The organism is Adhaeribacter terreus (genome assembly GCF_042657365.1).
In the GTDB taxonomy this organism is placed as follows: Bacteria; Bacteroidota; Bacteroidia; order Cytophagales; family Hymenobacteraceae; genus Adhaeribacter_A; species Adhaeribacter_A terreus.
This window is the reverse complement of the sequence record NZ_JBHSKT010000011.1, coordinates 1-110243: the sequence shown is the minus strand read 5'-3', so window position 1 is coordinate 110243 and position 110243 is coordinate 1. Positions and strand designations below refer to the sequence as shown.

Below are 110243 nucleotides of genomic sequence, written 5' to 3'. Positions count from 1 at the left end.
GATATCTCTTCCGTTTTTCTTTCTTTTGATGGGTACTCACCGAGGTTTTGAATAGTTGGTCGAATAACTTTCTTAACCAAAGTGGGTACTTTTTTTATCCCGATAATTCACTTTTAAAACAGTTTCTGAGCACAATTGAGCGAGGGAGCGCGAAGATTGCGAGCGGAGCTCTGAAGAACCTCGTCGGCGGTCAGCAGTTTTTGGGCTACGAAGGATACCGTTTTTATAGCCAACTTCAATTCTTAATTATTAATTTTTAATTATTAATTAAACTTCTTCCCTCAAGCTGGGCGGGCTTCGTTTCTGCGTTCGCGTCTTCTATTCAAACTGGCCTTACGGCCTGCCTAAAGGCACCGTATGAATAGGAGGCCGCGCACGCAGAAACTGGTGTCAGTTGCCTTCGTAGCTGGCTTTCTTTTAATTTAGCTTTCTGATAACGTGATTTTCAGAGGCGCTGCGCTGGCGATATGCGTGAATTCGTAGGGAAGAAAAGCTCCCCTCCTTTTCAAGGAGGGGTTGGGGGTGGTTTTTTCTTTTATCTGCAAAAATCCTGTTCAATTTCATTGCCGTTTGCTGGCGACTTAAAAATGCCGGTCGTAAATTTCTTCCATTTTGGTGAATATGAATTCGGTGGCCTGCTTTCGCACACTTTCAGAAGTTCCCTCAAAAACTTCCCGAAACTCTTCGATCTTATCTTTGTAAAACATGGAAAAGAATACGGTTCCTACGGGTTTATTATCGGTTTCGGAAGCGCCCGTTTCGGCCAATCCGGTTACGGCTATGCAGATGTCGGCTTTTAAAAGTTTGTGCAAACCCATAACCATCTCGTTTGTAACCTGCTGACTTTCGGCGGTATAAAGTTCCAGGGTTTTCTTTTTTACGCCCAGCAAAGTTTGTTTTACGCTTTCGTTGTAGGTTACAATGCTGCCTAAAAACGTGGTGCCGGTGCCTTTGGCTTTCACAATTTCGGAAGCGAGCATCCCGGCGGTGGCACTTTCGGCAAAGGCAATGGTCAGTTTGCTGGTCTGGATCTTGCGTACGATGCGGGTTATATCGGAGGTGTTCATGAAGCAGGAGTTTTTTACCGGTTTTGCATACCGTTTTTCAGCCTTAATTGTTTTGGGTTTCCGGGTTTTTGCTGCCTAAAGCATAGCGTTCTAAAATGGTGTAGCGCGGGTGCGGCTGCCGCAATTCCGATTCCCAGAGCGAGATTTCATTTACCGGAAATGGCTTGTTTTCTTTAGCGGGCGTTTGTGGCATTTTGGGTGGCCGGATATCTTTGGCAAACCGCGCGAGCGTAATGTGCGCAATCGGGTGTTGATGATCCATTTTAGCGCCCAAAGCGAAAGTAACGCTGCGTACCATTTTTTCAAAAGCCTTGTTTTCGGCAAATTCCGCCCAGATCAAACGCGGCATTTTGGCGTTGGGGCCGGGAGCAACGCGCAGCAGTTTCAGTTCAAAAGTTTCCAGTTCCGGCGCCAGAATTTTTAGTTTTTCTGCAATTTCAGCAACCTGCGTTTTAGGTATGTTGCCGATAAAATGTATGGTTAAATGCCAGTTCTCTTCCGGAATAATGCGGACTCCGGGTTTTTCGTATACTGGCAGATATGTAGCAAGTTCTTCGGTTAAGGAATGTGGCAACGGAACCGCGACGAACAAACGGGCGTAATGTTTCATAATTTTCTGAAAAACTAATTTTACGGAAGTTTGGGCTGGCATAGCCGGGCTTTAGCGGAAATTTCTTTACTTTAATGCACAGGTTTTACTTTTTAAGCTTCAAACACTACCGTTTTTAAACTATGCGGAAAATTATTGAACGGGCCTGGGTGCGCCTGGTGGCCATGTTTGCGCTCTTTACCTTAGAATTATTTTTGGTCCTGGCTCTTTTTATTGCCAGCGTCATCATGTTCCTGTTCCTGGCTTCCAAGATAAGGGGGGGCGGCGACGTCATGTTCGATCAGGCAGCTTTCGATTTTATGGATCGAATCAATTCGCCGGCGCTTACCGATTTCATGATCTTTATGTCGTTTCTGGGCGATGCGCCGTTTATAACCGGAGCGGCTATTTCACTTATTATTTATTTCCTTTTCATTAAAAAGCACCGCTGGTATTCGGTGAAAGTGCCGGTAATTGCGGTGGGCAGTATTTCGCTTAACCTCATCACCAAATTTTTCTTTCACCGCGAAAGGCCTATCATTCCGCATTTGGTAGAAGCTTCGGGTTTAAGTTTTCCGAGCGGGCATTCTATGGTGAGCGCTTCGTTTTACGGCTTGCTGATCTACCTTTCGTGGCATAATATCCAGAAACGCGCCTTACATTATTTGCTTACCGGATTTTTTATTTTAACTATTTTACTGATCGGTTGCAGCCGGGTTTATCTGCACGTGCATTACGCTACCGATGTAATAGCGGGCTTTTCGGCTGGTTTTCTGTGGGTTATATTAGGTGTTTACGGCTTACGAAGACTGGAACGTTATTCTAAACGCAACCTGAACCCGATCGTGGAAGATGCGGCCGTAAAAGTTGAATAATTTTTTTTGAAGCCGGTGTGGTTTTTCTGAAATTTCCTTCTACCTTTGCATCACTAAATCGAAAAGGGTTTCCCAGACCGGTTAGTAGTCTACTTCTGCATACGTGGCGGAACTGGTAGACGTGCAGGTCTCAGAAGCCTGTGGGAGTTGTCCCGTGGGAGTTCGAGTCTCCCCGTGTGCACGATGCGCGAAGCATCTTTCTGAAAAGCCCCGGCTAACCCCGGGGCTTTTTTCGTTTAAAACCCTACCGTTTTTTAATCTCGTTGCATAACTTTTTCGCCGGAAAGCCGGTTAAATGAGGCCGGGGCAAGCCGCAATTTTAGATCCGCTTATGCAGCAAGAAAAGAAAAAACAACTCACTTTCTGGACTTTTTTTACCCTGGAAGCGCTGGTATTGCTTGGCATTTTTATTTCCTGCTTCGGTATATTTTTCTTCCTCACCAAAGAGATTTTTCTTGATAAGGACGATGGTTTTGATAAAGCCGCTTTTGCCTGGCTCGCTACGCATAGTTCTCCTTCCAGAACCGAACTGATGCAGTTCATTACTTATTTCGCCTCCAAACTTTTTCTGATCTCGGTACCGCCCACGCTTGTGGTTTTTTTTCTGTTCTTTAAGAAATGGCGGTGGTTTTCTGCGCAGATCTTAAGTGCTACGATTGGCAGTTTCCTGCTGAACCAATATTTAAAAAATAACTTTGGCCGGCTGCGCCCCGAAACTGCTTTTTACCACCAGAGCGGCTTTAGTTTCCCGAGCGGACACGCTATGATCGGTGGTGCTTTTTACGGTATTCTCATTTATCTGTGCTGGGTAAATATCAGAAATAAATGGCTTCGGGTTTTGATTTGTATCTCCTTGTTGATCTGGCAATTGTTAATTACAATCAGTCGTGTCTACCTGAATGTGCATTATGCCACGGATGTAATTGCCGGTCTTACTGCGGGTTTGTTCTGGGTAGCGCTGTCGGTAATTTTAGTGCGCCAGCTGGAGCGTTATTTTTACCTGCGCGAACGCCGCCGCCGGCTCAACGAAATTCGTAAAATTCGCCGGGCAAGGACCTTTTAGAAATTCAGGTCAGAATTTTTACAGGCAGTTTTTCAGCCTGAAACCATAGCGTTTTAGTTAAAAATAAAAGCTACAATTTTACTTTTACCCGCAAAGCCTGCAAGCCTTTTACGCCCTGTAATTCTTCAATTTCAACGTTTTCGATCTCTTCTTCCAGAATGCCTTTATTCTGCAGATAATCGATGTATTCCAGGTATTCGGTTGCTTCTTTCGCCTGCGAATAAACGATCGCGATTTTCCCGGGCTGCGTAAGGCGTTCGTCGGAATTAATGATGTTGGCTTTATCAATCCGTTTTTTAATGATCTCGTAGCGGATATTGTACGCCCCGTCTACGTCGAATTGCCGCTCATCGAGCCGGAAGCGGATGGAAAGCGGTTGCGCGTGAATGAGGATCAGGTGCGTGGTATCGAGCGAAACCTGCAGATCTTCTTTCAGTAAAGCCGTTTTTTTCGACACTTTGCACATCATCATCAGCTGCCAGAGGCGCATGTTTTTCAGAATGATCGGGTCGAACGGAATGCCGTCTACCAGAGATTCGCCAATGTAAATGTTGTGTTCCACGCCATCGGTTTTGTACTTCTGGAAATAATGAGGAAACATGCCCTGTGCCTTTTCTTCTTCCTCATCAAGCAGGTCGGAAATGGCATCGTTCAGGGTGGTAAGGCTTTCTTCGAAACTTTTTCGGCGCTTGTATAAAATGCCAAGTTTTGGGTCCATGGCTTCCCAATACGCATTTATTACCGGTTTTAGCTCCGGATTCAGGGTTTCGAGGTATTCAAAAAGCGGCTCTACTTCGGTTTTTATGGAATCGAAAATACTTACTTCATCTTCTGAAAGTAAACCGTGTTGAAGCTTTTCCAGGTTTTTGGAAATGAAGAATTTCAGTTCATCCAGAATAGGCAAATCATGAAACTCCTGGGCTTTTTTTAGTACGTTTTCGGCTAGTTGCAAATGTTCGAGCAGGTCTTCCTGAATGGCATTGTTGCGTTCGGTTGAAGAGCCACGAATATCGGAAACGCCGTAAAGCGGGTACACTTCCGGAAAAATGATCGGTTCCATTTCGGCTTGTTTGCCGCTTTCGTTTTGCTCCAAAAGGTTGAGCGCCGCTTCTTTAAAACGCCATTCCAGAACCGGATGAATTGCCGTAAACCGTTCCTTGATGATAGCTTGTACGCGGTTCTCAATTTCTTCGGCGTTGCGTTTTACGGCCACCGAAAAAAGCGGCATAAATTGCTCTACTTTGCTCAGCGAAAAATTATCGAGGTCGTTGGAATTTGGCGAGCCCAGTTCCAGAATGCCGATAGATTCGTTGTGGAAGCAGAGCAGCACCAGAATAATGTTGTTGATGCCCAGCCGCAGAATTTCTTTTTTTATTTTTTCCGGCAGGTTAGAAGAAGCTACATCTTTTACCACCAAAGGTTTATTTTCCTGGATCAGCTGGCGGTACATGGCCCGGAATTCGCGCGAAAAATTACTGTCTTTTATATTCTGAACCAGGAAACTGTGGTTTATTTTATTTCCGAAGTTAACAAACGTATTGCGGTTCTTATGAAAAGCGGTTACGCCTAATTGCAGATTCGGGCGTTTAAAAAGCACCCGGATCTTCTCCTGCAATTGTTCAAAACGGTCGGCGGCCAGCATTACGTCGGTTTGCAGCAGATCATATTTCAGGGAAGATAGCACTTCCTGATCGGTTACATCCACGAGTTTCATTACGTAAAAACCTTCCAGCGTAAATTGCTCCGGCGGCAGCACTTCCATCCACATGTCCATGTTGTTGATGTTGTCGTAGAGGTGCTGAATGGTTTCCTGGGTAATTTCCAGGTTATCGCCTAAATGCTGAATTTTCAGGAAACTGGAATTCAGTTCGATGTTGTAATGGCGGTAAAGCCCGGTTTTGTAATCGGGAATGGTGTAAATAAGCGGCTCGCGGGGCGGCTGCGGTATGTGGTAGAATTTTTCGAGAATAAGCATGTAGGTGAGCCGCGTGAGGTAATAATGCATGGTTTTGGTATCCATGTTCAGCGGCTGCTTCAGCTCGTGGTCGTTGGTAAGAATTATTTCCGAAAATTTCGGCGAAAAGTAAAAACTGAAATCCTGCAAAGGCGTAATGGCGCCCATGGTTTCGGTTTCGAAGGTAGCGGCCGGAAAAACGGCCGACATAAGTTGTGCTACCAGTTCATAATGGTGTTCAAGCACCGCAAAATCTTCGATGGGTTCCAGTAATTCGGGTGCGTCTTTCAGTTCTTTGGCAATCTGGCGGGCTACCAGCGATAGGGCTTTGCTGGGTTCGTTGGTTTTGGCGCGCCAGTATTCAATAATGGGTAAAAAACTCAGCACCGTCTTAAACGGAAAAGTTTCAATGCCGGGCTCTAAAGTCTGGGTGTTCGGATCGGTCATAAAATTCAGGGGCAGAAAACGGCGCAAACAGCCGTCTGTCTGAATTAACGAAGCCGGAAAGAAACAGTTGCCCTGACTTTTGGGTTAAAAAACGATACTATTTCCGGAGTACAAGCGTATCGGCGATCAGATCGTGTAAAGCCTGCTTGCGCTTGGTAAAAGCCGCCATAATATACCCGATTAGCAGCGTAACGCCGGAAATAATTTTGCTGAAATACCGCAATGTAGCCCGCAAAAAGGTGAGGCGGGTTCCGTCTATTCGGCACACGTAAATGCCCATGGCCTGTTTACCCAAAGTTGCTTGCTTGGCAGAACTTTCGAACAGTGAAAAGTAAAGCCAGTTGATCAGGAAACTGGTGGCGTTGTAAATGTTGAAATACTGGTATTCGATGGCTTCGGTGGAAGTGGGATTTATTTCTTGGGTTGGGTTATCGCTGAACCAGGTTGCCAGAAAATATACCGGAACCGAAAGGATCAGCATATCGATAAGAAGTGCGGCAAAGCGGCGCCAGAAACCGGCATAATTGGTTAAATTCTGGGTCTGGGTTTCGGGAATTACAAAGTTTTCCATCTTGAAAAGCAGTTTTAGTGGCTGGTTTCATACCGTTTTTGCTTTTACGGGAACTGGTTGAAAAAGACGTTTCTGCGCGGATCTGGATTTAGGCAAAAAGAAAGCCCGATTCGTGCTGAACCGGGCTTCATACTTTTTAAGTGGAAATTGATAGCGTTTTTTACTTCACAACTTCTTCCAGTTCCATATAATCTAAAGCCGGATTATCCTGGAATTCGCCTTCCCAGCGGGCAATTACGGCGGTGGCCAGGCAGTTTCCTAATACGTTTACGGAGGTGCGGGCCATATCCATCAGTTCATCAATTCCCAAGATAATGAAGATCGGTTCTACCGGTAAATTGAAAGATGCCGCAGTGCCTAAAAGAATTACCAAAGATGCTCTTGGTACGCCGGCAACGCCTTTGGAAGTTAGCATCAGTGTGAAAACCATCAGTAATTGTTCGCCCCAGCTCATATCTATGCCGGCAGCCTGCGCCACGAAAACGGAAGCTAAGGAAAGATAAAGCGTAGTTCCGTCCAGGTTAAAACTATAGCCCATAGGCATTACAAAGGCAACCGTTTTTCGCGGCACGCCAATCGCTTCCATGGCTTCCATGGCGCGGGGCAAAGCAGCTTCCGAAGAAGTGGTGGCAAAGGCAATGGAGATCGGTTCGGCAACGGCTTTCAGGAAACGCTTAATTGGAATGCGGAACAATAACGCGGCCGGGAAAAGTACCAGCAAAATAAAGGCAATTAAAGCCACGTAAAGCGTGAGCAGCAGTTTGAACAGGTTCACCAGGATGCCGAAACCCATGTGTCCAACGGTATAAGCAATGGCAGCACCAACTGCAACCGGCGCCAGATACATAATAATGTTCGTGAATTTGAACATGGTTTCGGCTAGGCTTTCGGCAAAATTCAGCATGGGTTTGCGTTTTTCGGCGCTCAACATGGCCAGGGCAAAACCGAAGATCACGCTGAAAATTACGATCTGCAATACCTGTCCTTCGGCAATGGATTTGGCAATATTTTCGGGGAAAACGTGCAGAATAATATCAGCAATAGTTTGTTTGGGCGGCGCTACAATTTCGCCGTGATCGGCGGCGCCTTTCAGTACAATGCCTTTGCCGGCTTGGGAAAGATTAATGGCTGCCAGACCAATAAACAGCGCAATGGTGGTAACTACTTCGAAGTAGATTAGCGCTTTAATGCCCATTTTACCCACCTGTTTCATGTCTGAATGACCGGCAATACCAACTACCAGCGTAGCAAAAATGAGCGGCGCGATAATAGTTTTGATCATTTTCAGGAAGACCTTGCTGAAAATATTGAGGTGCATGGCAATTTCCGGGAAATCGTTCCCGATCTCGGCACCAATAACCATGCTTACTAAGATCCAGGTAGTCAGGTTTTTGCGAACGAAAGCATAGGCCACCAATACAGCAATGGCAACCCAGCGTAAACCAGTTGCAACTACTTCAGGAACGGCAATGATGTTGTAAAGATTTAAAACGGTAAAAATGGCTGCCACAGTTAAGGCAATAAAAGCGGCTAAGCCTATTAATTTGCTTTTAGATGCTTGCATTCAGGAAAAACGGTATGGTTTGGGCACAAAAAGTCCGGGGAAGCGGAAAAAAAGGCCGTAAAAAAATCAATTCAGCCTTAAAAGTAACGATTATTTTTCTTCTATGCGAGGGCGGGAGACAGAAGCCTTGCCAGATTGGCCGGTTTTCAGGTTTTAAAATTTTGAAACGGAAGGAAATTACCGGAACTTGGGCGCTTGCCGTAAAGGCTCAAAAATTCAAGAAAAACAATGCTGAACTGGCACATTGAAGCGCTGGCGCTGGAACTGAACTACGTCTGGAAAATTGCCCGCAACACCTCCGAAACCAAAATTAACCTTTTCGTGCGCGTTTCCGACGGGCAACATACGGGCATTGGCGAAGCAGCGCCCAACATTCGCTACCACGAAACGCCTGAAAAACTGATCCTGGAATTTGGAGAACTTATTGCCGGTGGATTAGCAAATGTAAAATCGCTGGAAGATCTTTTGGCTTTGCTGGAAACGTATAAACCGGCCAATGCTTTGCGTTTCGCAGTAGAATCGGCGTACATTCATTTTATTTGTCAGCGGCAAAACTTAACCGTTCCTGATTTTCTGGGCGTGGCCGAACCCCAACCTTTGGCTACTACGTTCTCACTGCCTATTATGGAGCCTGAAAAAATTGCGGACTTCATTTCGAGGAATAATTTAACCCGTTTCCAGGCTTTAAAAGTGAAAGTTAACCACGAAAGTGGTCTGGATCTGGTGCAGCAGGTTTCCCAAAATTTCCCCGGGCCATTATTAATTGATGCCAACGAAGCCTGGAACGAACCGGAAACGCTATTGATTTTCCTCGAAAAACTACGGCCTTACAATATTATGTTCATTGAACAGCCTATGCCGGCAACCGAAGAAAAAGGCTATGCTTACCTGAAGAAAAAGTCGCCCTATGATATTTATGCCGATGAAAGTGTGCTGCATGATCCTGATTTTGAAAGTCTGAAACAGCAATTTCACGGCGTAAACATGAAACTGATGAAAGCCGGCGGTTATTTGAATGGCAAACGCATTCTGGAAGATGCGGCCAATTTCGGTTTGAAAACGATGATCGGGTGCATGGTTGAAACGAGTCTGGGCATTTGGAGCGCCATGCAACTAAGCCGCCTGGCCCAAACCGCCGACCTCGATGGCTTCTTAATTGTGAAAGACGAACCGTTCAAAATTATGCGAGAAGAAAAGGGAATACTTTATTTGCGCTAATTTTCTCAGCACTTTCAGAAAGAAAAACGATAGGGTTTTGAGCCTGAAAAGTGCCTTATTCGGTTACATAAGCAATTTTTTAATCCAGTTCAGTGTTTAGGATTTATCCATTCTAAAAATATTTTTCAAAATTTCCGGAACTAATGTTTGTACATTTAATGTATGTACATATATTTGCAAGGTAAATGCTGAAGAAAGAAATGCAGCTTATGAAAATAGAAGACGAAATTCAGCAGAAGAGTTTTAAAAGCGAAGGCCATAAAGCGCAGATCAATATTCTGTACACGGCAAATTTTCTGAGCGTAAAACAGACCGCTGTCTTTAAACCGTTCGGAATTACATTGCCGCAGTTTAACGTGCTGCGCATTTTGCGCGGTCAGCACCCGAAACCGGCCACCGTGAACCTGCTCATGGAACGCATGCTCGATAAGACCAGCAACGTTTCCCGGATCATGGATAAACTGGAAGCCAAAGGTCTGGCCACCCGCAAGCAATGCCCCAACGACCGCCGTTCGGTAGATATTTTAATTACCGATGCAGGCCTGGAACTGCTTAAAAAAATGGATGTGGCCATGGAAAAACAGCAGATCGGTTTGCAAAATTTAACCGAACAGGAAGCGCAAGAACTGAACCGCTTGCTCGATAAAATCCGGGACTGATTTTTGCGAAGCGCTTTTGAAAAATTCTGAATTGATAAAAATAAAATTTAAAATAAACCCAAACCCAAATAAAATGAAAAAGTTAATCTTATCAGCAGCTTTAGCTTCGGCCGTAGTTTTCGCTCCAGCTTTTGCCGGTTCTACTATAGACAAAACCAAAGCAAAATCTGAGAAAACCGTTAAAGCCGACAAGACTTTAAAAGTGAATACCAGCGCCAGCAAAATTGTTTGGAATGGTAAAAAAGTTGCCGGTGAACACACTGGTAACATCAACATTGCGAACGGTAACCTGCTGGTAGCTAAAAACAAACTGGTTGGCGGTACTTTCGATATTGACATGAACTCGATCACCGTTACCGATATCACCGATCCGGAATACAACGGCAAACTGGTTGGTCACCTGAAAAACGACGATTTCTTTGGCGTAGATAAATTCCCTAAAGCTACTTTCAAAATTACCAACGTAGCTGCTATTAAAGGTGCAAAACCAGGCCAGAACAACTACAACGTAACCGGCGACCTGACTATTAAAGGCATCACCAAACCAGTTACGTTCCCGGCTGAAATTAAAGTAGAAGGCAACAAAGCTACTGCCAAAGGCATGGCCACTGTAGACCGTTCTAAATACGACGTGAAATACGCTTCTAAATCATTCTTCGATTCAATCGGCGACAAAGCGATCGACGATGATTTCACACTGAACTTCAACGTAGTTGCTAACTAATTAAAGAAAAAAACTTCCGGAAATGGGAAAGTCATAGCTATGAGAAAGATGATGATTTAGCTTTTACCATTTCCAACCCTGAGTACTAATCTGCTCTCACACAGAAAAGCCCCGGAAATTTTCCGGGGCTTTTTGTTTTTTAACCACTGATTTAACCTTATTTTAGTTGATTGATCTGATAAAGAGTTAAATGGAATTTGGTTTTAAACGAATATATATTTCTGCAAATCAGGTATTAAATAATATTCCGACAACCTGGGGTAGGCGTAGAGACAAGGCAATGCCTTGTCTCTACATTGTCTGATATACATTTTCTGATTTTACGTTATCTGATTCTTTAAATTGGAATTGGGTTTTTCACTCCAAAACCCTATCGTTTTTATTTCACTTCTTCAAATGTCTGCGGAAGAACAAAGGCCAGCGGTTTTTTGCGGTTGTGGAGCACTTCCAAATATTCGTTCAGTTCATCTTCGTATTCAATAAAATAATCCTCATCGAGTTTTTTCTTGATAAGCTGTATCGTTTTTAAAACCAGACGCGCCGTAGCAGTATAGAAACTCTTGTAAAAACTATCGAACTGGCCCGTGAAATTCTGGAAAATGAGGCGCAGCAAAAATATGTGCAGGTCCACTTCGCCTTTTACATCTTTGGTAATGCGCTTGAAACGGGCAATTTCCTTGATGCTTTTCCGAAGGTTTCGGGTTAAACTTTTGCTCAGGCTGCGGCCGGTTACGCCATACATCAGATCATGAATTTTCTCCGATGTTTCTTCCACCAGCTGTTCCACCGGAATTTCCAGCAGCTCAAATGCTACAATGTCATACAGCTCCGCATCGCGCCGCACGGCTTTTAAAAGCAGGGCTTCTTTTTCCTTGTCGGTCAGTTGCTTAATAGCTTTTTTGAATTCGGCGCTGGGAACGGGCATGTGTTAATGTGCTGATTTTATAATGTGGTAATGTGCAAATGAATTTGCAAAGGTAGCTTTGAAAATTGGGTTTATTTGAATTCGGGAAGTTGCTGAATTGGAGAGAAGTTCACTTTCCAGAAATCAAGTTCGTACAGATCTCCGAAATTATCTAATCGCAGCGAAACTGTGATAGGAACTTTATCTACATCGTGACCAACTTGTGCAGCAATTTCCTTTCCGAGTTTCCGTTCCGGCGCATCGCTTCCGGCAAACCGTAAACTGCCCATCCCACCATCCGGAAGTTCTTCTATCATCACAGTTCGCAGTTGCGGTATCAGCTTTTCTGCTTCCGGTTTATCTTTCAATAATCTTTCGATCAGGTTTATTTCCGCTTCGGTTAACAGGCGCTTTTCCATAAATACAGCATTTAAATGGTGCTAACTCTTACGGAGTTCAGAAAAGTAGGATTTTATATTTACTGATAGGCGAGATTTTACAGCATCTTGCGTCATTTTGAGCAACGATAAACAAAACTTTTTGCGTCATTCCGAGTGTGGAAAATTTTGATAGAAATTTCTAAAAGTTGGGATGACAGCTGATGCTTACCGTTGTCTGTGGCAGAGTAAAACCTGTTAGGTCTCGAAGACCTAACAGGTTTGGCACGTTCTACCGGAGGCATTTTCTTGCCAATCTTTAACATGTCATTCCGAGCGAAGTCGAGGAAACTTATAGGGTCAATTCCAGCAATGTGGCTTGATAAGTTCCCTCGGCTTAGGCTCGGAATGACCTGATAAACGCTATACAAAATGCAAAAAAAAGTAGCATCCGTAGCAAAGGGTTTAAAACCTACGCTACGGATGCTACAAATACTATTTTCAAAATTCATTGCCGTCTGCTTTAGCTGACGGAATTGCTACAGATTAATTCACCGCCGGTGCAGCATTCAGCAGAAAATCATCGAAATACTGCGTAACCTTGTTCATTAAATGCACGCGGTCTTTGCCAAGCACGTTATGCGGGTGGCCCGGGTACATGAAATAATCGATCTGCTTGCCGGCATCTACGGCTTTCTTCACATAGCTAATGCTGTGCTGCCAAACTACCACATCATCCACCGTTCCGTGGATCATCAGCAAGCGGCCTTTCAGGTTTGGAATGTATTGGTAAAGGGCGTTGGTTTTGTAGCCTTCCGGGTTTTCCTGCGGGGTATCCATATATCGTTCGGTGTACATTACTTCGTACAGGTTCCAGTCGATAACCGGACCGCCGGCCACGCCCACTTTAAACACATCCGGAGTGCGCGTCATTAAAGAAGTAGTCATAAAACCACCGAAGCTCCAGCCGTGAATACCTACGCGGTTCGCATCTACGAACGGCTGATTTTTCAGGTAATTGGTACCCGTAATTACGTCCTGCATTTCCAGGGTACCTAACTGACGGTGAACAGCCGATTCAAACGCAAAACCTCTGCCTGCCGAGCCGCGCGTATCTATCGTGAAAACTACGTAGCCTTTTTGCGCCATCAGCTGCATCCACAAATTAGAACCACCCAGCCAGCTTTCAGTGATTAACTGCGCGTGCGGACCGCCGTAAATGTAAACCACTGCCGGGTATTTTTTATTCTTATCGAAGTTCGGCGGCGTGATCATGCGGCAATACAGATCGGTTCCGTCTTCGGCTTTGATCGGGAATATTTTGGTTTCGCCCAACGCATATTCCTTCAGCGGATTTTCAGCAACCAGCAGCGTATTTTTTACTTTGGCATCGGTGCCAATAATGCGAACGGTACGTGGCACGATAGAGCTGCTGTAGTTATCGATAACAAAATTGCCATTGTCGCTAAGTGTAGCGTTGTGCGTACCGGAACCCTGCGAAATGCGTTCAACAGCGCCGGAATTTACATTAGCCGCATAAACGTGGCGTTCCAGCGGACTTTCGGCGGTGCTGCGGTAAATTACACGGCCGCTTTTATCGAAGCCTAGTACGTCGGTTACCATCCAGTTGCCTTTGGTTACCTGGCGAATTAACTGGCCGTTCGTGTCGTACAGGTACAGGTGATTCCAGCCATCGCGCTCGCTCAGCCACAGGAATTTACTTGCATCTTTTGGTAGGAAATACAGGCCGTTTTCCGGCTCCACGTATTTCTCGTTTTTCTCTTCGAACAGCGTCTTTACAAAATTGCCCGAAGCCACATCGTACTGGTTCAGTTTCATGTGGTTCTGTTCGCGGTTCACTACGGCAATGTAGATCGATTTTTCGTCGGGGCTCCAGGTTACGTTGGTCAGGTATTGCTCCAGCGGTTCGCCGGTTTTCAGGAAAACCGTTTGCTTGCTGGCCAGGTTGTAAACGCCGATGGTTGCGTGATGACTTTTGCCTCCCGCCATCGGGTATTTGATATTGCGTACCGTAGCCGGCACGTTGTTGATCTCCAGGATCGGGTAATCGGTTACCATGCTTTCATCCACGCGCGAGAACGCCAGCAAATTACCTTTTGGCGACCAAAACGTACCTTTATGAATGCCGAATTCGGAACGGTGATAGGTTTGTCCGCTCACAATATTCAGCATCGTTTCGTTGGTTACGGCCACATCCTGCGCACCTTTCTGCGAAATGTACAGGTTATTGGCTTTGGTATAGGCAATTTTCTGCTTGGTAGGGTCCAGTTCACCGTTTTCCGCCGCATCGTCGATGCTGGTAACCAGGCTGGCCTGCTTTTTCTTTACGTCGAAATTATACAGTTTGCCCTTTACCGTTACCACGAAATTGTTCTTGTCGCGCCACTGGATCATCGGGAAACCGTTCTGTTTTTCGGCGCCTGCTTTCACCATCGCATCGCTGAAATTGTCGAGTTTCAGGATGTCGTTTTCTTTCTTTTTACCGGCTGTGCCACGAACAAGTTTATCCTTTTTGTCGTCGGCTTTCAGGTAAGCGTAATCGTCGGAATTCGGGATCCAGCTTAGTTGTTTCAGGTTGGTAGGAATTAATGCCCGGTTGATATGAGCATCTTCCATGGTGAGCATTTTGTTCTGTGCGGCCAGCGGCTGTACGTACAACCAGGCGCTTAGCAACAGCAGCAACGCCGAAATGCGGCGTTTTTTTAAAGAGTGAAGCATTTTCAAGGAGTTAAATATTTAAAAACGGTAGGGTTTGGGTCAAAAAAGTCAGCCGCAGCCCGATTGGGCGAAGATACGAAGTTTTCAATTACCGATTTGCTGTACGGGATGTGCGGTTTCGGGCGAAATGTTTTATATATTGTGTTGAATTATTGGCTATCATATAAGAACCTATTTGCTCTCATGGATATTATTGAAATAAATTCCTTTCTTGAATTAGTTGAAAGAGTTACTAAATCCTATAATTGTGGCCATTGGGTATTTAGGGGTGTTCCTGATGGACAAAATCATAAACTTATACCATCAGTTGGGAGGCTAAAGAAGTTTAAAGAAGATTATATTGATTTTAGGCTCAATGAAGAAGAACTTTTAAATAAATTCAAACTTCGTTCATTTGGGCAATTAAAGCATCATCCAAATGATAATTGGGAATGGTTAACCCTTGCTCAACACCACGGTCTACCTACTAGACTTTTAGATTGGACAACAAGTCCTTTAGTTGCGGCGTTTTTTTCAACAAAACCTGAATTTGAAGGCGACGGTGAACTTAAAGAATGTTGTTTGAATGGTGGAGCAATTTATGCAATTCATTTTTGTGAATATATTGATACAGATGATTTTCCTAATCCATTTGAATATAAACAACATGGATTTTTTTATCCTCCTCACATAAGTGAAAGAGTTTCCGGTCAATCTGGGCTTTTCTCCGTGCAACCCGATCCTACCGAGGAGTTTCAAATTGGTTATGAGAAACAATTTGAATTAGAAATAATTGAAAAAATAATTTTTTCTCAAGAGGTTGCTAAAGAAATAAGACAAGCCCTTTATTTTTTAGGAATCCGTCAGGGTAATTTATTTCCAGATTTGGATGGATTTGCATCGGATTTAAAATCGCAAATAGTTCTAGCAGATTGTCATGGTAGACATAATAAATGGATGCCGAGCTTTCAAAATGAAGCTGAATTTCCTTAAAATAAACCTCACCCAAAAGGAATTCTCACCCCTTTCCGTTTGTTCTTAAAAGCCGGCCAGGGTGGCGCGGCGGCGGAAGATTTGCCTTGGAAAAGTCCGTAGTTTTTTCGTAATTTTGTAAGATGAACACAGCTACCGAAACCTTATACGAAGAGGACGTTCTTCTTCTCGAAGAAATAACTGAAGTGCGTAACCTTGTGGTTTACAACGACGACGTAAACACCTTCGACCACGTGATCGAAACCCTGATAGACGTGTGCAACCACACGCCGGAGCAGGCCGAACAGTGCACGCTGCTCATTCATTACAAAGGCAAATGCGTGGTGAAAATGGGCGAATTCGAAGCCTTAGCAGGCATGTGCACCGCCATTCACGACCGCGGCATTTCCGCCGATGTAGTTTAAATTTTAATCTGCTGGATGAATTTTCCTTCCAAGTTAATAGAAAATGCTGTTGAAGAGCTGGCCAAACTCCCGGGAATCGGGCGGAAAACGGCTTTGCGACTGGCTTTACATTTGTTAAAAACCGAAACGGAACAAACCGTAGGCATGGCCGACGCGCTGCTGAAAATGCGGACGCTGATCACCTATTGCAAAACCTGTCACAACATCTCCGATTCGGAAACCTGCAGTATCTGCGGCAATCCCGGCCGCGACCACAGCCTTGTGTGCGTGGTTTCGGATATTCGTGATGTGATGGCGATCGAGAATACATCGCAGTTCAAAGGGGTGTACCACGTGCTGGGTGGCGTTATTTCCCCCATCGAAGGCATTGGGCCAAGCGATCTGACCATTAATTCCCTGCTGGAGCGCATCCCGAATTCGGAAATAAAAGAAGTTATCCTAGCCCTCAGCCCGACCATTGAAGGTGATACCACTTCTTTCTACATTACCCGCAAGCTCAAAGATTTCAACCTGAAGATCACAAGTATTGCCCGTGGTGTACCGGTTGGCGGCGAGCTGGAATATATTGATGAAATTACGCTGGGTCGGAGTATTGTGGAGCGGAGTAATTATGGCCGCTCTTAGACTTTTTTCGCTTAAAACTCTACCGGTTTTATATCTTTGAAAGCTGCCCCCAAAAGGCAGCTTTTAGTTTTTTAGGGGAAAAGGATAGCGTTTTACATTAAATACTGATATTTACTCAAATTAAGTAGCCTTGTTGATAATGAGTTTTCTGTCTGCACTTGAAGAAGCTTTCAATAAATATTTTCAAAAGATTTTTGATGATTATTGATTTCAGATCTATGATACATATTCTGAAGGTATGGGGGCATTATTGAGTTTTAAAAATGATTCATTAAAACTTCAATTAGTTAATGATAAAAGTCTTTTGAATTTAAATATTAGTGCATCAAATGAAGAGAATTTCTTCGATGCTGATTTAGTTAACTCCCTTCTATTATTAGAAAAGGATGAAAATTTGAAAATAGGTCAGTTCGCTAAAAGGCAAATCATTATGAAGCGACTGGATTTAGAAGAACAGGCAGCTTTAATTCGGGATAATTGGGAAAGGTTGATTTTGCTATTTAATCATCAGAATATTAATTCAACGAAAATCAGGCTTGATAAGCTAGGAATAGAACGCGCAGAAATAACTTTTGGTAAAAGCGTATTCAAATCTTAATTACCAAACCCTCAGAAAAAATCTCCATATTTGCTTCTTTGATTTCCCCGAGTTCCCCGTTTGAAAAAGCTTGCCGTAATAATTGTTAACTACAACGTTTGCTACTTCCTGGAGCAGGCGCTGCTTTCCGTGCGCAAAGCGGTGCAGCACCTGGATGCGGAAGTGTGGGTAGTCGATAATAATTCGGTAGATGGTTCGGTGGAAATGGTGCGGGAGAAATTCCCGGAGGTGAAGCTGATCGCCAATAAGGTGAACACCGGTTTCAGTAAAGCCAATAACCAGGCTATCCGGGAAAGCAATGCGGAATATGTATTGCTCCTGAACCCCGATACGGTGGTGGAGGAAGATACTTTCGTGAAGGTTTGTCGGTTTATGGACGAACACCCGGAGGCTGGTGGTTTGGGCGTGAAAATGCTGGACGGTAAAGGCGAATTCCTGCCGGAAAGCAAGCGCGGATTGCCTACGCCGTGGGTAGCTTTTTACAAGATCTTCGGGCTTTCGAAATTATTTCCGAAGTCGAAACGGTTCGGGCGCTACCATTTAGGGTTCCTCGATAACGATCAGATTCACGAAGTTGATGTGTTGAGCGGAGCGTTCATGCTGATGCGGAAAACCACGCTGGATAAAGTCGGGTTGCTGGACGAAGATTATTTCATGTACGGCGAAGACATCGATCTTTCCTATAGAATTACGCAGGGCGGCTACAAGAATTACTATTTCCCGGAAACGCGCATCATACATTACAAAGGCGAAAGCACAAAGCGCACCAGCGTAAACTATGTATTCGTGTTTTACCGCGCCATGATCATTTTTGCTAAGAAGCATTTCAGCAGCGGTAATGCGGGTGTTTTTTCGTTCCTGATCAATCTGGCCATTTATTTGCGCGCCGGCGCCGCCATTGCCATGCGCTTTTTCAAGGCGGCGCTGCCGGTTTTATTGGATGCGGTGATCATTTTCGTGGGCATGTTTTTCCTGAAAAATTACTGGGAAGAGAACCACAAATGGGTGCCCACCGATTATCCGCCGGAATTTATGCTGGTAGCCGTGCCGGTTTACATTTTTATCTGGCTTTTTTCGGCGTATTTCAGCGGCGCTTACGATAAACCTTTCCGGGCTTCCAAAGTGGTTTGGGGTATTTTTATTGGTACCATTCTCATTTCGGCTATATCCAATTTCTTCGATGCGTACCGGTTTTCTAAAGCGTTGATCGTTTTGGGTGGGGTTTGGGCTGTTGCGGCCATTGTCGGAAGACGGTTGCTGGTGCATTTCCTGAAATATAAAAACCTGCAAATGGGGAAAGCTCAGCAGAAACGCATTGCCATTGTGGGTTCTGAAGCGGAAAGCCGCCGGGTAATTAAGCTCCTGAAAGAAGCGCGCATCGATGCAACCATTCTTGGGTTTATTTCCGACGACAATGCGGAACGCAGCGCCGGTGATTTCCTGGGCGAACTGCGGCAACTGAACGAAATAATCCAGATCTACGGCGTAAACGAACTAATTTTCTGCGGCAAAGATTTGGGAACCAGTGAAATAATAAGCCTGATGGCGCAAGTTTCTGATAAGGAGATCGAGTTTAAAATTCTGCCGGAAGCCAGCGAATACATTATTGGTAGTTCTTCCAAAACCAGTCAGGGCGATTATTATACCATGCAGATCGACCTGAACCTGGACAAGAAAACGAACCGTCGCGCCAAGCGTTTACTGGAGTTTTTCCTTAGCGTGGGGTTTCTGGTTTTAAGCCCCGTTTTGCTACCGTTTGTGAAAAAGAAAGGCGGTTTTCTGAAGAATTGTTTCGGGGTGCTTTTCGGAAATAAGCAGTGGGTTGGTTTGAAACATACGGGCAAAGGTGCATTGCAGAAACGGGAAGTTGTGCTGTCGCCGGCGGACCGGTTTGCAGATAATAACCTGGATGAAGCGACGGTGGAACGCCTGGAGATTTTGTATGCGAAGGAATATTCGCCGCTCATGGATCTGGAGATTTTACTCAAGGCTTTCAGGAAGTTAGGCCGGAATAAGGACTATTAGTTTTTAGTGCCAAAACCCTACCGTTTTCTTACGCGTTTATTGGCCTTGTTTTAAACCAAGAGAACATTGTTGATTCTCGGGAAATATCCTTATTTTTGGCTCCCTTAAATTTACTTGAATTATGCAGTTAACAGAAACTGTAAGCGGCGTTTTGTCCGACCGCATTGTTTCCCTTTCCGAATCGCAGACCATTGCCATGGCTAAAAAAGCGCGCGAATTGGTAGCCAAAGGTATAGATGTTATAAACCTGAGTTTCGGCGAACCCGATTTTCAGACTCCGCAATATATTAAAGATGCCGCCAAACAGGCTATTGACGATGGTTTTACGTTTTATACGCCCGTAGCCGGTTACCCGGAACTGCGCCAGGCCATTGCCGATAAGCTGAAACGCGACAACAACCTCGATTACAAACCTGAAAACATTGTAGTTTCTACCGGCGCCAAGCAAGCCATTGCTAATGCGGTAATGTGCCTGGTAAACCCTGGTGACGAAGTGCTGATCTTTTCGCCTTATTGGGTTAGTTATGAGGAAATTGTGAAACTGGCTGAAGGCATTCCGGTGCAGGTAGTTGGGAAGATCGAGAACAATTATAAAGTTACGGCCCAGCAACTCGAAGACGCGATTACATCCAATACCAAGCTGGTAATGTATTCTTCGCCTTGCAACCCGACCGGTTCCGTTTTCACGAAAGAAGAACTGGAAGCTTTTGCGCGCATTCTGGAAAAACATCCGCAGGTGCACATTATTGCCGACGAAATTTACGAATACATCAATTTCAGTGGCAAGCACCACAGCATGGCTGGTTTCGATTTTATTAAAGACCGCGTAATTACGGTAAACGGTTTCTCGAAAGGCTATGCCATGACCGGCTGGCGCGTAGGTTACCTGGCTGCAAGCAAAGAAATTGCTGATGCCTGCGATAAAATGCAAAGCCAGATCACTTCCGGAACTTGTTCTATTGCTCAGAAAGCGGCCGTGGGTGCGCTGAAGGGTGGCAAAGAATCTGCGGAAATGATGACAGAAGCTTACAAACGCCGCCGTGACCTGGTACTGGACCTGCTGAAAGAAATTCCGGAAATTAAGACGTATGTACCGGAAGGTGCTTTCTATATTTTCCCTGACGTAAGCGCCTTTTTCGGTAAATCGTGGGAAGATTATCAGATCAACGATTCGATGGATCTGAGTATGTTTTTGCTGAACGATGCTAACGTAGCACTAGTTAGCGGTGATGCGTTTGGAGCATCGCAGTGCATCCGTTTCTCGTTTGCCGCTTCCGATGAAAAACTGACCGAGGCCATGAAACGCATTAAAACCAGCCTCGCTAAATTAGCTTAAATTATTGTTTTGAACAGTCTGAAAGAACTTTTCGATTCCTTCGATGACCTTACGGTACTGATCGTGGGCGATGTGATGATCGATTCGTATTTGTGGGGGAAATCATCGCGGCTTTCGCCGGAAGCACCGGTGCCAATCGTGAATGTTGTTAAAACCGAAAAGCGTTTGGGTGGCGCTGCCAATGTGGCGCTGAATGTGCAGGGCATGGGTGCTAAACCATTACTTTGTTCTGTAATCGGCGACGATTTGGAAGGGGCTGATTTTGAACGCTTGCTCGAAGAAAAACAGCTTTCTACCGAAGGCATTGTAAAAAGCGTGGAACGGGTAACCACTACCAAACAACGCATTATTGCCGGCAATCAGCAATTACTCCGCATCGATTCGGAACATGAAACGGAACTGACTAAATTTGAAGAACGGCATTTGCTGGAACGGTATGAAAAACTGCTCAAAAAGTGCGATGTCGTTATTTTTGAAGATTATGACAAAGGCGTTCTAACCGCTTCGGTTATTCAGAAATTAATTGCCGCGGCGCAGAAAATGAATATTCCGACGGTAGTAGATCCGAAGAAGAAGAATTTTCTGAGTTACGTGGGTGTGAGTTTGTTCAAACCAAATTTAAAAGAGCTGAAGGAAGGTTTAAAAGTAGAATTTGCCGAAGCAAACCTTGAAGCTTTTGAACAGGCTGCCGAAACGTTGCAGCATAAACTTCAGGCGGGCAATATTTTAATAACCTTGTCAGAGCGTGGCGTATTTTGTACCGATGGCGAAACCAAAACCTACATCGACGCGCATGTTCGTTCTATTTCCGATGTTTCGGGGGCCGGCGATACGGTAGTGAGCATTGCGGCTTTGTGTCTGGCGCGACAAATACCTTTGCCTTTGCTGGCTGGTCTGGCAAATTTAGGTGGAGGCTTGGTTTGTGAGCAGGTAGGCGTAGTGCCAATAGATAAAGGAAGGCTTTACGAAGAAGCCCGCGAATTTAACTTGTTCGAAGAGCTTTCAGAAACCAGAAATTAGGAACTGTTTTACTTTTTCATCTAGAAACCATAGCGTTTTAAAGCACCTGTAACCTGCTTTGAAACGCTATTATATTTATACCGCCAGAATCCAGCGTTCAGCATTTTCGAGGTTGTCGAAAACAATGGCGATCGTATCGGTAATGGAGCGGCTTAGCACCGAATCTGCGGAAAAGCGGCTTATGGAATCTTCAGAATAGATCCAGGCAATATTATGTACGCCACTTGCATTCAGGCGCGGAGCAAAATTGGTAATGATCCATTCTACAGACTCCGTAAAAAGGCCTTCAACCTTCGAAACGTCGTTAATTAATTTCGAAATTTTGTACTGCTCTACATACTTCAGTAATTGTTCGCTGCCTTCCATAACCTTTTCTTTGGAAGGGAGGCCGCTCCACACAAGTTTTAAGAAATTTCCTTCTGTAGACATAAAGATTTCCAGGTAATCTTTGTGACAAAGCAGTTCATAAGAAACATTGTTTGGATGATGCATAGGTTTATTAGAAGCGGAAGTAGTGAAGGAGTGCATGGCTTAACAATTTTAATCGAATTTATAAACAAAAAAATGCGCAAGCCTTGGAATTAAGTTTAAGTTGAAATTTTTATGGTAAAAAGCCGGTTTTAGCAAGTTAATCTCCCATAGCATAGGTTACCCGAAATAAGTCCTGTAACAGATGCTTGTTTTGTTGTTTGGGTGGCCGGTTATGAATGATGGAAATGTGTTATTTTTTTTTGTGAAATCTTATAGTAACTAAAGACGTGTAAAAGTGTTGCTGCGTTTTCGTCTGTTTCGCCACATTCTTAGCATTCTAGGAAAAACGGTTTTTAAGAAATTCCGGGAGTTTGCATTAAAACAACGCGCCAGCCATCAGGGTCTTCGAAAGTCAGGCCTTTGGCTAACCAATATGGATTTTCGGGAGTGACGGTAAAATAACCCATACTTTTTAAGCGGTTTTCGATAGCGTTTATTGCATTACTGTCTGGCATGTAAAGCACCAGTAAGTTATCTTTTGTAGGCGCGGGGCAAGGGCTACCATGCTCATGCGAAGTGAATTCGAGGTGATACGGAAAACCTGGTAAACCTAACATTACGCCGTTGTAACCTTCGTGTGCTTCAAAAGAACCAAGTATTTTTAAGCCCAGGCCTTGTGCGTAAAATGCGGTTACTTTTTCTAACTGATCAGTGGGCCGTGCAATACGCACCTGCACGACAGGCCAGTTTTCGCCATTCATTTCAGGTACCATAAAACGCTATGGAAATGGGGTGGAAAAGTAAAGGCCGGCATTAATAAACCGGCCCTTTTTCAAGTTTGAAGCGCTGACTTAACGCATTTGCGCACTGAATTCTTTTACGGCATCTATGTAGCAGCGTACGTGGTCAGGATTGGTATCCGGGTAAACGCCGTGGCCTAAATTGGCAATATGGCGGTCGGGTCCGAAGGCTTCCAGCATCTTTTTTGTTTCCTTGCGAATGGTAGCAAAATCGCTGTATAAAGCGCACGGATCGAGGTTTCCTTGCAAGGTTTTATCCGGCCCAACTTGTTTACGGCTTTCGGCAATATTCATGTTCCAGTCTAAACCTACAACCTGGCAGGAAAGCCGGCCGAAATCTTCCAGAACAAAGAAAGCGCCTTTGGCAAAAACTGTAACGGGCACGTTTGTTAGTGCGTCGCAGATCTGCTTGATGTATTTATAGGAAAATTCTTTGTAATGCGCCGGCGGTAAAATACCTGCCCAGGAATCGAAGATCTGGATAAGATTAGCTCCGACTGCAACTTGTGCCTGCAAGTATGCAATGGTGGTATCGGTAATTTTCTGCAACAGTTTGTGCGCCATTGCCGGTTCAGTATAAAGCATTTTACGCGCCTGCGAAAACGTTTTAGAACCGCTGCCTTCGATCATGTAAGCAAAAATGGTCCAGGGAGCACCGGCAAAACCGATAAGCGGCACGCGGCCGTTCAGAGCTTTTTTCGTAATTTTTATGGCATCCAGCACGTATCCCAAATGTTCTTCCGGATCGGCGATCAGCAGTTGGTCGATGTCTTTTTCGGTTTTAACCGTTTTAGGGAAAATCGGACCGCGGCTTTCCACCATTTCGTAGGTTAAGCCCATGGCTTCTGGAACTACTAAAATGTCGGAGAAAATAATGGCAGCATCTACACCCAACAGATCTACCGGCTGAATGGTAACTTCAGCAGCAAATTCCGGCGTTTCTACCAGTTCTTTAAATCCGCTCAAAGAGGCGCGAACAGCCCGGTATTCGGGTAAGATCCGGCCAGCCTGTCGCATGAGCCAAACGGGAGTTCTTTCAGTTTTTTCGCCGCGGGCAGCCCGCAGAAACAAGTCATTCTTCAATTGCATGGCGCAAAGATACTTTTTATTGTGTAATGCGGGAAAGATTGATTTCAGGTTTTATTATTTAGTGGTGATGATTTTGGTCAGTTTTTAAGGTGAAAAGTATAACGTTTTCTTCTCGTCATCCTGAGCGTTAGTCGAGGGAACTTATAAAGGTGCATTTCTGAGTTTTTCTGCTTGAAAGGATACCGTTTTTCGTTGATCGTACTCCACTGCGTGTTCGAGTGAAACTATTTTGAATCAGTTAGTAGAAAAAGCTCCTTTCCCTGAATCAGGGGAGGGGTTACATCTTCATTAAGGCGATTACCGAAGAAACAATGAAGTTTACGCCTATAGCCAGTACAATAAAACCCATGATCTTCGAAAGCGCTTCAAGGCCGGCGCGACCCATAAAACGCATCAGACTGCTGGAAAAATACAGAATGGCGTAACTTAAAATGGCAACCAACGCAATGCCGGCTATTATCAGGGCAAAATCAAGAGTGTGCAGATTAGGTTTGAACATGCTGATACTTACGGCAATAGCGCCGGGCCCGGAAAGCATGGGCATGGCTAGCGGTGCGAAGGAAATATCGTTGCGGTGAATACTGTCGGCGACGGCAGTTTTAGAGATTTTACGGCCGCCGGTTTTGGTGTTCAGCAGATCGAAACCGGCTTTCATGATCATCAGGCCGCCGGCAATCCGCAGATCGTGAATACGCACCCCGAAAAAGTTGAGCACGTACTGGCCAATGAAAAAGAACGTAACCAGAATGCCTACCATGTAAAAACACGCTTTTCGGGCTTGCTCGTTGCGGCGTTCGGGTGTGTCGTCATGCGTTAATGTGAGAAAAACCGGCATGGCCCCAAACGGGTTCACAACCGAAAATAAAGCCGAAAATGTGGCCAGAAATAATTCCATATGCAGATTAAATGTTAGTACAAATCTAGAACTGCTACATTACGCCAGCATTTCTTAAACGTTAACTTGCCACTAAGCTTTTTTCAAATTGAAACGTTATTCTTAAACCTTCCTGATATTGAAAATTGAAAGCTATTCATTCCGTAAGATTTTAAAATTGTAGAACCTGAATATAGTAAAATATCTTTTGATTTTGGATAAATTCCGGAAATGGCGTCTGCATTTCGGTCAGCTATTTTAAATTCTGTACTTTTGAAGCCGGAAACCCTACCATTTTTACCATGATCGGAAACGTAAAACTCGGCATTTTGGGCGGCGGCCAGCTCGGGCGCATGCTTATTCAGGCCGGAATAGACCTCAATCTTTACACTTTAATTCTGGATCCGGACGCTGATGCGCCTTGCAAGCAACTTTGCAACGAATTTTACCACGGCAGCTTTGCCGATTACGAAACGGTATATAATTTCGGCAAAAAGTGCGACCTGGTTACCATCGAAATTGAACACGTGAACTGCGATGCGCTTGCCCAGCTGAAGAAAGAAGGCGTGAAAGTTTTTCCGGATCCGGAAGTGATCCGCACCATTCAGGACAAAGGTTTGCAAAAGGAATTCTACAAAAAGAACAATATTCCAACCGCCGATTTCAGGCTTTTAAAAGATGCTTCCGAGCTAAATGCGAACCAGGATTTTCTGCCTGCTTTCCAGAAACTCAGAACGCTGGGTTACGATGGGCGCGGCGTTCAGAAAGTAACTGCTGAAACTGCTTCCGAAAAAATATTTACCGAACCTTCGGTTTTAGAAAAACTGGTAGATTACGAAAAAGAAATTGCCGTGATTTGCGCCCGCAACGAAAGCGGCGAAATTGCGGTTTTCCCGGCTACGGAACTGGTTTTTCACCCGGAATTTAACCTGGTAGATTATTTAATTGCGCCGGCCAATATTTCGGAAGAAGTTTCTAAAAAAGCTGCCGAACTCGCTAAAAATGTGCTGGAAGCGTTTGATATGGTTGGTTTACTGGCCGTAGAAATGTTCCTGACCAAAACCGGCGAAGTACTGGTGAACGAAGTGGCCCCGCGGCCGCACAATTCCGGCCACCACACCATGAAAGCCAATTTTACCTCGCAGTTTGAGCAACATTTGCGCGCCATTCTGAATTTACCTTTAGGCGATACAAGTCAGCATAGTGCGGCGGCCATGGCGAATTTATTGGGCGAACCGGGCTATACCGGCGAAGCGAAATATGAAGGTATAAACGAAACGCTGGAAATTCCGGGGGTTTACTTACATTTATACGGTAAGAAAATTACCAAACCGGCGCGCAAAATGGGCCATCTTACCGCTTTAGCCCAAACAACGGCAGAAGCACAGGCCAAAGCAGAAAATGCCCGCCAAAATTTAAAGATAATCGCATGAGTGAAAACCAATCAAACCCGAGAACTGCGCCCGTAGTTGGCATTATTATGGGCAGCCAGAGCGATCTGAAAGTAATGGAAGCCGCTTCCGAGATCCTGGAAATGCTGCAGGTTCCGTACGAACTGACCATTGTTTCTGCGCATCGCACGCCGCATCGCATGTTCGAATACGCCGAAGGTGCCCGCAAACGCGGTATCAAGATCATTATTGCCGGAGCCGGTGGCGCTGCGCATTTGCCGGGCATGGTGGCATCGCTTACTACGTTGCCGGTAATTGGTGTGCCGGTAAAATCGAGTAACTCGATAGATGGCTGGGATTCTGTGCTTTCTATTTTGCAGATGCCAGGCGGAATTCCAGTGGCTACGGTTGCCTTAAACGGTGCCCAAAATGCCGGTATTTTAGCGGCTCAGATCCTGGGAACGACCGATGCCGTGGTTGCCGACCGACTGGAAAAATACCGCAGTACCTTAAAAGAAAAAGTGATGCGCTCCGCCGAAGAGCTTCGCCGCGGCGACCGCGATATTGATTAATTTTTATCGGTTTAATTCTGCAAGTTTAGTGTAGCATAACTTGTGGGTTAAATTGTGGTTAGTTTTTAACTGACCTTTTCTGCAAGACAATTTGACAAGGCTGGCAATGAAAACGCTATGGTTTTACCATGAAAAGTCGCTATAAAAATATACCTTGCTTTTGCTTCAGATCTTTACTGAAACGGTAGGATTTTGACGTAAAAAAGTCGCAATGCTTCCGCCAGTTACAAGCTGGCTAACTATTGAAAGTCATAAGTTGCGCTGTGCTAAACTTGCGACATATTGAGACAGTTATTATTTGAAAATATCAAAGCCTGATCGTGAAAACGGTCAGGCTTTTTTTTATGAAGTTTTTTCAATGAAAGCAATACCGTTTCGGAAACTATTTTCATGAATTAGAGTTATGTGTTTAATAAGTTTAGGTTAATCTAAAAATTAAATTATCTTTGTTTTTAATTTAAGATTAGGTGATTTCTTAAAATATAATTCGACCTTTTTAATATTTGCAATATGCCTAAAAAGATACTGTATGCTATATTAACCTACCTGTTTGGGTTTCAGGTTGTTTTCGCGCAAAACCTGAAACAGGAGATCAGCGGGAAAGTAGTTTCGGAAGGTGAAGGAGTTGGCTTTGCCTTGATCGGTCTGAAGGGAACTGCTCATGGAATTACCGCAGATGCAGCTGGAAATTTTACGCTAAAGGATGTTCCGGCTGGTAATTACGAGTTGGTTGTTTCAGCAATTGGGTTTCAGAACCATAAGAAAACGCTAAGGATAGGGGCCGAAAAAGTATGGCTTCAGGTAGAATTGAAAAAATCGCTGCAGCAACTTCAGGAAGTGGTGGTGAGCGGGACCATGAAGGAAACGTACACCATGCAGTCACCGATCCACGTGGAAGTTTATACGCCGAAACTGTTTCAGAAAAACCCGACGCCCAGCATTTTTGAAGCCATGCAAATGGTGAACGGCGTGCAGCCGCAACTGAACTGCAACGTCTGCAATACCGGCGATATTCACATTAACGGGATGGAAGGGCCTTATACCATGGTAACGATAGATGGTATGCCGATCGTGAGTTCGCTGGGCAGTGTGTATGGTTTGAGCGGTATTCCGAACAGCATGATCCAGCGGGTGGAAGTGGTAAAAGGCCCGGCTTCTACGCTTTACGGCTCGGAAGCGGTAGGTGGTCTGATCAATATTATAACCAAAAATCCGGTGGATGCGCCGTTGGTTGCTACCGATATTATGGCTTCTTCGCACGGCGAACTGAATGCAGATGTTGCCGTGAAAAAAGACTTTGGGAAAGCGCAAAGTTTGCTCGGTATTAACGCTTTTAATTTTCAGAACCGCCGCGATGTGAACGAGGATAATTTTACGGATATCACTTTACAGAAACGGATTTCAGTGTTCAATAAATGGAATTTCAACCGGAAAGAAAACCGGCTGGCAACGCTTGCGGCGCGTTATTTATACGAAGATCGTTGGGGCGGTGAACTGAACTGGCAACCACAATTCCGGGCCGGCGACAGCATTTACGGCGAATCGATCTATACGAAACGGGTGGAAGTAATTGGAGCTTATGCGTTGCCGGTGAAAGAAAAAATGACTTTGCAGTTTTCCTATAATAACCATCGCCAGAATTCGGCTTACGGCGCCATGCGTTACCTGGCCAACCAGCATATTGCGTTTGCGCAACTGCTGTGGAATAAGACTTTTGATCGGCACGATATTATGGTTGGCTTGCCTTTCCGATTCGATTTTTACGACGATAATACGGTGGGAACGCAACAAAAAGACGGCTCGAATAAACCGCAGCAGCTTTATTTACCGGGCATATTTGTGCAGGATGAGGTAACCATCAATGAGAAACTAACTTCTTTGCCCGGCATTCGCTTCGATTACAATTTGGCGCACGGCGGTATTTTTTCGCCGCGGCTGGGTTTTAAATTCGCGCCAAACAACCATAATACCTTTCGCCTGAATGCCGGAAACGGATACCGGGTGGTGAATTTATTTACCGAAGACCACGCCGCATTAACCGGCTCCCGCGAAGTAATTATTAAAGATAAACTGAAACCTGAAAGAAGCTGGAACGCAAGCCTGAACTACCAGAAATTTGTAGACCTGAATAATGGTTATCTGAACCTAGATGGCAGCTTGTTTTACACCTATTTCACCAACCGTATTTTGGGTGATTTTCTGACCAATCCTGACCAGATCATTTATCAGAATTTACAGGGACACAGCATTTCGCGCGGCATTACCTTAAATGCCGACTGGATGTTTTCGTTCCCGTTAAAACTGAATGCCGGCGCTACTTTCATGGAAGTTTATACGGTACAAAAAGCCGAAAACGGCACCGAAGAAAAACAACCACAACTGCACGCTCCCAAGGTTTCTGCCACCTACGCGATCACCTATACCTTCAACAAAATAGGTCTTTCTTTAGATTATACCGGCCGGCTTTACGGCCCCATGCATTTACCAGTGCTGGAAAACGATTTCCGGCCGGCAAAATCGCCGTGGTTCAGCCAGGATAATTTGCAGCTTACCAAAAAAATGAACTATGGTTTTGAAGTTTACGGCGGCGTGAAAAACCTCTACAATTTCCTACCCAAAGATCCGCTCATGCGTCCTTTCGATCCGTTCGATAAACACATAAACGAAAATAATCCGGAAGGCTATACCTTCGATACCACGTACAATTATGCGCCGATTCAGGGCAGAAGAATGTTTTTAGGCGTAAGATGGGTTTTGAGCAGAAAGTAGTTTTGAGTTTTCAGGCAGAAAAGTATAGCGTTTTCAGGAATTCGGAATTTGCTCAGATCCGGGTTTCCGGGTTCTGAAAAGCTGAAACAAAAACGGTAGGAGTAAGCCGGTAAAAAGTCCCGTTACAACGAAGGTAACGGCAAGTTGCACATTGGTCTTTCCAAAGGCGGCACCGGCAAACATTGGTATAAAAGCCAGCAAAACCAATTTATCGTCGAATGGTTTTTGCCGGACAATTTGTTGTGGTTTAAGAGAAGTTACATCGTCGGAGATCAGGAATTTTAGCTTGTGGAAATCTGCGGCCAGTAACCAGATATTCATCAACAGAAAAACACTGACCACGTACGGCGTTCCTCTCCAGTTTTGTGAGATCGTGATAAGCAGAATATTCAGGAGCATGGGCAGCAGCATAATAGCTCCCAACGTTGCAAACCGGCGCGAAAGTAAAAGCCACCCGATCAGGATCTGCGAATAGGCAATAAACCTTGCAAACAGCGCCAGATCGTATTTTGCCAGCGATGCTTCAAGCCAGACCGGCCCCATAAGTCCCGGAAAACCCGGAACCAGTTTACTCATGCCAGCCGTGAAAAACAGAAAGCCAAGGAAAACACGTAAGCAAACTAAAACCCAGGGAGTGAAGAAATGCTTTTTCATAAGGGATTGAATTATTAATGACCTGAAGTCTAATATTTTAGTCAGAAGTTTTCAACCAAATTTACCTACAGCCTTCTTTCATTAACTTAAAAAGCCTGAAGCTGGTGCGAAACAATTTTAGTCACTTCGCCAGAAATACTTATCAGAAACTTACACCAACCAGAATTGCAGTATTATGGCTTCTGGTACCTATGCCAACAGCATTGGTAAACCCGGTGTTGAACTCATAATTTGCTTGCAAAAATACCGGCATCTTGTTAGGTAAAATATGTTTCAGGCCAGCACTTCCTACAAAACCAAGCTGGTGTTTGCGTAGTATTGGGCTTAAAACGTCAGTATCCTGATTTTCAACCGGTGGATTATTAAGGTAATATTTAGTAGATGAGATCTCTTCGTTATTGGTTAGCATAAAGCTATTGCTTAAACCTACTTGGGCGTAAGGAATAAATCTCGCAGCAGGCATCGTATAGCGTAATGCCGTTTCGAGGCGAATGTAGTTAAAATCGTAAGCCACCCGGTAATTTGAATAAGCTAAATCAGAAGAGGCATGGGTGTAATTAGCGGTATAACTTCTTTTGGAATAGAATACGGCGTTATTGATGCTTAACTTATCGTTAATAAATGGTAAAGTAAAATCTACAAAAGCTGCGGCAGTTGGCGAGGCTTTAGAGTTATATTTTCCTGCACCCAGGAAATGATAGTCCATATTTACGTTTAGGTGTGAAAAGCTTAAACCAGCCATTAAACCCCAGGTAAAAACTGATTTTGACCTGTGGTGACTAATAACTTGTTTGGAAGGCGCAATGCACTTGTTATATTTTATAAACAAATCTATTAATTGAGACGGCTTAAGTTCGGTTTTATCTATTATGGGGCCAATGGAGGTACAATCTTTAAATGCGACTTTAAGCGCTCCTACATAAAGTTTTGATTTATAAGGATACTTCAAACCGGTTGTGGGATTGGTCATGTTGGCTTGTAAATAAACCAGTTCCTGTATTGGTTCTTCCAGTTTCTGGAAAAAATAATGCGACTGGTCATTGGCATCTTTCATGAAATACAAGCTGGCAGTTCCTTTTACCAATACCTGCATAAAACTAACCGGTCCGTTTCCTGCTACCGGAATTTCCTCAAATTGATTTAGTAAGTTTAATTTGCGATTAACGATCGGAGCACTTTTGGATTCATAGATTTTACCGCCGATAAATCCATAGCTAATGATCTGATTTGGGTTGAATGGCTGGTTTTCAGCATTTTCAGAAACTTTATAAGCACATTCCAGCGCACTTTTAGTATCACCTTTATAATTTACGAATCCGCGAAGCGTATCATTTTGCAGCGTAACGATATAACCTGGGCGGAAATCTTTTTGAGCAAAACAGGTAGAAGCAAGACAAAGGAAAAGTACGATAGGTAAAATTTTGTTCATGTAATGGGTGTTTAATGCGCCCAAAGATACTTTGTTAATTGAAATAAAGTAACAATAGGGTTATCTTAAAGAAATGATTTATTAAATGCCTGCAACCAAAATAGTAGTGAAGGTTTAGCTTAGTTCAGTATTTCAATGCTGAACTTATTTGCGTTTTTGCTTAATTCGCGGCTCGCGCGACAGAATGGTTTTTAACTGCAACCGCACAATTTCACCCATGTTTTCGCATTTCAGAAATTCCGGGGCGTTGTGATGCTGGGCTAGTTCCTGCTGCAGTTGCCTGATCTTTTCCGGGGTAGAAATAGTATCGGTGCGCATAATATCTACCAGATCTTTTAACCGATAACGCGCCGATCTTAAGCGATGAAACAACGATGTGCGTTCCTCGCTTTGGTATTGCTGCATGGTTTGCGGGTTCAGCAGCTTTATTACCAGGTCAACCATTTTGTTGTTTTCTTTAAAGAACTGGGGCAGGTACATCTTTTTCTGGCCTTCGTAGCTCTGCTGGTCAAAATCTATGGAACGGATCCGGTATTGTTCGTCTTCGAAATCGGGGGTAACGTCTATCACATAATTATAAGACCGCATATCGCCGAGTAACCGGATAAAGCAGCGTTCATTGAACTTCACAAATTCCTTGGCAATGCGAACTTTATTGGTATTCGGAAGCTCGAGGTAATCTTTAATAAAAACATCGCCCGGAATTCCGGCAATGTGTTCTTCTATCAGCGTTTCGCCGTTTACGAGGTAGTTTATGCGGCTGGGAGACAAGATATGTTCCAGTTCAAGTCCGTAGATCCGCGAAGCATCGGCCCGTTTTACGTAAAAATAATCGTAATTATCGTTCAGCTGGTTGGTGATCTGCACGCGGAAGGGATTGGTATTGCCGAAAGTACAATAATCGATTCGGGAAACCACCAAGTGCTCCATTACTGAAACATCGCCATCCGTTTTCAGCAAGGCATAGATCATGGTCAGGCCATCATTTAATTCCTGCCGCTGCCCTTCGTGGTACATTACCGTTTGCCAGAGCGTATCGATGCCTTTTTTATCGAAATAAGGAAATGATTCGGTGTAGTGAAGCAGATCTCTGTACTGTACCGGCAAGGTTACCTGGCGGTCGTAAGCATGCAGGTATTTTTGCAGACTTTCAGAAACCGGGTAGATCAGTTTTTTCTTAGATATCTGGAGCACGGCAAATTTTAAATTTCAGGTGATTGAAAGTTAACGAAATTCCGCTTGGTTGTATAATTTTTTGGCCCAAAAACGCTATGCTTTTACATGAAAAAAGTCTTTCCGCAGGGCGAAAAGACTTTTTGTGAGTTATCAAAACTTAATCACTTAAACAATTACTGCCTGTTCGGCTTTCAATTCACTTATAAATTGGTCCAGAATGCCCTGGCGTACGTGGGGCATTACTACAATTTTATACCAGCTCGCTTCCCGTTCATATGTGTCGGCTACTAGGTGGTACTTTTCGGCTAACTGGGTTGAAATATGGCTGCTCCGGATGGCGATGATGTTGATGTGCGGGTTGCGGAAGTATTTGATACCGAGTTCGTTCAGTTTATTGCAAAGGCGGGTGGTGCGGTCGTTGAGCATCTGCATTTTTACGCGCCAGCCATCGGAACCATGCGTGCGCAATATCATCCAGACAGAAATGGCGTTGGCGCCGGACCGGCTGCCGCAAAGCGTAAAATCCTTACCTGGAATATACTGCGCTTCGTCGGTGCAAACGAATTCCATCCAGTTTTTCCGGATCAGGAAAATGCCGGTGCCATAAGGCGTTTGCAGCATTTTGTGCGCATCTATAGTAATGGAAGTAATATCCGGGTTGCGGAACGAAAATTTATTTTCAGGATTCGTGAACGGGTAAATAAAACCACCAAAAGCGGCATCGATGTGAAGTTTAAAATCTACGTTGCGGGTTTTCAGCAGGGTCGTTATGGCATCAATGTCATCTAACGAGCCGAACATGGTGGTAGAAAGATTCAGAATGAAGATAAAATGCTTTACGCCCTTCGCCTGCAATTCATTTATGGCGAGTTCCAGGTCTTCCATTTCTATCTGGCGGGAGGCATCTGTCACTTTTAGGATGCGTGATGTAAGGCCTAATAAGTTTACGCCCTTCGGCATGGAATAATGACTGTCCTGGGAAAAAATTACGGCGATCTCGTTTGGTTTTGCCTGTTTTTCGCGCATGAAATAATTGCGGTAGATCCACATGGCCTGAATATTGGCTTCGGTGCCACCAGGTGTTACGTAGCCGTCCTGCTGGTTGGTTTCGCCGCCAAATATTTGTTCGGCGCAGATCTTTATCAGGTCAATTTCCAGCTTTTGAGTACCGCGGAAATAGCTTAAATGTTCGTTACTGAGCGTGTGGCAGCCAATATGGTTTGGGTTGGCAATAAGCGTACGCAAAAACGGAGCATCCTGCAGAAAAGGGGCGTCTTCGTAAAATTCTTCCTGGTCGAGGTATGTTCCCGGAATACCGAGCACTGGTTCTTTGTGCAGATCTATATTTTGGCGCAATGCTTCTTCTATCCGCAAGTTTATGGCGTCGTGCGAAAATTTTTCCCAGTGCATGCTCAGTTCTTTCATGGGGTGTAAATCAGGTTATTAGCGATTCAAAATTAGGAACCTGCATTTCGACTTGCTATGGAACCAGTCACTCCGGAACATGATCTTGGTCAGTTTTAAAATGGTTGTGTATAAACCTTTGAAATTATAATACAATTCTTGGCAGACGAAAATTGAGAATGCCGGGTTTTTAACCCGAAAAATACCTAGAACTAGGTATTTGTTATTAAATCTTAGTGCAATACTTTTGTGAGATTGCCTGTTATAGGTGTTTGTTTTTCAGGTGGGTACAGGTAGCGTTTTTGAGTTATTGGGTGAGAGCATTAATTCTTTTTTTGCCCCTGAAGCCCGGCTGAAATAATTTATTTTACTAAAATACTTTCCGGGAAACCGGGATCAGAAGCCGGTTTTTTGTTCCGGCTTTTGTTTTTTTTAGCTCAAACCATAGCGTTTTTTTACAGAAACCTGATATATTTACTAACCTGTTATTTTTTGTGGCAAGATGGTTGCAAAGCCGGTTTCAGGCAGTGTTTATTTCAGAAATTCATTTTATAGATATATGAAGAAGATCGTTTTTTTTACATTCTTGCTATTAAGTTTTGGCTTTGCGGAAGGAGCTTTAGCTCAATCTGCGGCAAATGCTGCTACGCCAAAACCAGTTACAAAAACCATTTCGGAAGAAGAGAAAATTAATCGGTTGATAAAGTATGTAGCTGGTTTGCAAGGTGCTACCTTTATCCGGAACGGCGATGAGTACCCGGCTAAAGCTGCGGCAGAGCATTTGCAGATGAAGCGCAGAAAAGCCGGTAACCGCGTTAAAACGGCCCGTGAATTTATAGATGGTCTGGCTTCGGAATCTTACCTTTCAGGAGAAGCGTACCAAATCCGGTTAAAAGACGGCAAAACGTATAAAAGCCGCGATGTGTTAATGAAAGAATTGCAGCGCATTGAAAAGATGTAAGAGTTTTTTACCCAAAAAGTATAGCGTTTTTAAAAGTCCGGCCGAGTTTTTGGCCGGACTTTTTTGTTTTAAAACCCTACCATTTTACTTCCACAATGAGCAGAAACATGCGGGAGAAGAAATTGACGTCGTAATTTAGTAAAGTAGCATAAAAACTTAGGTAGTTCAACAACAAACTGAAAATCAAGGAAGTAAATAATATTGGGTAGCCATTTTTTTATTGAAGTGCCTGCCAGATCATTTATTTGCAAGCCAATGAAAAAGCTACTTATTTTTATTATACTGGTTTCGGGAACTTATCAGGCTGCTTTAGCCCAGCATGCTTCGGATCAGGAAAAAACGGAGGTCTCGCAATCTGTAAACATGACCGAAGAAGAAAAAGTAAACCACCTGATCAACTACCTCCGGCATCTTTCTGGTTCAGTATTTATCCGGAACGGCAACGAATATTCCCCGGATAAAGCTGCGGATCATTTATTGAGCAAATGGAACAAGCATAAAAAGAAAGTGAAAACCGCGCATGGCTTTGTAGATCGGCTAGCCACTTTTTCCAAAACCGATGAACCGTACCAGATCCGCCTGAAAGATGGGAGTACGATTAAGTGCGGCGATTTTCTTAATCAGGAACTGAAACGGATCGAGCTTCAGAGTAGTTTTTTAGAGTAATTACCTACCGTTTTATTTGAGAAACTTCAAAAAAAAAAGTCCCGGAGAAACCTCTCCGGGACTTTTTTAGCTTAAAACCATACGGTTTTTATTTTTTATCGCCGTCTACTTCTTCGTAGTCAACGTCGGTTACATTGTCGTGGCCCTGGCCGTTGCCGCCTGGCTGACCGCCGGTAGCACCGCCCATGTTCGGATCAGGTCCGGCGCTGCCGCCTTGCGTTGCCGCATACATTTCCTGCGAAGCTGCCTGCCATGCCGCGTTGATCTTCTCCATCGCGCTGTCAATAGCTGCTGCATCTTTAGAACTATGTGCCGTACGCAGTTCAGTTAAAGCACCTTCAATAGCCGTTTTGTTTGGCTCAGAAAGTTTGTCGCCGTATTCTTTCAGCTGTTTTTCCGTCTGGAAGATCATGCTGTCAGCTGCGTTCATTTTCTCAATTTCTTCTTTGGCTTTCTTATCAGCTTCAGCATTTGCCTGGGCTTCCTGACGCATGCGCTCAATTTCCTGCTCGGTTAAGCCGGAAGAAGCCTCGATGCGGATCTTCTGCTCTTTGCCGGTAGCTTTATCTTTTGCCGTTACGTGCAGAATACCGTTCGCATCAATATCGAAAGTTACTTCAATTTGCGGAACGCCGCGTGGTGCCGGTGGAAGACCATCTAAGTGGAAACGACCGATGGTGCGGTTATCGCGGGCCATTGGGCGCTCACCCTGCAACACGTGAATTTCTACCGAAGGCTGGTTATCAGAAGCCGTAGAGAACGTTTCCGATTTCTTGGTAGGAATAGTGGTGTTCGATTCGATCAGTTTGGTCATTACGCCGCCCATGGTTTCGATACCCAATGAAAGCGGGGTAACGTCTAACAGAAGAACGTCTTTTACTTCACCGGTCAATACACCACCCTGGATCGCAGCACCAACGGCCACAACTTCATCCGGGTTTACGCCTTTAGAAGGTTTTTTGCCGAAGAATTTCTCTACTTCTTCCTGAACTTTAGGAATACGGGTCGAACCACCAACCAGAATCACTTCATCAATATCGCTCACTGATAAACCGGCATCTTTCAGGGCTTTTTTGCAAGGCTCCATGGCACGGTCGATCAGGTCGTGGGCTAATTGCTCAAATTTAGAGCGGCTCAGTTTGCGTACTAAGTGCTTCGGAATACCATTAACCGGCATGATGTATGGCAGGTTAATTTCGGTTTCGTTAGAAGAAGAAAGTTCGATCTTCGCTTTTTCAGCCGCTTCTTTTAAACGCTGTAAAGCCATCGGGTCCTGACGCAGGTCAATGCCTTCGTCGTTCTTAAATTCATCGGCTAACCAGTTAATGATCTTCTGGTCGAAGTCGTCGCCACCTAAGTGCGTATCGCCGTTGGTAGAAAGCACTTCGAAAACGCCATCGCCAAGTTCCAGTACAGAAATATCGAAAGTACCGCCACCTAAGTCGAATACTGCAATTTTCTGATCTTTATGTTTTTTATCTAAACCGTAAGCCAGGGCAGCAGCCGTAGGTTCGTTAATGATCCGTTTTACATCCAGACCGGCAATGGCGCCAGCTTCTTTGGTAGCTTGGCGTTGCGCATCGTTGAAGTAAGCAGGAACGGTAATTACTGCTTCGGTAACTGTTGTGCCCAGGTAATCTTCGGCGGTAGCTTTCATTTTCTGAAGCACCATGGCAGAGATTTCCTGCGGTGAATACTCGCGGTCATCGATCTTTACCCGAACCGTGTTATTTGGTCCTTTTACTACTTCGTAAGAAACGTGCTCTGAGCTAACTTCATCAAAGGTATGGCCCATGAAACGTTTAATAGAAGCAAGTGTCTTTTTCGGGTTGGTAATTGCCTGGCGTTTAGCCGGATCACCAACTTTGCGTTCGCCATTATCGAGGAACGCCACAATGGAAGGCGTTGTACGGCGCCCTTCACTGTTTGGAATTACCACTGGTTCGTTACCTTCCATTACGGACACGCAGGAGTTGGTAGTTCCTAAGTCAATACCTATAATTTTTCCCATTATGTTTTATTTAGTTTTTAAATATCTAAGGTTTCTATATCAGGAATTCTGAATACGAAAATGGTTTATCAACAGCTATGCCAACCAAAAAAAAAACGCACTACCGTGACAGATTGTCACAATAGCGCGTTTTCTCAGCCAAAAGCTGAAATTTTTTACTTGAATTTCAGTTTCTGATATTGGCTGTTGTTGATCAGTTCCGCCAAAGCGGCCTGGCTTAAACGCGTTTTAACTACGCGCTGTACCCGCGCCCCGATCAGGCCGGTGCCATTTTTAATATTATCCCATTCGGGCTTTACCTGCGAAAAAATAGAGAAGGAATTGTTAATACGGAAATTGGTAGCAAGGCTTTCTGAACCTGCGGTTACAGTTACCAGAATATCGCCGGCGGTACGCACGGTTCCGGGTTTATCCTGGCTGGTATCTATCATATTCAGCAGGTTGGTATAGAACAGGCGGTCTTCTACATCGAATCTGATCTCTTTGGCTTCTTGCAGGAAATTGTTGCGGATATACCACGAAAGTTGCTTTTTCTGAGAAGTAACGCCGTCGGATTCTACATAGTTGAATGTTAGTTTTACGGAGTAGATAGAAGCATTTACCGGGCCACGGAATTCAACGCGGTTCAGTTTTTCAGGTTCGTATTTGCTGGTATCTATCTGGTCGAGCGGAGGATAACCTGAGCTGATGTAACTTACTTTGAAAATGCTGAAACGCTGGCTCCGGCTGCTTTCGTTACGTTGTACCAACTGCGTCGCGCCGCTGGTAGTTAATCCAGATTTAGGGTTTGTGGCTACAACACGGTAGATCGCATTTTCATCGGTTAACGGGCCCGGCTGATTTGGTTTGGTACGGTAAAGCACCTGGCTTGGGCCGAAAAATGTACCAGCTTCCTTGTTCGTGCTGACAAAACGCTCCATCGGGTAGGAATTTAGAACCGAGCTGTCTTTGGTGCTCAGGCGTTCCAGTTTTACAACTAGCCCTTCTTCCGGATAAGTTGTAGAATCCGGGTTGGTGGCGGCAATAGTTAAAGCGTTGGAGTTGGTGTTAAGGAATGCTTTGTTTACTTTGGCGTAATGTATAGTATCTTCCTGGTTCAGAATGCTATACATAACCATAACCTCTTTGTATTCGGCATTAGGGTCGAGGTCGGTAGAGCAGCTGGAAAAAACGAAAGCACCAAAACTCAGAGCAACCAGGTACCGGAAAGCAAATTGACGAAAGCGCATAAAATCAGGTTTCAAAACAAATAAGGCAACCCGACAAATATACGAAATTATGGGTTTATTTGAAATGGTTTGTTTTTAACATTACAACGATAGTGTTTTCTATTATCATCTCGTTGTGGGGAGAAATCTCTTCGGCTTGGTAGTTTTGTTTGCTATTGAGTTTTTCTGTTTGAAAGGATACCGTTTTTGTCATCCTGAGCACAATTGAGCGCGGGAGCGCGAAGATTGCGAGCGTAGCTTTGAAGGACCTTTTCGGCGGGCAGCAGTTTTTCAACTAAAAGTGCCAGCGTTTTTGAATGACCTTTACTACTAAACAGCTGACTTTAAATTTTCATCGGCAATTTATTCCCTCAAGCCGGGCGGGCTTCGTTTCTGCGTTCGCGGCTCCAACCTTACCTGCCCTTCCGGGCTGGCTAAAGCCACCGGTAAGCTTGGAGGCCGCTCTCACAGAAACTGGTATCATTCACCTTCGTAGTCAGCTTCTTTTTAGTTTAGTTTTCTAGCTAACGTGATTTTCAACAGACGCTGCGCTGGCGATAGGCGTGAAATCATAGTTTAAAATCACAACAATCACAAGAATCAAATAAATCACAGTTCAGACCAAATTCATTGTCGTCTGCTTTAGCTGACGGATTACACCTTCGAAGAAAAGTCCTCCCCTGAATTAGGGGAGGATTTAGGTGGGGTCTTTAAAAATCGTGTTCAATAACCTTTAATCCCTGAATCTGATAAATTCTAAATCAAACTATTGTCCTGTAAATCCTTTAATCTTGCAAATCCTGATTCCGGTATTATCGGCGCAGCGCTTTCAGGGCTTTTACTTCTTCGGGTGTGAGTAAACGGCTTTCGCCGGGTTGGAGCTTTTCAATTTTCAAAGGCCCGATGGCTTCGCGGATAAGTCTTAAAGTAGGATAACCAACAGCGGCAGTCATTTTTCGAACCTGACGGTTCATGCCCTGGCTTATTTTAATTTCTACCCAGCTGGTTGGTATATTGGCCCGGAAACGGATGGGTTTGCTGCGTTCCCAGATGGGTGGTTCGATTTCTAAAAGCCGGGCTTTGGCCGGAGCGGTTTTTACGTTTTTTATGATCACGCCGCGTCTTAGTTTTTCCAGTGCTGCTTCATCCGGAATACCTTCTACCTGCGCCCAATAGGTTTTTTCCACCTTGAATTTTGGGTCGGAGAGACGGTGCTGCAATTGTTTGTCGCTGGTTAAAAGCACTAGACCTTCGCTGTCGTAATCGAGGCGGCCAACCGGGTAAATATCAGGCGTTTTTACGAAATCTTTGAGCGTGGCGCGGCCGTTCTCATCGGTAAATTGCGTGAGGACTTCGAAAGGTTTGTTCAGGATGAGGTAAGTAAATTGCTGCACGGGTTTTTAAGCCTGAAACCCTACCGTTTTCTGAAAGATGCTGCAAAAAACGGTAGGGGAATTGGTGAAAAAAGTGGTTTAAAACGGATTGGTAGCCCAAACGGTAAGTTCCGGAATAAAGCCGCGGTCGTCCATTTCTATAGCGCCTTTTATAGCCACGGCAATTTCTTCGCCGCGCAATTTGTTGGGTACTTCCGGTTTTTCTTCGCGGGTTGCTACGTTAAAAGCGGTTGTTACTTCGCTCGGATTAATTAGAATTACCCGTACATTGTGCTTCCGCAATTCGGCCTGCCAGCATTGAGTCATGCCGCGCAAGGCAAATTTAGAAGAAGCATAAATGCTGCCGCCTTCAAACCCTTTGGTGCCCGCTGTAGAAGCAATGTTGATGATATTGCCGGAATTCTGCTGCTTGAATAATTTTGCTGCTTCGCCGGCCATTAAAGCTGCTCCAAAAACGTTGATGCGGTAAATGTATTCGAAATCTTCCAGCGTGCATTCGTCGATCTTTTTGAACAAACCCAGACCGGCGTTATTGATCAGACAATCGAGTTTCCCAAATTCCTGTAAAAATTCCTGGTAGGTCCGTTTTACGTCATCCGGGTTGGCTACATCGGCAGTGATCGGGAAAGCGCCCAATTCTTTGGCGGCAGTTTCGGTGCGGGTTTTATCGCGACCGGTAATAGCTACTTTGCCGCCGTTTTCAATAAGTAATTTGGCCGTAGCGTAACCAATGCCCATGGTGCCGCCGGTTATTAAAAAGGTAGAATTTTCGATCTTCACTCTTTATTTAGTTTAAAGTTGAAAGTTATGAGTTTTCTGTCTTCCCGACGATAGGAGAGATCTATTCAGTTTGGTACTACCGCTTTTTCCGGCTTTCTACCTTCCTCCGGAGAGATCTCCCTGCGGTCGAGATGACCTGAAACGACTTTTACGTTAAAAAACGCTATGGTTTTCGGCTAAAAAAGTAATTCATCACTTCTTAGCGTAGGGTTTAAACCCTACGCTAAGAAGTTTTTAAAACTTATAACTTTTAACTCAACGTCTGTTGTCCTCATCTTCAAGAATACTTTTATAACTGTCGTAGCGCGTAAGGGAAATTTTGCCGGCTTCTACTGCTTCTAAAACTTTGCAACCCGGTTCTTTTACATGCAGGCAATTGTTGAACCGGCATTCTGCCATAAACGGCCGGAACTCCGGAAACAAGCCGCCTAATTCTTCCTTGGGAATATCGACAATGCCTAATTCTTTAATGCCGGGCGTATCAATTAAGTAAGTTTCCGGGCCAATTTCAAACATTTCGGCAAAGGTGGTGGTGTGTACGCCTTTGTCGGAGAATGCGGAAATTTCGGTGGTTTTCAGATCCAGATCCGGAACGAGCACATTTACTAACGTCGATTTTCCTACGCCTGAATGACCCGAGAATAACGTAACTTTCTTATCTAAAAGCTGCTTGATTTCTTCCATACCAATACCTTCGGCAGCGGAACAAACCAGGCTATCGTAACCAATTTGTTTATACATTTTCCGTACGCGTTCCTGGTATTTGAGCGTGTCTTCGTCGTAAAGATCTATTTTATTGAAAAGCAGCGTAACCGGAATGTGATACGCTTCGGCAGTAATTAAAAAACGATCTATAAACCCGAACGAGGTGCGCGGCGAAACCAGCGTAACCACCAGAAAAGCCAGGTCTATGTTGGAAGCAATAATGTGCGCGTGCGCCGTTTTATGGATCGATTTCCGGATGATGTGATTCTGGCGTTTTGCAATTTCCGTTATTACAGCCGAGCCTTCTTCGCCTTCCAGTTCCAGCGTAACGTGGTCGCCAACCGCCACCGGATTACTCAGTTTTAAGCCTTTATTTTTGAATTTTCCGCGCAGGCGCGCCCGCAAAAGCCCGCCGTCTTCTTTGCGCACTACGTACCACGAGCCTGTAGATTTTAATACCAGTCCTTTCATAGCGTTGCAGTGATCCAATCCATAATTTTTTGTGTAGCGCCGGCTTGTTGGTTTATATAAGTTTTTTGCTTCAAACTGATAGCGTTTTTGTGTTCCGGGAGACTTGCTTTTGCGAAAGCGTGTTCCAGTTCGGTTAAATTAGTTACCGGAAAAGCCGTATGTGCCGCAACCAGATCTTTGGCTTCCTGGAATTTTCCGTATTTCGGGCCGAAGAAAAGGGGCAAACCGAAAACTGCTGCCTCCAGCGTGTTGTGCAAACCCTTGCCAAAAGCGCCGCCAATGTAAGCATACGAACCATAACTGTAAAGCGACGAAAGCATGCCGATGTTGTCGATGATCAGCACCGAATAATCGTTAACGGCGCGGTTTGGAGCTTCGGAAAAACGTACCGCTTCGCCTTCAAAATCGTTACACAAATTCCGAACTTCGTTCTCATGAATTTCGTGCGGTGCGAGGATGAATTTCAGCTCTTTGTAATGATTTTTTATAAATGGCATCAGAAGATTCAAATCTTCCTGCCAACTGCTCCCGATCACAAAAATATCTTTGCCGGCTTTAAATTCTTCCACCTCCGGAATGTTTTTTACGCTGGCCGCCGTTTGTAAAACCCGGTCGAAACGTGTGTCGCCGGCAACGGAAACCTGGCTGAGCCCGATCTTTTTCAGCAGAAATTCAGAATGCTCGTTTTGCGTGAAAATGTAGGCAAAATTGCGTAAAATATTCCGGTAAAAACCGCCGTAAGGTTTAAAGAAAAGCTGTTTGTCGCGGAAAATGGCGGAAATTGAAATTACGGGAATTTGCCGGTCTTTCAATTCGCGGGTAAAAAAATGCCAGAATTCGTACTTCACAAAAACGGCGAGTTTTGGCTGTAAAAGTGCTACCAGTTTCCGGGCGTTTTTTGCAGAATCTTTTGGAAGGTAAAAAATGAAGTCTGCACCCGAATAATTTTTCCGCACTTCGTAGCCAGAAGGGGAGAAGAATGTAAGCGCGATCTTGTATTCCGGATATTGTTTGGCAAACGCTTCCATAACCGGCCGGCCCTGTTCAAATTCGCCCAGCGAAGCGCAATGAAACCAGACTACCGGCGCCGTATTTCCTTTTAATTTTGCTTCAATTTCCGGCCACAGATTTTTCCGGCCTTCCAGCATCAGCTTCGCTTTTTTATGGAACGGCGCCGCCAGCCGCACGAACAGCCAGTAAAACCAGATGGAAATTTTATAAAGCAGCATTATTGATGTTGTTCGAATTTTCGAAGTTCGTTGGTTCGACTTTTTAGTGCAGAAATCCTAGCGTTTTGCAGAGCAAAGGTACGGTTTAAATAACAGAAAAGCAGAACGCAGTAGCAGGAAGGATTTTTATCCGGGTTTTTGATCGCAATTATGTGGTCCTCCCCCTAATCCCCTCCAAAGGGGGACTTTTATCAGATAACGTATTCGTGGAATTTTAAAATTCGCATTCCAGATTGTCCCGCTTTGGAGGGGTGAGGGGGAGTATTTTTATTTATTGATTTTCAATTGGATCAGATTCACGAATGAACTTTTTCAGCTAAAAACGCTATCCTTTAGCAGTAAAAAAGTGCTGTAGATTTGAAGATTGGTGTAAAAAATTATAACCTTTTTCTGATTTTACAGTTTAAACAAGGTTTGCGTAAAAATCGCTTCAATAAATCCCTTGCCTTTTCATGGTAGAATCTTCCGTTTCCAAACCCTTCGATCTGCAATTTATTTTGCATGCCATTCCCGGCGAATATTTAATTCTCGATACTGACCTTACGATGCTCACTGCCAGCGACGATTATGTGGCCGCTACCAAAACCAGGCGCGAAGATCTCATCGGCAATTACGTGTTCGATATTTTCCCGGATAACCCTGAATTTCCGGGCGTGAATGGCGTAGAAAATCTGCGGGATTCTATGTTGCAGGTAATTCGAACGCGCGAACCCAATAAAATTCCCATGCTGCGCTACGATATTCCCGGCGAAAACGGCACCTTCGAACAACGGTACTGGGATATTGTAGATTCGCCGATAATCAATAACGATAACCAGGTTGTAGGTCTGATCCATCATACAACCGACGTAACCGCCCAGGTGAAAGCCCGGGAAGAAGCCCGCCGCAACGAAGAAATGATCCGGGTGGTAACGCAATCGGTAAACGACGTGATCTGGGACTGGAACCTGGAAACCAATGCCATCTGGTGGAACGAGGGTTTCAAAGCCAAATTCGGCTATAGTGCAGAGGAAACCGAACCAACCATCATTTCCTGGACCAACCGCATTCATCCGGATGACCTCGAACGCGTTTCCGAAAAAATTCATCACGTAATTGATAATGGCAAAGAATTCTGGACCGATACGTACCGGTTCCGGATGAAAAATGGGAGCTATGTCGAAATTCTGGACCGTGGAGCCGTGTTGCGCGATGAAAGCGGAAAACCGTACCGCATGATCGGGGCGATGGTAGATATAACGCTCAACAAAAAAGCCGAAAAAGAAACCCGGGAAAGTGAAGAACGCTTGCGCAGTGTTATGGAAAGTATTCCGCAAATGGCCTGGGCTGCTATGCCAGATGGACAAGTTTATTATTATAATCAGCAGTGGCCCAAATATCTGGGCGTGCCTCTGGAAGCGTTATATGCCAACGGCTGGTCTGCATACATGCACCCGGAAGATCTGGATAAAACAACTACCAATTGGGAACGCAGCCTGAAAACCGGCGAGGATGTTGAAATTGAACACCGGTATTTACTGGCGCCTCAAAACGAATATAAGTGGTTCCTGACCCGGGCCGTAGCGATCCGCAACACAGAAAGCGAAATTGTAAACTGGACCGGAACCTGCACATACATAGATGATCAGCGGAAAATAACGCAGAAATTGCAGGAGCAGGAAGAGAAAATTCAGCGGGTATTGAGCCAGGCGCCGGCGCATTTTTGCTTAATTAAAGGTGAAGAACAGATCATTGATTTTGCAACGCCGGGCATTAAAAAACTCTTTGGCAACCGCGAATGTGTAGGGCTGCCTATTTCCCAAGCCTGGCCCGAAATTGCCGAACAGGGCTTAACGCAGAAAATGCGCGAAGTGTATGACACCGGCAAGCCGCAATATTTCTGGGAAACCCCTGTAATGGTAGACCGGGATAATAACGGCAAATTGGCTGAAGGTTTCTACGATTTTACTTACCAGCCTTTCCGCGATAGGAATGGAAATATTGAAGGCGTTCTGATTTTGGCTATAGAAGTTACGGAACAGGTTTTAGCCAAACGCGCTGCTTTCAAATTATCGGAAGAATTGCTGGAAGAAAAAGAACGTTTCCAGTTCCTGGCCGATACCATTCCGCAGTTGGTCTGGACCACCGATCCGCAAGGTTACCACACGTATTTTAACCAGCGCTGGATAGATTATACCGGTTACGATGTAGCGGCAAGCCAGGGCACCGAAATGTGGAATAATTTACTGCACCCGGAAGATCGTGAACGTGCGCGCAAACGCTGGCAGCACTCACTGGAAACGGGCGAATTTTACGAAATTGAATACCGGTTTAAAAGCAAAGACGGTACGTATCGCTGGTTTTTAGGCCAGGCCGAACCAATGCGAAATGCTGAAGGAGAGATATACAAATGGTTTGGTACCTGCACCGATATTGAGGAGCAAAAGCAATGGCAGGAAGAAATGATAAAAGCCAACGAAGACCTCAAAAAAGTAAATGCCGACCTCGATAGTTTTGTGTACACGGCGTCGCACGACCTCAAGTTACCGATCATCAGTATGGGTCGCATCTTTGACGAGTTGACCAAATCGGCTACTTTTTCGGACCCGGATTCTGAAAAACTGGTTGGCATGTTCCAGAAATCATTAACACAGATAAACACGACTATTCAGGACCTGGCCGATATTGTGAAAGTACAGAAAAACGCGGCGCAGAACCTGGAATTTGTAAGCCTGGCAGAAATTACCGACGAAGTGAAACTCAGCATTCAGGATATGATCAAAGAATCGGGCGCAAAGATCGTAACTGATTTTACCGGTGCTTCCGAAGTTTATTTTTCGAAAGTGAACCTGAAAAGCGTGATCTACAACCTGTTGAGCAACGCCATAAAATACCGCAGCCCGGAACGCACACCGGAAGTAACGCTGCAATCACGGGTCGAAAATAATTGTGTGATCATAACGGTGCAGGACAACGGATTAGGTATTAATTTAGCGCGGCATAAAGAGAAGCTTTTCCAAATGTTCAAACGGTTCCACAACCACGTACCAGGCTCCGGGATCGGGCTCTACATTGTGAACCGGATCGTAAAAAATATGGGCGGCATGCTGGAACTGGAAAGTGAAGTTGGCCACGGCTCCACGTTTAAAATTTCCCTTCCGCACAAAGAGAAAACCGAATTAGTATGAGAAAATTAACGCCACTGAAACTGATCATGTTGGTGGACGACGACGATACCACCAACTACCTGAACCAGCGTTTACTGGAAGGTTTGAATGCTGCCGAAAAAGTGCTGGTCATGAAAGATGGCGAAGAAGCTTTAAACTATCTGACGAAAGCCTGCGATGTGTCTGGTTCTGAAGATTATCCTTGCCCGGACCTGATGTTTCTGGATATTAAAATGCCGGTGATGGATGGTTTCGAATTTCTGGAAGCCTATAAGGAAGCTAAACTAAATATAAGCAAAGATATCGTGATCATGATGCTCACATCATCCGCCAGTTTCTACGATCTTGAAAAGCTGAAACAATATCCGGACGTTAAAAAACACTACTCTAAATCGTTAACCGAAACTGACGTAAAAGATATCTTTGAAAATCACTTTCCAATCCATATAACGCACGTCAACGAGTAAGTTTTGTCGCACGAAATTTCCGACTTTTTACGCTGGAAATGATACCGTTTTTAAAGCAAAAAACCGCTGCAGCTTTGTAGCGGTTTTTTGCTTTAAAACCATAGCGTTTTGGATTGTTGGCCTTGGGAGAATTTACTGGAAAGAAAGTTCTCCCCCCACCCCCTCCGAAGGGGGACTTTTATCAGATAACGGATTTGCGATTGTCCCCCTTCGGAGAGGGTAGGACCTACGTATTCCATATCAAACACCACATAAAAACAAAAAACCGCTACAAAACATGCAGCGGTTTTTCTATTAAAAACGGTACCATTTTCCGGTAAAAAAGTCGAAAATTCGAACAATCTAAAATTAGTGACGAGACAGGTAGCTGGCAACACCTTCGCGGGTAGCGCTCATGGCTTCTTTACCTTCTTCCCAGTTAGCCGGACAAACTTCGCCTTTTTCTTCGAAATACTGCAGGGCAGTTACCATGCGAAGCGCTTCGTCGATAGAACGGCCCAGTGGAAGATCGTTAACAACCTGGTGACGCACAATACCTTCTTTGTCGATCAGGAAAAGACCGCGGTAAGCAACCGGCTCGCCTTTGAATTCCATTTCGCCTTCGTCGTTGTAGTGATATTCGCCGGCTAAAACATCGTAGTTTGTAGCAATGGTTTTAGAAGTATCGGCTACCAGCGGGTAAGTAACGCCTTGAATACCACCATTGTCGCGCGGCGTTTGTAACCAGGCATAATGCGAGAAATGTGAATCGATTGAGCAACCTACTATGGCTACATTTTTCTCTTCAAATTCTTTCAGACGGTCTTCGAAAGCGATGATCTCAGTCGGGCAAACGAAAGTAAAATCGAGTGGGTAAAAGAAGAAAACTACGTGTTTCTTACCCAGGTACTGATCTAAAGAGAAGTTCTCTACGAATTCGCCGTCTACAACGGCGGTTGCCTTAAAATGAGGAGCTCTTTTTCCTACTAATACAGCCATGTTTTTATAATTAGAAATTAGAAATTAGAAATTGCCGGAAGCGTATGTACGCATGCCGAATAAGTTTGATACAAAGCTACGCCGGAAGGTTGGGAAAGGCAAGTATGTTAATTCGGTTTTGGTGAAATAATGAGTATTAAGAAATGAAACCATTTACTTTAAGAATTAATTGAATTTGTCAATATCTGTAATCATGAATCTTAACATATCTAATTCCTTGAGTGTTGTACTATTATTTCCAATATCTTTTCTGATTTCAATAACCAATCTTCCTAAATAAGTCATCATTAGTTTAGGACTAGAAGTATCAGGTTGGTTATAGAGGAATTGGAAAAAATCATTGTAAGCACGAACAACGCCATCAGAACCAAACATCATTAAATGAAATGCAGTTTGTTTATAATCAAAAGACTGTACTTCTTTAATGGCTTTTTCCATTTCATTTTTATTTCTGATTCCTGCGAATATCCTAATTATAGGAATTAAAACTTTTAAATAATTTTCTCTCTTCGTTTCTAATAATTTTTCCTTTTGAAGTCTTAATTTTTCACTTTGTTCTTTTAAATACCATCCAATTACTATTCCAACTAATGTAATGATTGAAGGACCTAAGGTTTTTAATAATTCCATCTAGTTGATTCTTTATATTTAAGCAGAAGGAAATAATGCCGAAACTTAAAATTACATTTTTTCAGCAGAGGCCAATTTCAATGCCCCAGCCTTAATTTCCTCCACCACTTCCGGATCCAGCAACGTAGAAATATCGCCTAAATTCCCGGTTTCGCCTTCCGCAATTTTCCGTAAAATGCGGCGCATAATTTTACCGGAACGGGTTTTTGGTAAGCCACTCACAAACTGGATCTTTTCCGGTCGGGCAATGGCGCCGATCATTTTTACCACCATCTGGTTAATTTCCGTAATCAGGGTTTCTTCGTTTTCGGGCTTATGCTCAGAGATCACGTAGGCGTAAATGGCATGGCCTTTAATACTGTGCGGATAACCTACAACGGCACTTTCAATTACGTTCGGGTGTTCGTCAATGGCGTTCTCAATTTCGGCGGTGCCAAACCGGTGCCCGGAAACATTTATTACGTCGTCTACGCGGCCCATAATGCGGTAATGGCCGTCTTGGTCGCGTTTGCAGCCGTCGCCGGTAAAGTAGAGGTTGGAGTAAGTGGCGAAGTAATTCTGGCGGCAGCGTTCGTGGTCGCCCCAGGTGGTGCGGAACATGCCGGGCCAAGGAAATTTGATGCACAGATTGCCTTCCACGCCGTTGCCTTCCAGCAAATTACCTTCGTTATCGACTAAAACCGGTTGCACACCGGGCAGCGGCAGCATGGCGTAACCTGGTTTGGTAGGCGTAATTCCGGCCAGCGGCGACATTAAAATTCCCCCGTTTTCGGTTTGCCACCAAGTATCTACAATGGGGCAGCGTTTGCGGCCTACGTGCATGTCATACCAATGCCAGGCTTCTTCATTTATCGGTTCGCCTACCGAGCCTAAAACCCGTAGCGAACTCAGGTCAAAACTTTCCGGAATTTGCGGACCAAACGCTTCCAAAGAACGAATAGCCGTTGGCGAAGTATAGAAAATATTTACGCGGTATTTATCGATGATCTCCCAGAAACGCCCGGCATCCGGATACGTCGGAATTCCTTCGAACATGAGCGTAGTGGCGCCGGCCAGCAGCGGTCCGTAAACGATGTAAGAATGCCCGGTTATCCAGCCGATATCGGCGGTGCACCAGTAAATTTCGCCGGGCTGGTACTGGAAAACGTTGCGGAAAGTATAATCGGAGTAAACCATGTAGCCGCCGGTGGTGTGCACCACGCCTTTCGGTTTGCCGGTGGAGCCGGAGGTGTATAAAATGAACAGCGGATCTTCGGAATCTACCGTTGTTGCTTCGTTTTCGGTATCGGTATTGCTCAGTTCTTCATGCCACCAGAGGTCACGGCCTTCTTTCATCGAAACTTCGGCACCGGTGCGCTGCAACACGATCACTTTTTCGATGGTCGGGGTTTGCGTTAACGCTTCGTCGGCAATTTCTTTTAACGGCGTAGTTTTCGCGCCGCGGTACGAAGCATCGGCAGTAAGCAGCATTTTACATCCGGAATCGTTAATTCTATCGGCGATGGCCTGGGCGGAAAAACCAGCAAAAACTACCGAATGAACGGCTCCCACGCGCGCGCAAGCCAAAACCGCAATGGCCAGTTCCGGAACCATGGGCATGTAAATGCAAACGCGGTCGCCTTTCTGAATACCGTTTTTCAAAAGTACGTTGGCAAAGTGGCAAACTTTGTGGTAAAGCTCAATGTACGACAAAACAATGTTGCCTTCGTTCGGGTCGTTCGGTTCCCAGATAATGGCTGGTCGGTCGCCGATATTCTCTAAATGCCGGTCCAGCGCGTTTTCGGTGATGTTCAGTTGGCCGCCTTTAAACCATTCTACTTTCGGTTCTTTGAAATTCCAGTTCAGCACTTCGGTCCAGGGTTTGCGCCAGGTAAATTTTTCGGCTTTTTCGGCCCAGAATGCTTCCGGGTTTTCAACGCTGAACTGATACTGTTTTTCGTAATCGGCAAAAGAAGTGATGTCGGGCTGCATGGTTAAAAGATTTGGAAATTTGAAGATTTGGAAATGAAAAACGTTAGGGGAAATGAGCAAAAAGGTCAGCTTTACTCCCCGAAACCGATTTCAGTTTAAGCTTATAAGTTACAGATTTCCGGGAATAAATGCAGTAGTGCCGGAAAAAAAAGATGGTTTACAAAAGGAAACCAAGCCGCAATAAATCGTGAAAAGCGCCGGAAAGAAAGGGGAAAAGTTGCCGGGATTTAAAACAAAACGCTATCTTGTGAGCCTGAAAAACTAACCCTTTTATAACGTTTATGAAATCTAATTACATCAACTGGTTCGAAATTCCGGTTACCGACATGAACCGCGCTTCCAGCTTCTACAACACCGTTTTCGGCATCGAAGTACAGCAATTCCCTTACGGAGAAGACCAGGAAATGGGCATGTTCGCGCACAGCCAGGAAACCGGCGTGGCCGGAGCATTGGTAAAAGGCCAGGGCTACGAACCATCCGATAAAGGACCTTTATTGTACATGAACGGCGGCGAAGACTTGTCGGTAGCGTTAGCCAAAGTAGAAGCAGCCGGCGGCAGCGTAGTTATGGATAAATTCCAAATCTCGCCTGAGCACGGCTATATGGCTATTTTCATCGATACTGAAGGCAATAAACTTGCCATGCATTCTATGAACTAAGAATTTTCTGATTTAGAAATTTGAAAACTTGGAGATGATCCGGGTTTGCAGAAAATAAAAAAGCCTCTGATTAATTTCAGAGGCTTTTTTATTTGTCATCTCGACGCAAGGAGAGATCACTGGAGGAAGGTAGAAAGCCAGAATAAAAGCTACTACCAACGTGTGGAGATCTCTCCTGACGTCGAGATGACCTTAAACCGGTATCTTCCCAAGTCAAAAAACTCCCTCCCCTGAATTACTTGAGGGCTGGAGTGAGGTTACTTCCCGGTAAATTGCGGCGCGCGTTTCTCTACAAATGCATTCATGCCTTCTTTCTGGTCTTCGGAAGCAAAGCACATGTAGAAATTTTTGCGCTCGAAATACAAGCCTTCATCCAGACCGGTTTCAAATGAACGGTTCACGCTCTCTTTGGCAAGTTTCACGGCAACCGGGCTCATTTTAGCAATTTCAGCGGCCAGTTTCAACGCTTCGTCTAAATACAATTCTACCGGCACCACGCGGTTTACCAAACCGTGTTTTTCGGCTTCTTCCGCGGAAATAAATTTGCCCGTCAGCACCATTTCCATGGCTTTGGCTTTGCCCAGGGCTTTGGTTAAACGCTGCGTACCACCTGCACCCGGCATTACACCAATTTTAATTTCCGGCTGACCAAATTGGGCGGTTTCCGAAGCAATGATCATGTCGCAGGTCATGGCCAGTTCGCAACCGCCACCCAAGGCAAAACCCGAAACGGCCGCAATAATTGGCTTCTTCGTTTTCTTGATCTGATCCCAGGTCGAGAATTGGTCGATGTTGAACATATCGATAGCCGTTTTGCCAGCCATTTGCTTGATGTCTGCGCCAGCCGCAAAAGCACGTTCGTTGCCGGTCAGTACAATAGCGCGCACGCTGTCATCGTCGTCGAGTTGTTTCAGCGCATCGCGTAATTCGCCCATTAATTGAAGGTTTAGTGCGTTCAGTTCTTTCGGACGGTTCAGTTCAATTAAAGCAACGTGTTGCTGGTGGTTGGGAGTAACTTTTATGAATTCCATTTATTTAGATATTTGATGCTGGATATTAAATTTTAGACTTTTAAGAGCGAAAACGATAGCGTTTTGCAGGTTAAAAGTAACAGGAATTTGTATAGACGCAAAACTTTGCGTCTTACAGTATTGCAGTCGGTTTTGAAGGAAAGTGGTTTTGGTTCAGAATTATTTGATTGGGAATGAGGGAGACGTAAAGTATTACGTCTCTACGATTAACAATTTAACCATTTAACCATTCAACAATTTAACAATCAACCCCGGCACACAAACTGAAATGTATTTCGGGTGCGCTGTTCCAGCAGGATTTCTTTACTGGCGGTTAAATTCTTAATGCTTTCCGAATCGTAGTTTTTGATTGTGTAAAGCTGAAGCGAAATGTTGTACTGTATGTTGAACTGGTCGCGAAGGGTTTCGATCAGCTTTTTCAATCTGGCACCGTTGTAATCGGTACAAATAGAAAAAGAAATAGCCGAGTTCTGCATCAGGTTTATTTTAATGCGCAGCTCCGAAAGTACCTGGAAAATGGTGCTTAAATTCTGCTCCGAAATAAACGAAAAATCCTTCACGCCGAAGGAAATCAAACACTGGTTCTGCTTCAGGATAAAAGCGGGTGCGAGTTTCCCGTGTTCAAAATTACCGATCTTCGTGCCTTCGCTTTCCGGATCTACAAACGATTTTACCAACAGCGGAATTTGTCGGTCGGCGAGAGGTTTTATGGTTTTGGGGTGAATTACGGATGCGCCGTAATACGCCATTTCGATGGTTTCCTGGTAGGATATTTCCGGGTAACGCACGGTATTCGGGAAAATTTTCGGGTCGGCGTTAAGCAAACCGGCCACGTCTTTCCAGATGATCATTTTATCGGCGCGCAGGCAGTAAGCAAATATGGCAGCGCTGTAATCGGAACCTTCGCGACCCAACGTGGTGGTTTTACCGCCGGAAGTGCCGCCGATAAAGCCTTGCGTCACGACGATGTTATTTTGGAGTATTGCCGGCAGGTCGCGTTGTATCAGGTCTTCGGTAATGCTCCAATCAACTTTTCCCTCGCGCCAATTTTCATCGGTCCGAATATATTTGCGGCAATCGAGCCAGATGGCGGGCAGGTTTTCGGCTTTTAAATAATGCGCCAGAAGGGTAGAAGCCAGCAACTCGCCGAAGGAAATGATCTGGTCGTATTGCTGGTCGGTTTTACCGGGAACTAATGCCTGCAGGTTTTCTTCAAGTTTCGCAAATAATTGCTCCAGCGCTTCAAAAACCGGGCTTTTAACTTCCGGAAATAATTCCTGCACTACTGAAAAATGGTAGGTTTTTAAGGCCGAAAACTCAGAAGAATAATTCAGTTTTTCCTGAGCTTTGCTGAAAATGCTTTCCAGGGCGTTGGTGGTTTTGCCTATGGCGGAAACTACGATCAGTAATTGGCCCGAAACGCTATGCTTTTGTACAATAAAACTCACATTCCGAAACGCAGCCGCATCCTTTACCGAAGCGCCGCCAAACTTGAAAACCTGCATGTTCACTCAAAATATCCGGCCGTAAATGTAGAAAGCTTGGTTTTATCGCGCAAATAATTATATTTTTGTGTTACGATTCACCCCAAAATTCAACTTAATGGATACCAAGGACACCAAAATTGCGCTTCCGGTCGGAACGACCCTCGACCGTTTTATTATGCGCAAGCAGGAAGATTTTCCGTTTGCTACCGGCGAACTTTCGCAATTGCTCCGCGACATTGCACTGGCTTCTAAAATTGTGAACCGCGAAATTAACCGCGCAGGCCTCATGGACATTGCTGGTGCATTCGGCAGCCAGAACGTGCAAGGCGAAGATCAGCAGAAACTCGACGTAATTGCCAATATTCGTTTTATCCGGGCATTCCGCAACGGTGGCGAAGTTTGCACCATTATTTCGGAGGAAGACGAAGATATTATTCAGACCGGCAACCCGGATGGAAAATATATCGTGGCCATGGACCCGCTCGACGGTTCTTCCAACATCGATGTGAACGTTTCTATTGGTACAATTTTCTCGATCTACCGTCGTAAAACCGAAACCGGCTGCAACGGCGATTTGACTGACTGTTTACAAAAAGGCGTGGAGCAAGTTGCGGCTGGTTACGTAATTTATGGCTCATCTACCATGCTGGTTTACACTACCGGCAACGGCGTAAACGGCTTTACTTACGAACCATCTTTAGGCGAATTCTTCCTGAGCCACCCGGATATCGTAACTCCGAAAACCGGTAAAGTTTATTCCATCAACGAAGGTGGTTACAACTCTTTCCCGCAAGGCATTAAAGATTATGTAGAATACTGCAAATCGAACGACTATTCTGCCCGTTACATCGGTTCTTTGGTAGCAGATTTCCACCGCAATTTACTGAAAGGCGGTATTTACATTTACCCGCCAACGGCCAAAGCTCCAAACGGCAAACTGCGTTTAATGTACGAAGCTAACTCGCTGGCTTTCATTGTAGAACAGGCTGGTGGTAAAGCAACCGACGGTAAAAACCGCATCATGGAAATTGAGCCAACGGCATTGCATCAGCGTTGCCCGCTCGTAATTGGTTCTTCCGAAATGGTAGATAAGGTACAGGAATTATTATTGAAATCGGAAGCAGCTTTAGTTTAGTTTTTTCTGATAACAGATATGCAAAAAGCGCCGGAAATCAATTTCCGGCGCTTTTTGTTTTATGCAAGGCGAACTTAATTGGCAGGCTCTTATTATTTTTTTCTAACTTTGGTAGCGGCGCCGGAATTCCAGTTTTTGTTTTTCGCGCTCAATTACCAGCCGGGCCACGTTTTCTGCAATCTGGCGCGAATCGTTAGCGAGCAGGGCTTTTCGCAAAAGTGCTTCGCTCACGTCGTGGCGGTATAAAATGCCGAAAAGTTTCTGGGTGTTGGTTTGCATTAAAGTGGCAATTGCCAGCGTCAGCAGTTCCAGTAATTCGTTTTCCGGCATTAACTTGCGCCGCAGCCGAAGCCCGAAATTCTGGTTAATGGTTTGCAGCAATTGTTTGTCGAGGTTCTCTTTCAAAATTACGCTATGAAAAAAGTACTTACCCTTTTTACGTTCCTGAGTTTTTTCCTGTTTTGCCATACCGTTTCGGCCCAGATCCGCAATGCCATCGTTATCGGGGCAAGTGCCTCGCAGATAGACGGTGACCGGTTGAGCGGGTTCGATAAAGCCGGTCTGGTTTTCGGGGGCAGTTCTAATTTTAAAATTACTGATAAATTTAGTTTTCAGCCCGAAATTTTATGGCTCCAAAAAGGAAGCAAAACTTCCAACTCCGATAGCCTGATGTTTTTTAAATGGCGCCTAAATTACGTTTCGGTGCCGGTTTTATTAAATTATAAGATCCAGCCCCGTTTTACGTTACAAGCCGGAATTACCGCCGATTATTTAATAGATGCCAAACTGGACGATGGCGGCGGTTTTTTTGACCGTACTGCCGATCTTGAGAAATTCGACCTGAATTATACTGGCGGCATTGAATACAAGATAGGGGACAATTTCTCGGCGAACGCGCGCTACCAGTATTCTTTTTTCTGGCTCGACGACTTGCATTTTAAGAACAGCAACGTGCTCGTTACCCTGCGTTTCTATTTAGGCGATTCAGAGTAAGGCTCGGGTTTTTGTGTCCGAAACCATACCGTTTTTTTTATCAAATCTCACAGGTTTTAAAAAGCTGTGAGATTTATTTCAATCCAGAGTTTTCCATCTCAAAACGGTACCGTTTTTAAACAAAAAAGTCTGCTTATTCAGCAGACTTTTTTGTTTTCTTTGGCTTGGCTTCAGCTTTCGCTTCATCTTCGCCGGCTTCAACTTTTTCAGCTTTGGCTTTGGTTTTTTTAGCTGGTTTTTCTTCCGCTTCAGGTTGCGCTGTTGCTTCGGTAAATGGCAGGTGCTTTTTTACGAGCGTATACCAGCTGGCTAATTTCTTAATGTCAGACATATAAACGCGTTCGCGGTCATAATCCGGCAGAATTTTTTCCATGAAAGCGCTCAGTTCCTGGTTCGAGGATTTTGCATTAACCGGAATGTTTTCGCCATAATGCGTATTGATGCTGTCGAAAATATCGGATAAGGGAATCGTTACGTCCGGGTTGTTGGTGTAAATGGAAATTTCGTGCAACAACGAAATACGGTGTTTGGCCTGTGCAGCCGAACGAACCGGATTATCGGCAAGTGTTTCGATAATTACGCCGCTACGGGTAGGGCTTAAAATGCGGTATAAACCTGGCATACCGGAAATAGAAGCAATTTCTCTTAAATCAACAGGCATAGTTTCGTTATAGGAATTTAAAATGTTAAGATCTGAAAATGCATGCCAGGAAACAAGTTAAGCAAAATTCTCAGATCATATAATAGTTCGGGAAGTTAAAAAACTAAAGTTTGAAATTAACCGGAACGCTGGATTGCACGCTGTAACCCGGCGCATTGAATTTCAGTAGTCTTACAACGCGCAAGGCTTCTTCACCGGTGCCGGCACCCATATTTTTCAGAATGCGCATGTTGGTGGTAGTGCCGTCGGCGTTTAACGTTACAGATACAATGCACTGGCCCTGAATACGGTTACGTTTGGCCATTGGCGGGTATTGCAGGTTCTTGTTGATGAATTCGTACATGGCAGACTGGCCACCTTCGTAGTATTGCGCAATTGGAATAGCTTTATCGGCCCCTTTTCCGCCTGCTTTATCCTGACCCGGTGCAATTGGTTCCGGCGATTTTTGCGGCGTTCCCTGGGTGTTTTCTTCCGCAGTGGTTTCGGTTTTAACTTTTGTTTTGGTTTTGGTATCAGTTTGCGCGGTGGCGTTCAGCGATAAAAAAGCGAAGCCTGCGGCCGCCAGAATTACTTTTACTTTCATGTTAAATACGGTTTTATTAGAATTGAGCTTGTGCAGAACGTCCCAATTTTAATGCCAATTTAATATTTTATTCGGATACTTGTTTGTTCGTGGCGTCTATAAAATCCAAAATTTCGTCACGCCCTGCTTTTTCCGCCGAAGATGTTTTGAATATCTGTGGCAATTCTTCCCAGGTTTCGCGCATTTTTCGTGAAAAAGCTGCAATATTCTGGTCGGTTTTTACAGCCGATTGTTTATCGGTTTTCGTAAACACCAGCACAAACGGTACTTCAAGGGCACCTAAAAGCTCAATAAATTCTAGGTCAGAAGCCTGTGGCTCGTGCCGGGAATCGATGAGTACGAATACGCAGATCAGGTTGGTGCGCAGCCGCATATAAGCCCTGATCATTTTGCCCCATTTTTCGCGGCTGTCTTTGCTTACTTTGGCCCAGCCGTAGCCCGGCAGATCGACCAGGTACCACGATTCGTTGATCAGGAAATGGTTTATAAGCTGCGTTTTGCCAGGAAAAGAAGAAGTTTTTGCCAGTTTATTGCGGTTGGTAAGCATGTTTATGAGCGACGATTTACCCACGTTGGAACGGCCAATGAAGGCATATTCCGGCAGGTTCGTTTGCGGGCATTTATCTACCTGGGTATTACTGGAAATAAACTGGGCATCTTTAATGATCATGGCACAAAAAAATAGGTGAGGCAGGTTAGCCGCCGCAAACTTACTCAAATCCGGCGGCATTATTAAATTTCAATATCCGGAACCCTGTACGAATTTATTTAGTAACATAATTGTTTTTTTTATTGAACGGCGAAAATCTGTTGTTAATTTCGGTTTTTTATCTGCAAATTGAACCGGCCTAAATGGCAGTGTGCCTGAAAGTATTTTGGATGAAAATTGATAACATGAAAATTTTGCGTCGCGTACTTTTTCTGGCTTTTTGCCTATGGTTTTCCGCTGTGGCTCAAAGTCAGGCTCAAAGCCCCAAAAAAATAATTGCTAAAGCCGACAAAGCTTTCTTCAGAGATGAATCGGAAAAAGCACTTTCGCTTTACGAGCAGGCCCTTGCCGCCCAGCCCGATAACATTAAAGTGAACTACCGCCTTGGTTTACTGTATCTGCAATTCAAACAACCGCATAAGGCCGTTCCGGTTTTACAAAAGGCTACAAAACACGCGCCAGAATATCGCCCGGAATATACATTGAACCTGGCGCAGGCTTACCAGCTTAACGGTAATTTCGACGAAGCCATAACCCAATACCAGGCGGCACTGGCAAAAACCAATAAAAGGAACGAGACTGAAATAGGAAACTTGAATAAAAAGATCACGGAATGTATCTCAGGTCAGAATTTGAGAGCGCAGCCCATTTCTGCCGAAGTTCATCAGATCACAAACGCTTTGAATTCTGCCGCATCCGATCATGGTCCGATCCTTTTCAATAACGATAAATCGCTGATCTTTACTTCCAGCCGTCAGGCGCAAGCAAAGAAAAATCCCGACGAAAACATTTATTTTTCTGAATTCGATGGCCAGAACTGGTCTGCTCCCCAGGCTTTTCCAAAACCTGTAAATACTTCAGATCACGATGCAGCCGCCGGAATTTCTGCCGATGGCAATACACTTTATATATACAGGTTCGAAAACGGCGGCGATATATACCAAATGAAACGTAACGGCTCTACGTGGGGCGAGCCAGAAGAAATGCCGGAACCAATAAATTCGGAGTTTTACGAACCGTCCATTTTTATAACTGCCGACAATCAATACGCCTTTTTTGCCAGCGATCGCTACGATGGTTTCGGTGGCCTGGATCTGTATATAACGTTGCGCCAACCTGATGGTAGCTGGAGCGAACCGATGAACCTTGGTTCGAATATTAATACCGAATACGATGAAGATGCTCCATTTGTATCGGCCGACGGGATGACCTTGTATTTCAGTTCGCGCGGGCACAACAGCATGGGCGGCTACGATCTTTTCAGCTCTAATTCAGAAGGCATTACCTGGAGCAAAGCCCGTAACCTCGGTTTTCCTATAAATTCGCCCTTCGATGATATTTACCTGGTAACTACTTCTGACGGAAACCAGGGCTTTTTCAGTTCCGACCGGGTTGGTAGTGTCGGGGAAAAAGATATTTACGCGGTTACTTTCCGCAGCGCAATTGCAACCGATTCTTTATTGGCCGTAGCCGAGCCGGAACCGTTCCCAATGAAAGATACTTTGGTAGCTGCTGCTAAACCGGCCGTACAAACCATTACGCTTCGGGGAAAAGTTACAGAAGCAGGATTGGGATCGCCGTTGGCTGCTCAATTGGTGCTAACCGAGCAAAATCAATTGGATAGTCCGGTTTACGCCAATGCCGATAGCCTTTCCGGCGGATACCAGTTTGTGGTAACGAAAGGAAAAAAATATAGCTTGGTAGCCCGGAAAGAAGGTTATTTTTATGCAACAGAAAACCTGATCTTACCGGAAAGCTTCGCACGCGATACGCTGGCAAAAAACTTTGCACTGAAGAAAATAAAAACAGGAGCGAAGCTGGTGCTCAACAATCTTTTCTTCGAATACAACAGCGATAAACTTACGGCAAGCTCCCGCGATGAATTGAGCCGCTTGTACGATCTGATGGAAGAGAATGCAGGGCTGAGCGTAGAGATCTCGGGGCATACCGATAGTCGCGGCAGTGCTGCCTATAACCAGGCTTTATCGCTGAAACGTGCGCAGGCAGTTGTGAATTACCTGAAAGAAAAAGGAATAGCAACTGAACGATTAAAAGCGGTAGGCTTTGGAGCCCAAAAACCAATAGCCTCCAATAAAACAGAAAACGGCCGGAAACAAAACCGCCGCACCGAATTTAAAGTGCTCCACAAATAGATCCTAAACGGGAAACTCCAGGGTTTGTGGATAAATAAATATCTAATATAGACTATTTGAAATATATTTGGCCTGTTATTTGCGGGTGCAGAATCTGGTTTCCTATCGGGGTTTGAGTTTTTTGGTGCTAAACCCTACCGTTTTTAATTGCCTGAGCCTTAATTTGGTAAGAGTATGTTGGCAGGAAAATAAGAATTAGTAGCTAAAAAATAGTAACCAAATCAGCCGGAATGTAGTAACGTAGGCAGAATGCTGTGCACTACATATACCTTTTCTGGTTGAAAATGTGCAAAAGCAGTTGCTTTTATGTATTCTTGCATGCATAAGGATAGTTTTTTTATATATATTATAACCTATATGTTGTATTAATAGTATAGGAGATTATAAAGGTCATTTCATAAATTTTTAAATAAATACTCTATTAAACGTACACGCTACAAATTAACCACTTACAACATGGATAACGCAGTCAGAATACTCAGAAAGACTACTTTCCTTTTCGTGCTTACCCTTTGTGCTACGGCTTCGGCATTTGCACAGAGTACCCGCAAGCTTATGAAGGATGGCAATAAGTTTTTCGAAAATGAGAATTACCGCGCAGCCCTTCCTTTTTATGAAAAAGTATTGGCCAAGGAACCCGATAACGAAACTGCCCTTTTCCGGGCCGGCGTTAGCTACATGGCCTTCGATAAGGAAAAAGCCAGCGATTATATCTACAAAGCGCAGAAGCTGAAACCGAAAGTTTCGAAGGATGTAGAATACTGGTTAGGTCGTGTAGATCATATCAATTATCGTTTCGACGATGCGATCACGCATTACAAAGCCTACGATGCCACGCTGAAAAAGAAAAAGGATACCCGTAAAGCTGAAATAGCTTTGTTGATCCAGCAGAGCAGAAACGCAAAAGATCTTTTCAATAAACCGAAAGATATTTTTGTGAAGAACATGGGCCCGACCATCAACTCACAATACTCTGAACATAGCCCGGTAATTACTGCTGACGATTCTTATTTACTCTTCACTTCGCGTGGCGAGGCTGTTACTGGTGGACAGACTGCTGCTGACGGTGAGTATTTCGAAGATATTTTTGAAGCCAAGCGTTTAGGTCCGGATGAGTGGGAGCAACCACGTTCTTTGAGCAGCTCGCTTAACGGTAAAGGCCACGATGCTTCTATCCAGGTTTTCGATAACGATACTAAACTATTAATGTATCGTCAGGATGAGAACGGTGATATTTTCTATGCTGAAAAAGTTGATGGCAACTGGACTTCCCCAAAAAAACTGAACAACAACATCAACACCAAAGCCTTTGAAAGCGACGCTTACATTACGCCGGATGGCCGTACCATGTATTTCTCTACTTCGCACTACAACGAGAATGGTGACCTGGATATTTATGTATCTCAACGTGCCGAAGGTGGCGACTGGGGTAAACCGGTTTCTATTGGCAATACCATTAATACCCCATACGACGACGATAGCCCGTACCTGAGCAAAGATGGCAAAACGCTTTATTTCTCATCGCGTGGCCATAATACCATGGGTGGTTACGATATCTTCGTGACGAAATACGATTCAGTAGCCCGCAAATGGACCAAACCAGTGAATATGGGTTACCCGGTAAACACGCCGGATGATGACACCTACTACCGTTTGAGCCCGGATGGCAGCTACGCTTATCTTTCTTCTTACCGCATTGGCGGCTACGGCGAAAAAGATATCTACACCATCAACTACATTCGCAACGTAACTATTGCCGGCCAGGTGTTCTCTATGCGCGACAGCTCTACTATTCCGGGTGTTGAACTGGTATTTAACAGCCAGACTGCCGATAAAAGAGCCATCAGCTACCGCGATATTACCAAACCAGATTCAGGAAACTACAGTGTGAATGTACTTTCAGGCCGTAAATATTCAGTAGTGGTTACCAAAGATGGTAAAAACATTACTACAGAAGAATTTGACGTACCGGTTGTAACCAACGATACTACAACTATTATCAAGAATTTCTACGTGCCTTACGAAGACTCTTCGATGGTAGCCAGAGCAATGAAGTTCAAAAATATTTACTTCGATACCGACAAGTATAAACTGCGTCCGGAATCTGTAAAAGAGCTTGATAATATTGCAGCGGTTCTGAAAGCAAATCCACAGGTAAATATCTCGCTGGAAGGTCACTGCGATAGTCGTAACACTGATGAATACAACATGGTATTAGGCGAAAACCGTGCAAAAGCTGCTTATGAATACCTGCGTAAGAAAGGTATTTCTCAGGCGCGGATGGTAACTGTAAGCTACGGCGAACGTCGCCCGGTTGCAGAAAACGATTCTCCTGAAAACATGCAGCTGAACCGCCGTACCGAGTTTATTGTACTGAACCAGCCAAGTCGCAGTACTACCGGTGGTGGTGCCGCAATTAAAAAAGGAGGTGCTACCCAGCAGAATATTACTCCGGTACAAGGCGTAATGGAAAACGGGACAATGAAAGTAAAAACTTCTAAGTCCGGCGAAACCAAGATCAAGATCGAGAACGGTAAAAACGAGCAGAAGATCGAGATCGAGCCAGACGGTGAAATTAAAACCAAGGGCAAAATTAAAAACGGCGAAGACGACAAACAGAAATATAAGTCTGAAACCGAGCCTGCAAAATAAGCGGTAAGTAACACGCAAAACCCCAAAACGGGCTAAACCAAAAGTTTAGCCCGTTTTTTTTACAACATATTTTAGCAATTGTAGTTAAGGGAATAGTATTTTTGTGCTTCAAGCAAATTTTAGCCCATGGCGGTAGTTCCGTATAAAGATGCCTCTGATTCGAAAAAGAACCAGGTGGCGCAAATGTTTAACAGTATTGCAGGCAAATACGATTTCCTGAACCATTTCTTAAGTGCCGGCGTGGATATTTACTGGCGCAAAAAGGCTATAGCTTTGCTGCAAAAAAGTAAGCCCAAACAAATTCTGGATATTGCCACCGGTACCGGCGACCTGGCCATTGAAGCGCTGAAAGTAGATCCGGATAAAGTTACCGGCGTGGATATTTCGGAAGGCATGCTGGCTGTGGGCCGCGAGAAAATGCAGAAAAAAGGGCTTTCAAATAAGATCGAGCTTCTTTCCGGCGATTCGGAGAATCTGCAGTTTGAGGCTAACTCTTTTGACGCAATTACCTGTGCTTTTGGCGTGCGCAATTTCGAAAACCTGGAAAAAGGACTTTCTGAAATGAATCGTGTACTAAAACCGGGGGGGCGCGTCGTTATACTGGAGTTTTCGAAGCCTACGGCTTTCCCGATGAAACAAGCGTATAACTTTTATTTTAAAAATATTCTGCCGGTTTTCGGAAAAATGATCTCCAAAGACCAGAGCGCTTATACTTACCTGCCGGAATCGGTGCAGGCTTTTCCGGATGGAAGATCTTTTCTGGGAATTCTGGATAAAGTAGGATTTAAGCAAACACAATGGCAGTCACTTACCTTCGGAATATGTTCAATTTACACCGCTATAAAGTAGTTTTTTGCTTCTTTTTCCTACTGTTTTCTACCACTGCTTTTGCACAGAAAGAGCAGAAAATTTTCGGAAAAAATCTCCCGAATTACGATAACCGCAAAATGCACTACGGTTTTTACCTGGGGGCTACGGCTTCGCGCTTTAACGTAGAATATTCCGACGAATACGTTCAGCGGTTGCAGGTGGCAGACTCTTCCGGCTTGCGTGCAGCCAACCCAAAAATTACTCCGGGTTTTACACTTGGTTTTGTGTTGAGCCGGCAGTTAGGTGATTTTTTTACGATCCGTTTTCTGCCAGGCGTAGGTTTTTATAACCGTCAGGTAGAATTTGAAGACAATGGCGAACTGGTGAATCAGGAAGTGCCGAGCACCACGGTGCATTTGCCTTTTCTGTTCAAATATATGTCGAAACGCCGGCAGAATACGCGCATGTATTTTGTGGCGGGCGCCACGCCGGGCATTGACATTGGCGGCAGCAAACGCGACGAACGAATCGATAATAAACTGCGCGTAGATAAAAATAATTTTCAAATAGAATATGGCGTAGGTGTTGACCTGTTTTATCCTTTCTTTAAATTTGCCCCGGAGCTTCGCGTTGCTCACGGCGTACCGAATATCCTGATCACAGATGATAACGCCTACAGCCGGAGTTTTCAGAATTTAAGGACTACTACCGTAACACTTTATCTGAATTTCGAATAAGACTTTTTTCATGGCAAACCCTACCGTTTTTATTACCGGCGCAACTTCTGGCATTGGCCGCGCAACTGCACTTTTATTGGGTAATTCGGGCTTTAGAATTATTGCTGCCGGTCGTAGAACCGAACGTCTGGAAGAATTAAAAACCTTGCTGCCGGCCGGAAGTGTGCTTACGCTGGAGTTTGACGTGCGCGATAAAGCTGCGGTAAAAAACGCTATCGAAAACCTGCCGGAAACCTGGAAAAATATTGACGTTTTGATCAACAATGCCGGTAACGCCCACGGACTTTCCGATTTTCAGAATGGCGACCTGGACGACTGGGATATGATGATCGATATAAACGTGAAAGGCCTTTTGTACGTGAGCCGCGAAATTATTCCGGACATGATAAGCAGAGGCGGCGGCCGTATTATTAATATCGGTTCTATTGCCGGTAAGGAAGTTTACCCGAATGGGAACGTGTATTGTGCCAGCAAGTTTGCAGTAGATGCGCTTTCGAAAGCCATGCGTTTAGACTTGTTGAAAGAAAATATCATGGTTTCGGAAATTAACCCGGGCATGGTAGAAACTGAGTTTTCGGAAGTGAGATTTAAAGGCGATAAGGAAAAAGCGGCATTAACTTACAAAGGAATTGAACCACTACGTGCCGAAGATATTGCCGACGTGATCCAGTTTGTTTTAACCCGTCCGAAGCACGTAAACCTGGCCGATATTTTAATTCTGCCAGCGGCGCAAGCCAGCACAACGTTAAGCATTCGTAAATAAATGAGGAAGCTTTTCAGGAATTGGAATACGAAAGAATGGGCCGTTGTAGTAACGGCCTGTTTGTTTTTATCGGCATGCATATTTGTTGGCTGCTCCGGAAACGGTAGCAAAAACGAGGAAAAAACTGCCGCCAAAATTACAGAAACGGGTTATCTGAACCATAGCCCCGATGTGCATTATACCGGTATGAAAAGCTGCGTAACCTGCCATCAGGATATTTACCAGAATTATCTTCAGACCGGCAAAGCGCGTTCCTTTCATCTGCCCGACCCGAAAGATAAGATTGAAAACTTTGCCGCGAAACCGGTTTATGACAAATATTCGGACCTGAGCTATAAAGCTTTCTGGAAAGGAAACGACATGTTTATTGCTGAATTCCGGTTGCAGGGCAGCGACACGGTACATTACCGCGCAGAAAAAGTAGATTACGTGATCGGTTCGGGCAACCAGACGCGTTCTTATTTGTTCGAAAGCAACGGTTATTTTTATGAAATGCCGATTACCTGGTACGTTGGGAAGAAGATCTGGGATCTGAGCCCGGGGTATGAGAACGGCGCCAATTCCGGTTTTAGCCGCACCATCGGGCAGCAATGTTTAGAGTGCCATAATTCCGACAATAAATTTGTAGCCAATTCGGTGAATAAGTTTACGAGTGTAGGTTTGGGTATGAGCTGCGAAAAATGCCACGGCCCCGGCGAAGCGCACGTAAAACTGATGCAGGAAGGCTCGAAGGAAAGTATTAAAAACAGCATCGATTACAGCATTGTGAACCCCGCGCATTTGCCCATTCAGCTGCAGTTTGACGTTTGCCGGCAGTGCCACCTGGAAGGTTTAACGGTACCGAAAACGAACAAAAAACTCGTAGATTTCCGGCCGGGGATGCCACTTGCCGGTTTTGTAGATGTGTTTATTCCGGTTTCCAGCATGAATGTTCCGGCTTTTGGTTTTGCTTCGCATGCAGAACGGTTGCAGCAAAGTCCGTGCTTCATTAATTCCGGTGAGAAACTGACCTGTAATACTTGCCACGACCCGCACAAAGCGCTGAAAGGAAATTCGCTGCTGTTCTACGATGAAAAGTGCCAGGGCTGCCACGCACCGGAAAAAATGGTAGATCCGCATAAAAATGTGAAGCTGGAAGGCAAAAACTGCGTAACCTGCCACATGCCAAAATCTGGCACAACCGATATTCCGCACGTTTCCAGCACCGATCATTTTATCCGTAAAAAAGCTGAAACGCAAACGGCTACGGTTTCGAAAAACAAGCTGGTTTCATTTAAAAGCTTTACTTCCAAAGAAAATTTAACCGAAAGCGACCGCAGTCATTTGCTGGCGAACATGCTTTATTTTGAGCAGAATGAGCAAAACCCGGAATACCTGGAACGGATCGTGCAATTCCAGAAAAACCTGGACCGCGACGAACAGATAAAATTGGCTTACCTGCGCAAATCGGCGCCTGAACCGGAATGGCAAAACCTGACGCCGGCCCAAATCTCAGATCCGTACACGGCTTTTTATTTGTCGCAGCTGTTCCGGAATAACCAGCAAAACGCTATCGCTTTCGCCGAAAAAAGTACGCAACTGGCGCCGGCTAATTTAGATTTCCGGTACCGGTTAGGCGAGTTGTACGACAATTTCGGGCAGAAGCAATTAGCTGAAGAAAACTACCGTCAGGTGCTGCAAATGGAGCCGGGCTATAAAATGGCGCTGCTTAATTTAGGTTTCCTGCTTTCTCAGAACGGAGATTTTCAAAACGCTATGTCGCTAACTGAAAAAGCCATAAAAGCCGACCCGAACTATACCCGTGCCTACGAAAACCGCATTAATATTCTGCTCCAAACCGGCCAATATCAGAAAGGCCTGGACGAACTGAACAAACTGATCCGTAAATTCCCGCAAAACGGTAGCTATAAACAGCTGAAAAGTAGGGTAGAGGAAGCAATGAGTAATAATTAATTATCTGGGTTGTTTAGATGGAGGATTGCAGAAACGTTTGAATGTATGACGTCCAAATGTATAACGTTGGAATGTAGAGACGCCCTAATAGGGCGTCTCTACGCGTTTATGCGAAATTTTCATTTTGGGTTTTTCTCACCGAAAGCCTACCGTTTTTCGGGTTTTCCGGCGCCAAACCCTACCGTTTTATAACCCTTTCCCGGAATTCGAGTTTAATTAATCATTATTCATTAACCATTAATCCTTAACAATTGGAAATTCTGCAGATAAAGGAAACCTGTTTGTATGTGAAAGACCTGGATACTACGCGGCAATTTTATGCGGGCAAACTGGGGCTGGAAATTATTGGCGAAGTGAAAGACCGCCACGTTTTTTTCCGGGCTGGAAGATCGGTGTTACTTTGCTTTGATCCGGATGCTTCTAAAAAAGGCGAAACGCTACCGCCGCATTATGGCTCCGGAAACCTGCATTTAGCTTTTGAAGTGGCACCCGATCGTTACGAAGATCAGAAAACCATTATTAAAGCCCTAGGTATTGAGATTGAGCACGAACATGAATGGCCCAATGAAATCAAATCGTTTTACTTCCGCGACCCCGATAATCATTTACTGGAAATTGTGATGACCGGCATGTGGGAGCAGCAGATTTGAAAATTGAAAATTAACCGGGAAGTCCCCCTTCGGAGGGGGTAGGGGGAGGAATTTTTAGTATCTGATAATATAATTCAATAGGGGGAACCCTCCCCCTACCCCTCCGAAGGGGGACGAAAAAGCTTATCTACAAAACACCCGAATCCAGTTGCAGCAGAATTTCGGCATCCATTTTATGGCCGCCAGTAAAGCTTACCAATTGCGGGGTAAGACCATAAGAGCGAAGCAGTTCAAATTGTTTTTGCGGCATATCTTCCGGAATCATTTCATCTTCGGTGCCGCGCACCATTACAATATTGGTTTGTTGCAGAGCTTCTAAAGAAACATCGAAATTCATGTCTTCCGGGAAAGCGGCGGCCCATAAAATTAAACGGTTGCAAGGCACTTTTCCGGCGGCTAGCCAACGGCAAACGGTAGCGCCGCCTTGCGAAAAACCCAGAATGTTTACTTTCAGTTTTGCCGGAAAATCAGGTTTCAGGCTCTCAAAAAGCTGGTTCAGATAGTTTACATAATCATGGATCTCGGATTCGCGGTTGTAGCTCGTCATCCAGCTGGCACCTACGTGGCCCCGAAAACCTTCCCGGTAAAATTTAGATAACGCTTCGGGCGCAACTACTACATTTTTGTCTGTATCCAATACCTGAAAATGCCGCAGAAAATAATCAGCCCGCTGTCCGTAACCGTGGCATACGATCCAGAGTGTTTCAGTTTCCGCAGAAAATTCGCCGAGCTGGTAAACATTGGCGGTGCGGGTTACGGGCAGGTTAAAGGCTTTCATAAATGGCTGAAATTTAAAGCGAAAGTTGCAGAATATATCTGAATTACGTTTTCTGTTTACTGAGGTAAATGGAATGGATAGCGGTATTAAAAGCTGCAAATGCGTAAAGCTACTCACAAAAACGCTATCCTTTCAGACCAAAAAACCGAAGAATATTCATTTTGATTTTGATTGTCGGATTTTTGATCGGACGATAATCAAATTACAAAAGAGAATCAGTTTTTTGAGCCAAAAGCATAGCGTTTTTCCGAGCTCTTACTTTCTGTTTAACCGGTGAAATCAGGTTTTTAAATTCTTATTCCTTCGCTCCGGCGCCTAGCAGACTTTCCTTGTTAAATACCAGCGGCAGCAGATCTTTCACCGACGAAAGCCGGTAAATTTCGGTGCCTTCGCCTTGCAAAAGTACCTGGATAGGGGAACCTTGGCGATCTTCGTATTCGGTCATAACCTGCCGGCAACCACCGCAGGGAGCAGCCTGCAAATATTTGTATGTGAAAGCTTTACGCGAAGCGATCGCAATTAATTCTATGGGCATGAACGGCGAAACGGCGCTTTTACCGAACAAGGCAGTTCGCTCTGCGCACAAGCCCGATGGGTAAGCGGCGTTTTCCTGGTTATTGCCAATATGTATGGTGCCATCTTCGAGCAACAAAGCAGCGCCTACCAAAAAGTTGGAATAGGGCGCATAGGCATTTTCCGTAGCTTCTTTGGCTTTGTTCCAGGCCAGTTTTTCGCGTTCGGTCAGTTCTTTTTCTGACTCCAGTACGTCTATTTTTATCTTTATTTTTAATTCTCTGGCCATTGCCGTTTCTATAATTCAAGTGAAAAAGGGCGTTAAAAGTAATAGTTTCTGTTGAGATTACAAGTTTTTGTTTGGGCAGGGAAGCAGAAAATGGTAATTTTCCCTAAATTTTGAGCCTTACATGAAACATATACTCCTTTTAGGCGCCGGCCGCTCGGCTTCGGTGCTCATCGCTTACCTGCTGCAAAATGCCGTTAAACAAAACTGGACCCTCACCATTGGCGATATTTCGGTTACGCACCTGGAAGAAACTCTGGTGGGCCGCGATTACGTAAATGCCGTTATTTTCGACGTTTTTGATGAAATGCAGCGTACTTCGGAAGTGGCCAAAGCTGACCTGGTAATTTCGTTGTTGCCGGCCGCTTTTCATATTCAGGTGGCGCTGGAATGTCTGAAGCAACATAAAAATATGATCACCGCTTCGTATGTTTCGCCGGAAATTCAGGCTTTACACGAAAAAGCTGAAACTGAAGGCCTGACGTTTATGATGGAATGCGGCCTGGACCCGGGTATCGACCACATGAGCGCGATGCAGGTTATTCACCACATTAAAGAAAGCGGCGGCCATATTTTCTCTTTTAAATCTTATACCGGTGGTTTAATGGCGCCGGAATCTGATACAAACCCTTGGAATTATAAAATTACCTGGAACCCGCGCAATGTGGTTTTAGCCGGTCAAGGCACTGCCAAATACCTGGAACTCAGCCGTTACAAATACATTCCGTATCACCGCCTTTTTTCCCGCACCGAAACGTTTAATGTGCTGGATTACGGCGAATTTGAAGGGTATGCCAACCGCGATTCGTTAAGTTATCGTGAACCTTATGGCCTGCAAAAAATCGATACCATTTTACGCGGCACGTTTCGTCGGAAAGGCTATTCGGAGGCCTGGAACGCGTTGGTGCAACTTGGTATGACGGATGATACTTACAAGCTGGAAAACTCTGCTACTATGACCTATGCCGAATTTACCGCTGCCTATTTACCTGCTGGTAATGAAGCTTTGCCTTTGGCAGAAAGAACCGCCGGTTACCTGGGTTTTTCGCCTGAAAGTGATACCATTTTTAAATTAAGCTGGCTAGGTTTATTCAGCGATGAAACCATTGGCCTGGAAAATGCGAGTCCGGCGCAGGTGGTAGAAAAAATGCTGGTAGAAAAATGGAAACTGAGCCCCGGCGATAAAGACATGATCGTGATGCAGCACATTTTCGATTATGAATTGCAGGGACAAAAGAAACGCCTGACCAGCAGCATGGTGGTGCTGGGTGAAGATGAAGTACGGACCGCAATGGCAAAAACAGTTGGGCTTCCGGTAGGTATTGCCGCTAAATTAATGCTGCAAGGCGAGATCACGGAAAAAGGCGTGGTTATTCCAACCAAAGGCGCCATTTACGGGCCTATTTTGCGCGAGTTAAAAGAACACGGCATTCATTTTATTGAAGAAGTTACGCCGCTGGAAAACTAAAAACGGTAGGGTTTATGCCTGAAAAAGTGCTGCTGAATGATTTGGGCAGCACTTTTTTGTTTAGAATATCAGGTAATAATCTCTCAGTAATGCTGCAAATTCGGCGGTGTAGGTTTGATCCGGATTGCGAATGATGAGGCTCTGTTGTTCCGCAGGTTTTTTCTGAAAAGAATAGGCGTAAATAGTGCGGAGATGTTTGCCGTTTGGCTGCGTAAAAAGCTGCAATTCCTTAACCGGGAATAATTTTTCATTCAGCGCCAATTTCCGGAAAACTTCAGCTTCAGAAGGTGGCAGCAACAGGTAGAAAATTCCTTCGGGTGTGAGAAACCGCTTTACAAAATGCAGCAGATCTTCGAAAGGCAGTTCCTGGGTATGTTTGGCGATGGTTTTTGCTGCATCCGGCGATTTTAACGAAGCCTGAAAAAATGGCGGATTGCATACGATCTCATCGAAGTGCTGCTGATTTTCTTTACCAAATGCCTGGAGACTTTTTTGCTCCAAAACGATACGGTTTTTCCAAGAACTTCCGGTAAAATTTTCTCTCGCTTGTTCCGCAGCGGCTTCATCAATTTCTACCGCAGTAATTTTTGCTCCGGAACGTTGCGCCACCATCAAACTAAGTAAGCCGGTGCCGGTTCCAATATCCAGGATCTCCGTCGCCTTTTCCACTTCCGCCCAGGCACCCAAAACGCAGGAATCCGTGCAGACTTTCATCGCCGTTTTATCCTGGTTTATGCGGAATTGCTTAAACTGAAAATAGGAGTTGGCCACTTTTATTAGTGATTAGTGAATAATGATTAGTGATTAGTATAAAAGAATAATGATGAAGACAAGGTTTTAACTGTTGGCTTTAGATCAATCGTGTTAAAAAGTTAGGTAAACAAGTAATCACTAATCACTATTCACTATTCACTACTTCAAACTTGCTTCGTAACCGTGGTCAATCAGTTTATCCGGACCTTCGGCGCTTTGCACGGCCAATACATCGCAGCGTTCGTTTTCCGGGTGACCGGCGTGACCTTTTATCCAGACGAATTTTACCCGTTTCGGGTCATATACTTTTAAAAAACGAATCCAGAGATCAGGGTTGGCTTTGCCGGAAAAGCCTTTTTGCTTCCAGCCGTAAACCCATTTTTTCTCCACGGCATCTACCACGTATTTCGAATCGGAAAAAACAGTAACCGGAATGTCGTTTTGTTTGATCGCTTCCAGGCCAACAATTACTGCCAGCAATTCCATGCGGTTGTTGGTAGTTTTGCGGAAGCCCTGCGAAATTTCTTTCACGTGGTGCTTATAACGCAGAATTACGCCGAAGCCACCCGGTCCGGGGTTGCCGCGCGAAGAGCCGTCAGTAAAAAGTTCGATCAAAATATTGCGGGTTTATTGGGGTGCAAAGGTAAGCGTTTTAGCAGGAAAGTTTGGAAGAAACATTGCTTACGCCTTAAAACATGGTATTGTTATTCTTCGCTTCTGCCGGAATTACTTGCAAAACATCCCAGTGCTCAACAATCTTCCCATTTTCATCGAAGCGGAAAATATCGATGCCAGCGTAATCGTGGTCGTTGGGCCAGGTTTGGTAGCAATGCAAAACTACCAGGTCATTTTCAGCAATTATGCGTTTGAATTCCACGCGTTTACCCGGAAATTCCCGTGCCATCCGTTCGAAATATTCGATAAAAGCGGTTTTGCCATCACCAACATGCGAATTATGCTGGATGTATTCGGAGCCCACGTATTTTTCAACAGCTTCGGCCGGCCGGCATTGGTTGAACATCAGGTCGTAAAAAGCTACTGCATTTTGCTTGTTCTGTTCGGGTTTTTGAGGCATTTCGGATAGCGTTTTGTTTCAGATAAGTATGAGGACAATTTTACATTAAGCTACTTTTCTTGTCATTCTGAAAGAAACTTGTGACTTGTGTGCTACTAAAGCACAAGTTTCTTCCAGAATGACAATTTTGGTAGTTTAACTTAATTCTGCCTCTTTACTTATTTTCCAAAGCTTACGGTTTTCAGAAGAAAAAGCCTACCGTTTTAGAACCTCACCTGAATACCTGGGCCTAAGAAATAAAACCACGGATCAGTTTTCTTCGAAATGAAGTAACCACCGCCTACATAAAGTGGGAAACTAAGCTTTGTATCGCGGGTAGTAGGGTAAAGCGAACCGATAACCACTACCCCCAGGTCGCGTTTCACGTCGGCGTTGTTGCTGAAATTGAAAGCGTTCAGAGCCAGGAAACCGGCGCCAATTTTATACGGACGATAACGGTTGATCTTTTCGGGATGGTAAAAGCTGAACTGCGCGATCATGGCCATGCTTATACCACCAAAACTGCCGTAGCCGTCGGTGCCCTGGTTTTTAACCAGCAAACCAGCCGGGAAAGAAACCTCGGTATCGAATTTAACGCGGCGGCGCAGCACAATTTCCATTTTTTTGCTGAAGCCTTCGCCGCCGTATTTGTCTTTGTCGTGGCTCACAATTATTTCCACTTTAGACCATTCGTTCAGATCGTAGGTTTTGCGGCCCAGGTAATTGTTCAGACTTATTTCGCCCTGCGTGCAGGCTTCCCCATAAAATGCCGCGCGCGGAGAGTTGTCGCCCGGACAAATTACAATATTATCGATGGTGCGCTGGTCTATTAATTCGTTGCGATTGTTGGTTACCCGAATTTGGATATTCAGATATTGGCGGCCATACAATTTGCGGTCCTGATCAATCAGGTTAGGTGAAAACGAAAGAACAAGGTCTTTTAAAACATGTTCGTAAAAGATCGGGCCGCTGGCAATGGTGGTTATTTTACGCGGCTTATCGCCGTAATTGAGCAGCACAAAATCAAGCGGTTTGGGGCGTTGGTGTTCTTTTACGGTAAGCGCATAACCGGTGCTCACGGCGCGGTTGTAAATGCCAATTCGTTTGCGGGCAATGTTTATAGGCACGCGCAGGCGGAAAACGGCAGTCTGTTCGCTCAATAAGGTAGAATCGGCGGTAATATCACGGAGGTCTTCGAAGTTGAACTGCGCTTTCTGCAAACCTTCGCCTTCAATTCTTAAGCTGATCACTTCGCCGGGGTTTACCGTTAAATTGGTGGTCCAGTCGCCGCCTTCGTGCATAATGGCCACGGTTTTGATACTGGTTTTCGGAATTACGTCGAAATTGGTAATGAATTTGGCCTGATCGCCGTCTTTAATGTATAGGTAACCTTCGGAAATGCGGTGATAGTTAAAAATGCGGAGCCAGCAAAGCACCTTGTTGTTGGTTACGTTGTTGCGGGTAAATAATTCGGCTACCAACATGCCGCCAGGTTGTTCCTGATCTTCTATGCGGTAGGTTTTCTGTAAACTCAGGTTCCAGTTATTTTCAATCAGGATCTCGATGCCTTTGGTGCGGGCTACGTCGTCGTAAACCATTTCTTTTTTATCGGTGGCCAGGAAGCGCAGGCGGCTGCCTTTTACGGTAAAAGTCTGCGCAATTTCCGGCAGGTCGTAAGTTATGCGGCCGTTTATATTCAGGCTGGGTTTTACGGTTTGCAGGTTTAGCTTTAAGGTGCGTTTGCCTAAAGCCGTAGGCATAATATGCAGGCGCAAAATGCCGTTCCGTTCTGAAAGCCGGTATTCCAGGCCTTCGCCTTTTACCCAATCGCTAGGATATTTGAGGTTAGTTATGTGGTTGGTGGTCAGTTCGAAAACCTTCTCTTCGCCAATAAATAATTCGGTGTCGTCCTGCAGAAGACTGGCGGTGGTTTGGGTATGCGGAAATAATTTTACGATCTCGGTGCGGGGTTCCGGCTTATCGGTTTTTTTAACAAAAAAAGTAAAATTCAGGAATTGGCTGGCTGTCAGGTTTTTGAAGCGGACCCGGAATTTAAAATACTCGTTGTTTACGTTCACCACAGAATCGAGTAGCGTAAAATCGGCGGAGGGTGCCAGTTTTACGTTTTGAATATTGGCCGAAACGGGCACCAACGTTACTTCCGCTACCTGGTTTTCGCGCGTGTACGGAAAAGCCAGGTGTTCCTCGCCCTGAAAAGTAAGGGTGTATTGGCTGAACGGGTAGGCGCTGGTGTCTACTTTCAGGGTTATTTCTTTAAACGAAGGCGTAACCGGCGGCTGGGCAAAAGCAGGCACCGCAAGCCAAAGCAGCGCCAGTAAACTAAAAATAAAATACTTTTTCACGGGCATAAAACATGGGAACGGAAGTTTGGGAATGACTATTGCCTGTTATGTTCGGTAGGCAATAAAATGAAAAAACCGGCTTTGAGGCCGGTTTTTCTGAGTGCTCCGTTTCTGGTGCAAAATTACGGTTTTTTCGGATTCAGTATATTATCTGGTTCAAAATCCAACACAATAGAATTCATGCAATAGCGCTGGCCGGTTGGGGGCGGACCATCGTTAAAAACATGTCCCAGGTGCGAATTACAGCGGCCGCATAAAACTTCGGTGCGGTCCATGCCGTGCGAGAGGTCACGTTTGTATTCCACGGCATTTTTGCGGGCGGGTTCAAAGAAGCTGGGCCAGCCGCAGGAACTTGCAAATTTCTGATCGGCGCGGAAAAGTGCATTGCCGCAAACGGCGCAGTAATAATTTCCGAGGCCTTCGGTATTCCAGTATTTTCCGGTGAAAGCGCGTTCGGTTCCAGCCTGGCGAGCCACCGCATACACATCAGCGGGTAAAATTTTCTTCCATTCTGCATCCGAAACATTCAGTTTGGTATTATCGGTGCGCGAATAATAAGGATTGTTGGCGTGTTGCGATTCGGTATTGCCGGGGTGATCTTGCGTAGTCATGTTGGTTGAAGTTGTAGGTTTGGGTTTGTTCTGGCAGCTGGCAAAAACCGGACAGACGAAAATAAAGAGGAAAAATATCTTTTTCATGCCTGTATAACGCGTTTTAGCAGTTTTTGGTCTGAAAGTATACCGTTTTTATAGCCGGATTGTTGTTTGAAGGTGCATATAAAAGCAGCGCAAGATTTATTCCTGCGCTGCTTATATATGGATTTGACTTTTCAGGCGCCAAACCCTACCGTTTTCAGGTCCGGAATATGGTTAATGGTTTTGATCTATTGTACCATAATGCGGCCGGAGCCCAGTTTTTTACCATTAGCATCCTGGAGTTGCAGCCAGTAAATTCCCTTGCCGTACTGGCTTAAATTGAACCCGGTTTTTTCATAAGCTTGTTTGGTGGTGTAGTGCTGGTTGAGTACCTGGGCACCTTTGGCATCGTAAATAATCAGGGAATACACATGGTCGGAACCGGTCTGGTTGTTGAAACGGATCTGGAAGCGGCCGTTGTTCGGGTTCGGGTAAATGAATACATAATTTGAAACCGAATCTGAAATGGCAAGTTTTTCAGATATCCCGGTGCAGCCATCGGCAGTAGTTATGATCACTTCATATTGACCAAGGTCATCGACAGAAACCGGGAGTGTAGAAGCAGTTTTTCCGGTTAAAACCATACCATTTTTCAACCAGCTGTAGGTTAAGTTGCCGTTGGTATTCGTTTTGGCAGATAAGGTGGTGCTCAGGCCCGGATATAATTTCGTGTATGGTGCTGCGTTAAGGGTAACAACAGGGTTTGGGGCAAGTGAAATAGTAGTTGGCGCTGATGTGTTGGAGCAACCATTTGCCTGGGTTACTGTTACGGAATAATTCCCCGGTAGCTTTACTTTAATTGATTGCGTTCTTTCGCCGGTATTCCAGTAATAAGTGTTGCCGGTGCTAGCCGTTAAAGTTGCTTCTCCGCCGTTGCAAACCGCTGTGCTTGAAGTTGAAATAACGGCTGGCGGTGCCGTATTAATGGTTAACGTTACCGGCGTGCGGGTAGTGCTTTCGCAATTGCCGGAAATGTTGTGACTAGCTGCATAATATGTAACGGTGCCGGGCGTATTCAGGGTTGGGTTGCTTACTATGGTGCCGCCGATTGGGGCATTATACCATATTACGCTGAAGCCCGCAGGTACAGTAGCACTGGCGGTTAAAACCGGAGTAGGGTTATAATCGCACAAGATACGGTCGCCGTTGCTTACTGGCGGATTTACGACCGCGCTGGATGAAACCGCCAGAGTCTTGGTTGAAGTCTGACAGGCGCCGCTGGTGCCAAAAACGGAAATATTACCAGATACCGCCGAAGCAGGATAATTCACCACAATGTTATTGGTTCCCTGTCCGCTAACGATGGTTACTCCAGCCGGTACGCTCCAGGTATAGGTAGTTACGCCGCTTGCCGTTGGTACCGTGTAAGGAATATTCTGACTGCTCATGCAAAGATTAGTCTGGCCGGAAATAGCGCCAAGCGACAACGAACCATTATTGGAAATGGTGCGGTTTATGGCAAGTGCCCGTTCACTTTGTGAGCCGGTTAAATTATTTTTAGCAACTATCGTAAACCACATGCTCGCGCCTGGTAAAAGGCCGGCTGCCGCATAAGTAGTGCCGGTAACGTTCGAAGCCAGAGATACCCAGTTACCGGTTACAGCATCTAGTTTCAGCAGATCGTAATGCGTGGCATTGGTAACGGCGGGCCAGCTGAAATTCAGAGTGCCAGGGCATAAACCCGGATTTGCAGCTAAGCTGGCCGGGGTACCCAGAATTTTGAAAGTAGCATCGCTTTGGTCGGTTAACGTGCCGCTGGCAATTTTAATTAAAGCAGTAACCGTATTTAAACCAGCCGGAATGGTCCAGGAATAACGTGTTGTAGCAGCAGGAACGCTGGAAGAAATGGTAGTCCAGGTGGCGCCGTTGTTTACAGAATACTGAATGGTCTGACTGGAAGTAACGCCGGCATTATCCCAGGTAATGGTTTCCTGCGAGCCCGGGCTTAAAGATTCGCCACCGTTCGGGTAAATCACTTCAATATTCGGCTGTGTAACTTCCCACGTTAGAGAATATTGCTGATTGGCGCCGGTTGGAACAGCTGTACCGTTTACGCGCAAGGTGTACGTTCCGGCAACCGGATTGTCGAGCGTTACCTGTTCTATATTGCTGATATTATCGAGGGCGCGGGTGGCATTGGCGGAAGGATTGAATTTATCCAGCACCCAGGGCAGGGTAGTAGTGGAGCCATTTATTACTTTCAGATCGAGGTTGTTTACCAAAGCGGTGCTGGCATTGGCGGTTCCGGCCGGGTCGTTCCAGGTAAGCATAACCTTTAGTTTTACAGCTCCGGAAGGTACCGTTATGGTTACATCGTTGGTAGCGCCAGTGGCAATGGTGTTAATTACATAACGATTTTGCTCCAAAGCTTTAACCGCAGCCAACGCATTTATTCTGCCGAAACCGAATTTATAATCCGGGCCCGGATTGCCGAGGTCTTGTGCCGTATTACAAACCACTCCTTTAATAAGCGATGAAATTGGGGCTACGTTGGCATTCAGTTGTTTATAGCGTTCCACCAGTAAAGCCACCGAACCCGATACACCCGGTGTAGCCATGGAAGTGCCGGTAATGGTGCTATAAGTATTTAAAGGCGTATAAGTTGATAAAACGTTGGTTCCCAGCGAGCTGATCTCTGGCTTTACGCGACCATCGTGCACCGGACCAAAACTACTGCTGTTATTCATGGTTTCGGTGGTGGTAATGTTAGCTACTAATATATTGTTTTTAGCTGTTTTGCCGCTCCCAGAAATGGTAGACCAACCACCACTGCAAGCTGATTGGGAATTGCCGGCCGAATGTACGTGTAAATGCGAAGGAAACGTGTTCAGGTTAATATCGGTGCTGCGGCTGGTAGTAGAATAGGCTACACTAGCGCCGGTTATGCCGCAGGATTGCAGTCCACTACTTCCGTAAGAATGGCTGCTAACGTTTAAATTCAAAGTCGGAATAGCTGTAAACATTTCTGAGGTAATGTTGCCGCTGAAATTATAAGAATAAAGCTTAGCGTTCGGAGCCATGCCGCGGGCCTTGGGATTGATGATACCACGACCGCCAATGGTACCAGCCACGTGCGTGGAATGGCTGGCAGGACTGCTGGTTTCCATCATTATAAGGCGGCTTGCCGTAGGTGAAAAATCGATGTGCGGGCTTACTTCGCCACCGTCCCAGATACCGATCTTAATGCTGTCCCCTTTTAGGTTTCTGATGCCGTCGTTCAGCACATTTACGCGGTGTAAGGTGCGGCCTAGCAGGTTTTCAGCTTCATTTGGCGCATCTATTGGTTCCACCCACTGTACAAAAGGCAGGTTTATCAGTTTCAGAATGTTTTTTTGCGGAACGCGGAAAGTAAACGTCCGGAACATAGGCATTTCTTCCAGAACTTCGATCTGCAGTTTCGTGAGTTCTTTCTTAATGGTGGCTGAAGCAAGTTTTTCGTAGGTAATTACGGTGAGATCTGCGTAGCCCTTTTGTTTTATGGCGTGCGCCGGAATGGTATTTTTCAGCAGGGCCGGAACCGTTTTTTGTGCGGCGCTGAGCATGAAAACACTGCGAACGTTAAAATTCCTGAATTGCGCAGGGTTAAAATGCTGAGGTACCGAAGCTATATAAGCCAGGTTTGGCAGGTAATCCAGAAGGGTGATGCCGGCGGCGTTTAACTGTACTTTTTGCGCCTGATCTGGTAGCGTTTCGAATTGCAGTACCACGTAGCTTTTCCCATTAAAGGCGCTGTTCCTGAAAATTTCCGCGTCGGGCTTCAGGTTCTGGATATTTTCCCGCGGAATGAATTTTCCGGCATTGAGCAGCATGGTGTAATCCTGGTTTTGCTGGGCGAAAAGCAAACCGGGAAATAGCATAGCAATAAAAAGTTTTAACGTGCGGAGTAGCAGTTTTTTCATCTACAAAAGTTTTGGGAAAGAGCTTTGTAAATATATCGAAAAAAACAGGAAAATAATAAGGGTTTCCGGAAGCATTATAAAATATTCAACGAAGCGAATATTCGTGATTGCGTTGTGAGAATCAGGAAATTACTTTATAGTTTTTGAGCCTGAAATGATAGCGTTTTATGAGTGCTGGAATTGGTTGAAAACGAAAAAAGTACAGTTGTAGGCTGTACTTTTCGGGTGTTTGAAAAACGTTGCTGACTATTAACTTTCCTCGTGGAAAAATAGCTGATAAAAGTGCATACCTTTTTCCTGATCGTAGCCTTTTACGATCTGCGAAGCCTGGCCGTGCACGTAAATGTGAAAGTTCTTATCGAGCTTGATAATGCTTTTCATGATCTTGCTTTGCTTTTTTACCGCCGCCGTAGAAATATCGAATTCGTCGTAGATCGGAATTTCGTTGTTGCTGGCGTACTGTTCCTTAAATTCCTGGAAACTTTCGATCAGGTCGGGGTGGGCAATTACTTCTTCCTGAAACTCTTTGATGTTAAAGCTTTCTTTTTCGCGCAGGTACGAAGCTGATTTGTTGAGCAGGTCGGCCTGGTCGGCGCGGTTAATTTCAAAAACTTCCGGCAGGTGTTCTTCCACAAAATTCTTGCAGAGGTTCATCATGTTGCTGGTGTGAAAGTAAATGTCTTCACGCGATTTCAGGCGTAAGAATTCTTCGCGCCAGTATTGGGCTTCATTGCCTTTGTTCAGGTTATCTACGGTGGCCACCATAAAACCTTTGTCGCGGTCGGTGTTGAAAATAAGGGCGCCTTTGTCGAGCTTATTGATGTTTACGCCGTCCTCGCTGTCGATGTCGAAATTGTCGCCGTTCGGGTAAACTTTTAAAAACGCTTCCTTCGATTCCGATTTGAATAAACCAATGGCATCTACCGCTTCGCCGTGCACCACCAGATCTTTCATGAAGGTAACGTAAAATTCGCCTTCCTTTATTTTAGGGTGATTGCTTTGTTCGTATAAATGTTTGGCCAGGTTTATAGATTGCTCGTGAAACGTTTCCGGGTTATCGAAAATGTTGGCGCAAAAGGCAAATACCTCGTTCAGGTTAATGTCGGATTCGTGGTGCAGGTTGAAATATTCTTCCTGCTTGAACGGCGAAAGAAAATATTTCATGAGCAGTTCCTTCACAAAGCCGTCGAGTTTCAGTTCGCCTTTGGAAAGTTTCATACCTTCTTCGCGGCTTTTATTACCAACTTTGTGCAGAATAATAGATTCGAGCTGAACTTCGGAAGTAACGAGCATTGGTTAATGTAAATTGGAATAAAAATTAATTCAGGGCTGCAAAGGTACGGAGTTTTTTGGAGGGAAACGGCTAGCGTTTTTATTTAAGCGTTTTTACAAAAGCGAGGGACTTTTGTGCCAGTTCAGGCCATTTTTCGGCATAAGTAAACGGTAGTTCTGCCCAGCCTTTCATCGGGCGACCATCGGCCGGATCGAAGACTTTTGCACCGTCCAGGCTTAGCGTTTCAGAAAGTTCGGGCTCGGGAAGTTTGAAGGCAATATTGTTGTTTTTGAAGAGCACGGCGGCTTTGTTGTTGGGTGCTTTTATGCATAGCGCGCCAAACATTTTGCCCGGAGTTGCTTCGGACGTTTCCTGGGTGATCTTATGAAAAAGTGCTTCTGCTGGTGTCATGCGTTTCTAAATTAATGTTCCTCAATTCCGGATTAAATTTAATGATAATTATTTCTGCAAAACTGGCAAATATTCGAGCCAGGGGCCCACTTCAGCGTTTAATTGTTTGGCCATAACGCGTGTAATCTGGCTGATGTGGCCCAGGTCGTGCACGGTCCAGGTGGCTAAATGCTGACGCAAGGTTACTTCGCCGAAAGCTGGATGCTGCCCGGTTTTATCCAGGTCGGTTTCGGTGAGTTGCAGCGACCTTAAAAGCAGAATATTTTCGGCGCGCAGGTGTTTGAATTCGGTTAAAAGTTGCGTTAAGGTTTTGCCTTTACTGGCTTCGAATTGCGCAAACCGGTCGAAAGGTTCGAATGCTTTATTTTCGGTGCGGTTCAGGATAATTTCTGTGCGCGGCAGCCAGTCTTTCTTTTCGCCCTGAATGAGGTGGCCCACAATATCGAAAGCGCTCCAGGAATTTTCGCCTTCATTTTCCAGGGTCCAGGCTTCTGCCAAACCACCCAGCAACGCTTGCAAAACCGCCGGCGTGCGCTCTAAAATTTGAATGGATAAAGCAAGGTCGAATTTCATAGTTTTTAAGCGGAAAGGGATAGCGTTTTTTGTATTTATAGAGGTGAATGATAATGTGAAATAACCATCCCCAACCCCTCCTTGAAAAGGAGGGGAGTTTTTTTTTATTTTTTTGAAGCTACACCGGAAGTAATGTAGAAGTTTTCGTCGGTTATAAAGTTGAATTTCTTTGGAAGATCTCGTAATTCCTGCCATTCAGAAGTTGGGCGCAACCACTTTTCCTGGCCGTTTACGTAGGTTTTTACCAACATCTGGAAGCCCGGAATTACGTTGGTAAAACGGTATTTCAGTTTGCCTTTTTCGGTCTGGTATTCCAGGTGCGGAATGCGTACGTCGCGTAAATACTGATCGAAAATGGGTTTTAAGTTGTGGCCGGATTTTTCGGAAAGGTAGTTTTCTATTTGCTGCGTGGTAACGGTCTGGTGGTAGAAATCTTTGTTCAGGCCGCGCAGAATTTCCCGGAATTTATTGTCGTCGTTAATGATCTGGCGGATGGTGTGTAGCATGTTGGCGCCTTTGTAATACATGTCGCCGGAGCCTTCGTTGTTTACATTGTATTTCCCGATAATAGGTTTGTCGTTGGCAATTTTTTTCCTTAACCCGATCACGTATTCGTTGCCGGCTTTTCTACCGAAATGAAAATCCAGGTAAAGCGCTTCGGAATAATTCGTGAAGCTTTCGTGGATCCACATATCGGCGATGTCTTTGTAGGTAATATTGTTCGCAAGCCATTCGTGGCCGCTTTCATGAATGATAATAAAATCGAATTTCTGGCCCCAGCCGGTTCCACTTAGATCGGTTCCTAAATAGCCGTTTTTATAGCCGTTGCCGTAGGTTACCGAACTTTGGTGTTCCATGCCTAAATAAGGTACTTCCACGAGTTTGTAACTGTCTTCGTAAAAAGGGTAGGGGCCGAACCAATGCTCCAGGGCCTGCAGCATTTTTGGAGCTTGCTTAAATTGTTCTTTAGCTTTTTCAAGGTTCGCGCGGAGCACGTAATAGTCGCAATCCAACACGCCTTTTTCGCCCTGATATTTTTCACCGAAATGCACGTAATCGCCGAGGTTTACGTTCACACCGTAATTATTTATCGGGTTGGTTACGGCCCAGTGAAACGTTTTTGTTCCGTCAGTATTGGAATCAGTTTTGCGCAGGCGGCCGTTGGAAACTGCCGTTAAATTTCCGGGTGCGGTAACGCTGGTCTGCATGCTGTCGGGTTCGTCGTACATGTGATCTTTGCAAGGCCACCACAAACTCGCGCCTTCGCCCTGGCAGCTGGTTGCTACAAACGGATTGCCATTCATATCTTTTTTCCAGGTGAAACCGCCGCTCCAGGGTGGGTTTTTGCTTTCTTTAGGTTTACCGCTGTAAAAAACTTCTATTGCCTTAGTTTCGCCGGGAATTTGCTTTTCCTGTAAGGTAATGAAGTGCGCGTTGCCATCAGTTTTTACCTGTAATTCCCTACCGTTTTGCGTTACTTTTTCGAGCTTCATAGGTGGTTGCAGGTCTATTTGCATAACCTGCGCCGGTTGTAAAACTTTATAGCGAATAAGGTTGCTTCCGGAAATTGATTTGCTTCCCGGATCGACTTTAATTTTGAGACGATAAAAGTTAAGATCCCACCAGGCACGCTCCGGTGTAATGCTGCCGCGCAAAGTATCTTGCCGGGTAAATTGCTGACCATTACAGGAAAATGCTGCAAAAGCAAAAGGAAGTATGAACAGGAAGCGTTTTAGCATGTTTCGGGATAATTTAAAGTACTTTTTACAGGGAAACCGATACCGTTTTTACTGGTTTCAGAAAGTTAAAAGTAAAGAAAAAAGCCTTTCTTTTTAAGGAAAGGCTTTGATAGTTTTTTAGCTTAAAAGCATAGGGTTTTTTAGCTGTTTTTGGGCTGCTCTTTCTGGAAATTGAACATCCACGGAATGCCGAATTTATCGGTTAACATGCCGAAATAAGCGCCCCAGAAAGTATCGGAAAGCGGCATGGTTACTTGTCCACCTTCAGAAAGTGCATTGAACTGTTTTTCTGTTTCTTCCTTGCTTTGCGGATGCACCGAAATGGTTACGCTGTTACCGAAAGTTACCGGATGATCGGGCATGCCATCGGAAGCCATTAGCATAAAATTGCCGCTGCTTAATTGCGCGTGCATAATGCGACCTTTATCGGCCTCAGAAGCATTTACCGGCGCTTCGCCGAAAGTCTGCATCATGAGTTCGCCGCCGAAAACAGTTTTGTAAAATTCCATTGCGTCGCGGCAGTTTCCGTTAAAAGCAAGGTAGGGAGTTAAATGGGCCATAGTTTTTATTAGGTTGTAAATTGAAAAATCTGAAAGCTAAGATAACAAAAAAAGCCTTCCGTTACAGAAAGGCTTGTGAGTTTTTTGTGCCAAAAGCATAGCGTTTTCCGCCGTTTCAGGCTTCGTGGTTTACCGTCATTTCGGGTTCGTTGCCAACTTCGAAAATGAAGAAACCAGGCAGACCGGCGCGGGTTAGAATTGGTTTGGCTACGTTGAAAACGCGCACGCCGGCCGAAGTTTTTCCTTCTAAAGTGCCAACGTGGGCATGACCGTGAAACGCGGCTAAAACCTGCCGGCGGTTGATCGGCTCTACCAAGCGCGATGAGCCCATGAATGGGAAAATTTCCGGCGGCTCGCCTTCTATGGTTGCTTTTATGGGCGCGTAATGCAGCATCACAATTTTAGGAATATCGCCGTAATTGCCTTCCAGATGCTGAAGGGCGCGGTCTAGTTTCAAAGATTCATCTACGGCTTCCTGCACAAAATCCTTGAACATTTTTTCGCCGAACATTGAAAGCATAAACTTATCGAAGCCGCCGCCAAAGCCTTTCACGCCCGCAAAGCCAATGTTGTTGATAACCACCGATTCGCCATCGAGCACGTGTACGCCGGCGTGCTCCAGTATTTTTTTGATCTGGCGCTGTTCGTTGCGTTCGTAATCGTGGTTGCCTAAAACTGCCACTACCGGTATGGTACAACCTTTTAATTCTTCAGTTAAAACTTCAGCTTCTACCAAATGACCGGTATCGGTCAGGTCGCCGCAAAGCATTAAGATATCGGCGGCCAGGGAGGCTTGTTTAAAATATTCGTGCCATTTTCCCTGGTCATTTTCCTGCACGTGAATATCGCCGACGCAGGCAATGCGGGTTACAGCTTTCTGATTTTCTTCCATAAAGCTTATATGGTTTTAATGGTGATCACTTTAAATTCGGAATCCATGATATCGGTGCGGTACTGCGTCTGATCGATGATGGGGCCGAGGCAAACGCGCTCTACCGGCAGCGGCATATCGAACTGGCCTTTGGCTTTTTCAATAAGAATATCGAAAAGCCAGCGGGGAATAATATCGCGCTCGGTGGGGTAAACGAACTGGAAAATGAGGATCTGGGCGAACAGCAAATGCCAGTGTTGTTCCATGCGGTTCCAGATGCGGTGCCAGTCCAGGAAATTGCCGTATTTCACAATAATGTGGTTCACATCGGCGCCGTCATAACGTTCGCGGTTCTGCACGTAAATTTTGCACCACATCAGTTCTTCGGCCGGAATAAATTTTACCGGTACGCCGTACGCTTCGCCGTCGGTAGCGTGCTGAAACCAGATATCGTCTACGTAATTAATGTTGTTTACCGTGTTGAAGATAATATCGATGTAATAATCGTCTTTAAAAACTTTGGCCAGCCAGCGCACATCGGTCAGTTCGGTATGAAAACCCTGATCGGCGAAAAATTTTAAAATGCGCGGATAATCGCCGGCTTTACAAAAAAGGTCGAGGTCTTTAAGGTCGCGGATAATGCCGGTGTATTGCCTTAAAGCTAAGCCGCCACCCACTAAAAACGGGATGCCGCTTTGTGCTAATAATTGCAGGGCGTTGCCGAAGAATCCGTGCGCTTCCGTTGCTAATTCTGCTTCACTGATCATGTAAGAGAAGGTAATCTGAGTTGAGTTTTTGCCGGTCAGGCCACTTTGGCTGCCGGTTTTTTTGCTGAAACGCAGCCTGCAGGGCAGAGGTTATGATTCCTGCTTTCTGCCAGGCTGCCAATCGCAAGCAAAGTATGGGGTTTACTCTTTTTTAGGCTTTTGGTTTAGAAACGGTAGGGTTTTGGGCTAAAAAAGTAAAGACCGGATTAGAAAATCCGGTCTTTGAAAGCGCTGTTTTTTTTTTTCAGAAAAGGGAATTAAAACCGGTAATCTAGGCCGGCGTTCAGCAGGCCTTTGTAGCCGAAACCGACTTCAAAAGCAAAGCGGAGTTTTTCGTTGGTTGTGGTGCGCAAAGCGAGCGGGGTAAACTGAATATTAGGGTGAATTCTGCGGGTTAAAAAGCGGCCTTCCCATTCCGGCGGGACTTTTTCGTAAGGTTTGGAATAGGAATAGCCGAGGCCTAAGAGCGCATAAAATTCGGTTTTTTTGCCCAGGTCATAGGCATAAGTAGCTTCAGCGGCGGCGGTTATATAATGCCTTTTAAAACTGCCCACGTAGGCATCGTCTACTTTAAATTTTGCCGAAGTGCTTTCCAATGTGGCGTTGGCACCTAGGGCAAACCGGTTGCTGACGTTGTAAAAATAAGCCAGCGAAACGGCCGGAGGATTCCGGCGATCGGTAATTTCGGCTTTTACGGATCTTCCGGTAAACATGCCGCTAAAGAAAGGGGTAAAAGCTTTTGTATTGAAATCGTTCAGGGAATTGATCATGCGGTTGCTGGAAAGCGTGCCAACCCTAATGCTGAGGCTGTGCTTACCAGGAGCAATTGGTTCACCAGAACTTGTTTGCGCCAGGGCAGCAGGAGCTATGGAACAAGCAAAGAGCAGACTTACGGGCATAAAAATGTTTTTTAATTTCATAGCGTCGCGGTTAAGCCATGAAATTAAAAAACTTTTTATGAAATAACAAGAATCAAAAGGAGTACTTTTCGGGCTAAAAAGCCTACGGTTTTGCCAGGATGCCTTCCAGATTAATATTGGTTTTGAAAAGCTTGATAGCAATAGCCAGCAGAATCACGCCGAAAACCTTACGCAGCACTTCGGTACCGCCCGAGCCCAGTTTCTGTTCAAGCCAACCCGATGATTTCAGAACGCCATAAACAAAAAATAAGTTGAGCACAATACCGATGAGAATGTTTGGTAAAGAATAAGCCGCGCGGAGTGAAAGCAGCGTAGTCATGGTGCCGGCACCGGTAATTAGCGGGAATGCGAGCGGAACAATTGACCCGGTTTTAGCTTCCGGGTTAGATTGAAACAGGTGAATGCCCAAAACCATTTCCATACCGATGAGAAAAATAATGAGCGCACCAGCCAAGGCAAAACTCTGGAAATCGATGCCGAAAAGTGAAAGGATGGATTGCCCCAGGAAGAGGAAAACGATCATGATCATGCCGGCTACGATGGTTGCTTTTTCGGAATGTATCACGCCTTCGCGCTGGCGCAGGGTAATAATGATCGGGATGGAACCCAGAATATCGATCACAGCAAACAGGATAAGGCTTACAGATGTAATTTCCTTAATACTGATTTGTTCAATAATGTTTTCCATAGGTGCGGGCTGGGTAGTAAAGGAGTTTGTCTTGTTAAATTAAGGCTTTTACGGAAAGAAGAAATGATTGATTGCGCGAATGATTGCAAGCTGAAATAACATTCAATCATCTGGTCAGTCAATCACGCATTCAATTATAATTCCTGCTGAAGAAATCTTTCAGGATTTCGAATTCGGTATCGGTATTGGCGGGGAAATTAGCAATGCGGAAGGTATCGCGGGCCCATTTTCCGTAGCCATTGCCGAGCTGAATATTGTTGGCAGCAGCATTTTTCTTGATGTCTTCCACCAGTTTATGATGGCCATGCAACGTAATTACGGTATTGGATCGCACTTCGGGATTGGTGATTAATGGTCGGAACTGCGTGAATGGTTCGAAAAAATCGTAGAGGTTTTGCGCACGTTGCACCAACTGCTGATCAATGGTTTTAATGAGTTCGCGTTGTTCCAGAACCCGATACATTAAATACAGATTGAGCGTGTTAGGGGTGTAGGAAGTCTGGTAATTCAGCATTTTTTCGTAGAGCAGAACTACGCTGTTGTAATGGTTCTTCTCGTCGAGTTTCTTGGCCCGGTAAAGTGCGCGCGGCGAGCAAACCATTACGGCCATGCCCGGCGGCAACCCGAAACATTTCTGTACGCTGGCAAACCAGATATCGGCTTTAATGTATTTCAAATTCAAACCGGCCATGCTGGAAGTGGCATCTACGGCCAGCAATTGATCTTTGCATTTATTATACAGGCTCAGAATGGTATTGGCATTTATCTGCGTACCGTTGCTGGTTTCGTTCTGGGTAATGCACACCACTTCGGCGTCTTCCGGAATTTCGAGGTTTGCGGTATCGATGAGTTCTTCCAGCGGAAATTCGTGGGCCTGCGTTTCGGAACAAATTTTCTGCGCGTACTCAAACCATTTCTGCCCGAAAGAACCATTGTACAGGTGAAAACTCTGCGAAAAAGTGAAGCTCTGCGCAATAATTTCCCAGCATTCGGTAGCCGACGAAGTAAAGAAAATATAGTAATCGTGCGGAATATTCAGCTTCTTTTTCAGGCTGTTTACCGTGGCCCGCATGAGCTGCATAAACGTTTCGGAACGGTGCGGAATATTTATTACGCCGCCGTCGTAAGCATCAGTTAAATATTGGCGAACTTCGGGGTAAATTTTAGATGGGCCGGGATAAAAGTTGAGCAGCATGGCAGTAGCGGGTATCAAGTAGCACGAATCTGGATATTTTTGCGGGAAGCAAAGCAGTTTTTTACACAAAAAGCCTACCGTTTTTTGTGCGGAATGAAAAAGAAGCAGCCCGGAGCAGTTTTTTGCCTACGAAGAAACAAAAGTTTCGGCTGATTATTGATGCGTGCCGAAGCCTAATTTGCGGGGTTTCAGGCTTAAAAAATAATGCAAGGCCAGCCGGTAACTTTCCAGCCCGAAACCGGAGATGGAGCCTTTGCAATGTTTGGCCAGTAAGCTGCTTTTCCGGAATTCTTCCCGCCCGAAAATATTGGAAATATGAACTTCTACTACTGGCGTTTCGATCGCGGCCACAGCATCGGAAATGGCTACAGATGTGTGCGTATAGCCGCCGGCGTTCAAAACGATACCTTTATAACCGGAAAAACCCGTATCGTGCAATTTGTCAATAATTTCGCCTTCGTGGTTACTTTGAAAATATTCAAGCTCCAGTTCCGGAAACGTTTCTTTCAGTTCTGGTAAATATAATTCGAAGGATTTTGAGCCGTAAATACTAGTTTCCCGACGACCTAGCAGGTTCAGGTTCGGGCCGTTGATGATGCAGATCTTCATAGTTTTCGGGGCAAAAAGGATAGCGTTTCTTTTTAATTAGAAATTAATAATTAAAAATTAGAAATTGAAATCAGGAGAAAGTACATGCGTTTTTTCAGGGAAAACAAAGGTACGGGATTTCGCTATCTTTGCGGCTTGAATTGTTAAATGGTTTAATGGCTAATTGGTTGGATCGCTATAGAATATTGTCGGTTGACTTTTTTCGGTTAAAACCATACCGTTTTTGAATCAACCTTTTAACAATGCAACCATTAAACCATTTAAAATGAATTGGTCGATCTACCAGAAACAGTTTGAGAGTTATTTGCAGTTGGAAAAATCGCTGAGCGGGAATTCGGTGGAGGCTTACCGGAATGATCTGGGTAAGCTGCGTTCGTTTCTGGAAGCTACAAATCAAAATGTAGATCCTTCTAAAGTTACGCCGGCGCATTTGCAGGGCTTTTTGCAGTGGGTGAATGAATTGGGCATGTCGGCTACGAGCCAGGCGCGTATTTTATCGGGCATCCGGGCGTTTTATAAATTCCTGATCATGGAAAACCTGGCAACCGCCGACCCGACCGAAAACCTGGAAGCTCCGAAACTGCGTCGCAAACTGCCTGATACGCTGAATTTTCAGGAGATCGAGGAATTGTTTGCGGCCATTGATGTTTCGAAACCGGAAGGCGCACGGAATAAAGCCATGCTGGAAACGCTGTACAGTTCAGGTTTGCGGGTTTCGGAACTGGTGGAACTGAAGCTGAGTAATTTTTACCCGGATATGGGTTTTCTGAAAGTGGTGGGCAAGGGCAATAAAGAACGGTTGGTGCCGGTTGGCCGCGACGCGCTGAAATATATTCAGCTCTATTTAGACCATTTCCGGAAGAATTTGAAGATAAAACCGGGGCAGGAAGATTTTCTGTTTCTGAACCGCCGCGGCGCCAAACTTACCCGCGTAATGGTTTTCCTGATTATTAAAGAGCTGGCGCAGAAAATTGGCTTGCAGAAAACGATCAGTCCGCATACGTTCCGGCATTCGTTTGCTACGCATTTAATAGAAGGCGGCGCGGATCTAAGGGCAGTGCAGGAAATGCTGGGCCATGAAAGTATTACGACCACTGAGATTTACACGCACCTGGACCGGGATTATTTAAAGCAGATCATTACTGATTTTCACCCGCGGAGTTAGTAAGATTTGCGGATGTTGGCAAGTGGAATTTTAAAGGCCTAATTGTGTGTCAGTATCCATTTGCTGATGTAGAATTCTGATGACCTCAATTTCTTCTTTTTTCGGATTGATGCGGTAATAAATGAAATGCGATTTTACCTTAGAGCGGAAGTAACCCTTTCTGATTAAACTGATGTCTTGCCCGAATTTTGGATTTTCGGATAAAACTTCAATTTCATTAATCAGCAGGTTGAAATAATAATCCGCCTGCTCAACAGACCAGTTTTCGAAGGTGTAAAGCCATATCTTTTCAATATCCCGCTGTGCTTCCTTACTAATTTTGTATTGCATTATTCAGCAAGGTGTTTTTTGTGTAGCTCAGAAAGAAAAGCATCCCGGTTAAAATTTTTAACAAATCCGGATTCTTCCCCTTTTTTAAGCTCGTTTATTAACTGGTCTTTCCTGGATTCTTCGTGTTCAAATAATCTTAAAGCAGCCCGCACTACTTCGCTGGCCGATGAAAATTTTCCGGATTTGATCTGCTGCGCTATAAATTCATTAAAATAATCGCCGAGCAAGATTGATGTGTTCTTTGCCATGATTTTAATTTTAAGTTAAATATACCAGGAATTGGTATGTTTTCCAATATAGTTATTAAGGTGAATGTCGGTAAAAGGTTTCAGAAGCTTTTAAAAAAAGCAGATCATTACTGATTTTCACCCGCGGAGTTAAAAGAAAGGGGAATCAGTTTTAGAAGATTTATTATGCTTGCAAGCAGGACTAGAAGAGGCGTTCGGCCAGAAAGAATGCCCCAAAAAGGAAAAGCAGAATTGGCAAAAGTGTTGAAATTATAAGTAAAATCAGGAAAACAAGAAAAGTTCTTTCTGAATCGGTCTTTTCTGATTTATGGTAAGTCGTTAATACTAATGTATACCAACCAGCCCAGATTAAAAGTGTAAGCAATAAATTGAGATTTGATTTGACTGCAAATCCTAAACCCCCAGCTTTATAATAGACCAGACAGAATAATAAAGTAATTAAGGTTAATAGATTAAATTCTTTATTCAGCATAGAATTGAATTTGCAGATTAGGTCTGGAAAGGGTTAGAAAAGCTTTACATTTGAATTTATCGATTTAATGACCTTTTTTCGGATTTCACTTTTTCACCCCAAAACCCTACCGTTTTATTTTCCTTCCACGCGCATATACCACGGGTCGAATTTGCGTTCGGTGCGGTAGCCTTGTACTTTGGTTTTTTGCAGGCTGCCGTTTCTTTCTATGCCGTAAAGGCGGGTGCCTTGCAGATAAAGTTTTTCGGGAATAGGGTGTTGGTTCTGGCCTTCTGTAATGCCAGGGCGCAGGCTTTGCTCTTTTTCGGCCACTTTTTCCCCTCTTTCGTTCAGCGATAAATAGAGCCGGACGGCGGTGGCAGAAACCCAGACGGTGTCGTAAACCGGCACCATTTTCAGGAAGATCGTATCGCTTTTGGCTTTCCAGGTGCCTTTGGTCCAGCTCGAAGATTGCTCCAGGCGCCATTTATATTCGAAAGTAGAGTCGGGTTTCAGTTTCAGCTCGCTTCCGAAATAGTTATAGTAATCTCCCACGATTTTGTCCTGAGCCTGCATGCCGAAGGTGATCATGGAAAAAACTATTACCAGAAATAATTTCAATTTCTACTTAGATTATTAATAAAAAATGCAATTGGGCTAACCGGTTTTGGAGTAATAATGCGGCTTTTGTTTAAAAGCAACGCATAAAAAATCGTTAGAAACCGGCTTTTACAGGCCAAATTTTCAGCGAATTTAAGAAATTGTAACAAGTTATTTAGCTTACTCTTATTTATTTTGTGCAATTTTTTTTAGCATAGCGAAATTTGGCGTCGAAAAAAAATGCGGCTGAAGGCTGAAAACAGGAAACGAACTTTGCGATCTACTTTTTCTGCCCAAAACCATACCGTTTTCTTAGGCAATCCGTGCTTTCTGTTCTATATTTGTATAACGCTAACCTCACCTGAATCTGCTTGTGTATAAAGAACTGTTACGTCCGCTGCTTTTCCAGATAGACCCTGAAAAGATTCATAATTACTCTTATACTGCCCTCCGGACCGCTTTCAAACTTCCTTTCTCCGCTAAAATTGCCGAAAGCATTTACGCCGTTAAAAATACGAAACTGGAACGCGAAGTTTTCGGGCTGAAGTTTCCGAATCCGGTTGGTTTAGCGGCTGGTTTCGATAAAAATGCGCTCCTGGTAGATGAATTTTCGCACTTGGGTTTTGGCTTTATTGAAATTGGAACCGTAACGCCGCGTCCGCAACCCGGCAACGACAAACCGCGCCTGTTCCGTTTGCCCGTAGATCAGGCCATTATTAACCGGATGGGTTTTAACAATCAGGGCGCCGAAACCGCTGCCCACCGCCTGAAATACCGCAAAAGCAACATCATTATTGGCGGAAACATTGGTAAAAACAAAGACACTCCGAACGAACAGGCGCTGCGCGATTACGAAAAATGTTTCGATGCGCTCTATGACGTGGTAGATTATTTTGTGGTAAACGTAAGCTCGCCCAATACGCCCGGCCTGCGCGAATTGCAGGATAAAGAACCGCTGATGGAATTGCTGGCGGCCGTGCAACGGAAGAATAACGCCAAAGCCAAACCAAAACCACTGCTGCTCAAAATTGCTCCGGACTTGACCGATAGCCAGCTGGACGATATTGTAGAAATTGCGAAAGAAACGAAACTGGCCGGTATAATTGCTACCAATACTACGATCAGCCGCGAAAATCTGGAAACCCATTTAAGCGATATTCAGGCCATTGGAGCGGGTGGTTTAAGTGGAAAACCTTTGAAAGAACGCGCAACCGAAGTAATAAAATACCTGCGTGGTAAACTGCCGGAAAACGTGCGAATTATTGGCGTAGGCGGCATTATGACGGCGGAAGATGCCATGGAAAAACTAAAAGCCGGGGCCGATCTTATTCAGCTTTACACCGGTTTTGTTTACGAAGGTCCGGCGCTGATCAAGGCAATTAACGAAAAAATATTAGCCGAACTTTAAGTGATGAATACGTGATCTTCTGCCGGAAACGGTAGGGTTTTTGCCTGAAAAAGCCAAGGCTGTTTTGGGCTGGTAAATCCTTTCGGCCTGTTTTCCGACGGTTTATTTTAAGCCTGTTTTCAGCTTCCGGAAATTGGTTACGGAAATGAAACACGGGATATTAATCATTATTCACTCATCATTAATTATTAACTTTGGGGTTTGAACTGTAGAGATGGCAAAAAATACATACCGATACGATGCTGGGAATGAGGCGAAAAGTAAAAATGCGCCTCGGAATGCAGCAAAAGAACCAATAGGCCGCAACGAATTCAGAAAAGCAAGCGAACCAAAGGGCGAACCTTCGGAAAAGAAAGCGTTTAAAATGCCTTCTTTCAATTTGCCGCGCATTTCGCTTTTCAAAGACCGCCGGGTGCAGTTGCTCTTCGGGTTTTTCTTTTTGCTGGCTTCACTTTACTTAACCATTGCCTTCGTTTCGCACATTTTTACCGGCGATGCCGACCAGAGCATTGTAGAAGGTTTGCCGCAGGCCACAGTAAAAGCTTCCGGGCTGGAAGCGGAGAACTGGTTGGGGCTGGCCGGCGCTTACGTTTCGAATTATTTTATCAGGGAATGGCTAGGCATCGGCGCTTTCTTCCTGATTCCGCTTATATTTTTCTGGGGCTATAAAATTATTTTCCGCAGCCGTAATATTTCGGTTTCTTATGTAAATACGCTCTGCCTTTTCAGCATGCTCTGGACGAGTTTGCTTTGCGGTTATCTGGTTTATACCACTAATACAGTAACGGATTATGGTTTTCTTACCGGCGGCATTGGCTATGAAAGTACGATCTGGCTCGAAAGTTTAATTGGCTCCGGCACTATTTTATTGCTGGCTTTCCTGCTGATCATTTTCGTGGTTTTCTTCTTCAATATCACCACGTTGGTTACGGCTAAAAAAGAAACTTCTGAAGCTCAGGGAACCGGCAATTTCGCCAAAGAGGGAGAAACTTACGAGCAACTTTCCACCGGTTTTAACCATTATAATAATCCTTCGGCTACCCTGGAAGATGAAGACGAGGAAGAATTTGAGGAAGAAGAGGAAGAGCTGGAAGAAGTGGCCGCGACTTTTTCGGTTAAAAAACCTACCGTTTCTAACGGCTCTAACGGACACGAACTGGAGCTTTCTGTAACGCCGCCGGTTGTGGTTTCACCGCCGCCTGCGCCGGTAAATGGCCTGAGTTTGCAGATAGAATCGCCGGTTTTGGAGTTGGAAGAACTGGAGCCGGAAATGGAACTGGAAGAAGAAGTACCGGTTGACTGGAAAGTTACTCCAATACCGGAGGAAGAAACCGGCTCTGAAATTGAAAACTACGACCCGACTTTAGACCTGGCTCGGTACCAATACCCGACTTTAGAACTGCTAAGTGATTACGGCGGCAACAAAGTGCAGGTAAGCAAAGAAGAACTAGAAGCCAATAAAGATAAAATTGTAGAAACCCTGGCGAACTATAATATAGGTATTGCCAGCATTAAAGCAACAATCGGCCCAACCGTTACCCTTTATGAAATTGTGCCCGATGCTGGCGTGCGTATTTCCAAGATCAAGAACCTGGAAGATGACATTGCTTTGAGTTTGGCCGCTTTGGGTATTCGTATTATTGCGCCGATCCCGGGGAAAGGTACTATTGGTATTGAGGTGCCGAACAAGAAAAAGGAAATGGTTTCCATAAAATCAATGCTGAGTACGGAGAAATTCCTGAAAAGCGATATGGACCTGCCCATTGCTTTCGGTAAAACCATTACCAACGAAGTTTTCATTACCGACCTGGCCAAAATGCCGCACTTGCTCATGGCGGGTGCAACCGGACAGGGTAAATCGGTTGGTCTGAATACGATTCTTACTTCTTTATTATATAAGAAGCACCCAAGCCAGCTGAAATTCGTGTTGGTCGATCCGAAAAAAGTGGAGCTTTCGCTGTTCAATAAGATCGAACGCCACTTTTTGGCCAAACTGCCCGATAGCGAAGAACCGATCATTACCGATACTAAAAAGGTAGTGAACACGCTGAATTCGCTTTGCATGGAAATGGATATGCGTTACGACCTGCTGAAAGATGCCGGCTGCCGCAACCTGAAAGAATACAACCAGAAATTCATCGAGCGCCGCCTGAACCCGAAAAAAGGTCACCGGTTTATGCCGTTCATTGTACTGGTAATTGACGAGTTAGCTGACTTAATGATGACGGCCGGAAAAGAAGTAGAAACGCCGATTGCCCGTCTGGCCCAGCTGGCGCGTGCTATTGGTATTCACTTGGTGGTAGCTACGCAGCGGCCTTCAGTAAACGTAATTACGGGTATTATTAAAGCTAACTTCCCATGCCGTATTTCCTTTAAAGTAACTTCTAAAATTGACTCACGCACCATTCTCGATACCGGCGGCGCCGATCAATTGGTAGGACAAGGCGATATGCTATTCTCGGTTGGTTCTGACCTGATCCGTTTGCAGTGTGCTTTTGTAGATACGCCGGAAGTAGATAGAATCTGTGATTACATTGGCGATCAGCAGGGATATTCGGATGCTTATTTATTGCCTGAATTTATTGGCGATGACAGCGGCGGCGGAGAAAAAGCAGACTTCGATCCGGCTAACCGCGATGCTTTGTTTGAAGAAGCAGCCAAGCTAATTGTGATGCATCAGCAAGGCAGCACATCGTTAATTCAGCGGCGTTTGAAATTAGGCTATAACCGGGCCGGCCGTTTGATCGATCAATTGGAAGCAGCTGGCGTGGTTGGTCCGTTTGAAGGGAGCAAAGCGCGCGAAGTGCTTATTCCGGATGAATACAGTTTGGAACAGTTATTGAATACCCTGGGAAAATAAGCAGGAAACCCTGTTAAACCTTGAAGCCGCAGAATTGTCAGATGCGCAGCTGATATTTTTTCTGACCTTCAGGTTGCTTACTTTCAAATTTTCACACTACATATATGAAACGCATTACAATTTTATTCCTCTTTTTGGTGAGCATGGCACAGGTTTCCTTCGGGCAACAGCAGGACCCACGCGCAACCAAAATTCTGGATGCTATGAGCAAAAAGTATCAGAGCATGAAAGCTTTCCGGGCCAGCTTTTTACAGACTTTAGAAAATCCTTCCGCCAAAATTAAAGAGAACATGGAAGGCGATATCACGGTAAGCGGCAACAAGTTCCGGTTAAAAATGAGCGGCCAGGAAGTGATAAACAACGGTACTACTATCTGGACTTTTATGAAGTCGGAGAATGAAGTGAATATTTCGGAAAACGACCCGGAAGAACAGGATCTGGCGCCAAATAAAATTTATACCATGTATAAAAAAGGCTACAAATATGTGTACCTGGCGGATGAGAAAGTGAATGGTGAGCTTTGCAGCGTAATAGAACTTACGCCGGAAGATAAAAGCAACGCGATCTTTAAAGTACGGATGAATATCAGCAAGAAAGATAATTCGGTGAAAAGCTGGAAAATGTTTAAAAATAACGGCAACCGCTATACTTTTACTATTAAGCAGTTTACGCCTAATGTGCCGGTTACCGCCGCTACGTTCACGTTTGACAAGAGCAAATACAAAGGCGTAAAAGTGATTGACCTGCGTTAGTTTTTTGGGTCAAAACCCTACCGTTTTTCGAAGCTGTTTCTGAAAAGGAACAGCTTTTTTTTGTTTTAGGTGTTGAGTTTTTAAAGGTAAAAACCTACCGTTTGTTTTTTGTCATCCTGAACGCTAGCGAACGACCGGCGGTTAGCAGTTTTTTAACCAAAAGTGCTAGCGTTTTTGAAACACCTTTTCTGCTAAACAGCTGACTTTTATACTTCCATCGGCAATTTTCACCCTCAAGCCGGGCAGGCTTCGTTTCTGCGTTCGCGGCATGCGTGAAATTTCAATATAGGAAATCACAAAAATCAAAAGAATCAAATAAATCACAGTTCAGACAAAATTCATTGCCGTTTGCTTTAGCTGACGGATTACACAGTGCAGTAGCAGTACTTTTTCTATTAAAAACCATAGCCTTTAAACAAAAACGGATGGCAGATTTTAGGAAGGGTATAGGGGCAAAAAAATGCCGGGCCGACCGCTTACTTAGGCGACCGACCCGGCTCAGGAATCTTTTGATCAGTAATAAAACTATATCAATTTTCGATTTGCATATATAATTCCTGGTGAGAGATTGTGTTGAGGCTTAGTTTAGCAATAAAAAACTATTCTTGTTCTACCTTAGATTCTTCTTTCGGCTCATAACCTGGGATCTTGTTCAGGCTCTTGGTAATACCAAAAAGTTCTTCCGATTTTTTGTTGTATGCCAAAGCTGCTTCTTCCAAAGTATCGAACAAACCTAAGTTGATACGCTGTTTTTCGTAATGAATGATTGCGCGGAATTTGTTGGAATCTTTCACTACGCCGCGGATACCCAGCTTATTGTCGGTTTTAGAAGTGTTGCGAACCACTTTGCTAAGCGGAGCCCACTCCAGGTTTTCCAAACGGCAATCCAGACGGTTGCTGTTCTTGAACGTTACGTACAAACGACGGTCATCCTGCTGCTGCTCGATAAACTTCATAGCAATGAGTTTGTGCAGATAGATGGTTTCGTTGCGGTACGTACCATTTTTCAAAGGCCAGTTTTTCTGGAAGAATGCATAACCACCAGAGTGAATACGCAAGTGCTTCAGGAAGCCGATGCTGGTTAAATAAGGGTCATTTTGCAGGTAATCATAAACGTTATCGTCTACCAGAACCAGCTTGTCCGAGTTTTTTAATGTTAATTTACAGATCATTTTTTTGTGAGAGTTAGTTAAAAGATTTCAGCCTGTAAGCACTGAATACCAAGACAAATATAACACTTTTATATATAAGCTGAAAAAAAAAATTTATTCATTGTTTTCCGCTAATTGCCAGAGCCTCAAATGCAAGTAACATAAACATAAATTCCACCTTTTTCCCCGTGTTCTTATTTGAAATCAAGGTAAACCAGCCTTTTTGTTCTTCGGTCTTTTAAGTTTAACAAAAAATATAATTTAATAAGTTCAGCAAGGTAAGATATGTTAACGAGATTAACACCATAGAATCGTAAGGAAATAGTAATTTTTTTGCAGAATTCGGTCTTTTAATTGAAATATGGTGCTAAATGTTTGAAAATCTTGGATTTAAAAAAGTATGGCCGGATTAAAAAAAAAAAATAGTTTTGTAGAAAAATCAGCGGCAATTCTAAACAGCTTTATGACCTCAGCACAACTTTTCGAACAGATCCTGCAAAAAAAATCGTATCTCTGTATTGGCCTCGACACCGATATTAATAAAATACCGAAGCATTTGCTTGATCTGGAAGACCCGGTTTTCGAATTTAACCGCCAGATAATTGAAGCTACTGCCGACCTTTGCGTGGCTTATAAACCAAACATCGCTTTTTATGAAGCATTAGGGCCAAAAGGTTGGGAAAGCCTGGAAAAAACGGTAGCAATTTTACCAAAAAACTGCTTTTCCATTGCCGATGCCAAACGCGGCGATATTGGCAATACTTCTGAGCTTTATGCCCGCGCTTTTTTCGATCGCATGCAATGCGATTCGGTAACCGTAGCACCTTATATGGGAGAAGATTCGGTTAAACCGTTTCTGGGCCATGCCGGCAAGTGGGTTATTCTGCTTGCGCTTACTTCTAATATGGGCAGCCGCGATTTTCAGCTTTTGAACACCGGCGATTCGGAAATGTTGTTCGAAACCGTTTTGAAAACCAGCAGCCAATGGGGCGATGCCTCGCAGATGATGTACGTGGTTGGAGCTACGCAAACGGCCTATATTAATAAGGTGCGCGAAATTGTGCCTGATCATTTCCTGTTGGTGCCGGGCGTAGGAGCGCAGGGTGGAAGTTTGCCCGAAATTTCAAAAGCCGGCTTTAATAAGCAATGTGGTCTACTTGTGAATTCTTCGCGGCAGATCATCTATGCTTCTTCCGGAGAAGATTTTGCCGAAAAAGCCCGCGAAGCTGCGTTGGCTGTGCAGCAGGAAATGGCGCAATTACTCGACGAATATTTACCGGCTTAAGCACTTTTTAGGCCTAAAACCATACCGTTTTTTCTTCGGAATTTCAGATGGTTACCTGGGGATAATTTTTTCGTACTTTACGGGTGTTGTTAATCTGTGTTCGTTATGAACGAAGATTTTCTGGCTTACGTCTGGAAGTTTCAGTATTTCGATAAAACTAATCTGCAGACCGAAAGTGGGGAACCGCTTTCGGTTTTGCGTACTGGCATGCAAAACGCGAATGCCGGCCCCGATTTCCTGCATGCAAGCCTGAAAATTGCTGACTTAACCTGGGCCGGAAGCGTAGAACTGCACGTGAAAGCCTCGGACTGGTTCCGTCATCGCCATACTTCCGACCAGAAATACGACCAGGTTATTCTGCATGTAGTCTGGGAAAACGATGTGCCGGTTTTGCGCACCAATAATTCGGAAGTGCCGGTTCTGGCTTTAGAAAACCGGGTTGCACCGGCCTTATTACAGACTTATCTAAAGCTCAAGCAAAGCAGATTAACCATTCCCTGTGAGCCTTTTCTGTCACAAATTTCCGGGTTAACCAAAACCGCGATGCTGGAAAGAGCTTTGCTCGAACGATTAGAACTGAAAGCTGAACGGATCCGGAATTTATATAAAGCTTCAGGAAATAATTGGGAGGAAACGGCTTATGCAGCGTTACTTTCAGGTTATGGTTTTAAGATCAATCAGGCTGGTTTTGAAAAGTTAGCGAAGCAGCTACCTTATAAAATTCTGCTGAAACACCGGCACCAGACTTTACAAACCGAAGCGTTACTTTTTGGTCAGGCCGGGTTTTTAGCTGGGAATTTTCCGGATGATCTTTACCTGCAACAGCTGCAAAAAGAGTTTGGCTACCTGAAACATAAATACGATCTGCCGGAGCCGTTACAAGCTTCCGACTGGAATTTTCTGCGCATGCGGCCCGCTAATTTTCCAACGGTGCGGTTAGCGCAACTGGCAGCATTATTTACTTCCCGCGAACACCTTTTTTCTTTTTTTCTGGCCGATCATTCGCTGAAAGCCTTTGAAACATTTTTCTTTGCGAAACCTTCAGCATACTGGCAAACCCATTATATGCCCGGCCGCAGCGGAAAATTTAAAATCGGTTCAATCGGTAAAAGCAGCGTAAATATTTTACTCATTAATATAGTGGCGCCGTTGCTCGTTGCTTATGCGCATGAAACCGGGCAGTTGGCATTAGTAGAAAAGGCTTTAAATTTGCTGGAAATGCTGCCGCCCGAAAAGAATCATATTTTAACGATGTACGAAGGCCTGGGCTTTGAAAATAAAGCTGCCTCGCAATCGCAGGGTTTATTAGCGCTCGGCCAGAATTATTGCCAGCCGGTTCGTTGTTTGCATTGCGCCATCGGAAACGGTATCTTAAAACGTACAAAAACTGCTTCTTAAATGCCCGTATTCCATTTCATGCTTTCATTTGGTTTACTGGCAGTCTTAATTTTCTGGCTTTGGCGGAAAACTGTTTCTAAAGATTTTGGAAATTTAATTTTCTGGCCGGCTTTAAGCTTTAAGCTTTTGTGCGGTATCGTGCTGGGTTGGTTTTATGGCGGTGGCTTCGATACTTTTGATTACCAGCGTTATGCCAACACCCTCTCAAAATTAGCTTCAAATAACTTCATCAGTTATTTGAAATTGCTTTTTTTTAATGAATTACCTGATTCGGTTCAAATCAAATTTAAACCGTACTCCAATTCCTTTTTCTTTACCAAAATTCTCAGCCTTCTGAATTTAATAACGGACAGCAATTATTACTTCAACGGCTTATTTCTGTCCTTCTTTAGTTTTGCCGGCTGCTGGTTACTGGTGCAGACCCAGGCAAAAGTTTTTCCCGGAACGAAGAAGCCGGCTGTAATTACGTTCCTGTTTTTCCCAACGGTTATTTTCTGGAATGCAGGCGTAACAAAAGAATCGGTTTTAATGGGCGCGCTTGGTTTTTTCTGGGGTTTGGTTTTGCAAACGGTATATTTTTCAGGCCAAAAACTAAGGTTTAATTTAGTATTGCTTATATTTTTTAGTTGGCTGCTTTTTAAAATTAAACTGTTTCTGGCCCTGGTCGTTTTTGCGCTGACGTTGAGTTGGCTCTTCCTGAAATGGCTTCGAAAGCGCTTCGTTTTTTTTCGATCTAACCAAAACTTCATTGGTTTTCTGGGCGCATTCATCGTTTTAGCGGCCGGTGCTACAGCGCTTTTTTTGCAAAATTTTGCCGACGCATTTATCTATCGGCACCTGGTCTGGAATTATAAAACGTTGCATGCGAAATCTATCGGGAAGCCAGTTATTGCATTAAATGATTTGAAACCGGAATTAGGCAGCGTTTTAATAAATATACCGGAAGCCTTGACTGGCGCTTTGTTCCGGCCATTTTTCTGGGAAGGCGAGAATTTGTTTTACCGTTTGGCCGGAATTGAAAATCTGGTGATCGTGATCATATTCCTTGGAAGTTTATCGTTTTGGAAGAATTGGCGAAAGCTGCAGATTTCCGGTTTTTATGGTGTGCTGATCGCGTTTATTCTGATTCTGGCCGTTCTGATCGGGCTTACTACGCCTAACTTGGGAACATTGAACCGCTACCGGACCATTTTTCTGCCATTTCTGCTTTATTTGCTTTTACAAGCACCTTTTTGGAAAAGAAATCTGGATCGTTTAAGTCTTAAATTTAAAAGCCGGCAGGTCTAAAGTTGCTTTCGCGGCTGCAAACCCGTAGCTTTGAGGTTTATTATAGCATTTTATGGAAAACCCGGTTATTATTTTTGGTGCACAGACTTTGGGCAAAACCGCCCTCGATATTTTTACCAGCAATAATGTAGATGTATATTGTTTCCTCGACGATGATGCCAAACTGCACCAGACCGAGATCAATAACATTCCGGTAATGGGCAACACCGATAATGAAGATATCCTGAAAATTCTGGGTAAAAAAAGCGAAGTTTTTATAGCCGCCGAAGACAGCGCGGTTCGTAAAAGCCTGGCTGGAAAACTGAAAGAAGATTATAAACAGGTGCCGGTAAATGCCATTCATAAAAGCAGTTACATTTCGGAACATGCCTGGCTTGGCCACGGAAACCTGATCAACGCGGGTGCAGTTATCCAAACCGGTTGCAAGATCGGCGATAATTGCGTGATCCAGTCGAATGCGGTGATCGAAGCGGGTGCTATAATTGGTGATTTTGTGCAGATCGGGGCGGGTGCGTTAATTAATGCCGAAGCTACTATTGAAGATCAGGCATTTATTGGAACCGGTGCGGTAATTGTAGGCAGCGTAAAGATCGGTAAAAAAGCCCGCGTGGGTGCTGGTGCCGTAGTAATTGCCGATGTGCCCGCTAACCAGACCGTGTTCGGCAACCCGGCTCAGAAAGTATAAATTTAAGCAATCATTAAACCCGCGGAATTTCAACCGGAAGGTTATTTTTTAGCCAAATCAGTTTTTTCAGGAAAAAGCATACCGTTTCTTAATGGGCAAGAGCTTCGTATTTCTTCAGAAAATAAACGTACCGCAAGCTGCTTTTTTCTTCTGCTGCCTGATCGTGACGGGTATGCTTACCACCAATTTTCTCCGGATACTTTCCAGCATTGGCAATGCAGGTTTATTACTCACAGCCTTCGTTTCGCTGGCGCAGCAGAATAACATTTCCAACTTGCGCAAGTATCCGTATTTTCTGGGGTTTATGCTGATTTACCTGGTTCATTTACTTGGTTTTATGCAGCCGGAAATCAGCAGCATGAAAGACCTGCAACGCGACCTGGTAATGAAACTGCCGCTGCTTATTCTGCCATTTTCGTTCGCCGTATTGCCTGCCATTTCGCGCCCGAAACTCAAACAATTGTTCTATTTGTTCGTGATCTGCGTTTTCCTTGGTTCGGTTTACAGCATGGGTTATTACCTCAATAATTTTGAGGCGGTAAACGAGCAATACACCCATTCGGAAGTAATGAAAACGCCAACCAACCACGTACGCTACAGTTTAATGGTGGCTTTTGCGATATTGGTTGGTTTCCGGTTGTGGCTGAAAGGCTTTTTCGTTTTCGGGAAATGGGAGCGGAAATTGCTGCTTTTTATAACGGTCTGGCTTTTTATTTTCCTGCATATTCTGGCGGTGCGAAGTGGTTTGGTAGTGTTTTACGCAGCGGCTGGTTTAGGCTTGGCATTCGATTTTTTCTTCCGCAAGCAATACCTGCGCAGCTTTTTTGCCGGCGTTGGTTTAATAATGGCTTTGCTGGCAGCTTTTTACACGTTGCCTACTTTTTACAACAAATTCTTCCTGACCATTGCCGACGTAAACCGCGTTTCCGATGAAGACAGCGCACACGATTATTCCATTACCGGCCGCGTTTATTCTTACAAAGTTGCCATGGAAGTGTTTGAAGAAAGCCCGGTATTTGGCGTAGGAATTGGAAACCTGGACAAAGAACTAGGCGATAAATACACCAAACTTTTTCCGGAAATTCTGGAACGGGGACATCTGCTGCCGCACAACCAGTTTATTTTTGCGTTGGTTGCTTTTGGCATTGTTGGCCTCGTCATTTTCCTGGTTTGCTTTTATTATCCGCTGTTCCGTTTTGCAGGTCGTTTCGAGCCTTTATTTTTCTTTCATTACCTCATCATCACACTTTCGTGCATGTTCGAAAGTACCTTCGAAACGCAGGTGGGTTTAATGTTTTCCATCGTTTTTATTCTGCTATGGCTCTGGTATTTTAAAGCCGGACCCGAACAGGAAGAAACCTGGAAAAACGGTACCTTTTTCAGCCCGAAAACTACTTAAATGGTTTAATTGTTAAATGGCTAAATTGTTAAATTGTTGTTTGAAAACGCTAGGGTTTCAGGCAAAAAAAGTCAGTTAAGCTTATTGCAGTTTATTTTGCCAACCAATTAATCAGCCATTTAACAATTAAGCCATTTAACAATTTAAATAGTGAACCTTTTGCTGATAAATATCACTTTTTAATCTGTTGCCGGAACGTTAATTTTGCAACCGGAAACCAAAGCATTATTTTAATTAAACACTTAGTCTGAAGCTAAGCCCGTTATGAAAGATTACAGTATTTTACTTTATTACTGCTACGCGCAGATCGAAGATCCGGAACAATACCGCGAAGAGCACCATTTGCTTTGCCTCAATCTGAATCTGCGCGGCCGTATTATTATTGCTTCCGAAGGTTTGAATGGAACTGTTTCTGGCCTGAAAGAAGATTGCGAAAAATACATGGCGGCAGTTAAAGCCGATCCGAGGTTCGCTAAAACCGATTTTAAAGTTGACGAAGCCGATAAACACGCTTTTGCGAAACTACACGTGCGCCACAAACCGGAAATTGTGCATTCCAGCCTACGCAACATCGATCCTAACAAACGCACCGGTATTCATTTAGAACCGGAAGAATTCCGCAAAATGAAAGACCGCGACGATGTAGTAATTCTGGATGTGCGTTCCGATTATGAGTTCAGCGTGGGCCGTTTTAAAAATGCGGTTACCTTGCCCATCGAGAATTTCCGCGATTTCCCGGCAAAGGTGGATGAACTGAAAGAAAAATACAAAGACAAAAAAATTCTGACGTACTGCACCGGCGGTATAAAATGCGAAAAAGCCAGCGCTTTTTTACTGGAACAGGGTTTTGAGAACGTTTACCAGCTGCACGGCGGCATTATTAAATACGGCAAAGAAGCTGAGGGCGAAGATTTTGAAGGCAAATGCTACGTTTTCGATAACCGCTTAACCGTAGATGTGAACAAAGTAAACCCGACCATTATTTCGAAATGCTACGTTTGCCAAACGCCTTCTGACAGAATGGTAAACTGCGCCAACCCAACCTGCAACATTCACGTGGCCATCTGCGAAAGCTGCGGCGAAAAAATGCAAGGTGCCTGCTCCGAAGAATGTAAAACCAACCCCGAAGTAAGGCCTTACGACGGAACCGGGTATTACCAGAAAGAAAGCAACGGCTACAATCCTTTTAAAGGCCTAAAGCGCGAAAAAATAAAGCACTAAAACGAAAGAGCAGGGAATAAAATCCTGCTCTTTTTTTTTGCGCAATACTTCAGAAAACGCTATTCTTTTGGCAACAAAAACTGCTTGAGTCGGTATTAAATTGTTACGAAATTCGTTTCCGGCTTCCATCATCAACCGGTATCAAAATCTTCGAATCTCCAAATTTTCAAATTTCTAAATTTCCCTTACCTTCACCCGAAATTTAAATACCCGCAAAACTCATGGCCATGCAAGCAATTCCCGAATCTGAACTCATCTTAAACCCGGACGGAAGCGTTTACCATCTGAATTTATTACCCGAACATATTTCCGGCACCATTATTACTGTCGGTGATCCGGAGCGGGTGGCTAAAGTGAGCAAATATTTCGATTCTATTGAAGTGGAAGTAACGAAGCGGGAATTTATTACGCACACCGGCTACTACAAAGGCAAGCGCATTACCGTAATTTCCACCGGCATGGGTACCGATAATATCGATATCCTGATGAATGAGTTGGACGCTTTGGTAAATATAGATCTGCTAACCCGCATTCCCGTGGCCGAAGAAGACCGCATTTCGCTGAATATTATCCGCATTGGTACTTCCGGCGCGTTACAAACTACGGTTCCTTTGGGCAGTCACCTGGCTTCGGCTTATGGAATTGGGCTGGATAGTTTAATGGAATTTTACCCGCTGGAACAAAATGCTTTCGAAAATGCTATATCTCAAGGCTTAAAAACTGCGCTGAATTTACCGTATGCGCCATATTGCGTACAAGGTTCCGAAAAATTGCGCCAGAAAATTGCCTTCGATATGATTCCGGGAAATACCTTAACGTGTCCGGGATTTTATGCGCCTCAGGGCCGGGTATTACGGGCACCGCTTAAAAATAAAAACCTGATCCAGGCCTACCATAATTTTGCGCACGAAGATTTTAAGATCACCAATTTCGAGATGGAAACGGCCGGTTATTATGCGCTGGGAAGGTTAATGGGGCACGAAATGCTGTCGCTCAACGCGATCGTAGCCGACCGGATCAATCACCGTTTCGCCGAGAATGCCGATGAAACGATAAATGACCTGATCTTAAAAGTGCTCGACAGGGTTTAATTTATTTAATTGTTGAATTGCTAAACTGTTTAATGGTTAAGCACTTTTTGAGGGCAAAACCATACCGTTTTCTGAAACAACCATTTAGCAATTCAACAATTTAGCCATTTAGTAAAATTCTACGCCGTTAATAGCCGTAATAGGCAAAGAAGAGCCCGATTTCAGGATCACGTATTCTTTATCATAATCCCAGATGGTGGTGTTTACGCGTTTTTGCTCACCATCGGCGGTCATAAAGAAAATATCTACTTTACCGTGGTAAGCATTTCCGAGTAAAGTGGCGCGGTGAATATCGTAGAGGCGGCGTTTTTTGTCTTCGGGCGTTATCAGAATATCTTCGCGGTTAAAACGCAGGTTCGGGATAAGTTCTTTTTCAATCAGCTCGGGAGAAGTTATGATGTATTCCATGATTTAAGTGCGGCTAAAATTAGTGAGAGAATTTGCTAATATAGTATTTAGTATTATTAAACCAACGCCATCTATTAACAATTTGTTTTATAGCGGCTACAAAGTTTTTAGTGATACCAAAAGTATTTTCCGGCAACTAAAATTTTCTTTTAGTGCATTCGCGGGCAGTTTTTCCGGCTGAAAGCATAGCGTTTTCAGAATACTACACTGAAAGTTTTCAGAAGTCAGCGTCCGGCTTTTTCAAATCATTAAAATAAACCTTTCTACCAAAAATATCTGTTATCTTTGCACAGAACGCTTATGGCATTAGATACAGTAAAATTTGAAGAGGTAAAGAAGATTTTTACCGCCTACCTCGAAAGCAAAGGCTTGCGCAAAACTCCGGAACGCTATGCAATTCTGGAGGAAATTTATTCGCGCACCGGCCATTTCGACGTAGAATCGCTGTACATCAGCATGAAAAATAAAAACTACCAGGTGAGCCGCGCTACGGTTTATAATACCTTAGACCTGCTGGTAGAAAACGACCTGGTTAGCAAACATCAGTTCGGGAAAAACCTGGCGCAATACGAAAAATCGTACGGCTACCGCCAGCACGACCACGTAATTTGCACCGAATGCCACAAAGTGGTAGAATTCTGCGATCCGCGCGTACATCAGATCCAGACAATGGTAGGGGAATTGCTTAATTTTCATATCTTGCATCATTCCTTAAATCTTTACGGAGTTTGCGGCGATTGCCGCGCTAAGAATAACGCTGTACCAGTATCATGAAAGTAGAAAGCAATCTTCAGGATAATATTTTATATGTGCGTTTGCAGGGCGACCTCATTGGCAGCCCCGATTCCCAGCATTTGCTCGATCTGGTGAATTCCAAGTTAAACGATTCGGTAATTCTGTGCGCAGTAGATCTTTCTAAAGTGCGCTTTATTAATAGTAGCGGCATCGGCGTTTTGGTTTCTTTACTAACCAAATTCCGGAACCGCGGCGGCGAGCTTGTGCTCATCAATCCTTCGGAACACATGCGCAAGCTCTTAATAATAACGAAACTCAACGCTATTTTTACGGTAGCCGAAGACGATGCTTTCGCGGCGAAATTCCTGAAAGAATCTGTATAGAAATGAAAGCCTGGCCCCCAAACGCTGGGCTTTTTAACTTTAAAAGTATAACATTTTTCAACCATAAATCCGCACAGCGGAATTTTTTAAGTTCTTACCAATAAAATGGCAGTAGATATTCTGATTGGCCTCCAGTGGGGCGACGAAGGAAAAGGAAAAATTGTAGACGTATTAGCACCCAAGTACGACATTGTTGCTCGCTTTCAGGGTGGCCCGAACGCTGGTCATACGCTGGAGTTCGAAGGTACCAAGCACGTTTTGCACCAGATCCCTTCCGGTATTTTTCATCCGCACATTCAGAACATCATCGGCAACGGCGTGGTTTTAGACCCGGTAGTTTTCAAAACCGAAATGGAAAAACTAACCGCCCGCGGCGTAGATGCTGCCAAGAACCTCTTTATTTCCAAGAAAACCGCGCTGATTTTACCATCGCACAAAGCCATCGATAAAGCTTCCGAAGAAGCTCTTGGCGAGCAAAAGATCGGTTCTACTTTAAAAGGTATCGGCCCGACATACCAGGATAAAGTTGGCCGGAACGGTTTGCGCGTAGGCGATATTTTATTGCCAGATTTCAAAGAGCGCTACGAAACTGCCAAAGCCCGTCACGCAAAAATCGTAGGGTTTTTAGGCGGAAAACTCGAGATCGACGAAATGGAGCAACAATTCTTTGCTTCCGTAGAGTATTTACGAACCCTGAATTTAGTAGATAGCGAATACATGATCAACGAAGCCCTAAAAGCCGGTAAGAAAATTCTGGCCGAAGGTGCACAAGGTTCTCTACTAGATATCGATTTTGGAACCTATCCGTTTGTAACTTCTTCGAATACTTTAGTTGCCGGCGCCTGCACAGGTCTAGGAGTTGCCCCGCGCCACATCGGCGAAGTGTACGGTATCTTCAAAGCCTATTGCACCCGCGTAGGTTCAGGTCCGTTCCCAACCGAACTTTTAGATGAAGTGGGAGAGGAGATTCGGAAAGCCGGCCGCGAGTTTGGTTCCACCACCGGTCGTCCGCGTCGCTGCGGTTGGGTAGATCTGCCAACCCTGAAATATTCTATCATGTTGAATGGCGTAACGCAACTCAATATGATGAAAGCCGACGTACTGGATGAATTCGAAGAAATAAAAGTTTGTACGCATTACAAAACTGCTTCCGGCGAGATAACAGACAAAATACCGCATCAGTTAGATGCAGAAACCTTGGAGCCGGTTTACACAACCATGAAAGGGTGGGAAACGGCTACCATGGAAACTGAAAGCTATAGCAACCTCCCAAAAGAATTCCTGGAATACATCGTGTTTCTGGAAAAAGAATTGGAGGTGCCAATCAATATTGTTTCAGTAGGCCCGGACCGAAAAAGCACATTGATCAAGTAAATACTTAATAAATGAATTTAAAACGCTACCTACTTTAAGATAAAAAGTGAGTAGCGTTTTTTTTTATTTAGGATGTTTGATTGAATGATGAAAGGGAAAAAGAATAGAAAAAATAGGAAAGTACAATTCCTCTGAATTCCCGATCTGAAGATAGTTAAGCAGAGGACCTAAGAGGAAAAATATTTTAATGAGTTAACTAATTGATAAAGTAGAGTATAATAAAAATTTAAAATCATGTGTTAAGAAAAGTTTAAAGAAAGACTTGACAAATGAGTTTTCATTGCCTTATCTTTGTGCAACAATTCAGCCAGCGGGGCGGGATGAGAAGAGAAGGATTTAAGGTTGAAAAAAAGATTGACCATGTTTTGAACTTGTAGTTTAAGAATCTGGTTATCTCAAAACCTGCCATTAGCAGGATCTTAGTTTCGGGGCGGTAAACAAACAGTTTATTTCTATTTTAAGCTCCGGAAAATTTCTGAAAATATTTCTTGAAAGAAACTTGCAGAAACGAATGAAGTTTCTCACCTTTGCACTCCCAAACCGAACGAGGTTTTGGGGAGGCAAAAAAGGCTTCAGTTGTATTGAAAGCAGGTTTTTACTCTGGAATAATTTTAAAATAAATTCATTTTAAAATTTGGAAGAAAG

At 44.5% G+C, this 110243-nt stretch carries 99 protein-coding genes and 1 tRNA gene; 45 read left to right on the top strand and 55 right to left on the bottom strand.

The window, feature by feature from the left end:
* Positions 1–581: 581 nt before the first annotated feature.
* Positions 582–1067 carry a CinA family protein gene (locus tag ACFPIB_RS15910; protein ID WP_378018460.1) on the bottom strand — a complete coding sequence of 162 codons (486 nt, stop codon included), beginning with the start codon at positions 1065–1067 and terminating at the stop codon, positions 582–584.
* Between the two features lie 43 nt (positions 1068–1110).
* On the bottom strand, positions 1111–1677 hold the full coding sequence (gene thpR, locus ACFPIB_RS15905; protein ID WP_378018459.1) for an RNA 2',3'-cyclic phosphodiesterase: 567 nt from the start codon (positions 1675–1677) through the stop codon (positions 1111–1113).
* A gap of 122 nt (positions 1678–1799) precedes the next feature.
* Here thpR and ACFPIB_RS15900 point away from each other — a divergent pair, with 122 nt between their 5' ends.
* The 3 genes from ACFPIB_RS15900 (at position 1800) to ACFPIB_RS15890 (ending at position 3594) form a co-directional block, all read left to right on the top strand.
* Positions 1800–2531: a phosphatase PAP2 family protein gene (locus tag ACFPIB_RS15900; protein WP_378018458.1), complete on the top strand. Its 732-nt coding sequence runs from the start codon at positions 1800–1802 to the stop codon at positions 2529–2531.
* Between the two features lie 97 nt (positions 2532–2628).
* Positions 2629–2712 (top strand) — tRNA-Leu (locus ACFPIB_RS15895).
* 150 nt (positions 2713–2862) lie between these two features.
* On the top strand, positions 2863–3594 hold the full coding sequence (locus tag ACFPIB_RS15890; RefSeq protein WP_378018457.1) for a phosphatase PAP2 family protein: 732 nt from the start codon (positions 2863–2865) through the stop codon (positions 3592–3594).
* A gap of 70 nt (positions 3595–3664) precedes the next feature.
* Here ACFPIB_RS15890 and ACFPIB_RS15885 read toward each other — a convergent pair whose 3' ends face one another.
* The 3 genes from ACFPIB_RS15885 to ACFPIB_RS15875 all read right to left on the bottom strand — a co-directional run bounded on the left by ACFPIB_RS15885 (position 3665) and on the right by ACFPIB_RS15875 (position 8130).
* A complete protein-coding gene (locus ACFPIB_RS15885) occupies positions 3665–5995 on the bottom strand; it encodes a GAF domain-containing protein (protein WP_378018456.1) in 2331 nt (776 codons plus the stop codon).
* A gap of 97 nt (positions 5996–6092) precedes the next feature.
* A complete protein-coding gene (locus ACFPIB_RS15880; protein WP_378018455.1) occupies positions 6093–6566 on the bottom strand; it encodes an RDD family protein in 474 nt (157 codons plus the stop codon).
* A 160-nt stretch (positions 6567–6726) separates the two neighbouring features.
* Entirely contained in the window at positions 6727–8130 is a 1404-nt protein-coding gene (locus ACFPIB_RS15875) for a dicarboxylate/amino acid:cation symporter (RefSeq protein WP_378018454.1), read from the bottom strand.
* 228 nt (positions 8131–8358) lie between these two features.
* Here ACFPIB_RS15875 and ACFPIB_RS15870 point away from each other — a divergent pair, with 228 nt between their 5' ends.
* The 3 genes from ACFPIB_RS15870 to ACFPIB_RS15860 all read left to right on the top strand — a co-directional run bounded on the left by ACFPIB_RS15870 (position 8359) and on the right by ACFPIB_RS15860 (position 10731).
* Complete coding sequence (locus tag ACFPIB_RS15870; protein ID WP_378018453.1) at positions 8359–9348, top strand: dipeptide epimerase; 990 nt, start codon at positions 8359–8361, stop codon at positions 9346–9348.
* A 209-nt stretch (positions 9349–9557) separates the two neighbouring features.
* A complete protein-coding gene (locus tag ACFPIB_RS15865) occupies positions 9558–10007 on the top strand; it encodes a MarR family winged helix-turn-helix transcriptional regulator (RefSeq protein ID WP_378018452.1) in 450 nt (149 codons plus the stop codon).
* A 73-nt stretch (positions 10008–10080) separates the two neighbouring features.
* Positions 10081–10731, top strand: a complete 651-nt coding sequence (locus ACFPIB_RS15860; protein ID WP_378018451.1) for a YceI family protein — start codon at positions 10081–10083, stop codon at positions 10729–10731.
* Positions 10732–11110: 379 nt separating this feature from the next.
* Here ACFPIB_RS15860 and ACFPIB_RS15855 read toward each other — a convergent pair whose 3' ends face one another.
* From ACFPIB_RS15855 to ACFPIB_RS15845, 3 genes are all read right to left on the bottom strand, one after another.
* The gene (locus ACFPIB_RS15855) at positions 11111–11656 is read right to left on the bottom strand and encodes a hypothetical protein (protein WP_378018450.1); all 546 of its coding nucleotides are present in this window, start codon (positions 11654–11656) and stop codon (positions 11111–11113) included.
* 71 nt (positions 11657–11727) lie between these two features.
* On the bottom strand, positions 11728–12054 hold the full coding sequence (locus ACFPIB_RS15850) for a DUF6984 family protein (protein WP_378018449.1): 327 nt from the start codon (positions 12052–12054) through the stop codon (positions 11728–11730).
* Between the two features lie 504 nt (positions 12055–12558).
* Positions 12559–14751, bottom strand: a complete 2193-nt coding sequence (locus ACFPIB_RS15845) for a S9 family peptidase (RefSeq protein ID WP_378018448.1) — start codon at positions 14749–14751, stop codon at positions 12559–12561.
* 183 nt (positions 14752–14934) lie between these two features.
* On the opposite strand from ACFPIB_RS15845, the gene ACFPIB_RS15840 reads away from it, so the two are divergent.
* The 7 genes from ACFPIB_RS15840 to ACFPIB_RS15810 all read left to right on the top strand — a co-directional run bounded on the left by ACFPIB_RS15840 (position 14935) and on the right by ACFPIB_RS15810 (position 21730).
* Positions 14935–15723, top strand: coding sequence for an FRG domain-containing protein (locus tag ACFPIB_RS15840; protein ID WP_378018447.1), 789 nt, complete (start codon positions 14935–14937; stop codon positions 15721–15723).
* Positions 15724–15845: 122 nt separating this feature from the next.
* Positions 15846–16127, top strand: a complete 282-nt coding sequence (locus tag ACFPIB_RS15835; protein ID WP_378018446.1) for an ATP-dependent Clp protease adaptor ClpS — start codon at positions 15846–15848, stop codon at positions 16125–16127.
* 15 nt (positions 16128–16142) lie between these two features.
* Positions 16143–16751: a recombination mediator RecR gene (gene recR / locus ACFPIB_RS15830; RefSeq protein ID WP_378018445.1), complete on the top strand. Its 609-nt coding sequence runs from the start codon at positions 16143–16145 to the stop codon at positions 16749–16751.
* 238 nt (positions 16752–16989) lie between these two features.
* A complete protein-coding gene (locus ACFPIB_RS15825; protein ID WP_378018444.1) occupies positions 16990–17349 on the top strand; it encodes a hypothetical protein in 360 nt (119 codons plus the stop codon).
* Between the two features lie 60 nt (positions 17350–17409).
* Positions 17410–19374: a glycosyltransferase gene (locus ACFPIB_RS15820; protein ID WP_378018443.1), complete on the top strand. Its 1965-nt coding sequence runs from the start codon at positions 17410–17412 to the stop codon at positions 19372–19374.
* A gap of 121 nt (positions 19375–19495) precedes the next feature.
* A complete protein-coding gene (locus tag ACFPIB_RS15815) occupies positions 19496–20710 on the top strand; it encodes a pyridoxal phosphate-dependent aminotransferase (protein ID WP_378018442.1) in 1215 nt (404 codons plus the stop codon).
* 9 nt (positions 20711–20719) lie between these two features.
* Positions 20720–21730, top strand: a complete 1011-nt coding sequence (locus tag ACFPIB_RS15810) for a bifunctional heptose 7-phosphate kinase/heptose 1-phosphate adenyltransferase (protein ID WP_378018441.1) — start codon at positions 20720–20722, stop codon at positions 21728–21730.
* A gap of 75 nt (positions 21731–21805) precedes the next feature.
* Here the strand turns inward: ACFPIB_RS15810 and ACFPIB_RS15805 are convergent, their stop codons facing one another.
* The 4 genes from ACFPIB_RS15805 to ACFPIB_RS15790 all read right to left on the bottom strand — a co-directional run bounded on the left by ACFPIB_RS15805 (position 21806) and on the right by ACFPIB_RS15790 (position 24985).
* On the bottom strand, positions 21806–22222 hold the full coding sequence (locus ACFPIB_RS15805) for a hypothetical protein (protein ID WP_378018440.1): 417 nt from the start codon (positions 22220–22222) through the stop codon (positions 21806–21808).
* A 332-nt stretch (positions 22223–22554) separates the two neighbouring features.
* Complete coding sequence (locus ACFPIB_RS15800) at positions 22555–22974, bottom strand: VOC family protein (protein ID WP_378018439.1); 420 nt, start codon at positions 22972–22974, stop codon at positions 22555–22557.
* A gap of 78 nt (positions 22975–23052) precedes the next feature.
* Positions 23053–24090: a uroporphyrinogen decarboxylase gene (gene hemE / locus ACFPIB_RS15795; RefSeq protein ID WP_378018438.1), complete on the bottom strand. Its 1038-nt coding sequence runs from the start codon at positions 24088–24090 to the stop codon at positions 23053–23055.
* Between the two features lie 277 nt (positions 24091–24367).
* Positions 24368–24985 (bottom strand): MarC family protein, encoded by a 618-nt coding sequence (locus ACFPIB_RS15790; RefSeq protein WP_378018437.1) that lies wholly within the window; start codon positions 24983–24985, stop codon positions 24368–24370.
* 281 nt (positions 24986–25266) lie between these two features.
* On the opposite strand from ACFPIB_RS15790, the gene ACFPIB_RS15785 reads away from it, so the two are divergent.
* From ACFPIB_RS15785 to ACFPIB_RS15775, 3 genes are all read left to right on the top strand, one after another.
* Positions 25267–26397: a 5-(carboxyamino)imidazole ribonucleotide synthase gene (locus ACFPIB_RS15785; protein ID WP_378018436.1), complete on the top strand. Its 1131-nt coding sequence runs from the start codon at positions 25267–25269 to the stop codon at positions 26395–26397.
* Positions 26394–26927 carry a 5-(carboxyamino)imidazole ribonucleotide mutase gene (gene purE / locus ACFPIB_RS15780; RefSeq protein WP_378018435.1) on the top strand — a complete coding sequence of 178 codons (534 nt, stop codon included), beginning with the start codon at positions 26394–26396 and terminating at the stop codon, positions 26925–26927. The genes ACFPIB_RS15785 and purE overlap by 4 nt, the downstream gene beginning before the upstream one ends.
* Before the next feature lie 510 nt (positions 26928–27437).
* Positions 27438–29696, top strand: coding sequence for a TonB-dependent receptor (locus ACFPIB_RS15775; RefSeq protein WP_378018434.1), 2259 nt, complete (start codon positions 27438–27440; stop codon positions 29694–29696).
* A gap of 33 nt (positions 29697–29729) precedes the next feature.
* On the opposite strand, the gene ACFPIB_RS15770 is transcribed toward ACFPIB_RS15775, so the two are convergent.
* The 4 genes from ACFPIB_RS15770 to ACFPIB_RS15755 all read right to left on the bottom strand — a co-directional run bounded on the left by ACFPIB_RS15770 (position 29730) and on the right by ACFPIB_RS15755 (position 34380).
* Positions 29730–30350, bottom strand: coding sequence for a hypothetical protein (locus ACFPIB_RS15770; RefSeq protein WP_378018433.1), 621 nt, complete (start codon positions 30348–30350; stop codon positions 29730–29732).
* Positions 30351–30492: 142 nt separating this feature from the next.
* Entirely contained in the window at positions 30493–31779 is a 1287-nt protein-coding gene (locus ACFPIB_RS15765) for a hypothetical protein (protein WP_378018432.1), read from the bottom strand.
* Between the two features lie 144 nt (positions 31780–31923).
* Entirely contained in the window at positions 31924–32973 is a 1050-nt protein-coding gene (locus ACFPIB_RS15760) for a hypothetical protein (protein WP_378018431.1), read from the bottom strand.
* Between the two features lie 147 nt (positions 32974–33120).
* The gene (locus ACFPIB_RS15755) at positions 33121–34380 is read right to left on the bottom strand and encodes an aminotransferase class I/II-fold pyridoxal phosphate-dependent enzyme (RefSeq protein ID WP_378018430.1); all 1260 of its coding nucleotides are present in this window, start codon (positions 34378–34380) and stop codon (positions 33121–33123) included.
* Positions 34381–34918: 538 nt separating this feature from the next.
* Between ACFPIB_RS15755 and ACFPIB_RS15750 the strand changes: the two genes are divergently transcribed.
* The gene (locus tag ACFPIB_RS15750; RefSeq protein ID WP_378018429.1) at positions 34919–35320 is read left to right on the top strand and encodes a DUF5329 family protein; all 402 of its coding nucleotides are present in this window, start codon (positions 34919–34921) and stop codon (positions 35318–35320) included.
* A gap of 255 nt (positions 35321–35575) precedes the next feature.
* On the top strand, positions 35576–35986 hold the full coding sequence (locus tag ACFPIB_RS15745) for a DUF5329 family protein (protein ID WP_378018428.1): 411 nt from the start codon (positions 35576–35578) through the stop codon (positions 35984–35986).
* 88 nt (positions 35987–36074) lie between these two features.
* Here ACFPIB_RS15745 and dnaK read toward each other — a convergent pair whose 3' ends face one another.
* From dnaK to ACFPIB_RS15715, 6 genes are all read right to left on the bottom strand, one after another.
* Positions 36075–37997, bottom strand: a complete 1923-nt coding sequence (gene dnaK, locus ACFPIB_RS15740; protein ID WP_378018427.1) for a molecular chaperone DnaK — start codon at positions 37995–37997, stop codon at positions 36075–36077.
* A gap of 155 nt (positions 37998–38152) precedes the next feature.
* Entirely contained in the window at positions 38153–39226 is a 1074-nt protein-coding gene (locus ACFPIB_RS15735) for a hypothetical protein (RefSeq protein ID WP_378018426.1), read from the bottom strand.
* A gap of 791 nt (positions 39227–40017) precedes the next feature.
* The gene (locus ACFPIB_RS15730) at positions 40018–40599 is read right to left on the bottom strand and encodes a pseudouridine synthase (protein ID WP_378018425.1); all 582 of its coding nucleotides are present in this window, start codon (positions 40597–40599) and stop codon (positions 40018–40020) included.
* Positions 40600–40677: 78 nt separating this feature from the next.
* Positions 40678–41379 carry an SDR family oxidoreductase gene (locus ACFPIB_RS15725; protein ID WP_378018424.1) on the bottom strand — a complete coding sequence of 234 codons (702 nt, stop codon included), beginning with the start codon at positions 41377–41379 and terminating at the stop codon, positions 40678–40680.
* 255 nt (positions 41380–41634) lie between these two features.
* Positions 41635–42555: a ribosome small subunit-dependent GTPase A gene (rsgA, locus tag ACFPIB_RS15720; protein WP_378018423.1), complete on the bottom strand. Its 921-nt coding sequence runs from the start codon at positions 42553–42555 to the stop codon at positions 41635–41637.
* On the bottom strand, positions 42552–43784 hold the full coding sequence (locus ACFPIB_RS15715) for a 3-deoxy-D-manno-octulosonic acid transferase (RefSeq protein ID WP_378018422.1): 1233 nt from the start codon (positions 43782–43784) through the stop codon (positions 42552–42554). The genes rsgA and ACFPIB_RS15715 overlap by 4 nt, the downstream gene beginning before the upstream one ends.
* A 452-nt stretch (positions 43785–44236) precedes the next feature.
* Between ACFPIB_RS15715 and ACFPIB_RS15710 the strand changes: the two genes are divergently transcribed.
* Positions 44237–46951, top strand: coding sequence for a PAS domain-containing protein (locus ACFPIB_RS15710; protein ID WP_378018421.1), 2715 nt, complete (start codon positions 44237–44239; stop codon positions 46949–46951).
* The gene (locus ACFPIB_RS15705) at positions 46948–47397 is read left to right on the top strand and encodes a response regulator (RefSeq protein ID WP_378018420.1); all 450 of its coding nucleotides are present in this window, start codon (positions 46948–46950) and stop codon (positions 47395–47397) included. The genes ACFPIB_RS15710 and ACFPIB_RS15705 overlap by 4 nt, the downstream gene beginning before the upstream one ends.
* Positions 47398–47745: 348 nt before the next feature.
* Here ACFPIB_RS15705 and ACFPIB_RS15700 read toward each other — a convergent pair whose 3' ends face one another.
* From ACFPIB_RS15700 to acs, 3 genes are all read right to left on the bottom strand, one after another.
* The gene (locus ACFPIB_RS15700) at positions 47746–48375 is read right to left on the bottom strand and encodes a peroxiredoxin (RefSeq protein ID WP_378018419.1); all 630 of its coding nucleotides are present in this window, start codon (positions 48373–48375) and stop codon (positions 47746–47748) included.
* Between the two features lie 165 nt (positions 48376–48540).
* Entirely contained in the window at positions 48541–49005 is a 465-nt protein-coding gene (locus ACFPIB_RS15695) for a hypothetical protein (protein WP_378018418.1), read from the bottom strand.
* A 51-nt stretch (positions 49006–49056) separates the two neighbouring features.
* A complete protein-coding gene (gene acs / locus ACFPIB_RS15690; RefSeq protein ID WP_378018462.1) occupies positions 49057–51003 on the bottom strand; it encodes an acetate--CoA ligase in 1947 nt (648 codons plus the stop codon).
* A gap of 254 nt (positions 51004–51257) precedes the next feature.
* Between acs and ACFPIB_RS15685 the strand changes: the two genes are divergently transcribed.
* Complete coding sequence (locus tag ACFPIB_RS15685; protein ID WP_378018417.1) at positions 51258–51635, top strand: VOC family protein; 378 nt, start codon at positions 51258–51260, stop codon at positions 51633–51635.
* A gap of 257 nt (positions 51636–51892) precedes the next feature.
* Here ACFPIB_RS15685 and ACFPIB_RS15680 read toward each other — a convergent pair whose 3' ends face one another.
* Both ACFPIB_RS15680 and ACFPIB_RS15675 read right to left on the bottom strand, forming a co-directional pair.
* Positions 51893–52666 carry an enoyl-CoA hydratase-related protein gene (locus ACFPIB_RS15680; RefSeq protein ID WP_378018416.1) on the bottom strand — a complete coding sequence of 258 codons (774 nt, stop codon included), beginning with the start codon at positions 52664–52666 and terminating at the stop codon, positions 51893–51895.
* Between the two features lie 245 nt (positions 52667–52911).
* Complete coding sequence (locus tag ACFPIB_RS15675) at positions 52912–54171, bottom strand: aspartate kinase (protein WP_378018415.1); 1260 nt, start codon at positions 54169–54171, stop codon at positions 52912–52914.
* Positions 54172–54268: 97 nt separating this feature from the next.
* On the opposite strand from ACFPIB_RS15675, the gene fbp reads away from it, so the two are divergent.
* The gene (gene fbp / locus ACFPIB_RS15670) at positions 54269–55288 is read left to right on the top strand and encodes a class 1 fructose-bisphosphatase (protein ID WP_378018414.1); all 1020 of its coding nucleotides are present in this window, start codon (positions 54269–54271) and stop codon (positions 55286–55288) included.
* 102 nt (positions 55289–55390) lie between these two features.
* On the opposite strand, the gene ACFPIB_RS15665 is transcribed toward fbp, so the two are convergent.
* Entirely contained in the window at positions 55391–55693 is a 303-nt protein-coding gene (locus ACFPIB_RS15665; RefSeq protein WP_378018413.1) for a hypothetical protein, read from the bottom strand.
* Between the two features lie 9 nt (positions 55694–55702).
* On the opposite strand from ACFPIB_RS15665, the gene ACFPIB_RS15660 reads away from it, so the two are divergent.
* Positions 55703–56281, top strand: a complete 579-nt coding sequence (locus ACFPIB_RS15660; RefSeq protein WP_378018412.1) for a porin family protein — start codon at positions 55703–55705, stop codon at positions 56279–56281.
* A 133-nt stretch (positions 56282–56414) separates the two neighbouring features.
* Here the strand turns inward: ACFPIB_RS15660 and ACFPIB_RS15655 are convergent, their stop codons facing one another.
* The 3 genes from ACFPIB_RS15655 to yihA all read right to left on the bottom strand — a co-directional run bounded on the left by ACFPIB_RS15655 (position 56415) and on the right by yihA (position 58195).
* Positions 56415–56942 (bottom strand): DUF5606 family protein, encoded by a 528-nt coding sequence (locus ACFPIB_RS15655; RefSeq protein WP_378018411.1) that lies wholly within the window; start codon positions 56940–56942, stop codon positions 56415–56417.
* A gap of 103 nt (positions 56943–57045) precedes the next feature.
* A complete protein-coding gene (locus ACFPIB_RS15650; RefSeq protein ID WP_378018410.1) occupies positions 57046–57525 on the bottom strand; it encodes an energy transducer TonB in 480 nt (159 codons plus the stop codon).
* Positions 57526–57592: 67 nt separating this feature from the next.
* The gene (gene yihA / locus ACFPIB_RS15645) at positions 57593–58195 is read right to left on the bottom strand and encodes a ribosome biogenesis GTP-binding protein YihA/YsxC (protein WP_378018409.1); all 603 of its coding nucleotides are present in this window, start codon (positions 58193–58195) and stop codon (positions 57593–57595) included.
* Between the two features lie 209 nt (positions 58196–58404).
* Between yihA and ACFPIB_RS15640 the strand changes: the two genes are divergently transcribed.
* The 7 genes from ACFPIB_RS15640 (at position 58405) to ACFPIB_RS15610 (ending at position 67952) form a co-directional block, all read left to right on the top strand.
* The gene (locus ACFPIB_RS15640) at positions 58405–60387 is read left to right on the top strand and encodes an OmpA family protein (protein WP_378018408.1); all 1983 of its coding nucleotides are present in this window, start codon (positions 58405–58407) and stop codon (positions 60385–60387) included.
* Between the two features lie 456 nt (positions 60388–60843).
* Positions 60844–63039 (top strand): OmpA family protein, encoded by a 2196-nt coding sequence (locus ACFPIB_RS15635; RefSeq protein ID WP_378018407.1) that lies wholly within the window; start codon positions 60844–60846, stop codon positions 63037–63039.
* Positions 63040–63165: 126 nt separating this feature from the next.
* Positions 63166–63888, top strand: coding sequence for a bifunctional demethylmenaquinone methyltransferase/2-methoxy-6-polyprenyl-1,4-benzoquinol methylase UbiE (gene ubiE, locus ACFPIB_RS15630; RefSeq protein ID WP_378018406.1), 723 nt, complete (start codon positions 63166–63168; stop codon positions 63886–63888).
* Positions 63837–64586 carry a type IX secretion/gliding motility protein PorT/SprT gene (porT, locus tag ACFPIB_RS15625; protein ID WP_378018405.1) on the top strand — a complete coding sequence of 250 codons (750 nt, stop codon included), beginning with the start codon at positions 63837–63839 and terminating at the stop codon, positions 64584–64586. The genes ubiE and porT overlap by 52 nt, the downstream gene beginning before the upstream one ends.
* A gap of 10 nt (positions 64587–64596) precedes the next feature.
* Complete coding sequence (locus tag ACFPIB_RS15620; protein ID WP_378018404.1) at positions 64597–65349, top strand: SDR family NAD(P)-dependent oxidoreductase; 753 nt, start codon at positions 64597–64599, stop codon at positions 65347–65349.
* Positions 65350–67302 carry a tetratricopeptide repeat protein gene (locus ACFPIB_RS15615; protein WP_378018403.1) on the top strand — a complete coding sequence of 651 codons (1953 nt, stop codon included), beginning with the start codon at positions 65350–65352 and terminating at the stop codon, positions 67300–67302.
* A 251-nt stretch (positions 67303–67553) separates the two neighbouring features.
* A complete protein-coding gene (locus ACFPIB_RS15610) occupies positions 67554–67952 on the top strand; it encodes a VOC family protein (protein ID WP_378018402.1) in 399 nt (132 codons plus the stop codon).
* 127 nt (positions 67953–68079) lie between these two features.
* On the opposite strand, the gene ACFPIB_RS15605 is transcribed toward ACFPIB_RS15610, so the two are convergent.
* Together ACFPIB_RS15605 and ACFPIB_RS15600 are read right to left on the bottom strand one after the other, a co-directional pair.
* Positions 68080–68730, bottom strand: coding sequence for an alpha/beta hydrolase (locus tag ACFPIB_RS15605; RefSeq protein WP_378018401.1), 651 nt, complete (start codon positions 68728–68730; stop codon positions 68080–68082).
* A gap of 295 nt (positions 68731–69025) precedes the next feature.
* A complete protein-coding gene (locus ACFPIB_RS15600) occupies positions 69026–69532 on the bottom strand; it encodes a cytidine deaminase (RefSeq protein ID WP_378018400.1) in 507 nt (168 codons plus the stop codon).
* Positions 69533–69653: 121 nt separating this feature from the next.
* Between ACFPIB_RS15600 and ACFPIB_RS15595 the strand changes: the two genes are divergently transcribed.
* Positions 69654–70997 carry a saccharopine dehydrogenase C-terminal domain-containing protein gene (locus ACFPIB_RS15595; RefSeq protein ID WP_378018399.1) on the top strand — a complete coding sequence of 448 codons (1344 nt, stop codon included), beginning with the start codon at positions 69654–69656 and terminating at the stop codon, positions 70995–70997.
* 60 nt (positions 70998–71057) lie between these two features.
* Here ACFPIB_RS15595 and ACFPIB_RS15590 read toward each other — a convergent pair whose 3' ends face one another.
* The 17 genes from ACFPIB_RS15590 to aroQ form a co-directional block, all read right to left on the bottom strand.
* Positions 71058–71768: a tRNA1(Val) (adenine(37)-N6)-methyltransferase gene (locus ACFPIB_RS15590; RefSeq protein ID WP_378018398.1), complete on the bottom strand. Its 711-nt coding sequence runs from the start codon at positions 71766–71768 to the stop codon at positions 71058–71060.
* A 141-nt stretch (positions 71769–71909) separates the two neighbouring features.
* Complete coding sequence (gene rnhA, locus ACFPIB_RS15585; protein WP_378018397.1) at positions 71910–72365, bottom strand: ribonuclease HI; 456 nt, start codon at positions 72363–72365, stop codon at positions 71910–71912.
* Positions 72366–72438: 73 nt separating this feature from the next.
* Complete coding sequence (locus ACFPIB_RS15580) at positions 72439–72825, bottom strand: nuclear transport factor 2 family protein (protein WP_378018396.1); 387 nt, start codon at positions 72823–72825, stop codon at positions 72439–72441.
* A 203-nt stretch (positions 72826–73028) separates the two neighbouring features.
* Positions 73029–75167, bottom strand: a complete 2139-nt coding sequence (locus tag ACFPIB_RS15575; RefSeq protein ID WP_378018395.1) for a hypothetical protein — start codon at positions 75165–75167, stop codon at positions 73029–73031.
* Between the two features lie 122 nt (positions 75168–75289).
* The gene (gene msrB / locus ACFPIB_RS15570) at positions 75290–75865 is read right to left on the bottom strand and encodes a peptide-methionine (R)-S-oxide reductase MsrB (protein ID WP_378018394.1); all 576 of its coding nucleotides are present in this window, start codon (positions 75863–75865) and stop codon (positions 75290–75292) included.
* 185 nt (positions 75866–76050) lie between these two features.
* Entirely contained in the window at positions 76051–79761 is a 3711-nt protein-coding gene (locus tag ACFPIB_RS15565) for a S8 family serine peptidase (protein WP_378018393.1), read from the bottom strand.
* A gap of 249 nt (positions 79762–80010) precedes the next feature.
* Positions 80011–81054 carry a nucleoid-associated protein gene (locus ACFPIB_RS15560; protein ID WP_378018392.1) on the bottom strand — a complete coding sequence of 348 codons (1044 nt, stop codon included), beginning with the start codon at positions 81052–81054 and terminating at the stop codon, positions 80011–80013.
* Positions 81055–81133: 79 nt separating this feature from the next.
* On the bottom strand, positions 81134–81445 hold the full coding sequence (locus ACFPIB_RS15555) for a hypothetical protein (protein WP_378018391.1): 312 nt from the start codon (positions 81443–81445) through the stop codon (positions 81134–81136).
* A gap of 48 nt (positions 81446–81493) precedes the next feature.
* Positions 81494–82018, bottom strand: coding sequence for a DinB family protein (locus tag ACFPIB_RS15550; protein WP_378018390.1), 525 nt, complete (start codon positions 82016–82018; stop codon positions 81494–81496).
* A 104-nt stretch (positions 82019–82122) separates the two neighbouring features.
* Positions 82123–83757: a M1 family metallopeptidase gene (locus ACFPIB_RS15545; RefSeq protein WP_378018389.1), complete on the bottom strand. Its 1635-nt coding sequence runs from the start codon at positions 83755–83757 to the stop codon at positions 82123–82125.
* 140 nt (positions 83758–83897) lie between these two features.
* Positions 83898–84317, bottom strand: a complete 420-nt coding sequence (locus ACFPIB_RS15540; RefSeq protein ID WP_378018388.1) for a VOC family protein — start codon at positions 84315–84317, stop codon at positions 83898–83900.
* A 115-nt stretch (positions 84318–84432) separates the two neighbouring features.
* On the bottom strand, positions 84433–85209 hold the full coding sequence (locus ACFPIB_RS15535; RefSeq protein ID WP_378018387.1) for a metallophosphoesterase family protein: 777 nt from the start codon (positions 85207–85209) through the stop codon (positions 84433–84435).
* 5 nt (positions 85210–85214) lie between these two features.
* The gene (locus tag ACFPIB_RS15530) at positions 85215–85955 is read right to left on the bottom strand and encodes a nucleotidyltransferase (RefSeq protein WP_378018386.1); all 741 of its coding nucleotides are present in this window, start codon (positions 85953–85955) and stop codon (positions 85215–85217) included.
* Between the two features lie 257 nt (positions 85956–86212).
* On the bottom strand, positions 86213–86875 hold the full coding sequence (locus tag ACFPIB_RS15525) for a hypothetical protein (protein WP_378018385.1): 663 nt from the start codon (positions 86873–86875) through the stop codon (positions 86213–86215).
* Positions 86876–86957: 82 nt separating this feature from the next.
* Positions 86958–87563 (bottom strand): MarC family protein, encoded by a 606-nt coding sequence (locus ACFPIB_RS15520; RefSeq protein WP_378018384.1) that lies wholly within the window; start codon positions 87561–87563, stop codon positions 86958–86960.
* Between the two features lie 130 nt (positions 87564–87693).
* A complete protein-coding gene (locus ACFPIB_RS15515) occupies positions 87694–88758 on the bottom strand; it encodes an aminotransferase class V-fold PLP-dependent enzyme (RefSeq protein WP_378018383.1) in 1065 nt (354 codons plus the stop codon).
* Positions 88759–88911: 153 nt separating this feature from the next.
* Positions 88912–89367, bottom strand: a complete 456-nt coding sequence (aroQ, locus tag ACFPIB_RS15510; RefSeq protein ID WP_378018382.1) for a type II 3-dehydroquinate dehydratase — start codon at positions 89365–89367, stop codon at positions 88912–88914.
* 265 nt (positions 89368–89632) lie between these two features.
* Here aroQ and xerD point away from each other — a divergent pair, with 265 nt between their 5' ends.
* Complete coding sequence (xerD, locus tag ACFPIB_RS15505; protein ID WP_378018461.1) at positions 89633–90532, top strand: site-specific tyrosine recombinase XerD; 900 nt, start codon at positions 89633–89635, stop codon at positions 90530–90532.
* A 30-nt stretch (positions 90533–90562) separates the two neighbouring features.
* Here the strand turns inward: xerD and ACFPIB_RS15500 are convergent, their stop codons facing one another.
* The 3 genes from ACFPIB_RS15500 to ACFPIB_RS15490 form a co-directional block, all read right to left on the bottom strand.
* Positions 90563–90862 carry a type II toxin-antitoxin system RelE/ParE family toxin gene (locus ACFPIB_RS15500; RefSeq protein ID WP_378018381.1) on the bottom strand — a complete coding sequence of 100 codons (300 nt, stop codon included), beginning with the start codon at positions 90860–90862 and terminating at the stop codon, positions 90563–90565.
* Positions 90862–91110, bottom strand: a complete 249-nt coding sequence (locus ACFPIB_RS15495; protein WP_378018380.1) for a type II toxin-antitoxin system ParD family antitoxin — start codon at positions 91108–91110, stop codon at positions 90862–90864. Before ACFPIB_RS15495 ends, ACFPIB_RS15500 begins: the two co-directional genes overlap by 1 nt.
* A gap of 586 nt (positions 91111–91696) precedes the next feature.
* On the bottom strand, positions 91697–92182 hold the full coding sequence (locus tag ACFPIB_RS15490) for a hypothetical protein (protein ID WP_378018379.1): 486 nt from the start codon (positions 92180–92182) through the stop codon (positions 91697–91699).
* 352 nt (positions 92183–92534) lie between these two features.
* Between ACFPIB_RS15490 and ACFPIB_RS15485 the strand changes: the two genes are divergently transcribed.
* The 3 genes from ACFPIB_RS15485 (at position 92535) to lolA1 (ending at position 97181) form a co-directional block, all read left to right on the top strand.
* The gene (locus ACFPIB_RS15485; protein ID WP_378018378.1) at positions 92535–93569 is read left to right on the top strand and encodes a quinone-dependent dihydroorotate dehydrogenase; all 1035 of its coding nucleotides are present in this window, start codon (positions 92535–92537) and stop codon (positions 93567–93569) included.
* A gap of 214 nt (positions 93570–93783) precedes the next feature.
* Positions 93784–96429: an FtsK/SpoIIIE family DNA translocase gene (locus tag ACFPIB_RS15480; RefSeq protein WP_378018377.1), complete on the top strand. Its 2646-nt coding sequence runs from the start codon at positions 93784–93786 to the stop codon at positions 96427–96429.
* A 104-nt stretch (positions 96430–96533) separates the two neighbouring features.
* Positions 96534–97181 carry an outer membrane lipoprotein periplasmic chaperone LolA1 gene (gene lolA1, locus ACFPIB_RS15475; RefSeq protein ID WP_378018376.1) on the top strand — a complete coding sequence of 216 codons (648 nt, stop codon included), beginning with the start codon at positions 96534–96536 and terminating at the stop codon, positions 97179–97181.
* A 599-nt stretch (positions 97182–97780) separates the two neighbouring features.
* Here lolA1 and ACFPIB_RS15470 read toward each other — a convergent pair.
* The gene (locus ACFPIB_RS15470) at positions 97781–98353 is read right to left on the bottom strand and encodes an AP2/ERF family transcription factor (RefSeq protein ID WP_378018375.1); all 573 of its coding nucleotides are present in this window, start codon (positions 98351–98353) and stop codon (positions 97781–97783) included.
* 442 nt (positions 98354–98795) lie between these two features.
* On the opposite strand from ACFPIB_RS15470, the gene pyrF reads away from it, so the two are divergent.
* The 7 genes from pyrF (at position 98796) to ACFPIB_RS15435 (ending at position 106698) form a co-directional block, all read left to right on the top strand.
* Positions 98796–99617 carry an orotidine-5'-phosphate decarboxylase gene (gene pyrF / locus ACFPIB_RS15465; protein ID WP_378018374.1) on the top strand — a complete coding sequence of 274 codons (822 nt, stop codon included), beginning with the start codon at positions 98796–98798 and terminating at the stop codon, positions 99615–99617.
* Positions 99618–99722: 105 nt separating this feature from the next.
* Positions 99723–101015, top strand: a complete 1293-nt coding sequence (locus ACFPIB_RS15460; RefSeq protein ID WP_378018373.1) for a DUF2851 family protein — start codon at positions 99723–99725, stop codon at positions 101013–101015.
* The gene (locus ACFPIB_RS15455; RefSeq protein ID WP_378018372.1) at positions 101016–102302 is read left to right on the top strand and encodes a hypothetical protein; all 1287 of its coding nucleotides are present in this window, start codon (positions 101016–101018) and stop codon (positions 102300–102302) included.
* A gap of 52 nt (positions 102303–102354) precedes the next feature.
* Positions 102355–102987, top strand: coding sequence for an acetyltransferase (locus ACFPIB_RS15450; protein WP_378018371.1), 633 nt, complete (start codon positions 102355–102357; stop codon positions 102985–102987).
* 91 nt (positions 102988–103078) lie between these two features.
* The gene (locus ACFPIB_RS15445) at positions 103079–104386 is read left to right on the top strand and encodes an O-antigen ligase family protein (RefSeq protein WP_378018370.1); all 1308 of its coding nucleotides are present in this window, start codon (positions 103079–103081) and stop codon (positions 104384–104386) included.
* A gap of 264 nt (positions 104387–104650) precedes the next feature.
* Entirely contained in the window at positions 104651–105607 is a 957-nt protein-coding gene (trhO, locus tag ACFPIB_RS15440) for an oxygen-dependent tRNA uridine(34) hydroxylase TrhO (RefSeq protein ID WP_378018369.1), read from the top strand.
* A gap of 227 nt (positions 105608–105834) precedes the next feature.
* Positions 105835–106698, top strand: coding sequence for a nucleoside phosphorylase (locus tag ACFPIB_RS15435; protein ID WP_378018368.1), 864 nt, complete (start codon positions 105835–105837; stop codon positions 106696–106698).
* A 108-nt stretch (positions 106699–106806) separates the two neighbouring features.
* Here the strand turns inward: ACFPIB_RS15435 and ACFPIB_RS15430 are convergent, their stop codons facing one another.
* Positions 106807–107106: a hypothetical protein gene (locus tag ACFPIB_RS15430; RefSeq protein WP_378018367.1), complete on the bottom strand. Its 300-nt coding sequence runs from the start codon at positions 107104–107106 to the stop codon at positions 106807–106809.
* 300 nt (positions 107107–107406) lie between these two features.
* Between ACFPIB_RS15430 and ACFPIB_RS15425 the strand changes: the two genes are divergently transcribed.
* The 3 genes from ACFPIB_RS15425 (at position 107407) to ACFPIB_RS15415 (ending at position 109598) form a co-directional block, all read left to right on the top strand.
* On the top strand, positions 107407–107880 hold the full coding sequence (locus ACFPIB_RS15425; RefSeq protein ID WP_378018366.1) for a Fur family transcriptional regulator: 474 nt from the start codon (positions 107407–107409) through the stop codon (positions 107878–107880).
* Complete coding sequence (locus ACFPIB_RS15420) at positions 107877–108224, top strand: STAS domain-containing protein (RefSeq protein ID WP_378018365.1); 348 nt, start codon at positions 107877–107879, stop codon at positions 108222–108224. Before ACFPIB_RS15425 ends, ACFPIB_RS15420 begins: the two co-directional genes overlap by 4 nt.
* A 105-nt stretch (positions 108225–108329) precedes the next feature.
* Positions 108330–109598, top strand: coding sequence for an adenylosuccinate synthase (locus tag ACFPIB_RS15415; RefSeq protein WP_378018364.1), 1269 nt, complete (start codon positions 108330–108332; stop codon positions 109596–109598).
* Positions 109599–110243: the final 645 nt, after the last annotated feature.

Coding starts and splice junctions, on each gene's coding strand:
- ACFPIB_RS15680 (WP_378018416.1), bottom strand. CDS start 52,666: ATGGAATTCATAAAAGTTACTCCCAACCACCAGCAACACGTTGCTTTA.
- ACFPIB_RS15580 (WP_378018396.1), bottom strand. CDS start 72,825: ATGCCTCAAAAACCCGAACAGAACAAGCAAAATGCAGTAGCTTTTTAC.
- ACFPIB_RS15460 (WP_378018373.1), top strand. CDS start 99,723: ATGAACGAAGATTTTCTGGCTTACGTCTGGAAGTTTCAGTATTTCGAT.
- ACFPIB_RS15530 (WP_378018386.1), bottom strand. CDS start 85,955: ATGATCAGTGAAGCAGAATTAGCAACGGAAGCGCACGGATTCTTCGGC.
- dnaK (WP_378018427.1), bottom strand. CDS start 37,997: ATGGGAAAAATTATAGGTATTGACTTAGGAACTACCAACTCCTGCGTG.
- ACFPIB_RS15535 (WP_378018387.1), bottom strand. CDS start 85,209: ATGGAAGAAAATCAGAAAGCTGTAACCCGCATTGCCTGCGTCGGCGAT.
- ACFPIB_RS15880 (WP_378018455.1), bottom strand. CDS start 6,566: ATGGAAAACTTTGTAATTCCCGAAACCCAGACCCAGAATTTAACCAAT.
- ACFPIB_RS15425 (WP_378018366.1), top strand. CDS start 107,407: ATGGCATTAGATACAGTAAAATTTGAAGAGGTAAAGAAGATTTTTACC.
- ACFPIB_RS15790 (WP_378018437.1), bottom strand. CDS start 24,985: ATGGAATTATTTCTGGCCACATTTTCGGCTTTATTTTCGGTTGTGAAC.
- ACFPIB_RS15470 (WP_378018375.1), bottom strand. CDS start 98,353: ATGATCTGTAAATTAACATTAAAAAACTCGGACAAGCTGGTTCTGGTA.
- ACFPIB_RS15750 (WP_378018429.1), top strand. CDS start 34,919: ATGAAGAAGATCGTTTTTTTTACATTCTTGCTATTAAGTTTTGGCTTT.
- ACFPIB_RS15615 (WP_378018403.1), top strand. CDS start 65,350: ATGAGGAAGCTTTTCAGGAATTGGAATACGAAAGAATGGGCCGTTGTA.
- ACFPIB_RS15595 (WP_378018399.1), top strand. CDS start 69,654: ATGAAACATATACTCCTTTTAGGCGCCGGCCGCTCGGCTTCGGTGCTC.
- ACFPIB_RS15825 (WP_378018444.1), top strand. CDS start 16,990: ATGGGGGCATTATTGAGTTTTAAAAATGATTCATTAAAACTTCAATTA.
- thpR (WP_378018459.1), bottom strand. CDS start 1,677: ATGAAACATTACGCCCGTTTGTTCGTCGCGGTTCCGTTGCCACATTCC.
- rsgA (WP_378018423.1), bottom strand. CDS start 42,555: ATGAAAGGACTGGTATTAAAATCTACAGGCTCGTGGTACGTAGTGCGC.
- ACFPIB_RS15495 (WP_378018380.1), bottom strand. CDS start 91,110: ATGGCAAAGAACACATCAATCTTGCTCGGCGATTATTTTAATGAATTT.
- ACFPIB_RS15700 (WP_378018419.1), bottom strand. CDS start 48,375: ATGGCTGTATTAGTAGGAAAAAGAGCTCCTCATTTTAAGGCAACCGCC.
- porT (WP_378018405.1), top strand. CDS start 63,837: ATGGCAGTCACTTACCTTCGGAATATGTTCAATTTACACCGCTATAAA.
- ACFPIB_RS15865 (WP_378018452.1), top strand. CDS start 9,558: ATGAAAATAGAAGACGAAATTCAGCAGAAGAGTTTTAAAAGCGAAGGC.
- ACFPIB_RS15705 (WP_378018420.1), top strand. CDS start 46,948: ATGAGAAAATTAACGCCACTGAAACTGATCATGTTGGTGGACGACGAC.
- ACFPIB_RS15885 (WP_378018456.1), bottom strand. CDS start 5,995: ATGACCGATCCGAACACCCAGACTTTAGAGCCCGGCATTGAAACTTTT.
- ACFPIB_RS15785 (WP_378018436.1), top strand. CDS start 25,267: ATGATCGGAAACGTAAAACTCGGCATTTTGGGCGGCGGCCAGCTCGGG.
- ubiE (WP_378018406.1), top strand. CDS start 63,166: ATGGCGGTAGTTCCGTATAAAGATGCCTCTGATTCGAAAAAGAACCAG.
- ACFPIB_RS15875 (WP_378018454.1), bottom strand. CDS start 8,130: ATGCAAGCATCTAAAAGCAAATTAATAGGCTTAGCCGCTTTTATTGCC.
- ACFPIB_RS15605 (WP_378018401.1), bottom strand. CDS start 68,730: ATGAAAGCCTTTAACCTGCCCGTAACCCGCACCGCCAATGTTTACCAG.
- ACFPIB_RS15770 (WP_378018433.1), bottom strand. CDS start 30,350: ATGAAAAAGCATTTCTTCACTCCCTGGGTTTTAGTTTGCTTACGTGTT.
- ACFPIB_RS15620 (WP_378018404.1), top strand. CDS start 64,597: ATGGCAAACCCTACCGTTTTTATTACCGGCGCAACTTCTGGCATTGGC.
- ACFPIB_RS15520 (WP_378018384.1), bottom strand. CDS start 87,563: ATGGAAAACATTATTGAACAAATCAGTATTAAGGAAATTACATCTGTA.
- ACFPIB_RS15890 (WP_378018457.1), top strand. CDS start 2,863: ATGCAGCAAGAAAAGAAAAAACAACTCACTTTCTGGACTTTTTTTACC.
- ACFPIB_RS15850 (WP_378018449.1), bottom strand. CDS start 12,054: ATGGAAAAGCGCCTGTTAACCGAAGCGGAAATAAACCTGATCGAAAGA.
- ACFPIB_RS15600 (WP_378018400.1), bottom strand. CDS start 69,532: ATGGCCAGAGAATTAAAAATAAAGATAAAAATAGACGTACTGGAGTCA.
- ACFPIB_RS15655 (WP_378018411.1), bottom strand. CDS start 56,942: ATGCCTGTTGATTTAAGAGAAATTGCTTCTATTTCCGGTATGCCAGGT.
- ACFPIB_RS15710 (WP_378018421.1), top strand. CDS start 44,237: ATGGTAGAATCTTCCGTTTCCAAACCCTTCGATCTGCAATTTATTTTG.
- ACFPIB_RS15415 (WP_378018364.1), top strand. CDS start 108,330: ATGGCAGTAGATATTCTGATTGGCCTCCAGTGGGGCGACGAAGGAAAA.
- ACFPIB_RS15450 (WP_378018371.1), top strand. CDS start 102,355: ATGGAAAACCCGGTTATTATTTTTGGTGCACAGACTTTGGGCAAAACC.
- ACFPIB_RS15500 (WP_378018381.1), bottom strand. CDS start 90,862: ATGCAATACAAAATTAGTAAGGAAGCACAGCGGGATATTGAAAAGATA.
- ACFPIB_RS15545 (WP_378018389.1), bottom strand. CDS start 83,757: ATGCTAAAACGCTTCCTGTTCATACTTCCTTTTGCTTTTGCAGCATTT.
- fbp (WP_378018414.1), top strand. CDS start 54,269: ATGGATACCAAGGACACCAAAATTGCGCTTCCGGTCGGAACGACCCTC.
- ACFPIB_RS15900 (WP_378018458.1), top strand. CDS start 1,800: ATGCGGAAAATTATTGAACGGGCCTGGGTGCGCCTGGTGGCCATGTTT.
- ACFPIB_RS15735 (WP_378018426.1), bottom strand. CDS start 39,226: ATGCGCTTTCGTCAATTTGCTTTCCGGTACCTGGTTGCTCTGAGTTTT.
- ACFPIB_RS15635 (WP_378018407.1), top strand. CDS start 60,844: ATGGATAACGCAGTCAGAATACTCAGAAAGACTACTTTCCTTTTCGTG.
- ACFPIB_RS15525 (WP_378018385.1), bottom strand. CDS start 86,875: ATGAAATTAAAAAACATTTTTATGCCCGTAAGTCTGCTCTTTGCTTGT.
- ACFPIB_RS15685 (WP_378018417.1), top strand. CDS start 51,258: ATGAAATCTAATTACATCAACTGGTTCGAAATTCCGGTTACCGACATG.
- pyrF (WP_378018374.1), top strand. CDS start 98,796: ATGACCTCAGCACAACTTTTCGAACAGATCCTGCAAAAAAAATCGTAT.
- ACFPIB_RS15435 (WP_378018368.1), top strand. CDS start 105,835: ATGCAAGCAATTCCCGAATCTGAACTCATCTTAAACCCGGACGGAAGC.
- ACFPIB_RS15455 (WP_378018372.1), top strand. CDS start 101,016: ATGCCCGTATTCCATTTCATGCTTTCATTTGGTTTACTGGCAGTCTTA.
- ACFPIB_RS15695 (WP_378018418.1), bottom strand. CDS start 49,005: ATGGAATTATTAAAAACCTTAGGTCCTTCAATCATTACATTAGTTGGA.
- ACFPIB_RS15845 (WP_378018448.1), bottom strand. CDS start 14,751: ATGCTTCACTCTTTAAAAAAACGCCGCATTTCGGCGTTGCTGCTGTTG.
- ACFPIB_RS15815 (WP_378018442.1), top strand. CDS start 19,496: ATGCAGTTAACAGAAACTGTAAGCGGCGTTTTGTCCGACCGCATTGTT.
- ACFPIB_RS15560 (WP_378018392.1), bottom strand. CDS start 81,054: ATGCTCGTTACTTCCGAAGTTCAGCTCGAATCTATTATTCTGCACAAA.
- hemE (WP_378018438.1), bottom strand. CDS start 24,090: ATGCAATTGAAGAATGACTTGTTTCTGCGGGCTGCCCGCGGCGAAAAA.
- ACFPIB_RS15765 (WP_378018432.1), bottom strand. CDS start 31,779: ATGAACAAAATTTTACCTATCGTACTTTTCCTTTGTCTTGCTTCTACC.
- xerD (WP_378018461.1), top strand. CDS start 89,633: ATGAATTGGTCGATCTACCAGAAACAGTTTGAGAGTTATTTGCAGTTG.
- yihA (WP_378018409.1), bottom strand. CDS start 58,195: ATGATCATTAAAGATGCCCAGTTTATTTCCAGTAATACCCAGGTAGAT.
- ACFPIB_RS15675 (WP_378018415.1), bottom strand. CDS start 54,171: ATGCAGGTTTTCAAGTTTGGCGGCGCTTCGGTAAAGGATGCGGCTGCG.
- ACFPIB_RS15540 (WP_378018388.1), bottom strand. CDS start 84,317: ATGGCCCATTTAACTCCCTACCTTGCTTTTAACGGAAACTGCCGCGAC.
- ACFPIB_RS15565 (WP_378018393.1), bottom strand. CDS start 79,761: ATGAAAAAACTGCTACTCCGCACGTTAAAACTTTTTATTGCTATGCTA.
- ACFPIB_RS15840 (WP_378018447.1), top strand. CDS start 14,935: ATGGATATTATTGAAATAAATTCCTTTCTTGAATTAGTTGAAAGAGTT.
- ACFPIB_RS15555 (WP_378018391.1), bottom strand. CDS start 81,445: ATGACACCAGCAGAAGCACTTTTTCATAAGATCACCCAGGAAACGTCC.
- ACFPIB_RS15745 (WP_378018428.1), top strand. CDS start 35,576: ATGAAAAAGCTACTTATTTTTATTATACTGGTTTCGGGAACTTATCAG.
- lolA1 (WP_378018376.1), top strand. CDS start 96,534: ATGAAACGCATTACAATTTTATTCCTCTTTTTGGTGAGCATGGCACAG.
- ACFPIB_RS15550 (WP_378018390.1), bottom strand. CDS start 82,018: ATGAAATTCGACCTTGCTTTATCCATTCAAATTTTAGAGCGCACGCCG.
- ACFPIB_RS15515 (WP_378018383.1), bottom strand. CDS start 88,758: ATGCTGCTCAACTTTTATCCCGGCCCATCTAAAATTTACCCCGAAGTT.
- ACFPIB_RS15480 (WP_378018377.1), top strand. CDS start 93,784: ATGGCAAAAAATACATACCGATACGATGCTGGGAATGAGGCGAAAAGT.
- recR (WP_378018445.1), top strand. CDS start 16,143: ATGAATTTTCCTTCCAAGTTAATAGAAAATGCTGTTGAAGAGCTGGCC.
- ACFPIB_RS15805 (WP_378018440.1), bottom strand. CDS start 22,222: ATGCATCATCCAAACAATGTTTCTTATGAACTGCTTTGTCACAAAGAT.
- ACFPIB_RS15835 (WP_378018446.1), top strand. CDS start 15,846: ATGAACACAGCTACCGAAACCTTATACGAAGAGGACGTTCTTCTTCTC.
- msrB (WP_378018394.1), bottom strand. CDS start 75,865: ATGAAAAAGATATTTTTCCTCTTTATTTTCGTCTGTCCGGTTTTTGCC.
- ACFPIB_RS15910 (WP_378018460.1), bottom strand. CDS start 1,067: ATGAACACCTCCGATATAACCCGCATCGTACGCAAGATCCAGACCAGC.
- aroQ (WP_378018382.1), bottom strand. CDS start 89,367: ATGAAGATCTGCATCATCAACGGCCCGAACCTGAACCTGCTAGGTCGT.
- ACFPIB_RS15650 (WP_378018410.1), bottom strand. CDS start 57,525: ATGAAAGTAAAAGTAATTCTGGCGGCCGCAGGCTTCGCTTTTTTATCG.
- ACFPIB_RS15660 (WP_378018412.1), top strand. CDS start 55,703: ATGAAAAAAGTACTTACCCTTTTTACGTTCCTGAGTTTTTTCCTGTTT.
- ACFPIB_RS15800 (WP_378018439.1), bottom strand. CDS start 22,974: ATGGTACCTGAAATGAATGGCGAAAACTGGCCTGTCGTGCAGGTGCGT.
- ACFPIB_RS15430 (WP_378018367.1), bottom strand. CDS start 107,106: ATGGAATACATCATAACTTCTCCCGAGCTGATTGAAAAAGAACTTATC.
- ACFPIB_RS15715 (WP_378018422.1), bottom strand. CDS start 43,784: ATGCTGCTTTATAAAATTTCCATCTGGTTTTACTGGCTGTTCGTGCGG.
- ACFPIB_RS15640 (WP_378018408.1), top strand. CDS start 58,405: ATGAAAATTGATAACATGAAAATTTTGCGTCGCGTACTTTTTCTGGCT.
- ACFPIB_RS15755 (WP_378018430.1), bottom strand. CDS start 34,380: ATGAAAGAACTGAGCATGCACTGGGAAAAATTTTCGCACGACGCCATA.
- ACFPIB_RS15855 (WP_378018450.1), bottom strand. CDS start 11,656: ATGCCCGTTCCCAGCGCCGAATTCAAAAAAGCTATTAAGCAACTGACC.
- purE (WP_378018435.1), top strand. CDS start 26,394: ATGAGTGAAAACCAATCAAACCCGAGAACTGCGCCCGTAGTTGGCATT.
- ACFPIB_RS15775 (WP_378018434.1), top strand. CDS start 27,438: ATGCCTAAAAAGATACTGTATGCTATATTAACCTACCTGTTTGGGTTT.
- ACFPIB_RS15445 (WP_378018370.1), top strand. CDS start 103,079: ATGGGCAAGAGCTTCGTATTTCTTCAGAAAATAAACGTACCGCAAGCT.
- trhO (WP_378018369.1), top strand. CDS start 104,651: ATGAAAGATTACAGTATTTTACTTTATTACTGCTACGCGCAGATCGAA.
- ACFPIB_RS15870 (WP_378018453.1), top strand. CDS start 8,359: ATGCTGAACTGGCACATTGAAGCGCTGGCGCTGGAACTGAACTACGTC.
- ACFPIB_RS15860 (WP_378018451.1), top strand. CDS start 10,081: ATGAAAAAGTTAATCTTATCAGCAGCTTTAGCTTCGGCCGTAGTTTTC.
- ACFPIB_RS15420 (WP_378018365.1), top strand. CDS start 107,877: ATGAAAGTAGAAAGCAATCTTCAGGATAATATTTTATATGTGCGTTTG.